This window comes from Nostoc sp. (genome assembly GCF_036919615.1).
Classification (GTDB): Bacteria; Cyanobacteriota; Cyanobacteriia; order Cyanobacteriales; family Nostocaceae; genus Nostoc.
Window position 1 is genome coordinate 57,672 of record NZ_JBALCN010000041.1, and the last position, 115,343, is coordinate 173,014.

Annotated in this window: 92 protein-coding genes and 7 pseudogenes (1 of these 99 only partly in view); 34 read left to right on the forward strand and 65 right to left on the reverse strand. The window is 42.7% G+C overall.

Annotated features, from left to right (window positions below; translation table 11 throughout):
- The 3 genes in view from V7K48_RS12915 to trmD are tightly spaced (at most 58 nt apart) and all read right to left on the reverse strand, a layout consistent with a single transcriptional unit that may run on beyond the window.
- Positions 1–35: the beginning of a hypothetical protein gene (locus tag V7K48_RS12915; protein ID WP_335072976.1), read on the reverse strand. The gene continues 232 nt to the left of window position 1, outside the view; only the first 35 of its 267 coding nucleotides appear in the window; the start codon lies at positions 33–35; its stop codon lies off the left edge, out of view.
- Between the two features lie 58 nt (positions 36–93).
- Positions 94–579 (reverse strand): 2-C-methyl-D-erythritol 2,4-cyclodiphosphate synthase, encoded by a 486-nt coding sequence (ispF, locus tag V7K48_RS12920; RefSeq protein WP_335073235.1) that lies wholly within the window; start codon positions 577–579, stop codon positions 94–96.
- A 32-nt stretch (positions 580–611) separates the two neighbouring features.
- Positions 612–1,334 carry a tRNA (guanosine(37)-N1)-methyltransferase TrmD gene (gene trmD, locus V7K48_RS12925; RefSeq protein ID WP_335072978.1) on the reverse strand — a complete coding sequence of 241 codons (723 nt, stop codon included), beginning with the start codon at positions 1,332–1,334 and terminating at the stop codon, positions 612–614.
- 547 nt (positions 1,335–1,881) lie between these two features.
- Here trmD and V7K48_RS12930 point away from each other — a divergent pair.
- Both V7K48_RS12930 and cphA read left to right on the forward strand, forming a co-directional pair.
- Positions 1,882–2,745 carry a cyanophycinase gene (locus V7K48_RS12930; protein WP_094348499.1) on the forward strand — a complete coding sequence of 288 codons (864 nt, stop codon included), beginning with the start codon at positions 1,882–1,884 and terminating at the stop codon, positions 2,743–2,745.
- A gap of 619 nt (positions 2,746–3,364) precedes the next feature.
- Positions 3,365–6,070 (forward strand): cyanophycin synthetase, encoded by a 2,706-nt coding sequence (gene cphA, locus V7K48_RS12935; protein WP_335072980.1) that lies wholly within the window; start codon positions 3,365–3,367, stop codon positions 6,068–6,070.
- Positions 6,071–6,233: 163 nt separating this feature from the next.
- On the opposite strand, the gene V7K48_RS12940 is transcribed toward cphA, so the two are convergent.
- From V7K48_RS12940 to V7K48_RS12960, 5 genes and pseudogenes are all read right to left on the reverse strand, one after another.
- Entirely contained in the window at positions 6,234–6,407 is a 174-nt protein-coding gene (locus tag V7K48_RS12940) for a Sec-independent protein translocase subunit TatA/TatB (RefSeq protein ID WP_334974931.1), read from the reverse strand.
- Between the two features lie 177 nt (positions 6,408–6,584).
- A pseudogene (locus tag V7K48_RS12945) lies at positions 6,585–6,848 on the reverse strand (transposase); the annotation flags it as partial.
- A gap of 50 nt (positions 6,849–6,898) precedes the next feature.
- Positions 6,899–7,126 (reverse strand): DUF2188 domain-containing protein, encoded by a 228-nt coding sequence (locus V7K48_RS12950; protein WP_335072982.1) that lies wholly within the window; start codon positions 7,124–7,126, stop codon positions 6,899–6,901.
- 210 nt (positions 7,127–7,336) lie between these two features.
- Complete coding sequence (locus V7K48_RS12955; RefSeq protein ID WP_335072984.1) at positions 7,337–8,422, reverse strand: DNA-methyltransferase; 1,086 nt, start codon at positions 8,420–8,422, stop codon at positions 7,337–7,339.
- A 378-nt stretch (positions 8,423–8,800) separates the two neighbouring features.
- The gene (locus V7K48_RS12960; RefSeq protein WP_335072986.1) at positions 8,801–10,234 is read right to left on the reverse strand and encodes a serine/threonine protein kinase; all 1,434 of its coding nucleotides are present in this window, start codon (positions 10,232–10,234) and stop codon (positions 8,801–8,803) included.
- 94 nt (positions 10,235–10,328) lie between these two features.
- Between V7K48_RS12960 and cbiT the strand changes: the two genes are divergently transcribed.
- The 3 genes and pseudogenes from cbiT to V7K48_RS12975 form a co-directional block, all read left to right on the forward strand.
- On the forward strand, positions 10,329–10,931 hold the full coding sequence (cbiT, locus tag V7K48_RS12965; protein WP_334974666.1) for a precorrin-6Y C5,15-methyltransferase subunit CbiT: 603 nt from the start codon (positions 10,329–10,331) through the stop codon (positions 10,929–10,931).
- Positions 10,932–11,080: 149 nt separating this feature from the next.
- Positions 11,081–11,977 carry a phosphatidate cytidylyltransferase gene (locus V7K48_RS12970; RefSeq protein ID WP_335072988.1) on the forward strand — a complete coding sequence of 299 codons (897 nt, stop codon included), beginning with the start codon at positions 11,081–11,083 and terminating at the stop codon, positions 11,975–11,977.
- 16 nt (positions 11,978–11,993) lie between these two features.
- A pseudogene (locus tag V7K48_RS12975) lies at positions 11,994–12,261 on the forward strand (IS701 family transposase); the annotation flags it as partial.
- An 87-nt stretch (positions 12,262–12,348) separates the two neighbouring features.
- On the opposite strand, the gene V7K48_RS12980 reads toward V7K48_RS12975, so the two are convergent.
- From V7K48_RS12980 to V7K48_RS13000, 5 genes are all read right to left on the reverse strand, one after another.
- On the reverse strand, positions 12,349–12,516 hold the full coding sequence (locus V7K48_RS12980; protein WP_335072990.1) for a hypothetical protein: 168 nt from the start codon (positions 12,514–12,516) through the stop codon (positions 12,349–12,351).
- A gap of 51 nt (positions 12,517–12,567) precedes the next feature.
- The gene (locus tag V7K48_RS12985; RefSeq protein WP_335072992.1) at positions 12,568–12,744 is read right to left on the reverse strand and encodes a DUF6887 family protein; all 177 of its coding nucleotides are present in this window, start codon (positions 12,742–12,744) and stop codon (positions 12,568–12,570) included.
- Positions 12,741–12,917, reverse strand: coding sequence for a DUF6888 family protein (locus V7K48_RS12990; RefSeq protein WP_335072994.1), 177 nt, complete (start codon positions 12,915–12,917; stop codon positions 12,741–12,743). The genes V7K48_RS12985 and V7K48_RS12990 overlap by 4 nt, the downstream gene beginning before the upstream one ends.
- The gene (locus V7K48_RS12995; RefSeq protein WP_335072996.1) at positions 12,902–13,057 is read right to left on the reverse strand and encodes a hypothetical protein; all 156 of its coding nucleotides are present in this window, start codon (positions 13,055–13,057) and stop codon (positions 12,902–12,904) included. The genes V7K48_RS12990 and V7K48_RS12995 overlap by 16 nt, the downstream gene beginning before the upstream one ends.
- A gap of 216 nt (positions 13,058–13,273) precedes the next feature.
- A complete protein-coding gene (locus V7K48_RS13000) occupies positions 13,274–13,987 on the reverse strand; it encodes an LmeA family phospholipid-binding protein (protein ID WP_335072998.1) in 714 nt (237 codons plus the stop codon).
- Between the two features lie 134 nt (positions 13,988–14,121).
- Between V7K48_RS13000 and V7K48_RS13005 the strand changes: the two genes are divergently transcribed.
- Together V7K48_RS13005 and V7K48_RS13010 are read left to right on the forward strand one after the other, a co-directional pair.
- Complete coding sequence (locus V7K48_RS13005; protein ID WP_335073000.1) at positions 14,122–14,934, forward strand: pseudouridine synthase; 813 nt, start codon at positions 14,122–14,124, stop codon at positions 14,932–14,934.
- A complete protein-coding gene (locus tag V7K48_RS13010) occupies positions 14,909–15,721 on the forward strand; it encodes a helix-turn-helix domain-containing protein (protein ID WP_335073002.1) in 813 nt (270 codons plus the stop codon). The genes V7K48_RS13005 and V7K48_RS13010 overlap by 26 nt, the downstream gene beginning before the upstream one ends.
- A 74-nt stretch (positions 15,722–15,795) precedes the next feature.
- On the opposite strand, the gene malQ is transcribed toward V7K48_RS13010, so the two are convergent.
- Positions 15,796–17,304 (reverse strand): 4-alpha-glucanotransferase, encoded by a 1,509-nt coding sequence (gene malQ / locus V7K48_RS13015; protein WP_335073004.1) that lies wholly within the window; start codon positions 17,302–17,304, stop codon positions 15,796–15,798.
- Between the two features lie 190 nt (positions 17,305–17,494).
- Here malQ and V7K48_RS13020 point away from each other — a divergent pair, with 190 nt between their 5' ends.
- The gene (locus tag V7K48_RS13020) at positions 17,495–17,926 is read left to right on the forward strand and encodes an NUDIX hydrolase (RefSeq protein WP_335073006.1); all 432 of its coding nucleotides are present in this window, start codon (positions 17,495–17,497) and stop codon (positions 17,924–17,926) included.
- A 111-nt stretch (positions 17,927–18,037) separates the two neighbouring features.
- A complete protein-coding gene (locus tag V7K48_RS13025) occupies positions 18,038–19,408 on the forward strand; it encodes a Rid family detoxifying hydrolase (RefSeq protein ID WP_335073008.1) in 1,371 nt (456 codons plus the stop codon).
- A gap of 25 nt (positions 19,409–19,433) precedes the next feature.
- Here the strand turns inward: V7K48_RS13025 and V7K48_RS13030 are convergent, their stop codons facing one another.
- Positions 19,434–19,769 carry a DUF2887 domain-containing protein gene (locus V7K48_RS13030; RefSeq protein WP_335073237.1) on the reverse strand — a complete coding sequence of 112 codons (336 nt, stop codon included), beginning with the start codon at positions 19,767–19,769 and terminating at the stop codon, positions 19,434–19,436.
- Between the two features lie 347 nt (positions 19,770–20,116).
- Between V7K48_RS13030 and V7K48_RS13035 the strand changes: the two genes are divergently transcribed.
- The gene (locus V7K48_RS13035) at positions 20,117–21,712 is read left to right on the forward strand and encodes a serine/threonine protein kinase (RefSeq protein WP_335073239.1); all 1,596 of its coding nucleotides are present in this window, start codon (positions 20,117–20,119) and stop codon (positions 21,710–21,712) included.
- 339 nt (positions 21,713–22,051) lie between these two features.
- On the opposite strand, the gene V7K48_RS13040 is transcribed toward V7K48_RS13035, so the two are convergent.
- Positions 22,052–22,348: a WGxxGxxG family protein gene (locus V7K48_RS13040; RefSeq protein ID WP_335073010.1), complete on the reverse strand. Its 297-nt coding sequence runs from the start codon at positions 22,346–22,348 to the stop codon at positions 22,052–22,054.
- 655 nt (positions 22,349–23,003) lie between these two features.
- Positions 23,004–25,061, reverse strand: coding sequence for a serine/threonine-protein kinase (locus tag V7K48_RS13045; RefSeq protein WP_335073015.1), 2,058 nt, complete (start codon positions 25,059–25,061; stop codon positions 23,004–23,006).
- Between the two features lie 484 nt (positions 25,062–25,545).
- On the opposite strand from V7K48_RS13045, the gene V7K48_RS13050 reads away from it, so the two are divergent.
- On the forward strand, positions 25,546–26,769 hold the full coding sequence (locus tag V7K48_RS13050; protein ID WP_335073017.1) for a peptidase: 1,224 nt from the start codon (positions 25,546–25,548) through the stop codon (positions 26,767–26,769).
- A 308-nt stretch (positions 26,770–27,077) separates the two neighbouring features.
- Here V7K48_RS13050 and V7K48_RS13055 read toward each other — a convergent pair whose 3' ends face one another.
- The 7 genes from V7K48_RS13055 to V7K48_RS13085 all read right to left on the reverse strand — a co-directional run bounded on the left by V7K48_RS13055 (position 27,078) and on the right by V7K48_RS13085 (position 37,009).
- Positions 27,078–27,449 carry a VOC family protein gene (locus V7K48_RS13055; protein ID WP_335073019.1) on the reverse strand — a complete coding sequence of 124 codons (372 nt, stop codon included), beginning with the start codon at positions 27,447–27,449 and terminating at the stop codon, positions 27,078–27,080.
- 423 nt (positions 27,450–27,872) lie between these two features.
- Complete coding sequence (locus V7K48_RS13060) at positions 27,873–29,909, reverse strand: serine/threonine-protein kinase (RefSeq protein ID WP_335073020.1); 2,037 nt, start codon at positions 29,907–29,909, stop codon at positions 27,873–27,875.
- 447 nt (positions 29,910–30,356) lie between these two features.
- Positions 30,357–31,409: a serine/threonine-protein kinase gene (locus V7K48_RS13065; protein ID WP_335073241.1), complete on the reverse strand. Its 1,053-nt coding sequence runs from the start codon at positions 31,407–31,409 to the stop codon at positions 30,357–30,359.
- A 264-nt stretch (positions 31,410–31,673) separates the two neighbouring features.
- Positions 31,674–33,908, reverse strand: coding sequence for a glycoside hydrolase (locus tag V7K48_RS13070; protein WP_335073022.1), 2,235 nt, complete (start codon positions 33,906–33,908; stop codon positions 31,674–31,676).
- Between the two features lie 78 nt (positions 33,909–33,986).
- A complete protein-coding gene (locus V7K48_RS13075) occupies positions 33,987–34,217 on the reverse strand; it encodes a NifU family protein (RefSeq protein ID WP_012408256.1) in 231 nt (76 codons plus the stop codon).
- 618 nt (positions 34,218–34,835) lie between these two features.
- A complete protein-coding gene (locus tag V7K48_RS13080) occupies positions 34,836–36,599 on the reverse strand; it encodes a sensor histidine kinase (protein ID WP_335073024.1) in 1,764 nt (587 codons plus the stop codon).
- A gap of 173 nt (positions 36,600–36,772) precedes the next feature.
- Complete coding sequence (locus V7K48_RS13085; RefSeq protein WP_012408258.1) at positions 36,773–37,009, reverse strand: hypothetical protein; 237 nt, start codon at positions 37,007–37,009, stop codon at positions 36,773–36,775.
- A 533-nt stretch (positions 37,010–37,542) separates the two neighbouring features.
- On the opposite strand from V7K48_RS13085, the gene lepA reads away from it, so the two are divergent.
- Positions 37,543–39,354 carry a translation elongation factor 4 gene (gene lepA / locus V7K48_RS13090; RefSeq protein ID WP_335073026.1) on the forward strand — a complete coding sequence of 604 codons (1,812 nt, stop codon included), beginning with the start codon at positions 37,543–37,545 and terminating at the stop codon, positions 39,352–39,354.
- A gap of 928 nt (positions 39,355–40,282) precedes the next feature.
- Here lepA and V7K48_RS13095 read toward each other — a convergent pair.
- Positions 40,283–42,055 (reverse strand): WD40 repeat domain-containing protein, encoded by a 1,773-nt coding sequence (locus V7K48_RS13095; protein ID WP_335073028.1) that lies wholly within the window; start codon positions 42,053–42,055, stop codon positions 40,283–40,285.
- Between the two features lie 526 nt (positions 42,056–42,581).
- Positions 42,582–42,977, reverse strand: a complete 396-nt coding sequence (locus V7K48_RS13100; protein ID WP_335073030.1) for a hypothetical protein — start codon at positions 42,975–42,977, stop codon at positions 42,582–42,584.
- Between the two features lie 565 nt (positions 42,978–43,542).
- On the opposite strand from V7K48_RS13100, the gene V7K48_RS13105 reads away from it, so the two are divergent.
- Positions 43,543–44,517: an alpha/beta hydrolase family protein gene (locus tag V7K48_RS13105; RefSeq protein WP_335073031.1), complete on the forward strand. Its 975-nt coding sequence runs from the start codon at positions 43,543–43,545 to the stop codon at positions 44,515–44,517.
- Between the two features lie 11 nt (positions 44,518–44,528).
- Positions 44,529–45,206, forward strand: a complete 678-nt coding sequence (locus V7K48_RS13110) for an SDR family oxidoreductase (RefSeq protein ID WP_335073033.1) — start codon at positions 44,529–44,531, stop codon at positions 45,204–45,206.
- Between the two features lie 35 nt (positions 45,207–45,241).
- Here the strand turns inward: V7K48_RS13110 and V7K48_RS13115 are convergent, their stop codons facing one another.
- The 8 genes from V7K48_RS13115 to V7K48_RS13150 form a co-directional block, all read right to left on the reverse strand.
- Positions 45,242–47,356, reverse strand: coding sequence for a xanthine dehydrogenase family protein molybdopterin-binding subunit (locus tag V7K48_RS13115; protein ID WP_335073035.1), 2,115 nt, complete (start codon positions 47,354–47,356; stop codon positions 45,242–45,244).
- Positions 47,353–48,348, reverse strand: a complete 996-nt coding sequence (locus V7K48_RS13120) for an FAD binding domain-containing protein (RefSeq protein ID WP_335073037.1) — start codon at positions 48,346–48,348, stop codon at positions 47,353–47,355. Before V7K48_RS13120 ends, V7K48_RS13115 begins: the two co-directional genes overlap by 4 nt.
- Positions 48,345–49,058: a 2Fe-2S iron-sulfur cluster-binding protein gene (locus V7K48_RS13125; RefSeq protein WP_335073039.1), complete on the reverse strand. Its 714-nt coding sequence runs from the start codon at positions 49,056–49,058 to the stop codon at positions 48,345–48,347. The genes V7K48_RS13120 and V7K48_RS13125 overlap by 4 nt, the downstream gene beginning before the upstream one ends.
- A 702-nt stretch (positions 49,059–49,760) precedes the next feature.
- Complete coding sequence (locus V7K48_RS13130) at positions 49,761–50,876, reverse strand: aromatic ring-hydroxylating dioxygenase subunit alpha (protein ID WP_335073041.1); 1,116 nt, start codon at positions 50,874–50,876, stop codon at positions 49,761–49,763.
- A gap of 183 nt (positions 50,877–51,059) precedes the next feature.
- Entirely contained in the window at positions 51,060–51,497 is a 438-nt protein-coding gene (locus tag V7K48_RS13135) for a secondary thiamine-phosphate synthase enzyme YjbQ (protein WP_335073043.1), read from the reverse strand.
- A gap of 108 nt (positions 51,498–51,605) precedes the next feature.
- The gene (locus V7K48_RS13140) at positions 51,606–52,775 is read right to left on the reverse strand and encodes a pyridoxal phosphate-dependent aminotransferase (RefSeq protein ID WP_335073045.1); all 1,170 of its coding nucleotides are present in this window, start codon (positions 52,773–52,775) and stop codon (positions 51,606–51,608) included.
- Between the two features lie 706 nt (positions 52,776–53,481).
- Positions 53,482–53,700: a hypothetical protein gene (locus tag V7K48_RS13145; protein ID WP_335073047.1), complete on the reverse strand. Its 219-nt coding sequence runs from the start codon at positions 53,698–53,700 to the stop codon at positions 53,482–53,484.
- A 189-nt stretch (positions 53,701–53,889) separates the two neighbouring features.
- Positions 53,890–54,912 (reverse strand): tetratricopeptide repeat protein, encoded by a 1,023-nt coding sequence (locus tag V7K48_RS13150; protein WP_335073049.1) that lies wholly within the window; start codon positions 54,910–54,912, stop codon positions 53,890–53,892.
- Between the two features lie 793 nt (positions 54,913–55,705).
- Between V7K48_RS13150 and V7K48_RS13155 the strand changes: the two genes are divergently transcribed.
- On the forward strand, positions 55,706–57,586 hold the full coding sequence (locus V7K48_RS13155) for an ABC transporter ATP-binding protein (protein ID WP_335073051.1): 1,881 nt from the start codon (positions 55,706–55,708) through the stop codon (positions 57,584–57,586).
- A gap of 1,219 nt (positions 57,587–58,805) precedes the next feature.
- Here the strand turns inward: V7K48_RS13155 and V7K48_RS13160 are convergent.
- Positions 58,806–59,441, reverse strand: coding sequence for an acetoacetate decarboxylase family protein (locus tag V7K48_RS13160; protein WP_335073053.1), 636 nt, complete (start codon positions 59,439–59,441; stop codon positions 58,806–58,808).
- 478 nt (positions 59,442–59,919) lie between these two features.
- Positions 59,920–61,836, reverse strand: a complete 1,917-nt coding sequence (dnaK, locus tag V7K48_RS13165; RefSeq protein WP_334974602.1) for a molecular chaperone DnaK — start codon at positions 61,834–61,836, stop codon at positions 59,920–59,922.
- 591 nt (positions 61,837–62,427) lie between these two features.
- On the opposite strand from dnaK, the pseudogene psbV reads away from it, so the two are divergent.
- A pseudogene (gene psbV / locus V7K48_RS13170) lies at positions 62,428–62,676 on the forward strand (cytochrome c-550); the annotation flags it as partial.
- On the opposite strand, the gene V7K48_RS13175 reads toward psbV, so the two are convergent.
- A complete protein-coding gene (locus V7K48_RS13175; RefSeq protein ID WP_335073056.1) occupies positions 62,673–63,488 on the reverse strand; it encodes an SDR family oxidoreductase in 816 nt (271 codons plus the stop codon). The pseudogene psbV and the gene V7K48_RS13175 sit on opposite strands and share 4 nt — an antisense overlap.
- A 294-nt stretch (positions 63,489–63,782) precedes the next feature.
- Between V7K48_RS13175 and V7K48_RS13180 the strand changes: the two genes are divergently transcribed.
- Together V7K48_RS13180 and V7K48_RS13185 are read left to right on the forward strand one after the other, a co-directional pair.
- On the forward strand, positions 63,783–64,100 hold the full coding sequence (locus tag V7K48_RS13180) for a hypothetical protein (RefSeq protein ID WP_335073058.1): 318 nt from the start codon (positions 63,783–63,785) through the stop codon (positions 64,098–64,100).
- A gap of 203 nt (positions 64,101–64,303) precedes the next feature.
- Complete coding sequence (locus tag V7K48_RS13185; protein ID WP_335073060.1) at positions 64,304–65,821, forward strand: sensor histidine kinase; 1,518 nt, start codon at positions 64,304–64,306, stop codon at positions 65,819–65,821.
- Between the two features lie 89 nt (positions 65,822–65,910).
- Here the strand turns inward: V7K48_RS13185 and V7K48_RS13190 are convergent, their stop codons facing one another.
- The 3 genes from V7K48_RS13190 to V7K48_RS13200 form a co-directional block, all read right to left on the reverse strand.
- Positions 65,911–67,350 carry a DICT sensory domain-containing protein gene (locus V7K48_RS13190; RefSeq protein WP_335073061.1) on the reverse strand — a complete coding sequence of 480 codons (1,440 nt, stop codon included), beginning with the start codon at positions 67,348–67,350 and terminating at the stop codon, positions 65,911–65,913.
- 175 nt (positions 67,351–67,525) lie between these two features.
- A complete protein-coding gene (locus tag V7K48_RS13195) occupies positions 67,526–69,028 on the reverse strand; it encodes a UDP-N-acetylmuramoyl-L-alanyl-D-glutamate--2,6-diaminopimelate ligase (RefSeq protein WP_335073064.1) in 1,503 nt (500 codons plus the stop codon).
- A gap of 32 nt (positions 69,029–69,060) precedes the next feature.
- A complete protein-coding gene (locus V7K48_RS13200; RefSeq protein WP_335073066.1) occupies positions 69,061–69,414 on the reverse strand; it encodes a glutaredoxin family protein in 354 nt (117 codons plus the stop codon).
- A 114-nt stretch (positions 69,415–69,528) separates the two neighbouring features.
- On the opposite strand from V7K48_RS13200, the gene V7K48_RS13205 reads away from it, so the two are divergent.
- Positions 69,529–69,717, forward strand: a complete 189-nt coding sequence (locus V7K48_RS13205; protein ID WP_335073243.1) for a DUF4089 domain-containing protein — start codon at positions 69,529–69,531, stop codon at positions 69,715–69,717.
- 51 nt (positions 69,718–69,768) lie between these two features.
- On the opposite strand, the gene V7K48_RS13210 is transcribed toward V7K48_RS13205, so the two are convergent.
- Positions 69,769–71,637, reverse strand: coding sequence for a bifunctional serine/threonine-protein kinase/formylglycine-generating enzyme family protein (locus V7K48_RS13210; protein WP_335073068.1), 1,869 nt, complete (start codon positions 71,635–71,637; stop codon positions 69,769–69,771).
- Positions 71,638–71,796: 159 nt separating this feature from the next.
- On the opposite strand from V7K48_RS13210, the gene V7K48_RS13215 reads away from it, so the two are divergent.
- Positions 71,797–73,218 carry an AtzE family amidohydrolase gene (locus V7K48_RS13215; RefSeq protein ID WP_335073070.1) on the forward strand — a complete coding sequence of 474 codons (1,422 nt, stop codon included), beginning with the start codon at positions 71,797–71,799 and terminating at the stop codon, positions 73,216–73,218.
- Positions 73,219–73,282: 64 nt separating this feature from the next.
- Here V7K48_RS13215 and gntT read toward each other — a convergent pair whose 3' ends face one another.
- The 6 genes from gntT to V7K48_RS13245 all read right to left on the reverse strand — a co-directional run bounded on the left by gntT (position 73,283) and on the right by V7K48_RS13245 (position 79,590).
- A complete protein-coding gene (gene gntT, locus V7K48_RS13220; protein WP_335073072.1) occupies positions 73,283–74,644 on the reverse strand; it encodes a guanitoxin biosynthesis MATE family efflux transporter GntT in 1,362 nt (453 codons plus the stop codon).
- Between the two features lie 58 nt (positions 74,645–74,702).
- Positions 74,703–74,864 carry a hypothetical protein gene (locus V7K48_RS13225; RefSeq protein WP_335073074.1) on the reverse strand — a complete coding sequence of 54 codons (162 nt, stop codon included), beginning with the start codon at positions 74,862–74,864 and terminating at the stop codon, positions 74,703–74,705.
- Positions 74,865–75,526: 662 nt separating this feature from the next.
- The gene (locus V7K48_RS13230; protein WP_335073076.1) at positions 75,527–76,180 is read right to left on the reverse strand and encodes an SGNH/GDSL hydrolase family protein; all 654 of its coding nucleotides are present in this window, start codon (positions 76,178–76,180) and stop codon (positions 75,527–75,529) included.
- Positions 76,181–76,304: 124 nt separating this feature from the next.
- On the reverse strand, positions 76,305–76,958 hold the full coding sequence (locus tag V7K48_RS13235) for a hypothetical protein (RefSeq protein ID WP_335073077.1): 654 nt from the start codon (positions 76,956–76,958) through the stop codon (positions 76,305–76,307).
- Positions 76,959–77,409: 451 nt separating this feature from the next.
- A complete protein-coding gene (locus V7K48_RS13240; protein WP_335073079.1) occupies positions 77,410–78,996 on the reverse strand; it encodes a GMC family oxidoreductase in 1,587 nt (528 codons plus the stop codon).
- Between the two features lie 84 nt (positions 78,997–79,080).
- Complete coding sequence (locus tag V7K48_RS13245; RefSeq protein ID WP_335073081.1) at positions 79,081–79,590, reverse strand: GNAT family N-acetyltransferase; 510 nt, start codon at positions 79,588–79,590, stop codon at positions 79,081–79,083.
- 255 nt (positions 79,591–79,845) lie between these two features.
- Here V7K48_RS13245 and nrdJ (V7K48_RS13250) point away from each other — a divergent pair.
- The 3 genes and pseudogenes from nrdJ (V7K48_RS13250) to V7K48_RS13260 all read left to right on the forward strand — a co-directional run.
- Positions 79,846–81,072: pseudogene (nrdJ, locus tag V7K48_RS13250) on the forward strand (ribonucleoside-triphosphate reductase, adenosylcobalamin-dependent); the annotation flags it as partial.
- 331 nt (positions 81,073–81,403) lie between these two features.
- Positions 81,404–82,477 (forward strand): annotated as a pseudogene (nrdJ, locus tag V7K48_RS13255) (ribonucleoside-triphosphate reductase, adenosylcobalamin-dependent); the annotation flags it as partial.
- A gap of 194 nt (positions 82,478–82,671) precedes the next feature.
- Positions 82,672–83,694 (forward strand): zinc-dependent alcohol dehydrogenase family protein, encoded by a 1,023-nt coding sequence (locus tag V7K48_RS13260; RefSeq protein ID WP_335073083.1) that lies wholly within the window; start codon positions 82,672–82,674, stop codon positions 83,692–83,694.
- Between the two features lie 150 nt (positions 83,695–83,844).
- Here the strand turns inward: V7K48_RS13260 and V7K48_RS13265 are convergent, their stop codons facing one another.
- Both V7K48_RS13265 and V7K48_RS13270 read right to left on the reverse strand, forming a co-directional pair.
- A complete protein-coding gene (locus V7K48_RS13265; RefSeq protein ID WP_335073085.1) occupies positions 83,845–84,516 on the reverse strand; it encodes a glutathione S-transferase family protein in 672 nt (223 codons plus the stop codon).
- Between the two features lie 315 nt (positions 84,517–84,831).
- The gene (locus V7K48_RS13270) at positions 84,832–85,869 is read right to left on the reverse strand and encodes an NADP(H)-dependent aldo-keto reductase (protein ID WP_335073087.1); all 1,038 of its coding nucleotides are present in this window, start codon (positions 85,867–85,869) and stop codon (positions 84,832–84,834) included.
- 813 nt (positions 85,870–86,682) lie between these two features.
- Here V7K48_RS13270 and V7K48_RS13275 point away from each other — a divergent pair.
- From V7K48_RS13275 to V7K48_RS13300, 6 genes and pseudogenes are all read left to right on the forward strand, one after another.
- Positions 86,683–87,276 carry a Crp/Fnr family transcriptional regulator gene (locus V7K48_RS13275; protein WP_335073089.1) on the forward strand — a complete coding sequence of 198 codons (594 nt, stop codon included), beginning with the start codon at positions 86,683–86,685 and terminating at the stop codon, positions 87,274–87,276.
- Between the two features lie 189 nt (positions 87,277–87,465).
- Positions 87,466–88,212: pseudogene (locus V7K48_RS13280) on the forward strand (Crp/Fnr family transcriptional regulator).
- A gap of 80 nt (positions 88,213–88,292) precedes the next feature.
- Complete coding sequence (locus tag V7K48_RS13285; RefSeq protein ID WP_335073091.1) at positions 88,293–89,027, forward strand: Crp/Fnr family transcriptional regulator; 735 nt, start codon at positions 88,293–88,295, stop codon at positions 89,025–89,027.
- A 149-nt stretch (positions 89,028–89,176) separates the two neighbouring features.
- On the forward strand, positions 89,177–89,587 hold the full coding sequence (locus V7K48_RS13290) for a response regulator (protein ID WP_335073093.1): 411 nt from the start codon (positions 89,177–89,179) through the stop codon (positions 89,585–89,587).
- Between the two features lie 201 nt (positions 89,588–89,788).
- Positions 89,789–89,938, forward strand: a complete 150-nt coding sequence (locus V7K48_RS13295; protein ID WP_335073095.1) for a hypothetical protein — start codon at positions 89,789–89,791, stop codon at positions 89,936–89,938.
- A 136-nt stretch (positions 89,939–90,074) separates the two neighbouring features.
- Positions 90,075–90,743 (forward strand): peptidoglycan-binding domain-containing protein, encoded by a 669-nt coding sequence (locus V7K48_RS13300; protein ID WP_335073097.1) that lies wholly within the window; start codon positions 90,075–90,077, stop codon positions 90,741–90,743.
- Between the two features lie 439 nt (positions 90,744–91,182).
- On the opposite strand, the gene wecB is transcribed toward V7K48_RS13300, so the two are convergent.
- Positions 91,183–92,313 carry a non-hydrolyzing UDP-N-acetylglucosamine 2-epimerase gene (wecB, locus tag V7K48_RS13305; protein WP_335073099.1) on the reverse strand — a complete coding sequence of 377 codons (1,131 nt, stop codon included), beginning with the start codon at positions 92,311–92,313 and terminating at the stop codon, positions 91,183–91,185.
- A gap of 277 nt (positions 92,314–92,590) precedes the next feature.
- The gene (locus V7K48_RS13310; RefSeq protein WP_335073101.1) at positions 92,591–92,965 is read right to left on the reverse strand and encodes a hypothetical protein; all 375 of its coding nucleotides are present in this window, start codon (positions 92,963–92,965) and stop codon (positions 92,591–92,593) included.
- Between the two features lie 730 nt (positions 92,966–93,695).
- Here V7K48_RS13310 and V7K48_RS13315 point away from each other — a divergent pair.
- Entirely contained in the window at positions 93,696–94,970 is a 1,275-nt protein-coding gene (locus V7K48_RS13315) for a type IV pilus twitching motility protein PilT (RefSeq protein WP_335073103.1), read from the forward strand.
- Positions 94,971–95,259: 289 nt separating this feature from the next.
- A complete protein-coding gene (locus V7K48_RS13320; protein ID WP_335073105.1) occupies positions 95,260–96,027 on the forward strand; it encodes a circadian clock KaiB family protein in 768 nt (255 codons plus the stop codon).
- Positions 96,028–96,616: 589 nt separating this feature from the next.
- Here the strand turns inward: V7K48_RS13320 and V7K48_RS13325 are convergent.
- From V7K48_RS13325 to V7K48_RS13350, 6 genes are all read right to left on the reverse strand, one after another.
- Positions 96,617–97,249 (reverse strand): DUF1003 domain-containing protein, encoded by a 633-nt coding sequence (locus V7K48_RS13325; RefSeq protein ID WP_335073107.1) that lies wholly within the window; start codon positions 97,247–97,249, stop codon positions 96,617–96,619.
- A gap of 381 nt (positions 97,250–97,630) precedes the next feature.
- Positions 97,631–98,545 (reverse strand): M23 family metallopeptidase, encoded by a 915-nt coding sequence (locus V7K48_RS13330; RefSeq protein ID WP_335073109.1) that lies wholly within the window; start codon positions 98,543–98,545, stop codon positions 97,631–97,633.
- Positions 98,546–98,619: 74 nt separating this feature from the next.
- Entirely contained in the window at positions 98,620–98,856 is a 237-nt protein-coding gene (locus V7K48_RS13335) for a hypothetical protein (RefSeq protein WP_335073111.1), read from the reverse strand.
- A gap of 27 nt (positions 98,857–98,883) precedes the next feature.
- Positions 98,884–99,321, reverse strand: a complete 438-nt coding sequence (locus tag V7K48_RS13340; RefSeq protein WP_334974546.1) for a DUF6918 family protein — start codon at positions 99,319–99,321, stop codon at positions 98,884–98,886.
- Positions 99,322–100,134: 813 nt separating this feature from the next.
- The gene (locus V7K48_RS13345; protein ID WP_335073113.1) at positions 100,135–100,284 is read right to left on the reverse strand and encodes a hypothetical protein; all 150 of its coding nucleotides are present in this window, start codon (positions 100,282–100,284) and stop codon (positions 100,135–100,137) included.
- A gap of 245 nt (positions 100,285–100,529) precedes the next feature.
- Positions 100,530–101,717: a glycosyltransferase family 4 protein gene (locus V7K48_RS13350; RefSeq protein ID WP_335073115.1), complete on the reverse strand. Its 1,188-nt coding sequence runs from the start codon at positions 101,715–101,717 to the stop codon at positions 100,530–100,532.
- Between the two features lie 522 nt (positions 101,718–102,239).
- Here V7K48_RS13350 and V7K48_RS13355 point away from each other — a divergent pair.
- The 3 genes and pseudogenes from V7K48_RS13355 (at position 102,240) to V7K48_RS13365 (ending at position 104,352) form a co-directional block, all read left to right on the forward strand.
- Positions 102,240–102,801 (forward strand): annotated as a pseudogene (locus V7K48_RS13355) (Uma2 family endonuclease).
- Positions 102,802–102,921: 120 nt separating this feature from the next.
- A complete protein-coding gene (locus tag V7K48_RS13360; protein WP_335073117.1) occupies positions 102,922–103,113 on the forward strand; it encodes a hypothetical protein in 192 nt (63 codons plus the stop codon).
- 90 nt (positions 103,114–103,203) lie between these two features.
- Positions 103,204–104,352, forward strand: a complete 1,149-nt coding sequence (locus V7K48_RS13365) for an AI-2E family transporter (protein ID WP_335073119.1) — start codon at positions 103,204–103,206, stop codon at positions 104,350–104,352.
- A 452-nt stretch (positions 104,353–104,804) separates the two neighbouring features.
- On the opposite strand, the gene V7K48_RS13370 is transcribed toward V7K48_RS13365, so the two are convergent.
- From V7K48_RS13370 to V7K48_RS13405, 8 genes are all read right to left on the reverse strand, one after another.
- On the reverse strand, positions 104,805–105,635 hold the full coding sequence (locus V7K48_RS13370) for a DUF928 domain-containing protein (protein ID WP_335073121.1): 831 nt from the start codon (positions 105,633–105,635) through the stop codon (positions 104,805–104,807).
- Between the two features lie 76 nt (positions 105,636–105,711).
- Positions 105,712–108,045 carry a CHASE2 domain-containing protein gene (locus V7K48_RS13375; protein WP_335073245.1) on the reverse strand — a complete coding sequence of 778 codons (2,334 nt, stop codon included), beginning with the start codon at positions 108,043–108,045 and terminating at the stop codon, positions 105,712–105,714.
- Positions 108,046–108,228: 183 nt separating this feature from the next.
- Positions 108,229–109,197, reverse strand: coding sequence for a DUF1822 family protein (locus tag V7K48_RS13380; protein WP_335073123.1), 969 nt, complete (start codon positions 109,195–109,197; stop codon positions 108,229–108,231).
- 3 nt (positions 109,198–109,200) lie between these two features.
- A complete protein-coding gene (locus tag V7K48_RS13385) occupies positions 109,201–109,356 on the reverse strand; it encodes a hypothetical protein (RefSeq protein ID WP_335073125.1) in 156 nt (51 codons plus the stop codon).
- 220 nt (positions 109,357–109,576) lie between these two features.
- The gene (locus V7K48_RS13390) at positions 109,577–112,546 is read right to left on the reverse strand and encodes a CHAT domain-containing protein (RefSeq protein WP_442949437.1); all 2,970 of its coding nucleotides are present in this window, start codon (positions 112,544–112,546) and stop codon (positions 109,577–109,579) included.
- A gap of 574 nt (positions 112,547–113,120) precedes the next feature.
- Complete coding sequence (locus tag V7K48_RS13395; protein ID WP_335073127.1) at positions 113,121–113,459, reverse strand: hypothetical protein; 339 nt, start codon at positions 113,457–113,459, stop codon at positions 113,121–113,123.
- 227 nt (positions 113,460–113,686) lie between these two features.
- A complete protein-coding gene (locus V7K48_RS13400; RefSeq protein WP_335073129.1) occupies positions 113,687–114,286 on the reverse strand; it encodes an arsinothricin resistance N-acetyltransferase ArsN1 family B in 600 nt (199 codons plus the stop codon).
- A 28-nt stretch (positions 114,287–114,314) separates the two neighbouring features.
- A complete protein-coding gene (locus V7K48_RS13405; protein WP_334974527.1) occupies positions 114,315–114,674 on the reverse strand; it encodes a VOC family protein in 360 nt (119 codons plus the stop codon).
- Between the last annotated feature and the right edge of the window lie 669 nt (positions 114,675–115,343).

Consider the following 115,343-nt stretch of genomic DNA (forward strand, 5'->3'; position numbering starts at 1 on the left):
TTCCTACTAAGGTAAGTTTGTTTATCTCCTATCACCCTATTGATTTCAATCCTAACGATGATTAAATAGCTTCACTGATACACCCAAGAAAAGTTACTTTGAAGCAACTAGCAAGACAACAGCATAAGCACATATACCTTCTTCGCGTCCAATGGGGCCTAATTTTTCGTTGGTGGTAGCTTTAATGCCAATTTGATTCGGTTGTAATTCTAAAACAGCGGCTAGTTTGTCGCGCATATTGTGAATATGCGGTTTTAATTTTGGACGTTCTGCTACTACCACCGAGTCAATATTTCCCACCTGCCAGCCTTGATCCCGAATTAGTTGATGTACTTGAGTTAATAGTACTAAACTATCTGCTCCTGACCATTGGGGATCGCTAGGCGGAAAATAATGACCAATATCCCCCAAAGATAATGCCCCAAGCATGGCATCCATAATCGCGTGCGTTAATACATCAGCGTCACTGTGCCCCAATAAACCCAGTTCATGAGGAATTTGAATTCCACCTAAAATTAAAGCGCGATCGCTCACCAGTTGGTGAATATCGTAGCCATTACCAATACGAATTTTTGTCATTTGTTCATTTGTCATTGGGCATTGGGCATTGTTTAGTAGTTATTCTTAATCTCGCTGATCTCGCCCTGCTCCGCCTGTTCCCATTTTTCCAGGAGATCAGGGCGGCGATCGCGGGTTTTTTGAATTTGTTGTTCGTAACGCCACCGGGCGATCGCTGCGTGATTACCACTGAGCAAGATATCAGGCACTTTCAAGCCGCGAAAATTGGCAGGACGAGTATATTGGGGATAGTCCAATAACCCCTGCTCAAAACTTTCTGCTGTGAGGGATTCCGTTTTGGCCACAGTTCCTGGTATTAGCCGCACTACACCATTAATCAAAGCCATTGCAGGAATTTCTCCGCCGGTCAGAATAAAATCGCCTAAAGACACTTCACGAGTTACCAAATGCAGCACTCTCTCATCCACTCCTTCGTAATGCCCGCAAATAACTACTAACTGGTCATAATTTGTCGCCAATTCTTTTAAAAGAGGTTGATTGATTGTTTGACCCTGTGGACTCATCAAAATTACTTCTCTTCGGGGTAGAGTCGGCAGCGACTCCACAGCGGTAAAGATAGGTTCTGGCTTCATTAGCATCCCAACACCACCGCCGTAGGGTTCATCATCTACCTTTCGGTGCTTATCAGTGGTAAAGTCCCGTGGGTTAACTAGATGCACTTCGGCAATCTGTTTGACTAAAGCTTTACCCAGCAGCCCAGAATTGAGAACAGAGTTAAAACAGTCAGGAAAAAGCGTAACTATATCAAAGCGCACAGTTATTCGTATTCAAGGACACTAATCTTAAATTTGAATGTCTAGCAAATACCAACAAGCCTTGGTCGGGTCAAGGTCAAGTCAAACTCCAGTTAAACTTTATCAATAGTATCTAAAACTACCAGACCTCTTGGATTTTAGATGGGATCAAAAGTTTTTCTAATTACTTAATTTATGTTTAAATATTGTCACAACTACATTTAAATTAATAATCATATCAAGTTAACAACTTCCAGGATGCATCGAGCCAGCCTCAGAAAAAAGCGTAGTCTTACCTGCTCGTCCCCAACCCTAGAGGGGAAATCTAGCCCCCTAAAGACTATTTTGCCCTGTTGCAAGTGGACAGGTGAAAAACAAGGCGCTGGCTTTGAAGAAGGGGAACGGACACGTTTAGACTGAGGCTTCGCGTTAAGCGAGAATTTGGAAAGTGGTTAACCCAGTTCCAAACTTCCAAAAAGTGTCCTCTCAAAGAAGCAAAGCGCAAAAATCATCAGGCAACTGATGATCCTTGTTAAATTCACCTGAAGTTGTTGACAGGAGAAACACAATGCCGCAATTACAAGCTAAATCGCTAGAAATGAGGACACCCCAAGCAACTAAAACCGCCGTTCTGGTTATCGGAGGCGCAGAAGACAAAGTTCATGGGCGCGAAATCCTACGAACTTTTTTTGGACGTGCTGGTGCTAGTAAGGCTTATATTACAATTATTCCATCTGCCTCTCGCGAACCCGCGATCATCGGTGGTCGGTATATTCGCATTTTTGAAGAAATGGGGGCCCAGAAGGTAGAAATTTTAGACATCCGCGAACGGGAACAGTGTGAAGCCTCCCAGATCAAAGCATCCTTAGAAGCCTGTAGTGGGGTATTTTTGACAGGAGGAGACCAGCTGCGTCTCTGTGGTGTATTGGCAGATACGCCAGCAATGGAAATTATTCGGCAACGGGTGAGGGCGGGGCAACTTACGTTAGCAGGCACTAGTGCTGGAGCGGCAGTGATGGGGCATCATATGATTGCTGGTGGCGGTAGTGGAGAGACGCCAAATCGTTCCCTAGTCGATATGGCAACGGGTTTGGGATTTATTCCGGAAGTCATCGTTGACCAACACTTTCATAACCGGAATCGGATGGGGCGGCTGATTAGTGCGATCGCAGCTCATCCCGATCGCTTAGGTATTGGCATTGACGAAGATACTTGTGCAGTGTTTGAACGTGATGGTTGGCTACAAGTTATGGGTAAAGGCAGTGTCACCATTGTTGATCCCACTGAACTCACCCACACTAACGAGCCGCATGTTGGCGCTAATGAACCGCTAACCGTGCATAATTTACGTCTGCATATCCTCAGCTATGGCGATCGCTTCCACTTGTACCAGCGCACTGTATTGCCTGCTGTACACCGAATCTCCAGCTGACGGGATAGAGTATCTGAGGTTACACTGAGTTGACCACAAATTTTAGATTTTGGATTTTGCGTTTGCGTAGCGTGTCGGAGACAAAAGTTGTAAGGAGGAGCCACTGCGTTGCGCGGGTTCCCCGTGTTGTAGCAAGTGGTGAACCAGCGCACTCAAGTTAGTTTCCTTCTGTAGGCGACTGGTGTTAGCGTAGCGGTAGCGAGTCCGCGAGCGTCACCTGTACCCTTCGGGAAGCAAGCTACGTGCAGCGTCTCCGTCAGGAGAAGGGCGTTGGTTTCCCTCCAGAGCAAACTTTTCAAGACAGATTTTAGGTTAAAAGAGCTTTTCGGCAGATGCCGTCAGAAAGTGGGGGAAACAAATCTAACAAACCTTTAATGACTCGTTAACGCTAGGCGATCGTAAATCTAAAATTACCAGAGCTAAGTACCCTAATTATCTCTTTTAATCCAAAATCATAAATCTAAAATCCCAGATCGGTTGACCGCACATTTATTTCTTACCATAGAAAAATGATAAGAATACCATGTAAAAAGAAAAAACTGTTTGCAATGAACAGTTTAGCGGTCAATTACAGTAAGAAACTAGAATTTTGGTTCCGAATCTCCATCTACCTATTCCCATGAGAATTCTCAAGATCCAGACCTTACGCGGCCCAAACTATTGGAGCATTCGACGCCACAAACTGATCGTCATGCGCCTCGATTTAGAAACCCTTGGCGAGACGCCCTCGAATGAAATCCCTGGCTTTTATGAAGGATTAGTTGAGGCGCTGCCGAGTCTGGAGGGTCACTATTGTTCGCCTGGCTGTCGTGGTGGTTTTCTGATGCGAGTCAAAGAAGGCACTATGATCGGCCATATCGTAGAACACGTAGCCCTAGAACTTCAGGAATTAGCTGGTATGCATGTCGGCTTTGGTCGCACCCGCGAAACTGCCACACCCGGAATTTACCAAGTAGTGCTTGAGTACCTGAATGAGGAAGCGGGACGTTACGCTGGACGAGCAGCAGTGCGACTGTGTCAGAGTATCGTTGATCGAGGCCGTTATCCTAAGGCAGAACTCGAGCAAGATATCCAAGACCTAAAAGACTTCACCCGTGATGCTTCCTTAGGTCCTTCCACTGAAGCGATCGTCAAAGAAGCAGAAAAAAGAGGTATTCCCTGGATGTCTCTAGAAGCCCGCTTTTTGATTCAGCTGGGCTACGGCGTGAACCAGAAGCGGATGCAGGCCACAATGACAGACAACACCAGCATTCTGGGCGTAGAACTAGCTTGCGACAAAGAAGCTACTAAACGCATCCTCGCTGCCGCTGGTGCGCCAGTACCCAGAGGTACAGTGATCAACTTCTTAGACGATTTGGAACAAGCCATTGAATACGTTGGCGGCTATCCCATCGTCATCAAGCCCGTGGATGGCAATCATGGACGTGGCATCACCATTGATATCAGAACTTGGGAAGAAGCTGAAGCCGGATACGAAGCTGCCAGACAGGTTTCCCGGTCAATTATTGTCGAAAGATATTACGTTGGACGTGACCACAGGGTACTGGTGGTAAATGGCAAAGTAGTAGCAGTAGCCGAACGCGTCCCTGCTCATGTCATTGGCAATGGCAGATCCACCATTGCTGATCTGATTGAGGAAACAAACCTTGACCCAAATCGCGGTGAAGGACATGATAATGTCCTAACTAAGATTGAACTAGACCGCACCAGCTACCAACTCCTAGAAAGGCAAGGCTACACCCTTAACAGTGTGCCACCCAAAGGTACTATTTCTTATCTCAGAGCAACGGCAAACTTAAGTACAGGTGGTAGCGCTGTAGACCGTACCGATGAAATTCACCCAGAAAATCTTTGGTTGGCACAACGGGTAGTCAAGATTATTGGTTTGGATATCGCCGGACTCGATATCGTCACCACGGATATTAGTCGTCCTCTGCGGGAAGTGGATGGCGTGATTGTCGAAGTTAATGCTGCTCCCGGCTTCCGGATGCACGTTGCTCCAAGCGTTGGTATTCCCCGCAACGTCGCCGGTGCAGTAATGGATATGCTGTTCCCCAACGAACAATCTAGCCAAATTCCAATCCTCAGCGTCACGGGTACTAATGGCAAAACTACTACTACCCGACTACTAGCACATATTTATAAACAGACTGGTAAAGTAGTAGGTTATACGACTACAGATGGAACATATATCGGTGATTACTTAGTGGAAGCTGGCGATAACACAGGCCCCCAAAGTGCCCACGTCATCCTCCAAGATCCCACAGTGGAAGTAGCGGTACTGGAAACGGCTCGTGGTGGCATTCTCCGCTCTGGATTGGGCTTTGAAGCAGCAAATGTGGGAGTAGTATTGAATGTAGCCTCTGATCACTTAGGAATAGGCGATATAGATACCATTGAGCAGTTAGCTAACCTCAAGAGCGTAGTAGCAGAAGCTGTATTTCCTGATGGCTACGCAGTACTTAACGCTGACGATCGCCGCGTCGCCGCTATGTCAGAAAAAACTAAGGCTAATATTGCTTACTTCACAATGAACACCGACTCGGAATTAGTGCGAAAGCACATCCAAAAGGGTGGAGTAGCCGCAGTATATGAAAATGGCTATTTGTCAATTGTTAAAGGTGATTGGACACACCGCATAGAAAGAGCAGAAAATATACCTTTAACAATGGGCGGACGTGCACCGTTTATGATTGCCAACGCTTTAGCTGCAAGTTTGGCAGCATTCGTGCAAAACGTCACAATTGAGCAGATTCGTGCTGGTTTGAGGACTTTCCGGGCTTCAGTTAGTCAAACGCCAGGACGAATGAATCTATTTAATTTAGGAAACTACCACGCTTTGGTGGACTATGCCCACAACCCAGCCAGTTACGAAGCTGTGGGTTCCTTTGTTCGGAACTGGACTACAGGACAACGAATTGGCGTAATTGGTGGCCCAGGCGATCGCCGCGATGAAGACTTTGTTACTTTGGGCAAATTAGCAGCGCAAATTTTTGACTACATCATCGTCAAAGAAGACGATGACACACGGGGACGCCAACGGGGTTCAGCCGCCCAGTTGATTATTCAAGGCATCACTCAAGTTAAGCCTGATAGCCGTTATGAATCAATTCTGGATGAAACCCAAGCGATAAATAAAGGCTTAGACATGGCTCCTAATAACAGTCTGGTGGTAATTTTGCCAGAAAGTGTCACTCGTGCTATTAAGTTAATTAGGGCGCGTGGTGTAGTGAAGGAAGAGACACATCAACAAAATCCTGGCACAACTGTGATCGATTCCCAAAATGGGACTACACCTTCTTCTGTTGTTAATACCTTGCTGTAGTCAGGAATCAGGAGTCAGAAGGACTTCTGTGCAACGGGCCTATGACTCGTTGCTCCAAGCATCTCCCTTTATGGGAAAAACTATATTCAGAAATTTCTCAATATTGAAAATGCATCTTCTTGTGAGTGCATTTCTCCTGACTGCTGTATTCTGACTCCTTTTATTATTGTTTTTCTTCTTCCTGATTGGTTTCCTCGCTGGGAGTTTTCATCTCCTCCTTAAAACCTCGTAGGGTTTTGCCCAGTGCGGTTCCCAGTTCGGGAATTTTTTTGGGGCCAAAAATTAGAACAGCGACTATGGCAATTACAGCTATTTCTGGCCATCCCAGTCCAAACATATAAATTTCCTCTAAGGCATCTGTAATTAAATATAGACATTCATGGCTTAAATCTGATGAGTTCGCCACTGATCAGCGCTCGACCCTCTTGGAGAAAAGGGTATAAGAGACCATTTACAACGTATTTCAGGTAAATGAAGTACACAGGTAGGGGCACAACATGTTGTGCCCCTACGATTATCTGTACCTCACGCCTGTTGCAATCTGCTGTATAAAGTAAATCTTTAGACGACGTAGCATGATATGAGTCATAACAGCATATATGGCAGCCTCACTCATTTCTGAGAGACGCTCATAATCCTTACTGAGACGACGGTACTGGTTAAACCAGCCAAATGTTCTTTCTACTACCCACCGTTTGGGCAAAATCTGAAATTCTTGATTAGATGTAGGTTGGGTTGAGGAACAAAACCCAACATTTGCGTTGCTTTGTTGGATTGCGCTACGCTTTACCCAACCTACTTTTTGAGTTTGAAAACACGCCTTAGTCTTTAACCTTTAGACGAGCGCGGATCGTTGCCGTAACTGTTCCGCTCTCGAATTTGCCCTTCTCGGTTATGTATTAATAATTCAGATTGCTGATTAATAGCAATCTCACGCCCTTTCTCAATGGCTTCTTGCTGGGTAGGGAATATTTTAGTAGCCTTACTAGCACCCTCAGACTTAACTGCCCAACCTTCAGAATGAGGGACGATATGTTGGTTATTACCTTTAGACATTAGTGATATTGTTTATACTTAACTACTTTTACACCTTAACACAATCTTTACTAATGTAAGTATCTTGTATTATAAACAATATTAAATAATTATGAAATAGTTTTTGTTGTTCTTTGAAAATCAACTTTTAAAATTCTTCTCCCTGAAAATTCATTTTAATCTCTATTTTAGATTTCAATATTAATGTCAATTAATTTGAACAAGCCTTTTTTAAAACAGTCCTAACTGAACTCCGTGGTTTTTATTATCAGCATTTTCTGTTGCTATTGGTGGTAAATCTACTGGAGGTTCAACAACCAAAGGAGCATTTTCTTCAAATCTCAGTTTTGAGCTTCTGATGTAGTTTTCATCAATCTCAAAAGCTAACCAGCGTCTTTGTAAAGTTTCTGCAACTCGACCTGTCATATTAGAACCAGCAAAAGGTTCTAAAACAATATCATCTGGTTCTGTACAAAGGTTGATGACAAACTCTGGTAAAGCTTGAGGAAATCTTGCCGGGTGTGGCTTAAAACCTTCTTCTTTGCAACGCCTTTGGTAATAATCGTTAGAAGCAGTATTCGAGGCAGAAATCACATTTACAGGTTGAACTAAATCTTCAAATAAAATTTCTTGTATAAGAGTCTGTTGCCCTATTTCTTCTTTGTCTGTACTACAACGTCCATCAATAATATTCGGGGGGATCGCTCCTCCTCTGTCCTTCCTAAATTTATCAGAAATATCATGACCTGATGGTCTAAATTTGGGTTTATAGCCATTCTTCAGAAGATTTTTCATTGCATCACTATAAGGCTTTAAAACCCTTCTATTATTAGCTTTAGGATGCGGTTCTTTTGACAGCCACCAAATTGTATTTACCGAATCTTTAACTCTTTCCCTGCGAACTGTTACCCATTCGGCAGGGGTGGGTAATTTTGCTGGATTATACCAATACAATTCTTGTGCCAGATAAAATCCCAGTCCGCCTTTTTCTTTTGCTTTGCACAAAGCAACAACCAATTCAAAATGATAAAGAGAACGAACTGGCATTCCCTTAATCCAACTACCACCAATATCAATAACCAGTGAGCCTGTTGGCTTAAGAATACGGTAAAACTCTGCCGCATAATCTTTAAACCATTCAACATATTCATCGGCATCAACATTTCCGTATTCTTTTTTACGAACCAGTGCAAATGGTGGAGAGGTACAAATTAAATCGATACTTTCGTCGAGAATACCTGCCATTAATTCTAGGCTGTTTCCCAAATAAGCAGCACCAAATTTTGTTTCGTAGTAAGGGTTACAATTAAGTTTCATCTAAACTTGGTTAGTACAGTTGTACGTATGAAGACAGTATTACCCATAAAAGCATAAGTTTTCTAACTGTTAACTATTTTTTTTAATCAATTTGCTGGATGAATAGGGCAACGTGCCAAGTATCTGCACCTAAAATAGTACACAATTACTATATATAAATACTCACGAAAGCAGAATCCTTAGCTAGTACAGCACGGCGTAAATAAACCTACCATTCAAAATGGCGCAAGAGCAAGGAATATAATTCTTTTGACTTTTGACTTTTGACTTTTGACTTCCGCCTTGCGGTACTAGCCGCTGAGGGGCTTTTTATTAGGGCGATCGCTCCAACAGAGAACTGATATCGAATTGATATCAATTCTTTAATAATTAGTGCAACTAACTTTTCATTGGATTGGTGATTGGTAAACCTAACCAATCACTTAATTCATGAGCTAACCATTCAAGTTCTGCTTCCGATTTAATACCACCATCGTCAGCACTAACCTGATATTTTCGTACTCCTGACCAAATATATAATTGTGCTGGAACAGCAACTCTAGTGTCTTGAGAGTGTTTAGTAAAGTGTTTTGGAATATAAACCAGCTTATTAATACTTTGTCTTGGTGATGGACGCAGAGGATAAAATTTCCAAGCAAACAATTCCCAGGTTAGGGTAATTTGTTTTGGATTCAGGCGTAAGCAGATGCGTCCAAACAACTTAAAGAGAAATTTATACACCATGAAACAGCCAATACCCCAAAACGGAACTGAGAACAAGACAAAGGGGATATTGGCAGGAAAAGGCCCCAACGATAGTACGCCAATTGTCCAAATTAGGATAAATGAATTCCAGGCGATCGCAAATAAACCTGGGGCTACTATTGATGGATTAAAACCAGCTGGTGGAACGATAATTTCTAAAGAATCCCAATTTTTGGTTAGTTGAATCTTACTCCCATCTGGTTTGTCTACAACTAAAGCAGGCAAGTTTGTAGGTTGTGGTTTTTCTAAAGCTGCGATCGCAACAGCAGCAGAACTAAAACGCCGTTCTAAACTGGGTTCAATCATCCACTTTAACCAATTGGTAAAGCTGGGACTCAGATTAGCCACTTGTTCAAACTGAATGCGAAAATCCTTTTGGGGTAAATCGGCTGGATGAGTACCTGTTGCCAGATAAATCAATGTTGCGCCTAAACTATAAATGTCAGATGCTGCAACAGTCCGCCCACCAAATTGCTCCTGTGGCATATATCCATAAGTTCCTACCACAGTCCTAGTCCCAGTTTCTGCACCGAGGACAGTCTGCACTGAACCAAAATCTACCAGGTAAACTTGACCAATACTATTACCAGAACGCTCCCCCAATAAAATATTGCTAGGCTTAATATCACGGTGGATCACAGGCGGATATAGCTCATGTAAGTAAATGAGAATCTCTAAAACTGCCTTGGCTATCAGTTTGATTTCTGCTTCTGTAAAAGTCCGTCCAGTTTGTAAATATTGCTCTAAAGTTTGGGCGCGGATATAAGTTTGTACTAGGGCAAATCCTTTGATGGTTGGTAAATTTACCTCAAAATAGTTTAAATAGTGAGGAATTAAGGGATGTGATAAAGATTTTAAAATTTCAGCTTCCCGCTCAAACAGCTTGAGTGAATCCCATTCAAAATCACCACCAAAAGAGAGTAACTTGATGATAACTAATTCCTGATTTTTCAAATCACGAGCTAACAACGTCCGCCGCCCTGCTTTTTTTCCTAATAGCTGCTGAACTTCGTAGCGTAGACGCTCAGCGTCTTGTCCTCGGACATCACCTAATATTTCACCAATCATTATGGTTTCTGATAACACTGCGGTTGAAAAGTTTTTATAACTTATGGCTTTTCAGTTTGGCAAACCGATATCTTTAGTATAATTGTGTAGTTCTATGCCCTCCCAACTTTGGCCTTATATTACCCCTGGTATTCCCGATGAATTGTTTGAACATTTGCCAGGAATTCCCCTGAGCCAGCGAGAAGTCCGACTACTGTTAATTGCTCAACTGCGGCTAAAATCAGATTCTGTGTTATGGGATATTGGCGCAGGGACGGGTACAATTCCGGTAGAGGTGGGGCTATTGTGTCCAGGCGGACAGATTATCGCTATAGAACGGGATGAAGAAGTAGCTAATCTAATCAAGCGTAACTGCGATCGCTTTGAAGTGAAGAATGTCGAAGTAATTGAAGGTATCGCCCCAGAGTGTCTACATGACCTCAAAGTTACTCCTCACCGCGTTTGTATTGAGGGAGGACGCCCCATTCAAGAAATACTGCAAGCAGCTTGGCATTATTTGCCACCATCCGGTCGGGTTGTAGCCACAGCTGCTAATCTAGAAAGCCTGTATGCTATTTCCCAGAGCTTTTCCCTGTTAAGGGCTAGAAATATCGAAGTCGTCCAGTCTGCGGTTAACCGCCTAGAGACGCGCGGCTTTTCTCAAACCTTTACTGCCGTTGATCCCATTTTTATCCTTAGTGGTGAGAAACTAGACTAAATCAAAAAGATTTTAGATTTTAGATTTTAGATTTTAGATTGGGGATTTAGGTCATAGTTCATAAGAAACCAAGCCACAATTACCAATCCCTAATCTCGAATTCCTAATCTCTAATCCAAAATCCAAAATCCAAAATCCAAAATACTTTTATGCCTTGGTCTCGGATTATTAGTGGAATTGTTGCGATCGCTCTTGCTCTTTCTGTTACCCTATTAGGGGGTTGGTACTTTACCATCATGTTTGCGGTTATCGTCTTTTTGGGTCAACAGGAATATTTTAATTTGGTGCGAGCCAGAGGCATCGCTCCCGCTGCTAAAACCACTATGGCTGTCAGCCAAATCTTACTAATGATTTGTACCCTTGATGGCAGTTTAGCTGACGCTGTAATGCCCTTAGCTGGCACACTTATTTGTTTTTACCTGCTGTTTCAACCAAAATTTGCCACGATCGCTGATGTTTCCGCTTCTATTATGGGGCTATTTTACGTAGGTTATTTGCCGAGTTATTGGGTGCGGTTACGAGCAATTGATAATGCTGCTTTCAGCAATCTCCCTTTCGGAGGTTACTGGCCCACAATTTGGGTAGATTTCTGGGAAAAGGCAAATTCCGCTTCTTTACCACAAGGTTTTACAGCAACACTGCTGACTTTTTTGTGTATTTGGGCAGCCGATATCGGTGCTTACACCATTGGCAAATTCTTTGGGAAAACCCGTCTGTCTGAGATTAGCCCGAAAAAAACTGTAGAAGGTGCTGTCTTTGGAATTACTTCAAGTGTTGCCGTAGCCATAGCAGGAGCCTATTATCTCCACTTGCCAAGATCCCCCTTCACTGGTTTAGCATTGGGTTTGCTGATTGGCATTGCTAGTCTTTTAGGGGATCTTACCGAGTCTATGCTCAAGCGGGATGCTGGAGTCAAAGATTCTGGACAGCTAATCCCCGGTCACGGTGGTATTTTAGACCGTACCGATAGTTATATTTTCACAGCTCCTTTGGTTTACTATTTTGTGACATTGCTATTGCCATTGATAACAGATAGCGGGACTTAAACAGAAGCTCTCATGGTGGTTAGGACTAAAAGAATATCAAGTCCGAGATAAAAGAAGTTTACTTCAACATTTCATTTTAGTTTTTTGTGCCTACACTTTTATTCTTTGGCATCAACTTACTGGTTGCTTAAGACGCAGATGGGCCGAGCATTCCTTTGAACACTTTTATTGAAGCAATAGATGCTTTCAGAACAGCTATATCTTTCCGATTTTTCGATTGCTTGACCCTCCATCGTCACCTGTTTGTTTCTTATAAAGCCAGTTTGGGTTACATTTGGTCTTAATTTTTGTCTAAGTCCCGTTAAGAATATTCTCAACTCACTACCCCCTTATTGAGAATAAGTTATTTTTACAACCCCCCTTGGTACGCCTTACTGCGATCGCACCCAACCACCATAAATAAACCCCGTCGCCGCGATCGCACCCAACCACCATAAATAAATCCCGTCGCCGCGATCGCACCTCTCCACAAACCAAAAAAACCCTCGCTGCTTGAGGGAACATAAGGGTTTTAGACCCTCAAAACCATAAAACCCCACAGATGTACTCTGTAGGGCTTTATCATACCTTCTAGGGCATTAAGAGCGATTTTAGGATACCAATCTTTTTTTTAGCTCTATTTCTAGCTGTTCATCAGTACTGACCACTACTCGCCCTGGCTTGGCTCTCATAATACTGAGGAAATGTTGAAATGCTTCTTCATCCTGGGGGTTGGCTTTGACGTATTCCCGTAGTTTTTTTTCTGACAAATTTAAATAGTTACTCATCCGATAATCTCCTCTCCATTGCTAAGAATCTCTACCTGAATTGTTTCACCGATCAAAACTACGATTCTGTTTGTTCTTTGATCAAATCTAACCAATTCTATATTCTGTAGTAAATTACTGGTGCGAACGCTTAAACGGAAAAAGGCTTTGAGTTGCTCTATGGTCGGTTCCATTTGCTATTGTCTACTTTTCCTAGATAATTATCTATCGCTACCAGTACCTTGTAGTCTGCCAACTCAAAAATCTTGGAATATGAAGTAATTATGTCTACATTTTCGGGTGCGATCGCAAAATAAAGCAAAAACGATGTCAAAGTCCCTCTGTATAAACATTTGAGGCTCTTTTATGGGTGTTTTTTGTCTAAGTCCCAATAGATGAGTTGGGCATTGGGCATTAGTTGATTCTTCTTCTCCTGCCCCCTCTTCCCCCTATCCCCAGAGGGGGCCCCGAGTCCCCCTGCCCTTATTTCGAGAAGCGTTATATTATTTAAGATAAGTAATTGGTATTTTTAGTTTTTAATTTTTAATCATCAAGGGTTAACGTTAATCCGTCCACGACAACCTAGCTTGCCTGGGATCAGTGTTAGTTCTTGGATATCGACATCTGAGCCAAGATCCAGATTGTACTCATGATTGTCCTCTAATATATCTCCTTGATCGGGCTTGATTGGGATATATGCCACCTGCAACTCATGCCCACTGAGTAATTGTAAACCCAGACAAATCTCTAGAGGTGTTGTTTCACTATTGGTTACTTTCACGCCTCGCAGTATAATTTGGTTGTTCTTAAGGAGAATTTCTTGCCAATTAACTGGTTGTGACTGTGGGTAATGTGTTGGTAAAACCTTAACCAGTAAATCGCTCAAAGCAGTCGATAATAAGTCAGATGAGAGAGAAACATTGAGATCCTTCTCGTCTACGATCAAATCGCCAACGACTGGTACTGTTTCTAGCAGTCGCAGAGGCTGTCCCTTGAGTACGGAGCCAATATTTATCCGAATATTTTCTGCTATTAATTGAATTTGTGTAATTAGGAGACCTTGATAAACTGCATGAGTAGCAAAAATAGATACCGAGGGGATGCGTCCAGAGATAATTTGGCGATCGCTCGCTTTGATCTCCACTTCTAATTCAGATATTTGGCTCACTTGCGCTCTCAACCAGAACTTTAGGGCTGTTGTGAGTACTTGCGTAATTATGCGTATTTTATTTGTATTTCTTGTTTGGAAATTTGGCTCTGGCATTTAACCACTCTGTTTATGAGTATTTGCTCAACAACCGAACAGAACTTGGACAAGCCTTAAATGTAACATTTACCGCTACTCGCTACAAAATGCAAATATCATTTAATTGTTAACAGTAAATAAGCAATTTCCACATGGAGGTACGGTTACAAAAAATTCTCGCTCAATGGGGTATCGCCTCACGTCGTGAAGCCGAAGAAATGATTAGGCACTCACGGGTGCGGATCAATGGGGTATTGGCACATTTAGGTCAAAAAGTTGATCCCGAAAAAGATGCGATCGCTGTGGATGGTCAACCTGTATCCGAAAAGCAGCGTCCGGCTTTAATATATCTATTGCTGCACAAACCAGCAGGAGTGGTTTCGACTTGCTACGACCCTCATCGCAGACCAACAGTCCTGGATCTACTACCGAAAGAATTACGAGAGGGTTCAGGTATTCATCCAGTTGGGCGTCTAGATGCAGACTCTACAGGAGCATTAATCCTGACAAATGACGGAAACCTGACATTTGGACTAACCCATCCCCGCCACAGTATTTCCAAGACATATCGTGTTTTGGTCAAAGGACATCCTCCAGAAGCAGTACTGCAAATGTGGCGTCAGGGTGTGATGTTGGAGGGTAGAAAAACCAGGGCTGCTAAGGTACACCTAATAGAACGTGGTGCCGAGCAAAGCTTTTTAGAAATAGTCTTGCAGGAGGGAAGAAATCGCCAAATTCGCCGTATAGCCCAACAGTTAGGATACCCAGTAATCAAGCTGCATCGGACTGCTATCGGCCCAATTCAATTAGAAACTCCAAAAGAACCTTTTTTGTCAGAGGGTAAATATCGTTCCCTCAAAGATCATGAAATTCACTTTTTGCAAGAGCAGATAACACAACCTATTAAAGATTCAGTGGAGTTAAGGAGTGTCAGCAGGCATGAAATGGCTAAGAAAAAAGAATAATCACCAGCCATCACTTTCATTAGAGCAAGAACGAGCCGAAAAGTTGGCAGAATTGGGCGCTCAACTTTGGGCATTGCGTCAAGAACAGGGTCTATCTCTAGAGCAAGTGGTTGTATTGACCAGAATTCCCCGACGATTATTGCAGGCGATCGAAGAAGGTAATTTAAACGATCTACCAGAACCAATCTATATTCAGGGTTTAATCAGGCAATTTGCCGAAGCACTAGGCTTGAATGGAGTAGAATTTTCTGGCACTTTTCCGATCAGTTCTGCACGAGTTAACCCCCAAGATATGGGAAATAGTTCATCCCTTAGTCAACTACGTCCGATTCATCTTTACTTTCTTTATATATTCCTAATTGTCTGCTCTGTAAATGGCTTATCTCAGTTATTAAATAACGCTGTACTACAAGCAAGTAATAATCAAAACCAGCCATCTCCAAAACAAAAATCTGTCGTTAAACCAGAAATAGCCCAACTAAAAGAGTCAGTGGAGGTTCAACCGGTCAGCGATTCCCTCAGCGGCATCCAACAGGGACGGGCTGTACAGATTGGTGTCACATTGAAAGCGTCATCTTGGATTCGCATAGTAGCCGATGGCAAAACCGAGTTTGAGGGTATTCTGCCAGAGGGAACTCACCGGATTTGGAAAGCCCAAAAGCAACTGACAGTGAAAACTGATAATGCTGGTGGTGTGTTGATGAGCGTCAATCAACAGAAAGCTAAGGAAATGGGAGAGCCGGGGAAAGAGGAAGAAGTTAGGATTGCAGCCAAGCCTAAATTTTGAAATATGGGGTATGAGACATTGGGCATTGGGCATTGGTTATTCTTTCTTCCCCTGCTCCCCCTGCTCCCCCTGCCTCACTGTTCTTGTGGGGCGCGTCCATTTAGTTCGGTAAGAACTTTCAAGCGATCGCCTAATTCCTGTGTCAACGCTGCTGTTTGATATCGCCACTCCCAGTTACCCTCAGGAATACTGGGAAAATTCATCCGCGCTTGGTTCCCTAATCCCAAAATATCTTGCAAGGGAATAATCGCTTGGTTGGCTATGGAACTCAAAGCTAGGCGAATTAAATCCCAGTGGATGCCTTCAGGACTGATAGAACCTAAATAAAGCAACAAGTTTTGCTTTTCCTGGTCGCTAGCTGTATCGAACCAGCCTAAAGTTGTGTCATTATCGTGAGTCCCGGTATAAACTACAGCATTGCGCGGATAATTGAATGGTAAAAATGGATTAGCGGCATCAGCACCAAAGGCAAATTGCAAAATTTTCATCCCCGGAAATTCATACTTATCTCGCAGCGCTTCTACTCCTGGTGTAATTACTCCCAAATCTTCTGCTAAGACGGGTAGCTTGCCCAACTTTTGCCTAATCACTTCAAAAAAAGCATCTCCAGGCGCTTCTACCCATTTACCATTCATGGCAGTTTCTTCACCTTGAGGCACAGCCCAATAAGCCTCGAAGCCCCGGAAGTGGTCAATGCGAATTATATCTACATAATCTAGCATTGCTTCAAAGCGCTGTACCCACCACTTAAAGTCTTGTTTTTGCAATTCCTCCCAGTTGTAAACCGGGTTGCCCCACAATTGACCGGTGGCGCTAAAGTAATCTGGTGGGACTCCTGCCATTTGGGCAGCAGCTCCTGTCTGTTCATCTAGACAAAAGATGTTGGGATGCGCCCACACATCAGCGCTATCATGAGCTACGTAGATGGGGATATCGCCGATAATGTCAATACCGCGCATATTGGCGTAGCTTTTAAGCTCTGACCACTGGCGGAAAAACTCAAATTGGACAAACTTGTAATAAGAAATCTCTCCATTGAGCCGCTCCTGTACTTGCTCCATTGCTTGTGGATCACGCTTGACAAGTTCTGACGGCCATGTATGCCAGTTTGCATTCTCGTTGGCATCTTTCAACGCCATAAATAAAGCGTAATTATCTAGCCAATAGGCTTTGCTGTCGCAAAAACCTTCAAACTCTTTTTGTAGGATGGGTGTGGCATTGGCTCTAAAATGTTCATAGGCTTTTTTGAGTAGCCCAATTTTAACCGGCACAACCTCCTTGAAATCTACCTTTTCTTCCGGAAATGCTGGTAAATTAGCAAAGTCTTCATCTGTTAGCAAACCCTCATCTCGCAGTTTTTCTGGGCTAATCAGCAGGGGATTTCCTGCCATTGCCGAGTAGCACATATACGGGGAATTACCGTATGCAGTGGGGCCCAAAGGTAAAACTTGCCAATATTGTTGATGGCTTTCTTTGAGAAAATCGATGAAGCGATAGGCTTCTAAGCCTAAATCGCCAATGCCAAATCGACTGGGAAAAGATGTGGGATGCAGCAAAATGCCACTTGATCTAGGAAAAGGCATATTTAACCTGAATTATGAGAGGAAGCGATCGCATTAATCTATCACGCTACGTTCAGCTTTGAAAGCTGTCGATAGCAAGGATTAGGGATTGGGGATTAGGGACTGGGGGGGAATAACATAATGCAATGCCCCATGCTCAATGTCCAATTCCGAATTAATCCAAAATCCAAAATCTAAAATCAAAAATTGCATGACTTACCGAAATCCTACACCAACAGTTGATATCATCATTGAACTAGTAGATCGACCTCATCGGCCAATAGTGTTAATTGAAAGACATAATCTACCCTTAGGTTGGGCTATTCCTGGTGGTTTTGTGGATTATGGGGAAGCCGTGGAAGTGGCGGCCCAGCGGGAAGCTGAGGAAGAAACGGGTTTGCAGGTGGAATTAGTTGAACAATTACTGGTGTATTCTAACCCCGATCGCGATCCGCGTCAGCATACGATTAGCATTGTGTTTTTGGCGACAGCGACGGGTGAATCGGTAGCTGGGGATGATGCTAAGGGTATAGGCATTTTTGAGTCTTGGCGTGTGCCTGGTAATTTATGTTTTGACCACGATCGCATTTTGCAGGATTATTGGCGATATCGGCATTATGGGATACGTCCGAGGTTGGGGTAAGAGGGACGAACCGCAGAGGCGCAAAGAGCGCAGAGAGAACAGGGGGAGAAGAATACCTGTGACACAAAGTTTTTGTGATTATACTGTGTCAGTAGTATTTAAAGGTGCATTATGGACGCTAAGACACTGTTGGAGAAATACGCCGCAGGACAACGGAAGTTTCATTCAGAAAATTTGAGAGGAGTAGACCTCAAAGGTGCAAATCTGAGTGGGATAGACCTAACAAGTGCAGATTTGACAGGAGCAGATTTGAATGATGCAAACCTTAGCAAAGCAATACTTTACAGTACAAATCTTACTAGGGCATCTCTGACAAGCATAAACTTAAGTGGTTTGGTAGAAAGTTCTAATTTAAATTTGAGTTGGGCAGATTTGAGTAGTGCTGACTTGAGTAAAGCAACCCTAAATAGCGCTAATTTCAGTAACGCTAACTTAGATAATGCCAACTTGAGTAAAGCAACCCTAAATAGCGCTAATTTCAGTAACGCTAACCTAGATAATGCCAATTTGAGTGGAGCAAACTTGAATAGCGTTAACTTTAGTAATACCAACTTAGATAACGCCAATTTGAGCTACGTTGCACTCAGCTCTGCAAACTTAACCAAAGCATCTTTGAATGAGACAAAAATCGCTAGATCTGACCTTACTAATGCTAATTTAACTGAGGCTAACTTGTTTAAAGCTGATTTGAGTCAAGCATATTTAACTCATGTGATACTCAAAAACACTAATTTCCAGGGAGCCACGATTGGGGGTGTTAATTGGCCGCAAAAGGATTTGTCTGGTATGAATCTAGCTGAGGCTGATTTAGGTGCAGCAAATCTCATAGGTGTAAATTTTAGAAAAGCTTGCCTGAAAAGGGCAAATTTAGAAAAAGCAGAACTGCAAAAAGTAGATTTGATGAACGCGAATCTGAACGAGGCAAATCTGAAGAAGGCAAATTTAACTGGAGCAAATATCTATGGAGCAACCTTTAAAGATGCTGACCTAACTGGTGCGATAATGCCAGATGGAGAAGTTTACAAGCCGATCGCTTCCGAAGCGGAAATCGGTAAACAGGAAACATCGTTAGAGAAAGTAATATCTATGACTCGTAAAGTAATTAATACTGATAACGCACCCGCACCAGTGGGCCCTTATAATCAAGCGATCGCAGCTTCAGGTCAATTTGTATTCATCGCTGGACAAATTGCCATTGATTCCCGCCTTGGTGATGTCGTCTACACTGATGATGTCAAAAAGCAAACCGAGCAGGTTTTAGCTAATCTTGAAGCCATCCTCACAGCATCTGGTGCGACTTTTCAAGATGTGGTGAAAACCACTGTATTTCTAACTGATATGAATGATTTTGCGGCAGTGAATGCTATTTATGCTAAATATTTTCCTGAAGATACAGCCCCGGCCCGGGCTTGTGTTCAGGTATCGCGCTTACCTAAAGATGTGTTGGTAGAAATTGATGCGATCGCTGTGATTAGCGGTTAAAAGGAACGTATCAATAAGCAAAATTTTAACGGTTACATTTGAAGTCATCGTATTGAGACTGATTCCGATTCAAATACATCATCAACTCAGTAAAGAAGAGACGATAAAGAGCTTCATCTTTCTGAAATTGAACTTCTGCAAAAAAGATAATTCTGGGTGTCATACCCTCTGGAGGTAAAAAGACCCCATCAATCCGAAAGGCGGTTTTTTTCACCTCAACGGACTCAAATCGATAGTTCTGCGTCTGTTCAGTCCGGTAATCAACGAGTTCAAAAATAAACCAAGGAAATCGCTTAAAGATTTGGTAATAAATGGTGTCGTGTTTTACTAAAATATCTGAAATATACTGATTATTAACTATTAAAGATTACTGAATTGGTATTTTAGAGCCAAGTAAGTGAATTGCTCTTTGGCATTGTAGCAAGTAGGTGTCAAGTCGTACTTCCTCCCTAAGATCACGGACGTGAGAGACAAATTGAGCCTGTTTCCTAATTCAGGATTTTTTGACTCCCGCGTTATCCTATAAAGATAAAACTGTTGCGATGATTGGGGAGGTTTTTCCCACTTCGGGAATTCTAAGAACTAAATTATCCCGTAAAATAGACAGGCAAAAACCCTACCCTATATAAAATATGGGAAAATTTTTTGGAAATCCCTCAAGACTCAGAACTCGCTAGTTATCTGCTCACTCAAGACTCAGGACTCTCTATGTTAGCAGGCACAATTTTGCAGGATGGAAAATATACCCTAATTCAAGAAATCGGGCGGGGTGGCTTTGGTATTACCTTTAAAGCTACCCATCGCTACTTGGGTCAGGAGGTGGTGATGAAAACCATCAATGAACGGCTGCGACAACATCCTGATTTTACGAAATTCGAGCGCCAATTCCAAGATGAAGCCAGACGATTAGCTACGTGTATTCACCCAAATATAGTCCGAGTCAGTGACTTTTTTATTGAAGCTGGACTGCCCTACATGGTGATGGAATACATTCCTGGCGAAACCTTGGGAGATGCTTTTGTATTACCAGGGATACCAATACCAGAAGCGACAGCAATTCATTACATCTGGCAAATTGGGGCAGCCTTGCAGGTAGTACATAATAATGGTTTGCTACATCGGGATGTCAAACCAGATAATATTATCCAACGCCTTGGAACACAGGAAGTAGTACTGATTGATTTTGGCATTGCTAGGGAATTTAATGGCGGTGTCAGGCAGACTCACACGGGTCTGGTTTCTGAGGGCTATTCTCCAATTGAGCAGTATCTGACGCAAGCACCGCGCACTCCCGCCACAGATGTTTATGGTTTAGCTGCAACCTTGTATGCACTGTTGACTGCCCAAGTTCCCATACCAGCATTATTGCGCGATCGCGAGCAAATGCCTACCCCCCGCGAACTGCAACCACACTTGAGTGCTGCTGTCAACCAAGCGGTAATGCGCGGTATGGCGGTGGAGTCTCGTTTTCGGCCAGCGACAGTTGCTGAGTGGTTACAACTGCTACCTGAAAATGGGGTGAATGTGACACCGCAAGCCTCAGGCACTTACGCAGTGCCAACTGTCAATTTATCTGCCCAGCAAGCAGCAACTTTAATTGGGAAAACTGTCCAAAATCGTATTCATAGACCATCTGCGTTGGCGCAGCCCAATCCAGGCATCGCTAACGAAAATGTACTGGCTAAAAAACTGGGGTCATTTAAGGTATTTATTGGTATAAGTGTAGCCCTAGTTGCTGCTACAGCAGGTTTTGGGATTACGAGCATGTTACCCAAATCTCAGCAGCCAACCACAAAGCCGCTTTTTGAACAGCCAACTCAAGATCCAGCAACGAAAATACCTAGCTTCGATAGTACATCTTCACCTCCGGGTGAAGAGACTAACACTACCTCAAGAACCGAATCAGCACCTGTCTTTAATTCTAAGCAGCGCAGGCGCAGTCGTCGTTCTTCCCAAGAAGAATCTTCCAGCAGCAGCCCGACAGGAGAATTGCAACGCGGTGATTCCAAACCTTTACATAGCGTTTCTCCCACACCCTCGCTAGTGGAGAAACTACGGGCGATCAGGTCATCTCGTAAAGCCTCCCCCCCACCATTGCTACAAAATAATTTACCCGCTTCTAGTCGAGATTCTACCTCCCTTCAACATGTAAATCCATCAAATTCTGTAGTCATACCAGCAGCGCCACCACTAGAATCCAAACAGTCAGATCCTTCTGCTGTAGTAGTACCAACACTGGAAAAGCAAAATTCCCCGACTAATAGTCAACCCCAAAATGATCAGCAATCCAAGGAAAATCTCTAAGATGATAATAATTAGTCAATTTTAGATTTTTAATTTGGGATTTTGGTGAGCAGATGCTTATCGATAAACAGATATTGGGCTGGCATATTCAAGTAATCGTTCCTATCCCCAGAGCCATGCAGTTTTTACAAAAACAACTACCTGCAAAGCTGATCAAGCTAAATTTGCAGTGCGATTTTATTTTTAGGAAATCCTAATTAACAATTCAACCAGTTAAACTCGGCACGCCCTCACTCCCTAAGGGTTGGAGATATGTAAACATAAAAACAAAGCCTGCATCGGCAGGCTTTATCCGTAATTATCTTTAGAACTTACGCCAAATTAGAACGCAACTCATTATTAATAGTTAGAACGGGAGCCAGGGGAGCCTGCCACATTAGAATCACCATAAGCTATAGTATCGGCTTTGCGGCTCTTACGACCAAACAGACCAAACAAACCAAGCAAGCCCAGTAAACCCCAATCACCATCCCGATAATTTCTGTCGGTAGCAGTACGGTCTGTAGTAGTATTTGTAACAGTAGCATCAGGAGTGGTTGTTGTCTGAGCAGAAGCGGGCAAAACTGTGGGCAAGGTAGCTAAACTTAGAGCTAGAACACTACTTCCCAAAATTTTGGAGAGATTAAAGCCTTTCACGATCGCATTCCTCAATTGAATTGCTGTAAGTAATAGTCAAAGCTTATTAAATTTTGACAGCGCCAGCATCAATCTTTAGCTGCAAATATAAATCCGCTTAAAGTTGCATTTGTGAACGAGTAAATAAGCATTTTGGCGTACAAGAAATTACTATGCATGGCAAATAATGCAATACTGAAGTCGCCGACTGCATAAAAGCCGCTTGATTCTAGAAGGTAAAATTTTTCTTTTTAAACCGAAAATTACGTCTTCAGATATGACTGATATTGATAATTGAAGACAATATTTCCCAAGCGATCGCCTTTGATTTATAAAATAGACATCTCTGGAAAAGAATGTAGAGACGCTAAATTGGACTGGGGTTATCTACGAGACGCTGCGCGAACGTCCCACTGCGCTAACGCCTCTCTACAAGGGTTCTGGATAACGCATATTTAATTTCACTAGATGTCTAATACAGTGATTATGGTCAGAGGTGCGCTTCATAATTAAAGTATTGCATAAATAAATGCGGGATGATTTTATAGGTTTTCCTTTACATCTTTGCGTGAGACTTTCATGCTATAAATGTGTATACCCACAATTCACAATTAACATTTCTAGTAAAATCGCTATTGCGTTATCTGTCAATTGCTGCAAAAATTTCCGCACTTTTTCAATGACTCATCTGCCAAATCTTCAGAATGTTCTCACCACTCCCACCAGCAGCAATAGTTTGTCCATCTGGGCTGATGGCAATGGCATAAATATATCCAGAATCCGTCTCTAAAGTGCGGATTTGCTTTCCTGTTACCGGATTCCACAGTTTAATTGTCTTGTCACTACTACCACTAACAAGGGTGACACCATTTGAAGTTGGGTTTCGCAAAAAGGCGACAGAATTAACCTTATCATTATGTCCCTTTAGGGTATGGATTAACTTTCCTGTTTTCAGATTCCACAATTTAATTGTTTTGTCTTTACTGCCGCTGGCAAAGGTGACACCATCGGGAGCAAAAGCAACCGAAAGAATCGGCCCAGTATTTCCCTGCAAGCTGCGGATTAACTTTCCTGTCTCCAGATTCCATAATTTAATTGTCTTGTCCCAGCTACCGCTGGCAAGGGTTTTGCGATCAGGACTGAAAACTACAGATACAACACCATTGGTATGTCCCTCTAAGGTGCGGATTAACTTTCCTGTCTCTAGATTCCACAGTTTGATTTTCATGTCCTTACTAGCGCCGCCACTGGCAAGAGTTTTGCCATCAGGACTGAAAGCTACGGAACTAACTCCGTCGCTATGTCCCTGTAAGGTGCGGATTAACTTTCCTGTCTCCAGATTCCACAGTTTGATTGTCTTATCCGCACTACCACTAGCAAGTGTTTTGCCATCAGGACTGAAGGCTACAGTCCAAATCCAATTCGAATGTCCTTCTAAAGTATGGATTTCCTGTCCACTTGCCAGATTCCATAGCTTAATTGTCTGATCATCACTACCACTGGCAAGAGTTTTGCCATCAGGACTGAAAGCAACAGAATTGACATCGCTGGAATGCCCCTTGAGAGATTTGGGAATAAAAGGATTTTCCGAGACGCTTTTTTTGGGCTTAATAGGCTGAGAAATAGGCTGAGAAAACTCGCTTTTATGGGGGCGAAACTGTAAATACCAAACTCCCCCCAATCCCATCACTAAAATGCTAGTACCTAAAAGCAGTTGATTTTTTAGCTTGTTATTTGGTTTTTGTGAAACGGACTCTTTATTTACTGGGGTAGCTGGAAATTTTGGTGTAAGTATAGTTGGAGGTACTGATGGCAATGGTGGTAGCCGAGGTGTCAAGTCAGCGATGACTTCATCAGCTGATTCATAACGCTTTTGGATGTCTAATTGCAACAGCTTATCCAAAACTTCACCTAACTCTATAGATACAGAAACTTCATTCCTATCTGAACTGATCAAATATTGTCGCCAAGATGCAACCCAACTATAGCCCTGCTGTATCCACAGTTGAGATGGGCGAACCCCAGTCAGTAAATGAAAACAAGTCGCCCCCAAGCTGAATAAATCACTAGCTGGGTAAGCTTTTCCATATTGCATCTGTTCAAGTGCAGTGTAACCATGTGAGCCAATAACAGTGCCCATTTTAGTCTGCACTGTTGCCGTCAGCTGCTTGGAGGCCCCAAAATCAATTAGCACTAATCGCCCGTCACTTTGACGGCGAATAATATTTTGTGGTTTGATATCCCGATGAATCACTCCCCGTACATGGATAAACTTCAACACGGGCAGTAAATCTAGCAAAAGTTCGCGAATCTCTGTTTCGCTATAGTTTCCCCGCCTCTCCCATTCCTTAAACAAGTTTTGCCCATCGACAAACTGCTGTACCAAAAATAGATAGCTATTTTGCTCAAAATAAGCCAATAAAGTTGGAATTTGCGGATGTTCTGCAAGTTCTTGCAGTCTGCTGGCTTCTTGTTTAAATAGCTCAATGGCCTTTGCTAGTGCCCCAGTTCCCTGAAGTTTTGGTGCAAATTGCTTGACAACACAGCATTCATTTAGTTTGTGTACATCTTTTGCCAGATAAGTTCTACCAAATCCGCCCTCATCTGACAACACCTGAGTGGGATGATAGCGACCTCCCAGCAGGGGTATCAATTGGGCTTTACAACTGTAGCAATAGGTGTTTTTATCAGGATTTAGAGGTTTTTGGCAATCGGGATTCACACAACAGAGCATACTGGGAATCCATTTCCATGTTGGAGTATATATTCATTTTAAGTCATGCAGTATAATCTCTCTTGTTAGTCAATATCACTGAGATCCCATACAAATCCCCAATTTACTTACCTCATCAGGTATTGAACAATTTAAAGAACTTGGAGGAAGTTGTGCTTAAGCGATACATTTTGACGAATTGATGGGTGTCAACTAGTCCAGCAGCATTTCACTTAATTTCGCAAAAATATCTGGGCACAAATCCGAAAAGCAGTAATTTTAGCTTGTAGCTCAGTATATACCTACAAAATTGACATTTATTCTAGTACAGGTTGGCTAAAATCCAGCTACCATCTCAAACCAGACAATTGATTAAGCCCCTTATTAGAGGTAGACAAACTGACGCCACATTGTACTAATAGTCTAAATTTGAATATAAATTTTTAGACTAAAAATTCCTCTACCTATTAAATACAAAATCATCAGCAAAATTAGGAGCGTAATTATGCTAGTAGAAAACAACAGCTATCGTCGCAAATTAAGTAGCATTTTAATTTATTGCTTGAGTAGTAATTTGTTGATCACAAGTAATGTGCTACCTATAAGTGCTTTGGGAAAACCTCAAAGTTATCAAGACTTCATAATTGCCAAATCACCAGATGAGAGACAACCAGAAGCAGTAGAAAAAGCAATTGAGCAAATTCCTGCTTCTCAAGCGTCAGTATCTCCGAGACGGAAGACATCTATTGAGTCACCAATACAGGATAGTGTATCTTCTAACACAGGTAACTCTAACCAAGCAAGCAATAGTTCCAATGATGATTCTCCTTCTAGATCATCCAGACGGAGAAACTCTACCCAAGCAAGCAATAGTTCCAATGATGATTCTCCTTCTAGAGCATCTAGACGGAGAAATTATAACTCAAATGTATCTTCAAATTCAGGCAGAGTTCGCAACTCGAATTATAGCTCAGGTAGACGTGGCAACCAAAATCTTGACGATTCACAGGTTTATAAGTCTGTGACACCTACTTTCAAGGAAATTAACTTTGTAGATGTTGCATTAGGTATTCTGAGTAAGCGTGACTTTCAATCTCAAGGTAGATATTTTCATTTCTATCACTTTGAGGGCAGAGAGAATCAATTAGTCCAAATTAGGTTGATTGGTAGTAATGATACACGCAAAACAAATAACTTGAGTTTAAAACCCTTGTTGTTTCTGCACGATCCTGATAATAATATCATCATCAAAAAAGGCACTTTGGAAAAAAGCAGTGATGGCGATGATGCATTCATTTTTGCGCGACTGCCGAAGAATGGCACTTACAAGATTGCAGTTACTAGCCAAGATCCTGGAGAGATAGGTCGCTATAGTCTGGCTCTGAGGAATGACAGAGCTAGCTATACTTTAGATGAATCAGGTCAACTAACTGCCAAAAGCTCAACCCTTAAACAAAATGGAGGCGCTTACAATGTTTCTAATTTTCAAGGGAGAAAAAACCAGCTTGTAAGTATTCGTGTAGATAGTGTAGATGAAGAATTTTCTCCTTACGTAGCTTTGCTAAATTCTCAAGGAAAGACGATCGCTATAGTTAAAGACAAAGACAAAGATGGTGGGTACAGTGCTTTAATTGACCGAGCTAGGTTGCCTGAAAATGATACTTACTATATAGTTGTTACTTCCAAGAATCCACAGGAACACGGTAAATACAGATTGACTATCTTCTAATAATTGATGTTACTTAAAACTACCGCTTTATTGTCGTGGGGGAGCATTCCAAATGTGCAAAAACCTTGATAGCCCTCATCCCTTAACCCCTTCTCCCAAGCATGGGAGAAGAGAAATTTCTCCCCTCTTCCAAACATGGGAGAGGGGCTGGGGGTGGGGTAAGAGAGTTAAAGGTAGCAAAATTGGGATACTCCCTTGTCGTGCTTTGGGTGGAGCTTAGAGGGCTAGATACATACCTTGGGGATTAGGTAGTAACATGAGTTCAGTTACTGCCTAACTCCCTAATTTCACCAGCTTAATAGTTAAGACTACGGATTTTGTCGAAGCCCCAACAAGTTTCCGTCAATATCCTTGAACACAGACAATTGAACTCCGTGACCTACGTCTGTAATGGGTCCAACTTCAACTCCTTTTTCAATAAGGTTTTGACGAGCGGCAACTATATTGTCTACAACAAAGGTACTAACAGCACTACCTGTTTTAACTGAGTTACTTAAGTTCAGTCCAATTGCAAAGCGCCCAATATCAGGGATACTAAACTGTCTCCAGTTAGGCGTGTCATATTTTGATTCAGGAACTAAACCGAGTTTATCCTTGTACCACTCGACACTAGCTTCCAGATTAGTAACGTCTACTTTACTGACAAAACTATATTCACCAAAGCTGTTTTTCAATGTCATAATCTACTGTGCTAATCCAAAACATTTGCAATATAGCTATTATCAACTTTTTTTGCAACAAAATACTGTAAACCTATCGTTAAACAGTAGTTTGATATTTAGACGCAGATCATGAAAATTCATCCCAAATCAATCTTCTTGTTTTAGTTGAGTAATTCTTCCTTTGAAACATTTGTACTGAGAATAAAGTCAAAAAATAAACCAAAAAAATGTAGTGTTTGCGTGTATCAATGTTAACTTCACGCGGATAGATGAGATAGTTCCTAGTATATATAAGCTTTCTATCTCAAATAATATAAAAGTTTATTTTTAGTCAATTCCTTATCCTTAATGAGCGCCCTATGCTGATTCATATTCGATTTTGGATTAAAGTGAGTTCGATGGATTTGATATCACCTCTCTCCTCTACCAGAGGAGAGGTTTTCACTGAGACAACCGCCAAATCTTAATAGTATTGTCCTCACTACCACTGACAAGGGTCTTGCCATCAGGACTGAAGGCGACGGATGTCACAGTGTTGGTGTGCCCCGCTAATGTGAGAATTTCCTCTCCTGTGGCTGGATTCCACAGTTTGATGGTGCGATCGCGGCTACCACTAGCAAGAATTTTACCATCGGCACTGAAGGCTACGGATGTGACAGTGTTAGCATGTCCGGCTAGGGTGCGAATTTCTTTTCCCCTAATTAGATCCCAAAGTTTGATAGTGCGATCGCGGCTAGCACTGGCTAAAGTTTTACCATCTGGGCTGATAGCTACAGTTGTTACTGTTTGAGAATTTCCTTCTAGTGTGCGGATTGAGTATCCCTTTGTGAGATTCCAGATTTTGATAGTCTTGTCAAAACTGCCACTGGCAAGAAGCACGCCATCGGGGCTGATAGCCACTGACCGCACCCAGAATGTATGCCCTGCTAGTGTCCGAATTTGCTCTCCTGTTGCTAAATCCCATATTTTAATAGTGTTGTCATCACTGCCAGTAACCAAAGTTTGGCTATCAGCGCTGATAGCTAAGGCATGAACTAAGTCAGAATGCCCTGTAAGAGTGCGAATTTGTTTTCGCGTTGCCAGATTCCAGATTTTGATGGTGTTGTCATCACTGGCACTAACCAGAGTTTTGCCATCTGGGCTGATCACCACGACATTTACCTGCTGAGAATGCCCGTTGAGTGAAGAGATTTGTTTTCCGGTTGCGAGATTCCAAAGTTTGATTTTGTGATCGTCGCCACTGCTAGCAATGGTTTTGCCATCAGGACTGATGGCGACGGATAAAACTGAGTTTTCATGTCCTTGGAGGGTATTAGCTAAGGAAACCTCCCCCAAAGTAATCTTTGACGGTTGCCCTAAAAGTGCGTCATTTTTGCCAGGGCTATTGTGCTGACTCAGCCTAGAGACCAAACTCATCTGGATCTGGCGAAAATGTTTATACCAAGATTCTTGGAAGCCGAACAACAGAATGAAAGCACTTATTAAAATTAAAGTTCTCAGTAAGGGATAACTTTTTGGTAAATATGGGGCTTTAGTTGGTGGTATTTTCCCAGATGACTTCCCTGCTGGTGGCAGTGCGAGGAGTTGTTTTGGAGTCAAGTCTCTGAGGACTTCATCCGCTGACTGGTAACGTTCTTGAATGTCTTTTTTCAAAAGCTTATCGATCACAAAATCCAACTCAGGATTTAATGGACTCCGCAAATATTCCCGCCAATTACTCACCCAGGCGTACCCAGATTCCATCCACAACTGAAAGGGCGAATTTCCTGTTAGCAGATGAAAGCAGGTAGCCCCCAAACCGAACAAGTCACTGGCGGGGAAAGCTTTACCATCTCTAATCTGTTCTAAGGGGGAATAACCATGTGAACCAATGGATGTACCAGATTTCTGCTGAACTTTTGCGGTGAATTGCTTTGAGGAACCAAAATCAATCAGGCTTAATCGCCCATCACTTTTATGGCGGATAATATTTTCTGGCTTGATATCCCGATGAATGACTTTGCGATCGTGGATAAATTTCAGGATGGGTAGTAAGTCTAGCAAAATAGATTGAATTTCCCTAGCATTATACACCTTGTGCTGTTGCAACTCCTTTAACAAATTCTCTCCATTGATAAACTGCTGCACTAAATATAGGCAACCCTCTTGCTCAAAATAAGCTAGCAAAGTCGGAATTTGGGGATGTTCTCCAAGGTCTTGTAGTCGCTGCGCTTCTTCAGCAAACAACTCCATCGCCTTTTTTTGCGACCAAGTTCCTTGGAATTTTGGAGCTAATTGCTTGATAACACAGCGTTCATTGAGTTTATCTACATCTTCTGATAGATAGGTTCTGCCAAATCCCCCCTCATCTGAAAGGACTCGGATGACACGGAAGCGATTTCTTAAAAGTGACACCAATGGGGTGCTACAACTTTGGCAAAACTTCTTTCCATTGGGATTCAGGGGATTTGAGCAATCGGGATTTAAGCAGCAGATCATGATCTGACAGGCGCGACTGCATGACAACTTAGGCTAAGTTTGCCCCGAACTTTCCCTTAAGAAAATTGACTCTCGCTTACTTGTGGTAGAAAACCCTGTTATGGGGATTGGGGAATTACTTAATATAGTTAGCGTTTGTAAATAGTAATCAGTTTTCCTCCTCTGGGGAAAACTACGAGAGCCATAAGATTAATTATTCTATCGATTATATAATAATCTGAATAGAAATTTTTTTTGATGTGCCAGTCTTAGTAATTTTGCTTGTATATTGGCAAGCGACAAGTGACTAAGTATTAAAGAAAAACTCTCTTTAATCAATCATTACTGACTAGATTTTCTAGTCACAATGCTTACTAAATTTGTTTTTGATATTTTAAATTGTGCATGATTAATTGTTCATTTGATACTTTGGACTAATTAGGCTTCAACTTAGCTTTACGACCTCGTTTACTTTAGCCTTGCTCTCCATTTCCGAATAGCAGTAGCAGTTCTGGCGATAGGTGGTATATATACATCAGGAGTTTCGTGAGAATTTTTGTCTTGTGTAATACTTTTATTATTTAATTTTTGGGTAGTTAGACAGTTAGCCAAAGTAGGCAAATTGCTTTGATTACCTAAAGCTTTCATCACCTCATCGGCAGTCTTAAACCGATCAGTTAATGTAATTTTCACCATTTTTCCTAAAATCTGGGCGAAACGGTTGCTAATATTTACCTCTTTTTGCCAGCATATCTCACCAGTATTCGCGTCGTACTCAAATTCTAAAGGACTTTTAGCAGTCAACATATAAATACAAGTTACACCCAGTGCATAAATATCACTGGCATAAACTGGACGTAGAGAAAACTGTTCTGGTGGTGCAAATCCCCTAGTCCCGATAAAGTTGGTGTTTGCAGCTTGATTGATTGAGTTTTCACAAACGTTAACTAATTGCTCTTTCACCGCACCAAAATCAATCAGCACTACCCGCCCGTCATACTCACACCGCAATAAATTCTGGGGTTTAATATCCCGATGAATCACATGATGTTGATGAAGATACTGTAATACAGGTAATAATTCCTGTAAAAACTGTTTAACTGAGGCTTCACTTTTGGGCCCAGTTTGCCGCACTTCTCGTGCCAAAGTCAAACCTGGCACGTATTCTTGAATTAAAAAAAACTCCCCATTTGCCTGAAAGTAGTCTAATAGCATGGGAATTTGCGAATGACTTCCGAGTTGACCCAAAGTTTTTGCTTCTTTTTCAAAGCGCATACATGCCCTTTGCCAACTTTGAGGATTAGTCACTTTCGGACAAAGCTGTTTAATGACACACAGGGGATTTCCAGGTAATACTGTATTTTTGGCTAAAAACGTGATCCCAAAACCACCTCGACCCAAAATTTGCAATATTTCATAGCGATCGCGAAATAGCTGCTTGGAACCACACATCTTACCAAGTTGAGTTTGCTGTGAAATGCTCTCTTGAGAATTCGTTATTTTCTGATAAAAGCGATTCATTAGCATAGAATTTCTGCTTTGAAATGTCTCTAATTTTACGATAATTATTTCTTTGTGGCAGTAAAATTACTGTAACTTTGCCAAATCATTAAACTATTTCAAAAAGTAAAAATAAATCTATGTCGATTTTACGTATTGACAATAAAGCTTAAATATGAATATAAAAATCTTTGCCACAGATTAATCTGGTGTAGGGGCGTACATCTATACGCCCCTACTAGGTATTTTGTGAGTGAAATTGTATAACACTAAGGGTATTGAGTTCTAAGGCACCTCAATCGGAATCAGAGCATTTTCTGGCAAGTAGTTGCAAAAACGCCCCTCATCTGCAAGCACTAAAATCAGGCGCAGCGGATAATCTGGCGGAACTTGCAAGTCTGCCCACGGCACTGCCAACTCTAAACAACTATTTATTGCTACTTGAGCGCGACTGAAACGGGGATGCCATTGATAATTGTTTCCAGCTTCCCGAAACTGAATCGATTGTGTCAGCAAGTTAATTTCCAGAAGATGGTGGAAAAGGTAATTAAGTGGGGCTGCATCTGGTACATCTACCAAGGGAACTGGGCTATTGACCATTGTTTTTTCTGGATAAAACCACAGCAAATTCAACTCTGCTGGCAAATCCTGCCCTGGTGCAGCACCACTTTTAAAGTCCAGCCGTAAATAAAAATTCAGGTGATCCAGCCCATACCAAAGTCGCTGGATGACACTGCTATTGTGCATCGTCCCTCGCGCCCCGCCGATTTCTATGCGTCCAGCTTTGTCCCAGTCTTGTTCATCACCCTTCCCATCGATGATCGGATGAATAAACCCTTGTGGGGTGTGATTTGTCTGTGCTTCGTGGATTTCCACTGGTTGCTTGAGATAGGGCGGTACAGGTTCATTTAATGCCTTATAAATGCCAAACAGATGTTCTCGAAACAACCTGTCAAAGATGGCATCCTGATTTGAGGAGTGTCCTGCACCAAACCACCAGAACCAGTCGGAACCCTCTGCGGCATACAATGCTTCCCATGCTTCTGGGTTATTTTCTTCCGTCGCTTCCGGATGACTTGCCAACAGATTCCTGGCTTCTGTCAGATAATCCCAAGCACGATTTTTGGCAGGATCGCCAATCCAAGTGGTGAAATTGCCATCCACCCAAGAACCGCTATGTAGTTGCCCTCCAGGAATAGTGGCTGTGGCTGGAAATTCTTCGAGAAATTCGGAGACGGTAACGAGTTTGAGGCGGGGTTCATCGCTCAAACTTTGATACAAAGCTTCTAGGAAGGGTTTGCCATCTTGGGGATAAAATTCCCAGCAATTTTCCCCATCCAAGGCGATGGTAACTAGCCAAGGTTGTTCACTTTGACTGTCTCTTTGCATTTTAGCGATCGCTTGCAAATGTCCCACTAAATCTGCTGCTGCCTGTTTTGCTGGCATCGCACTGTAGGTAAAGCCAATCAAATCTGATAATCTGTGGTCACGAAACACAATTGACAAGTCGCCCTCTGCGGTTTGCAGGCGATACGGTTGGTACAACAGTTCTGGTTGCTGCACATTCCCCGCCCCATCCCGATGAAAAAACTGTTTCAGCGTCCATCCTAAGACCGCTTCATCTGAGCATATCCACTTAAATCCTTGGTTAATAATATGTGGAAGTACCGCTGGACTGACTGACTGTTCCGAAGGCCACAAACCACGAGGTATCTGTCCAAAGCGCTCTTTATAAAAGTTCCAAGCTTTTCGTAAGTGGCGGGGAATATCTTCCGCCCACTGAAACCGCTGCTGAGGTAGTGTCATATTGGGCACAGCTACCCGACCAGAGTTCGTATCAGCTAGCAACGGCAAAATCGGGTGAGTGTAAGGCGTGGTGGTAACTTCTAGCTGCCCCGTCTCCTGCATTTTTCGATGTTGAGGGATAATCCGGCTGAGGATTTCTCGCTGTTTGGAATAAATCCGCTGGCGATCGCTTAAAGTAAAATTCCGACCCTGTTTTAACCAAGCAGCAATTTCCGGGTCATCCCAAAACAGCGGATCGATCCAAGCCAAATTGTGCCAAGCTAGCAAATCACCATAATCTGGCAATTCCCAATTTGCCAAACACCAAGCTTGCCCCTTCTCCTGTCTTTGCTGGTACAACTCGGCATAGCGGGGATGAGGGTCAATCAGGGTATGGTGATTGGCATCGAAAAAGTGTTGGATAATAAATTCCCGCTGTTGCTGGTTGAGTTGTTCATCTGGTGTCAAGCTGGCTGTGAGATAAGGGTCAAAAGCAGTGCCAGCAATATAATCTTCCAGTTGTAATATCAGCGATGGAACTAAATTTACCGTTTGGTGCAACTTAGGATGGCGCTCTAAGAGCAATACCAAATCTAAATAATCTTTAGTCCCATGTAAACGTACCCAAGGTAGACGGTACTGCTGACTCAGAGATAGCGAAACGCCGCTGCCAGGAGATTTGTACAGCGGCTGATGTTGATGCCAGATAAAAGCAATGTAGAGAGGATGGGACATAAGAATAGTTAGGAGTTAAGAATGAGGAGTTAGGAGTTGATTCAAAACTCATAACTCCTAACTCCTAACTCCTAACTTTTACACCACTTGCTCAATTTCTGCAATTTCAGGAATCATTTCCTTGAGGCGGCGCTCAATACCCATTCTCAGGGTCATTGCAGAACTGGGACAAGAACCACAGGCACCTTGCAACCGCAGTTTTACAACAGGCCCATCAAGTTCTACGAGTTCCACATTGCCGCCATCAGACATGAGATAAGGGCGCATTTCATCTAAGACTGTTTCAACGTTATCAATTGTGAGTTCCATAGTTTTGACCTGCTAAGTTAATGATGGGTATGGGGCATTGGGCACTTGTACTGAGCGGCGTCGTTGGCGTAGCCTCTCTAAGGGTTGTATTGGGCATGGGGCATGGGGCATTGACTAATAATGATCCCTGTACCCTATAAGCCATTACTCATTAACCATTATCCAAAATTTTCTTTTCCAGCTTTGTCTAATCGATCCTAAATCTAATTGCCGCTAGCTTGTCAGATGTCAGCTTTTAATGACTTTTGACTAAACCACTGCTGGTTTTAGCAACTTGATATTAGATTAGCTGAAACATTGTTTTCATGTGAACCTCCTACTTTACTCTAGCCTTTAGGTTCTGCTTTGCAGTATGGCGGAAGACAGGATCTGATGCTTCTAAGTACACCTTTGCGTAAAAAGGGGTCAAAAATCTATTTTACGTAGGTTGAGTAGAGCAAAGCTAAAGCCAACATTTAGGTGTTTGTTGTGTTTTGTTCCTCAACCAAATCTAAAATTAGACAATTCTGGTGGCTAGGGACGGAATTCTTCCCAATTTCTAATTTAGTTATTAAATAATAATTGCTCAAAAAACTTAAAGTTAAAAACTCAAAATCTAATATTGCCAAGTATCCTGAATCAGCACTCAACACTATCTGTTGAATCGCTATCAGTAGATGAAACCATGACTGGTTGTTGATATAGTGGCACTGTAAATGTGACTGTTGAGCCAAGTCCTTCGCCCAGACTATAAAAATGTACCTCGCCGCCCATTGCCTCCACTAGCTTCTGGGATATTGCCAGTCCTAAACCTGTACCACCGTAGTGGCGAGTGCGGGAGCCATCCACTTGAGAGAATAATTGAAACAGTTTATCTTGTTTGTCCAAAGAAACACCGATGCCAGTATCTGCCACACGGACTCTCACCATGCCAGGAAATTGCTGATCTTGAAAATTCGCCTTTTTGAGTACTAAATCGGCGCTGACGGTAACGCCACCCTCATGGGTAAATTTGGTGGCGTTACCTACCAAATTGAGCATAACTTGTAGCAACCGTTGATAGTTACTTTGGACGATGATTTCATCGGAGGTAGCAGGCATTTGCATCCGGAAACTGAGGCTTCGCATTTCTGCTTGGGGACGCATGAAACTTTCTACATCACTGAATAGCTCATCTAGCTTGACTGGAGCGTAAACTAAATCCATTTTACCAGCTTCGATTTTGGCAATATCCAAAATATCATTGATGATATTCAGCAGATGTATCGATAAGTGGTGAGCTTCTGCCAAAAATTGGTTTTGTTCTTCTGGGTCATCTGCCATCCCTTCTAAAATCAGCTTCAAAAAGCCAATCATGCCGTTAAGAGGGGTACGAATTTCATGAGATACATTCGCCAGAAACTCGCTTTTGAGGCGGGAAGCTTCTTCAGCTTTTTGACGCGCTGCTTCTAATTCTTTATATAAAGTAGCATGTGCGATCGCAGTTCCCAATTGATCTGCTGCTTCTTTTGCCAGTTCTAATTCCGATTCTGTTAATGTGTAGCATTCATCCTGCCAATTCAAGGCAACCAATCCATTCGGCTGGTCTTGATAGCAAGTTGCAACCACCAAAGTTTTCTGCCGCCTAGACTCCGTGTATCCAGGCACTTCCATTATAACTGGTTCTAGGGTCGCCAAGACCTGAGCAAAGGCAGGCTCAGAAGCTATATATATTTCTGACCCAAGCATTGATTTGAGTTCTGGCTGGTGATACTCGGCTTTCACTTTCACTTTTGAGCTTGAAGGCTGATAAGGACAAATAATACAGCGCTCTAGCCGCAGTGCTTTCCCCAAACTATCAACTGTTTGCTGCCAAATAATATCTAAATCCAATGTCCGGCGAATATTTCTGGTAATTCGATTTACCAGTTTTTGATGTTGCTGTGATCGTATTGCCAACTCTATTTGTGTGGGCGTTTTTGATGCCACACGTACTTGTTTTTTGTTGAGTGTAGCTTGGACTAACCGTCCCATCACTAAAACTGTAGTGGCAGTAGTACCCAAACTCGGCATAATCGGACTAATCACTAAGTCCAACTCAAATAATTCCTGGTGGTAGCTAAACCAACATTGAAACCTTTCTGGCACCAAACTTGTCAAAATTCGGTGCAATCGTTCAAAATAAGTAACCTTATCCACTGCGGCAAAGGTTTGGGTCTGGTTTAGCTCGTCAACTATTTTTTCAGTATTTAACCCCAAGAGTTCGCTGTGCTGCCAATAAAAGGTCAGATAGCGCCCTGCCCCATCTTGCGTATACACCAACTCGGCTCCTAGAGTTGGTAATGAGCCATCAGTCTTACTGGTAATAGATTCCAGATTTGGGGAAAATACATTCGGCAATTGGGATTTGGCAGTAATAGTCATTAATTGAGTTGGATAGACAAAGGGTATCCGACCGTGATTTTACTAAAGCTGCTTAAATTTTTGCATAAATTTTTACAGCTATTTCGTTTTTTATTGTGTATTTCTTGTTGTTTTGAAATCCAGATTGGCAAATTTCATTTTTTTTAACTTACACTGACAGTTGAGTGATGGGGTCAATCGTTCCATTCACCGCGAGGAGGAACGGGGGTACGCACAGGCGTACGCGTCAATTCATCATCTCTGAGGATTTCACCCCGCAACCACTGGCGAATCGCCACCTCAATCACTTTACTTGGGTCATTGGTGAGATGCTGAATTTGCTCTAGTAACTCCGAGTCTAGGCGGACAGCAATTTCTACCTTATCGGCTCGTGTATTTTCCGCTTCGGTAGTTTTTTCTTGCATATTCATAGGTTTATATACTCTGAATTGGTTTTGTCTAAAGCTTTGTAAAGTAGTTATATTCATCATTTGGGCTAATTCACTGAAAATCTTCAAGGGCACAGTTACATAGTTCCCTGAAATAGCACCAAAGTAACAGGCTTTAAGTTTCAAATAGCATTCTTCATATAACTGACTAGACAATGGCTTTAGAAGTTTTGCCGATAAATCAGTGATTTTGGACGATTACTGGTGGTAATTACCCATGATCCCCACATGTACTTATTTACATTTATTGTACGCTCCTAGCTGTTGAATACTAGCAACGACAAATAGACTTTCATAATATTCTTAAAAGTCCACCTATTTTGATCAAAAGTTAAAGATGGGGTAAAGAGGGGTAGGGAGGCAGGGAGAGAATAAATAACTCCTAACTCCTAACTCTTAACTCCTAACTCCCCACTCAGCACTAAAAGCCAGGAGCGTCTTGGCTAAGAAAGCATTAAAATACATTAAGTAAATTGCTCTTTTAACTTTGGTTGCTGCTAAGGCAAAGATAGTATATGACTGACGTTCCCGCAGTTCGCATTCGCAATTTTTGTATTATTGCTCACATCGACCACGGGAAATCAACCCTCGCCGATCGCTTGTTGCAAGCTACTGGCACTGTTGAAGACCGACAGATGAAGGAACAGTTTCTCGACAATATGGATCTAGAACGGGAGCGCGGCATTACAATTAAGCTGCAAGCTGCCCGGATGAACTACACAGCTAAGGATGGTCAGCAGTATGTGCTGAACTTGATTGATACTCCGGGACATGTGGATTTCTCTTATGAAGTTTCCCGCTCTCTTGTTGCTTGTGAAGGGGCATTGTTAGTAGTAGATGCTTCCCAAGGTGTGGAGGCGCAAACTTTGGCAAATGTATATTTAGCCTTAGAGAATAACCTGGAAATTATCCCGGTTTTGAATAAAATTGATTTGCCAGGATCTGAACCAGAACGGGTAATTGGCGAAATTGAAGAAATTATCGGTCTAGATTGCAGTGGTGCAATTTTGGCCTCTGCTAAAGAAGGAATTGGTATTGATGAAATTTTAGAAGCAGTTGTCGAGCGGATACCGCCACCGCCGAATACGATAAATGAACGCTTACGAGCGTTAATTTTTGATAGCTATTACGACAGTTACCGGGGAGTAATTGTATATTTCCGGGTGATGGATGGCACCGTTAAAAAAGGCGATCGCATCCATTTAATGGCATCTGGTAAAGAATTTGAAATTGATGAACTAGGCGTCCTTTCTCCCACTCAAAAGCAAGTTGAAGAACTGCACGCTGGAGAAGTAGGCTATTTGGGAGCGGCAATTAGAGCTGTAGCTGATGCCCGGGTAGGAGACACAATTACCCTCAGTAAGGCGAAAGCAGAGGCACCCTTACCAGGTTATGCAGAAGCGAAGCCGATGGTTTATTGTGGGATGTTTCCCATTGATGCTGACCAATTTGAAGACTTGCGAGAAGCCTTGGAAAAGCTCGAACTCAACGATGCAGCGCTGCACTACGAACCAGAAACTTCTAGCGCGATGGGGTTTGGTTTCCGTTGCGGGTTCTTGGGTTTGCTGCACATGGAAATTGTCCAAGAACGCCTAGAGAGAGAGTATAACCTAGATTTAATCATTACAGCCCCCTCGGTGGTTTATAAGGTAATCACTCTAAAAGGTGAGGAACTGTACATCGATAATCCCAGCCGCTTACCTTCTCACAATGATCGCGAAAAAATTGAAGAACCCTACGTCCAAGTAGAGATGATTACCCCGGAAACCTATGTCGGCAGCTTGATGGAGTTGTCACAAAATCGCCGTGGCGTTTTCAAAGATATGAAATATCTTACCCAAGGACGAACCACCCTCACTTACGAACTCCCCTTGGCGGAAGTTGTGACTGACTTTTTTGACCAGATGAAGTCGCGATCGCGCGGTTACGCCAGTATGGAATATCATCTCATTGGCTACCGTGAAAATCCTCTGGTGAAGCTAGATATCATGATTAACGGCGATCCCGTGGATTCCTTGGCGATGATTGTGCATCGGGATAAAGCTTACAACGTTGGGCGGTCAATGGCAGAAAAACTCAAGGAACTGATTCCTCGCCATCAATTCAAAGTGCCAATTCAAGCGTCTATTGGCAGTAAAGTTATTGCCAGCGAACACATCCCTGCTTTGCGGAAAGATGTGCTAGCCAAGTGCTACGGTGGTGACATCAGCCGGAAGAAAAAACTATTACAGAAGCAAGCAAAAGGTAAAAAGCGGATGAAATCTGTAGGTACAGTGGACGTACCCCAGGAAGCCTTTATGGCAGTACTACGCTTGGATCAAAGCTGATTTAAAAGTGCTTAATCCTGAGAGACTATTAGCTGCTTGTGGCGACATCTCATCCTAAAAAAATATAAAAGACCTAACCCCCAGCCCCCTTCCCTACAAGGGAAGGGGGACATTGGTGTAAACTTAAGGCAAAAGCCTCTCTAAAACAAGCTTTTAGAGGTTGTCTCTTTTGTCTCGTCAAGAGTCTCTGACTGGGAATGCCTAAATGAGAGGCTCCGCCTCAAGACTTGCGGCAGAGCCGCTATGAGATACATTTTCAGCCTCTGGCTGGAAACGAGGTTTTAAAGGAGTTTTAGCTTAAGTTGACACCAATGGGCAGTGCCGTGCCCCTACACCTCGCAATATAATGTTGTACCGCATCTGAATGGGAATCAATACTGCTCGGTTAAAAATATTTGTAGGTTGGGTTGAACATTCGTGTCACCTAACAAACCCTGGAAAAGGTTGGGTTACCCTGCGGGATCTTGCTACGTTCCTCAACCCAACCGACACATTTTTATTTTTTAGGCAAAACCTACGCGGTATTGGAATGGGAATCACTATAGCAGAGTTTTAAGTTTCACGCAGAGGCACCCAAATGCAGAGAGTTTTGAAAGTTTGTTGTCCACGAGTATCAAGCACTTGTGAATGAGTATTAAAGGTGGATAAACGAGTATCAAGCACTTGTGAATGAGTATTAAAGGTGGATGAGCGAGTATCAAACACTCGTTAACGAGTATCAAAGGTGGATGAGCGAGTATCAAACACTTGTTAACGAATATTAAAGGTGGATGAACGGAGTTTTTAACTCCTCACTCCTAACTCCTGTACAGACGCGATTAATTGCGTCTCTACTCCTCACTCCTAACTCTGTCAATTTTGGATTTTGAATTTTGGATTTTGGATTGAAGAAAAAATCTAAAATATAAAATCCAAAATTGAATGACTCCTAACTTAAATTCCGTTGCCAAATTTTAATAGTCTTATCCAAACTCCCACTCACCAACATCTCGCCGGAAGCTGTGAAGGCTAATGCTGTAACTATATTCCCATGACCTGTAAACGTACCCAGCAATTCCCCGGTTGGTAGATGCCACAATTTGATGGTTTTATCAGCACTACCACTGGCGATAATTTGTCCATCTGGACTTAAAGCGATCGCATATACTCTATCTCTATGTCCTTTAAGAGTATGAAGTAATTCCCCAGTCTCCAAATGCCAAATTTTAATCGTTTGATCCCAGCTACCACTCACCAGCATACCATCTGCACTGATCGCCAAGGAGCGAACGATGTGAGAATGACCCATCAGGGTATGCAATGGTTGTGTGTCCTTTAAACTTTTGACTCCCATCAAAAGTGAGGTACGCCAGACTTTAATTTTGCGGTAGCTACCTGTAACTAGAGTTTCGCCGTCTCGGCTCAAAACCAGAGAATGAGCCGCGGTATCATCTAAAGAGAGGGCGATCGCTACCTGACGTTGCATCAAATCCCAAAACAGAATTTTCCGATCATCTCCGCCAGTCGCTAACATTCTGCCGTCTGGGGTGAAGGCAGCGCACCGCACTACCCCATTATGTTTGTGCAAAATATCTATCAAGTCTAAAGCGCCGACGTGCCAAAGCTTAATTGTAGAATCTGCACCACAACTCACTAAAGTCTGTCCATCTGAACTAAAAGCCAGGGAATTCACTTCATCCACCAGCCCAGATATCACCCAAGGATACTCTGATAATGTATCTATTAATTCACCCTTGCTTAAATCCCAGAGCTTCGTCTCTCCCCGACTACCACTTGCCAATATGGGTAAGGCTTTGCCATTCTTACACCCGGAACTGAAAGCCAGGCAATTAATGCCTCTGTTGTGCCCTTGCAAAGTCTGCCAGCATTCCCAATCACCGACTATACTCTTAAGGGAATGCTCTGATGGTAGAGTTTGTATTGTCTCTGCGATCGCCTTCTCATTAATTAATGGCGACGTGTCTTTTTTACCATCAAGTGATTCTAAATACCAAGTCAATCCCCCTGCATACAACAAGTTACTCGAAGTGATATACAGTTTTGGTTCAGTAAGCTCAAGTTGATTTGTAGGTAAAAAGCCTGTTATTATACTTTGCTTCTCGTAACCTAATTTACCTGTAGATGGATAAAACAAACACAGAAAAATTAATACTTGGTGATTTTTTAAATCTTCTTGAGTAACTGACCACCTAATTTTGTCTTTCTTAATACCATTAAAACTTTCTCCATCAGCAACATAAACTTGAACACTTAGCTGAGGATTATCTTTTAGTACATAAGGAAATTTACTTTCGCCACACAAATTCCCCTCATCATCTAAAATCATGTTTTGCAAGGTATCTTGTGGTATCTTTTTTACCAACTTCCCCAAGCGTTCAGTTATCACCCGGTCAACAATTTGCTCCCGCAAAAAATAATCTTGGGCTTGCTGTTGGAAGTATTTGGGAAAAGGTATTGTCCAGTCGGGAGGCTCAGGATATTCAGGCGGCGTCGGCGGTGGATTTTTGGCGAGAATTTCTGCTTGTTGGCGAGAAAGTTCTTCGAGTTTTGCCAAAGGCTCGCCCCATAAGGCCATAATTTCAGTGTGACAACCTTTGACTTGACTTTCCAGTAAAGATAAGTCATAAGTTTTAGGTTTTTTCACACGTTGAAGGAAGTCAGTTTGTTGAGCTTTGAGTAAGCTAATCCAATCCATCTGCATTCCTGCGGCAAACTATTGCATACCTACGGTAAGCTATACCAACGCAATTACTCAAGTTTATAACCTTAGTTAATTAAAAATTCAGTAATCTTAGCAGTCTAATAAAACACAGCCATTGACAGATGTTTGCGGCAAAGATATAGATAGATAGTACTTAGACATTTCATGAACTGATGCAGTTGAAGTATATAGAATTTAGATGATGTGAGTCAATTTTAACGGAGATGGAGAACGAGATACTGTTTCTCTAGAAACAGTTCTAGCTGCAAAAGAAAGTTTAATCTAAGAGGGATTTCAAAGGTTACAGTAACGTAAAGTCAACAAATACTTACACAAAAATAACCTAGTACAGCACGCCAGAAGTAAACCACCGATTCCAAATCAATCACACCTTTGCGGTATAGGAATTATAAATTACGTTAGCACAAGGTTAGTAAGTTTGCGTACTCCTGCAAAGAAGCAAGCTAGCAAGAGTGTCTGTCTCCGACACGCTACGCGAACGTAGAGAGCATCATTACGAATTATTTTAACCTTTGCGTTTTGGTTGTCTGGGTGGAGTACTTACATCAGAGAAGTTGCCAAAAGTATCCTTTGCTTCGATCTGTTTAATTTTCGTTTGCAAGTTCAAGTCATCACTGCTAACAATTGTTTCTAAATTCGCTAATCTTTGCTCTAACAGTTCTATTTGCTGTTGTTGCAAATAGTTAGTTTTTGATTTTTGCTTATCAGAACGCCAAACAGCAACTGTACCAACAGCTGCGCCACCAATAGCAACTAAAGGAAGAATAGCACCACTTCTCGTAACTGCTGACAGTGGGACGCAAACTCCGAGAATGGCGACTGTAATTACCCAAATTCTTGTGGTGGCAGATAATCTAACATCTTGATATTGTTCTAGATTAGGTTGAGATTTTTTAGCCATAGGTAAATCCCTTGAAAATTTATTTGCTAGATTGGCACAATTGTTTACTAAAATACTTCCTACAATTGGGTTAAGTATAATTCTTGTACTAATATTTTTAATTACCAGTAGGTAAATATAATTCAACATTAGGACTTACGCAAAAAATCTCTCAAATCATTCCTCCGTGTCGCGTCAGTTGCTAAAGAGCGGGAACGCTAAGAGCGTAGCTTGCTTCCCCGGAGGGGTACAAGTCTCTTAACCGCAAGGGCGCACTGGCTTCTCTGTGTCCTCTGTGGTAGCCTGCGGCAAGCCGCTTCTCTACGTTCCCGCAGCGTGTCGCAGACAGACCTACGCGAATGCGTCTACGTTCTTTCATAACCCGTGCGTAAGTCCTAAACATAAAATCCTAATCAGCGAAATGATTTTCCTAACTTTTATACAGACGCGATTAATCGCGTCTTTACTGCTGCCTTCTGCTTTCTACTTAGTTACTTCGTTATTTTAGATCATTAGATTTTGCTTGCAAGGAACAGTTGTAGACTGAGAGGAAGATTTTCTTAAAGTCATAGTCAGGAAGGTACAGATGACAGTTCGTGCTTTTTTTGAAGCTGCCAAAGTTGAGGGTATCCAGTCACCTTACGATACCATTCATTTGAAAATTCTCTATCCAGCACAGATACCGGAGAATCAGCTAGAAAAAAGTACCGGAATTGAGCCAGCTAATCCAGAAAACGCACCTTTTCCAGTAGTGATTTTATTCAACGGCTTTAACTGTGATGCTCAACAATACCAATGGCTGGCGGTTAAACTCGCTGAACGTGGATTGGTAGTAGTTCTGTTTAATTGGATTACCGAAAGTTTATCAGGCGTAATTAGCCTCACACCTGGGATTGATTTTGAAAAGATGAAACCCACAATTTATCGTTCTGCTCCCACAGCTTCGGCTTTGCCAGCACTCCTAGCTAAACTCGAACAGTTACAAAATCAGGGAGTTTTAGCAGGAATGCTGGATTTACAACGGATCATTCTCGGTGGACACTCTGCGGGTGGTATAGTATCTATCGAAAATGCTGACCCTCGGTTTTTCCCTGAAGTTGCTGCATCTTTTGCTTATGGCGCAAGTAATATAGGATTTCCAATCATGGGGTATGAACCAGGAACCATCTTACCTTTACCAGATTCCCTACCACTGCTACTGATGGGAGGAACCCGTGATGGATTCATGGTTAAGAGTAGCGAAGTAAGTCCTGGGGATGCTACCACCCCAGTCATCCGTACATTCCAAGAAGCAATTGCTGGGGGACGAAATGACAGCTATGTAGTAATCTTAGAGGGAGCAAATCACTTTTCGATAGTTGATCAGCCAGATTCCACTACAGGTAGATCGTCTCTCGACTTAGAAGCTACTCAACCCCAAGAAAACTTGCATTTGCTAATGAGTGAAATTATTGGTCTATTTATTGACACTTATGTTCGCCATCAACCAGAAGCATCTCAGTTGCTTGAGCAATTATTAAATACTGCCAATCCTCTGATAAAATCCTTTGAGCGTAAGTAGTTAGGCTGATTATGACAAGTGCATCTTATATTTTTCTGGCTGGAGCAAGTCGTGGTGTTGGTCGAGAAATTGCCCAATCCCTCACAGGACAACAGCTAAAGGTGAAAGCACTCCTGAGAACAGCAGCAGTTGCTGCTGAACTAGAAGGAATCGGTATTGAGGTAGTTCTGGGAGATGCCTTGAATGTTGGCGATGTCGAACGGGCAATGCTTACAGATGCACCTATTCACACCGTTATCAGTACAATTGGCGGTTTACCATCAGATGTAGAAAAGCCGGATTACCCTGGCAATAAAAATCTGATCGACGCAGCAGTTAAAGCTGGGGTACAAAAGTTTATTCTTGTGTCTTCCATAGGTACTGGCAATAGTGTTGTTGCTGCGTCACCCCAAGTTTTAGCTGTACTGGGAAAAGTTTTAGCTGAGAAAGACAAAGCTGAACAACACTTAATTGCCAGTGAACTCACTTACACAATCATCCGTCCTGGTGGACTAAAGTCAGAACCAGCAACGGGCAATGGCGTTTTAACCGAAGATCCGCAGATTATTGGTAGCATTAATCGTGCAGATGTCGCGCAGTTAGTTGTTCGCTGTTTAAATAGCCAACACGCCAATAATAAAATTTTGTCAGCTGTAGACCGAAACATGCTGTTTGGGCAAAGAGAATTTACAGAATTTAGTTTGGGTTAGTGCCCCTAGAGCTTCTTTTAAATGCCCAATGCCTTTTAGATCAACTTGTCAGGTGTAATAGGTAAATCACGGATGCGCTTACCTGTGGCATGGTAAACTGCATTGGCGATCGCAGCCGAGACACCTGTGATCCCAATTTCGCCTACACCTCGTACACCTGCTGGGTTGAAGTTGAGGTCAGGTTCGCCGACGAAGGCCACCTGAATGCGAGGAATATCTGCATGGGCTGGGAAGTGATAGGTAGCAAGGTCATAAACCACGGGATAGCCGATGTTTGGATCAACTTGGCACTCCTCCATTAAGGCTTGCCCAATACCCATGATCACCCCACCACGGACTTGACTGGCTACTGTCTTAGAGTTGATAACTCGCCCAATATCCATCACTGACACCCAGCGCGTCACCCGCAAACGTCCGATTTCTTCATCCACGCTGACTTCGCAAAAATGTGCGCCCCAAGATTGGAACGCCCATTTCTTGGTTTCATCGCCAGGAGCGGAGGATGCTGTGACCTCAATTGCTGCTTGGCCGGACTGACTCAGAGTTGCAAACGCCTCCTGTGCGGTCTTAGCATTAGCAGTTTTCAAAACTTGCTCACAAGCTGACATCACCGCCGGCAGGAGAGATGCTGTCATCATGGAACCACCCGCCATGCCTCCATCTGGTAGTAAGGAGTCGCCCAACTCTACGTGTATCTGTTCGACGGCTAGCCCCAATGCGTCTGCTGCTGTGGCCGCAACAACGGTATATGCACCAGTGCCCATGTCATTCCCAGCGGTGAGAACATGGGCAGTACCATCTGGTAGCAGCCGTACCTTGACTGATGCTTTCCCCCGCCTGCCAGGGTAGGTTGCTGCCGCCATCCCCCAACCAACGAGTTTACCATCGGATGTCAAAGAACGGGGCTGTTTTGGTCTGTCTTTCCAGCCAAATTGTTCCGCACCCAAGAGCAAACAGTCAGCAAAATGTTTGGCTGAGAATGGCTGACCTTCGCGTTGGTGTTCTTTAGTTTCATTTTTCAGGCGCAGTTCTACCGGGTCAATCTTTAGCATCCAGGCCAGCTCGTCCATCGCCGACTCCAACGCCCACATCCCAGGATTCTCTCCTGGGGCGCGCATGAATGTTGGTGTACCCATGTTCAGCACCGCTAGTTCCTGCTTCAGTTGCAAATTCGGCGCTGTGTACATAACTGGTGTGACCGCAGTACAGGGTTCTGTAAAGACATCCACTGGTGAGGTACAGGATTTAACCTCATGGGCGATCGCAGTTAAACTACCATCAGCAGTTGCTCCCAAACGCATAGTTTGCTCGGTTTCAGAGCGGTGTCCGGCGTTCGCTGTCATTTGCCGTCGGCTGAGGACGACTCTCAGAGGACGCTGAAGTTCACGGGCAGCCGCAGCACAAAGAATAGCGTGGGGCCAGGGAAAGGCTTTGGAGCCGAAAGCTCCACCCAAAAAAGGCGTGACGACATGAACCTGTTCAGTTGGGAGTCCAAAGAGTTCTGCATAGGTGCGCTGAGTTGCCGACACCCACTGAGACGGTTCGTATACAGTGAGTGAGTTTGCATCTTGCCAGTGAGCAATGATCGCATGGGGTTCCATCGGCGCGTGCATTTCGGTGGAAGTTTTGTAGGTGGCTGTAAGTTTGGTTGTTGCACTTGCCACCCCTGCTGCAAAATTTCCCTTTTCAAACTTTAGCTCTTGACCCATCTGCGGTGGTGCCTCCTTGAAGGTGGCTTTCGCAGCTTCCACGACTGGCTCTTGGCTTATGTATTCCACCTTGACCAAATGCGCTGCATCACGCGCCCGCTCGAAGGTGTCTGCCACTACCAAACCGATAATTTGTCCTGCATAGTGAATTTTGTCATCCGACAACGGCAGACGAGCCTCGTAGATTTTCGAGGTCATAAAGTCGTTGGTTGGCGTAAACACTTTAGGCGAGTTTTTATGCGTGAAAACATCTATCACACCTACTGCCTTTTCTGCTGCACTAATGTCAATACTTTTAATTTGCCCATTGGCAATGCCGGCGGTGACAAGATAACCGTGAACCAGACCTGGAATTTGATGTTCTGCGGCGTAGGTTGCCGTGCCCATAACCTTTGCCCGTCCATCCTTACGGTTGATGGCAGTCCCAATTACTTTGTTCATGCTATGCCTCCTCCTTTAGCTGATACCGTGAGGGCGCGACGAATTGCCCGCTTTGCCAAGTCAACTTTGAAACTGTTATAAGTTAATGGTTTAGCTTCTTGAAGTGCAATTTCTGCCGCCTGTTGAAACGTTGCAGTATTGGCACTCTTGCCGATCAAAAACTTTTCTGCTTCCTTTGAGCGCCAAGGTTTATGAGCTACGCCACCCATTGCCAAGCGTACATTCTGAATCTGCTCACCCGCCAACTCAACCGCAGCTGCCACAGAGACTAACGCAAAGGCATAGGAAGTGCGATCGCGTAACTTTAAGTAAACTCCTGATTTGGCAAACGGTACTGGGGGAACAATCACAGAGGTAATCAATTCACCTGGCTCTAAATTTGTATCTCGCTGGGGTGTGTTCCCTGGTAGTCGGTGAAAGTCTATCAATGGTATCTGCCGCTTACCGTTGGGGCCTTCCACAACAACAACAGCATCCAGAGCAGCAAGAGAGACACACATATCCGAGGGTTGAACTGCCACGCATTGGTCACTGGCCCCAAGGATGGCGTGCATCCGGTTGATGCCCGTTGCTGCCGGACAGCCGCTTCCCGGTTGCCGTTTGTTGCAAGGGAAGGCTGTATCGTAGTAGTAGGGACAGCGAGTGCGTTGCAGTAGGTTGCCCCCTACGGTTGCCATATTGCGGATTTGCTGAGACGCACCAGAAAGAATCGCCCGGGATAGTATTGGATAATCGCGGCAAACATCAGGGTGGTCTGCCACTGCTGTGTTAGTTACCAGCGCTCCAAGGCTCAGACCACCCTCACTTGTCCGTTCAATGCGCTTCATCTCTAATCGAGAAATATCGATAAGTTGCGATGGCTCATCTAGAAAAACCTTGAGACGGTCAACCAAATTCGTACCGCCTGCAATCAATATCGCATTTTGGTCATCCGTTGCCCGTTGAACCGCATCTTTCACAGAGGTAGCACGGGTGTAAGTGAAGTTGTTCATCTGAGCATCTCCTGGGGTTCATTGACCATCACATCTGCGGCAGGAGAGGGCGGTTTTTGTCCTATTACCTGCTGGACTGCTGCCACAATACCGTTGTAAGCGCTACATCGACAGAGATTACCACTCAGTCGCTCCTTGATTTCAGCTTCCGAAAGTTCAGCCAACTGTGGGGGACGAGCAAAATCTGGTGTGACAACGCTGGCACAACCGCGTTTGACTTCATCAAGTAAGGCAACAGAAGCACAAATCTGTCCTGGGGTACAATAGCCGCACTGGAAGCCATCGTTATCAATGAATGCTGCCTGCACTGGATGGAGAGTATCGCCCTTCGCCAGTCCTTCAATAGTGACGATCGCCTTGTCTTCCTGCATCACTGCCAGAGTCAGGCAGGAATAAACTCGCTCGCCATCGATCAGAACAGTACAGGCCCCACACTGCCCATGATCGCATCCCTTTTTACTGCCCACTAGCCCCAGGCGATCGCGCAGGGCATCTAAGAGTGTGACACGCGGCTCAAGGTTGAGGGTTTGCTGCTCACCGTTAACAGTCAGTTTTACATTCATCTCACCTGGGTTACTTTGGCTAGCGTCCTTTGCTACGCTTGCCTGATTAAGCAATGAGGGAGCGGTTATAGCTGTTCCGGGAGCAGTCAGTGTCTGTCCCAAAAAACCGCCTTGGGATGTTTTTTCTACCCTTTTTTCGTGTTCCATAATTCGTCCTTCTAGATAGAATAATGCGGTAATTCTGACAACTTAGGGATATGCATACCTATTTAGTATTGTGTACATAATTAAGGTCGAGTGCAGGTGAGGAGTCTGGGGAAATAAGGAAAAAATCAGACAAAGTACTCTTCTCCAAATAGCTGAATCATCCTCTCAGCCGTGGATTTAGCATGATATTGCTGTTTGAGGCTAAATTCTCAGTTTTGGTTTTTAGGCGATCGCACAAATGATTGGTGGTTTCTTTAGCAAGGCAGTCAAAAAACCATTCGGGTGTGGGCTGGTAACTTACATAGGACTTACGCAAAAACCTCTCAAACTCTTATTCCTCCGTGTCCTCTGCGGACTCTGTGGTTCGATTTTCCGTTACCTGTGCGTAAGTCCTGTTACACATTAACACCGACAACGAAGGCTCTAAGGGGGTTCTATCACGAGCACACCCCTAGCAATTCATTTATGGTTATTGGTTACGAGCACACCCCTAGCAATTCATTTATGGTTATTGGTTACGCCGACAGGGATAATCAATAACCTAACCCATAGCCAAGCCAAACAGTATGGCGGCAAAAAAAGGAGAAAAAAGGAAAACAGAGGAACAAGGCAAGAGGTATAACCTCTTAGTTTTGCAGCAGATGTACGGCTATAGTTGCTGCTAAATCATCCCGCAAATATGCAACCCCGTAAATCTTAAATTTAAGCACGCCAGCGGAGTATTTGACCCTTGACAGGATTCACAAATTCTCGTCTTTCAGCGACAGAACGAGCATACTCCCGCTTCAACTGGTAATACCACTGCGCCTGCATATCTGAATCCTTAATCAGCCGCAGCACGGGATTATATTTCAGACCAATCTGCTGCTTTTCCACAACCGTTCGGTCTTGGCCAAGGAAAGTCCGCACTAGTACATGTATCAGTGGCTTGAAAAATCCCACCCAAGGAAGTGTCCAGTAAAGAGCAAAAGTTACTTCAGTTTCTGTGTCTGAAATTGGTGTAACTGCCGTTAAATTAACGACTCGATGGTTGTTAATGGTGGTTTCTTCTATTCTGACTCCAGGTAAACGAAAAGAAATCTCCGTTTCTGGGACACCACCGCCAATCAGCCAGTATAATCGACCGCCATTTGCTGGTAATCGGTGTCGGCGCATCGTAAAGCCGTAGGGCGAAGCATCAAACTGCTTTACTTCCTCATGCAATTGCTCATTTCGCCACCACCAAGCGCGATGAACGTAAGGTGAATGAGCAGGGTCCATCAGACCTACTACTGCATGATCCACAAAACAGGGGAATTTCACAACCTCTACGAACTGGTGCGTTGGCATTCGCGCAGCGTCTGTCTGCGACACGCTGCGCGAACGTAGAGAAGCCCCCCGTAGCGATCGCTCATCAAACCCTGGAATTACCGGAATCTCCATCTCAGAAGCAGGCTGAGGGTTATTGGGATCAGTCATATATATCCAGATATTCCCTTGGGCTTCCCGGACTGCATAGGACTGAACGTCGAAGCGACTCAAATCCATCTGCTGTTCTTCTACAAGAGACGGGATCGCAATACAGCGCCCACCGGAGTTAAACCGCCAACCGTGGTAGCAGCATTCCACTTCCTGCCCATCGAATCTACCACAACTCAAGGGCACAGCACGATGAGGACAAATATCCTGCATAGCAGAGACTTTGCCATCGCGATCGCGGACTAGCAGCACCGGTTCTCCCAAGAAAATGCGGCTGATCATCATACCTGGCTTGATCTGATTACTAGGCAGAGCATAATACCAAGTATTACGTAATACAAAGTTATCGTTATTTTTCATAACTAATTGCGTCTACCTTTGACATAACGAAAGTCCTGGTTTGTGGAAAGGAAGGTTATACTTGAAAACATTCTTTCAGGTTTGTAATAATTGTAAGTAAATTCAACTGATGCACTTTTTAGTTATGCTTGTAATTCTCTCAGATTTGGGTTGTTATGGGAAGATTGCAGGTGTAAAGTTGGATTATTCGCCAGAAATTTGCACAAATACCGTTCTTTTGCGTGGCCCATCCAACTCAAAAAACAACACAGATTGCCAGGTTCCCAAAGCTAATTTACCATCCACAATCGGGATTATCTCACTAGTGGTCAGCATCATTGCCATTAAATGAGAGTGAGCATTAATCGGCTCATCTTCTGGGACATCTCTTAAATGCAAGTCATTATGCAAATAACTGTCTGATTCTGGTGCTAATTTTTGCAATAATACTTTTATATCTTCTAACAATCTGACTTCATTTTCGTTGATAGCTAAAGCTGTTGTTGTGTGTTGAGAAAATACTAAAACTTGTCCATTTTTAATTGATGTTGAAGCCAGAAAATCTTGGATTTGTGGCGTGATATTATAAATATTAGTTTTTGGTTCGGTTTCAATTTCAATTAACTTATTAATAATTGACATCTGTTCAATTTTATATTTGGGATTACGAACGAGGTACACTAACACAGCCTAAGGCCCTCATAAATTTAATCTAAAATCTAAAATCTAAAATCCAAAATTGAATGACTCCTAACTCCTAACTATAGTTTCCAAACCTTGCACTAATCTTTTTATACCTTCTTTTGCCGTCTCTTTTTGCAACGCACCATAAGCAACGCGTAGGTAGCATCCGTCATCAATACCAAAGGTTGTACCTGGAATAACGGCTACTTTATGTTCCTGGATTAGTCTTTTAACTAACTCAAAGGCATCCATCTGGATATTAACTTTCAGGAAAAAATAGAAAGCGCCATTAGCAGGTGTAATGTTACATAAAGCTTGTGGACGGTTGAGCAAGTCGAGTACTACTTGCCGCACTTGAGCGATTGCACCTATATTACTCTTCAAATACTCCTCTTTTGCTTGCAATGCCCCTAAAGCTGCATATTGAGAAATGACTGGCGGACAAATCAAAATTGTATCCTGGACTTTTTTGACGGCGAAAAATAAGTGTTTGGGAATCACCATATAGCCAATACGCCAACTGGCAAAACCGTATGCCTTGGAAAGGCTAAAGAGAGAAATGGTGTACTTGCTACTACTAACAAATGCACCAGGAGAAACATGTTTCACTCCGTTATAGGTAAAGTATTCATAGGCTTCATCGCTAATGTGGTAAATGCCGCGATCGCTACAAATTTGATTTACTTGGTGCAATGCTACTTCAGAATAAACAACTCCAGTCGGATTATTTGGTGAAATTGTAACCACAGCCCGTGTTTTGGGTGTAATTGCTTGAGCGATCGCTTGTGGACGCAGTTGGTAATTTTCATCCGTCGCCACTAACACCGGACGACAACCAGCCATTGCGATCGCCATTTCGTGGTTGAAATAGTAGGGCGTATTCAGAATAATTTCATCGCCTGGGTTAGTGATCGCAAGAATGGCATTCATAAATCCCATATTGCTCCCCGCTGTCACGACGATGCAGTTTTTCCCATTGATTTCAATGCCGTTGAAGGCTTGCAATTTTCCTGCAAGTGCCGTCAGCAAGGGAGGAATTCCCTCAACTGATTTGTATAAATTATTAGCGGATTCGGCTAAGAATTTGGCTAAAAATTCTATAGCTTCCGGTGGTGGGTTGTAATAAACAACACCCTGTCCTAGAGAGATTGTTCCAGGAGAGTTTTTAATCAGTTCCCCAACCACAGGAATAATTGGCGACTGTACCCCCTGCATACGAGAGGTTAGGGATTCCATATTTCCTTGCCTATCTATCTAGTTTTAGTATCTCTTAATAGAGGAGCAAGCGACTAGTACAGCACGGTGTAAATAAACCACGCCTTGCAAATCAATGAATACAAGAATTTTGAATTCCGCCTTGCGCTACTTAGTACAGCATTTTATTAATCCGTAGCGAATTAAATTTGGCAAGACTCTGCGTACTTTGTGTCCCCACTGTTCGCGTAGCATCTCCCCTTCTCCCAAAGCTACAGTGGTGTACATAAGTTATCCAATTACCCAAAAGTCCTCCAAAATCTCACCCAGTCCCAACGGACATCCCTCTTTGTGAGTTCAGCTACGCTGGTGTACACAAGTCCCAAAATCCTTGCCTGGTAAGATACAAGCTCTATATTGGCAAGGTTTTGAGTTGAGGAAGCGGATTATCAATAGTGTCAGATTATTGATAAATGGATCAGGTCAAATCAAGGATTTTAAAAATAATTTTCCGTTCTTTTCCGTCCATTTGATTGCCAACTCGACTTGTGTGTACACCATAGACAGAGGTACAGCCGGCTGTGCCAACGCCTGAAGCCGGCGTACCCTGCGGCATCTTGCTACAGACTTCTCTCCATGTTTTTTTGTTCATTTCCCTCTTAGCAAAGAAGGAAAGGGAGAGTTACAAATGGGGTGAGATAGTTTGGTTTAGCAAAATGATTAACCGGATTTGCGATTACCCAAAAATTTAGTCAATCGAAATCTGTTGAGGCCCAGTGGTTTTGCCATTATGTGCATCTATTGTGATGCTGGTGTAACTATTTGAGCGAATCTGTTGATCCAGCCAGCTTTTAACAGGATCGTCTACAAGATTGAGCCGAAGCACACCAGAAAACAACCCACCGACAAATGAGACTGGATGCTGGATAAATTCTCTGAATATAGGTGACAATTCATCAATGAACATTAAAAGACTCCTGGCGGTGCCGTAAAAAATTATTACTTCTTAATTGATCGTAACCTGTAGAGCAATATCTGGTTAGCAGTAACAAAAAATACAATTAACTAAGTGTAAAGTTCAAAGAAATAGCTAAATATTGGAAAACTTGTGCTTCTATGGATAAAACGTTTTTGTTGTAAAGCAATATTTTCAGCGTTAGAGTGAATCTATAAACTGCTGTGCTTTTTCCAGGAGTGGCTGATGTTCGATTTTCTCTGCTAACTCTTGAGCATTTTGGTAGCACGATCGCGCCAATTTTTTGCGTTTTGTTGTGGCGTAAAGGCTTCCCATATTCAGCAAAGTTGAGATTTCTCCGAGACAATCGTTTAGTTGTTGATAAATCTTAATAGCTTGCTTATAGAACTTCATTGCCTGCCGATGCTCTGCCAGGGTGCTGTAAGTAAAACCAATGTTGTGAAGCGTTGTTGCTTCACCAGAGCGATCGCTAATAGCTCGACGTGTCAAAAGAACTTGAGAGTAGAGCAATAGCGCTTGTTTTGGTTTTCCTAAATCACTATAGACAGAAGCAATATTATTCAAAGTGGTTGCTTCATCAACCAAATTCTTGACAGCTCGTTGAATTGGAAGTGCTGCTTGAAAAAATTCTAGAGCGTGCTCAAACTTGCCTAAGACATTGTAAGCAAATCCAATGCCATTTAGTGTTGTTGCCTCACCAGAAAAGTCACCTAACAATCGTCGCATCCTCAAAATTTGGTGTTGTAGCAACAGTGCCCTTTTCGGTTCTCCTAAGCGGGTATAAATTAACGCTACATCATTAAGAATAGAAACTTCACTTTCAGGATCTTGCAATCGCCTAAAGATTGGTAGTGCTTTGTCAAAATATTCCAACGCTTGCGAAAAGCGTCCAAGACGGCTGTAGGTAGAACCCAGATTGCTAAGTGCAGTTGCTTGTGCTGGCGCGTTGCCAATTTCAACAGCAACCGAAAGTGCCTGATGAAACCGCTCTAATGCTTTTTGAGGTTGCCAGCAACTGAGGTGAGCTAAACCGAGGTCATTCAATGTATAACCTTCCCTAGCTCGATCTGGAATTGCTCTAGCCAAGTGTAAATTTTTGGTTACAAGATCGAGAGATTCTTGAAATTTCCCCCGCTGGTAGTAGCGGTTTGCTTCATCACGACGTTGTTCCCACTCTTTGACTTGATTTAAAGGTTGCGTCATCTGATCTCAGTTGCATTCTGCAATAAATAGGCAGGACATCTTTTGGGAATGTACCCTTCTTAGGTTAGGTTTCCCAAAATTGAGTTAATCTTTATCTTCTACCTTTAGATATAAGATGTGTCCCAAAATCAGCACCAATAGTGGGAACATTTCTGGGTAGAGGACTGATAATTTTAAGATTGCAAAATGTAAAGAGAATCATCTGGTGGGCTGCGCCAACGGCATCAGCCGCTGCAAGAGACGCCAGTTTATCATAGCGAGAACACTAAGAGCGAACAAGTCGGGAAACTGCAAGGGCGCACTGGCTCAAAACTTAAGCAAGAGCTCTTTAAAGTTTCTTCACTAGACCTCTTGCAAAAATCCTTGAATCACCCCTCCCCAACCCTCCCCGATGTATTGGGGAAGGCGCAAGATTTCAAGTTTCCCCCCAATATATCGGGGGGATTAAGGGCAGTCTATTCGACTTATGCAAGAGGTCTACTGCTTTTTGAATTAATCGATTACTTTTAGTCGTAATACTAGGTTGTTTTAGCTATTGCGAGTGTGTAATAAAAAATTGTCATATTTCCTGCGTTACTTCTTTGACCTGATCTTTTAGTATCGCTCCTCTGCGTGAATACCTCATAACTGCTGGATTGCTCAAAATGGGAGTAAGTTCATCCAGGTCTTGAGGAGTATAAGGTCTTAGTAGCAGTCTTGTGGTTTCTATCTCAGGCATGATATTAGAGTAGGAGGCCAAACACTACTTTAAACAAGCGTATTTTTCTGCAAACATTAATATAATGCTCTTACTATGAGCATCTACCAATCTCTCAAAAAATCTTATACGCAATATCGTCAGAGTGAGAATGACTGGCGATTGTTTTTGCGTTTAGTGCCTTATGCCCGTCGTAGCGGACGACTGTTGACGCTATCGATGTGCCTACTCGTACCGATCGCGCTAGCTAATGCCATCCAACCACTGTTGATTGGTCAAGCTATTTCCCTAATTCGCAATGAACCAAGCACTTACGAATTTCTCAGGAATCGCCCCTTGTCGCAAGGGCTAAATATCCTGGAGGGAATATTGGTAATTGCGATCGCAATCCGATTGATTTTGACAGGCTACCAGGGTTATCTAGTCCAGAAGTTAGGGCAACAAATCACCGCAGCAATTCGCCAAGACTTATTCCAGCATGTGACATCTCTAGCAGTACGCTTTTTTGATCGCACGCCCGTAGGTAAATTAATCACCAGAATTACCAGCGATGTGGAAGTGTTAGGCGATGTCTTTTCTACTGGGGCAATTGGCATTGTGTCCAATTTGTTTTCCATGTTGGTGATTTTGAGTTTGATGTTTTCCATCCAATGGAAACTCACTTGCTTGCTGCTATTGATGTTGTTACCAATTACCTGGTTAATTGTTTACATTCAGCAACAGTACCGCAAAGCCAATTACAAAGGGCGGGACGAACTTTCTATCCTGAACTCACAGCTACAAGAAAATGTGCTTGGCATTAACGTGGTGCAGTTGTTCCGCAGGGAAAAATTTAATGCCGAATTGTTTCGCGCCACGAACACCCGCTACACTCAGCAAATGGATCAAACCATCTTTTATGATTCATTTATTTCAGCAACCTTGGAATGGATTGGTCTGATTGCGATCGCAGCTGTTTTATGTGTGGGTGGTTTGTTACTGTTGGAAGAAAGCTTGACTTTTGGGACTTTATCTGCATTTATATTGTATGCCCAACGATTATTTGACCCCTTAAGGGATTTTGCGGAAAAATTTACGGTAATTCAAGCAGGTTTCACAGCTATTGAACGCGTAGGCGATATATTAGATGAACCGATAGAAATCCGCGATCGCGCCAATATGCGCTTCTCAATATTTGATGCTAAATTCGGCTACATAGATGAGATAGTTGCAAATCTAGAATCCCCAGATATCACTTCCCTGCCTGAACTGGGAGAGATTCGCTTTGAGCACGTCTGGTTTGCTTACAAAAACAATGATTACGTAATTAAAGACTTAGATTTTACTATTCATCCTGGTGAAAAAGTGGCATTAGTCGGCCCCACAGGTGCGGGTAAAACTTCGATCATCCGTCTTTTGTGCCGCCTCTACGAACCCACTTTAGGACGCATTCTCATAGATGGTATTGATATTCGGGAAGTACCACAAGCAGAACTGCGGCGCTACATGGCAGTAATTCTACAAGAAGGCTTTTTGTTTGCTGGCGATGTTAAAAGCAACATTTCTTTAGGAGATGGTTATACCGTTGAACAGATTCAACAAGCAGCAGAGCAAACCAATATTGCCCAGTTTATAGAAGAACTACCGCAAGGCTATGATACTCAACTTCGAGAACGGGGTACAAATATTTCTAGTGGTCAAAAGCAACTTTTAGCCTTTGCGCGGGCTGCCATTCGCAATCCCCAAATTTTGGTACTAGATGAGGCTACCGCTAGTTTGGATGTTGGTACAGAAGCTTTAGTTCAAGAGGCATTAAACGAGCTTTTGCTCAGACGTACCGCGATTATTATCGCTCACCGCTTGTCTACGATTCGCAATGTAGACCGGATTTTTGTTCTGAAGCGTGGCGAATTAATCGAGCAGGGAAGTCATGAACAACTGCTGCAACAAGGAGGGCTTTATGCCACTTTGCATAACTTGCAGATGTTGGGAACTTAAAATATTTTCAGAATAATCTCAAGTAGAAACAGCGTAGGCACAGCCCGTCGTAGACATCGCTATCTTTGTGACGACATTTAGAGTAACAAGTGAAACATTGATAAAAAAGTGCAGCTTAACACACTTTGGAAAACAATCAAGGTGTCTTTTTTGGAGTAAAATAAAACACCTTAAAAAGACTGATCCGCCAAATTTACTGAAAGACTGAACTGCCATAATAGGCATTTAATCATTATATTTCTGGCGTGCGATCGCTAGTTTGCTACTATCCATTTAGCAACCATGTTCTGACGTCCTTCCTTGATTTCTTTTACCCAGATCATTGTAAGTTTTGATTGAGCCAGAGTATAATTAGCAGCTTTATAAGTATTAGGAAATTTTATTAGCTGCATAGGAAGTTAGGCAACATGAGTATTTTTTAATAGTTGTATTTCGGTTGATTATTGGTTTAATTAATAAGTATTTAACTTTGTATTTCTCTAGTCTTCTCATTTAATATTTAGCCTTCTATACAGGCATTTCTAAAAAAATACAAGTTATACTAAGTTACGTTCTGTTGTAGTAATTTTCTGTAAAAGAAAATTGCTTCGCTCTACTTTGTTTCACTCACAATCACAAGTGCTACCTTTGATTGCAATTTGGTATTAAAGTATGACAGATTTGAGATTAGATTCTCAATTTATGAGAAGACTCAGGAATCTTGTTATTTTCAATAAAAAACCCTGCTGTTGATTAACAGTAGGGCAAGTTTGTTAATTGTGTCGTTTTCTCAAGCCTGCTAATTAAGTAAACATTTCAATTTCAAAAGTTGCTAGATATTACATACAATGAATAATTGCGAGATAGACCATTTAATCTATCCCTCATACTTTCAAGCGACTAGCTTATATTTACTTTTTTAGGTATATATAGAGCTACAAAATCAAAGTGCAGGATTCCGGATTATGCCGCCAATATATTAAAAGCAACTTGAGGTCAGACATTGCCTTGCTATTGTCCTTAATCTGGAAATGCCTAGTACCGCAAGGCGGAAGTCAAAAGTCAAAAGTCAAAAGTCAAAAGAATTGTATTCCGGGCTTTTACGCGATTTGAAATGGTATGTTTATTTATGCCGCGTTGTACTAGTACAGCGGGCGCGTAAATTCAGCTAACATCTCAATTAACCAGACTTGGAGCAAAAGTTCCTTGTTAAAGGTAAGCAAACAGACGCCACAGTGTACTAAATACCCATCTGACCAACCACTTTTGGCGCATCAACCCGTAGACTCATCTGCTCACAACGCACAGTTAACCAGGGCTGACCTAAACCTATTCCAGAAAAAGGACTTTCGGCGGGGATTTCTAACTTAGAACCAATTAAACCCAACAGAGACTCAAATTCAGCAGGGAATATCAGCAAATCAGCACCCTTTGCGCTGAAACTAGAGGCACTTAATCGCTGTTTCAATGCCAAGCTTTGTTGACTATACTTAAGACTATATAGCTTTTGGTTTCCTTGATACACAGTGACATACTTTCCTTGTTCCCAGGTAAACTCAGCTAGTTCCTTTGGTAGTCCCCAAATTTCTCGACCGCCAGCCACCGAATCAGCATTATCTACATAAATGTGAGAAACCCAAGCGCCGATTTTCCTTTGATAACAAACCAAAGCAGAGGCAACAATTAACTCACTGTACTCCAGTACCGAGCCTGACCCGTAATTAGATAAATACAGGCTACCAAGGGTTTTACCAGGCCATACAGAAATAATTTCTAACTCTGAGGGAATTGAGGGGCGCACTCGGTCAATATTTACCAAATGCAGAGTTTGGATAGCATAGCCTTGAAGTGTCCAAGGGGTTTGAGGATATGGCATAAGAGAGTTAAGAGTTAATAGTAGACCTCTTGCAAAAGTCCCTAACACCCTACCCCCAACCCCTAAGAACAAGCGGGGAGGGGAAACAAAGCCTAGCTTTGGTGGGGTGGGGTTCTTATTTTTGATTTATGCAAGAGGTCTAATGAGGAGTTGAGAATTAAGATCAAGAGTTAGTAATATCCCTCTTCTGTCACTCTCCGAAAACATTTGCCTTTTCTAAAATCTAGAGCTTTTGTATAGCAAGCGATCGCGCGATTCTTTTCTAATAACAAATACAAGACCGATTTTTTTCTAATAGTATAGCTTGTATTGATTGCCTTATGAGGCTTCTAGCGATCTCCCTCCCGGAGAGTGACAGAACAGGGATATTACTCCTACTAATAACTCATAACTCCTAAAAAAAATCCCCACCCAGGCAAAAGCTTGGATGGGTAATATAAGGTGGGACAAGATAATCTTCCCAAAACAAACAAGGGAATTATTTGCTCTCTGTAAAGTCAGCGTCAATCACATCGTCGCCGCTACTAGAACTAGATGTGGAACTGGAACTGGAACCGCCATCTTGAGGTTCAGCACCAGGTGCAGTACCGCCACCGGCTTGTTGATAGATGTTGCTACCAACGGCGAATAGCGCTTGTTGCAATTCTGGGGTGAGCTTCTTAATTTGCTCATCGTCTTCTTTAGCAACTGCTTCCCGCACTTCTTTCACTAAACCTTCGACTTTAGTCTTGTCAGCAGCAGGAACTTTATCGCCCAATTCTTGTAGCTGCTTCTCAGCTTGGTATGCCAAAGAGTCGGCTTGGTTCTTGCGTTCAATCTTTTCACGCCGCTCTTTGTCAGATGAAGCGTTCTGTTCAGCTTCTCTCACCATCCGGTCAACGTCAGATTTATCCAGGGTGGAAGCGCCAGTTATACTGATGGACTGTTCTTTACCAGTGCCTTTGTCCTTAGCGGTGACGTTAAGGATACCATTAGCATCTATGTCGAACACGACTTCAATTTGAGGAACGCCGCGTGGTGCAGGAGGAATACCATCCAGGCGGAAGGTTCCCAAGCTCTTGTTATCGTTAGAGAATTCGCGTTCACCTTGAAGGACGTGAATTTCTACGTTGGTTTGACCATCCACAGCGGTGGAGAAAACTTCAGATTTCTTGGTGGGAATTGTTGTGTTGCGGGGGATAATTTTGGTCATCACGCCGCCCAAGGTTTCTACACCCAGAGATAGCGGTGTTACGTCTAACAGCAAGATGCCAGTAACATCACCAGCCAGTACCCCAGCTTGGATGGCTGCACCAACTGCTACGACTTCATCGGGGTTGACACTTTGGTTAGGGTCTTTACCCAATACCTGCTTCACAATCTGGTGGACTGCGGGAATGCGAGTAGAACCACCAACTAACACCACTTCATCAATATCGCCTTTGTTTAACTTGGCATCCCGGAGGGCGTTTTCCACAGGAACACGGCAACGGTCGATTAAGTCAGAGCAAAGTTCTTCAAACTGGGCACGAGTCAGGGTTGTATCCAGGTGCTTGGGCCCATCCTGGGTTGCAGTGATAAATGGTAGGTTGATTTCGGCTTGAGTGACGCTAGAAAGCTCAATTTTGGCTTTTTCTGCGGCTTCCGTCAGACGTTGTAAAGCTTGTTTGTCTTTTCGCAGGTCAATACCTTCGGCTTTCTTGAACTTCTCAGCTAAAAAGTCAACTATTTTTTTATCGAAGTCGTCACCACCAAGGTGGGTATCACCAGATGTGGCTAGTACTTCAAAAACTCCATCTCCTACTTCCAGCACAGATACGTCGAAGGTACCACCACCAAGGTCAAATACGAGAATGGTTTCGTTACTCTTCTTATCAAATCCGTAGGCCAGAGAAGCAGCAGTAGGCTCGTTGATAATCCGTAGAACTTCAATACCTGCAATTTTACCAGCGTCTTTTGTCGCTTGCCGCTGGGAGTCGTTGAAGTATGCCGGAACAGTGATTACAGCTTGGGTTACGGTTTCGCCCAGGTATTTGCTGGCGTCTTCAACTAGTTTGCGAAGAACTTTTGCAGAAATCTCTTCCGGAGCAAACGGTTTACCAGCTATAGGACAATCTAATTTGACATTGCCGTTGCTGCTGAGGACTTTGTAAGAAACTTCCGTAGCTTCGTTACTCACTTCGTCGTAGCGGCGTCCGATAAAGCGTTTGACTGAGTAAAACGTATTTTCGGGGTTCATCACCGCTTGGCGTTTGGCGATTTGACCGACCAAGTTGTCGCCATTTTTCGCAAATGCGACTACTGATGGCGTTGTCCGAAAACCTTCAGCATTAGCAATTACTGTGGGTTTACCACCTTCCATCACTGCCACGCAGGAGTTCGTTGTTCCTAAGTCAATTCCAACTACTTTTGCCATTTTAGGGGCTGGCTCCGTATAACTACAAATGAATGAATGAGAATATAAAGGACTAAATTTTGAACCAACAGGGTCAATAAATCAGCCAGTTCAGCATGAATACCTTTAGTTTGGCTTTCCTGGGGTTAAAACTCCAGACTATGCTGATATATATACTGAAGCTTAGTGCTAGCCAGTCCATGAAGGGTGGTTTCCCGAACCTTGCTTGGGACGGTTAAACTAACTAAATACTTTTTTTAGTTGGTTCATGAATTAATTTGCCTTCACTTTGTCTAATGTATGAGAATTAATACTTTCAGTAATTAGGGTGAACCGTAACGTCAGAGTGGTGTTTGCCGTCTTAAGAGGTGACAAACTACAGAAACACTGAGGATAGAACGAGATTAAAAGGCGCCGCAGCTACGCCCACCGCAGGTATTGCTTCAGTAATTGCGTATAATCGGCAATATTTCAGGACTTACGCAAAAAGGCAGTGAAAGCCTTGATTTACCGTAGAGGCAATTCATGAATCATACGTGTCAACTTAACGTGAAAGCCTGTCCAGATAAGTCCTTCAGAGACTTAGCTTTCTTGACTGTGTTGAATATCAAATCAGAATCTCTGACACTGGCAACACCAAACCGTAATAACATTCAAGGGTTGGTGGATCACATGAAAAATCCTACTACTTACGATGGGGAAGAGGAGATTTCAGAAATACATCCCAGTATCAAGAGTGCAGATATTTTCACAGAAATGAGAAATCTGACGGATGATGACTTGGTATCTGTTGCTGGTCATATTCTCTTGCAAGCGAAAGTTGTTGGGGATAAATGCAAAGGAGGTAAAATTTATTATTAATGCGAGGAAAAAAGAGTTTCCCAGTCAATCACAGGCGGTCTTTGTCCCTGATTGACTATTTCAAAAATTTTCTCAGAACTACTTGGCTGAAAAAGGCATTCTACACAAGCGTTTGCTACATCAATCCGGCTGGCATCACCCGAAAGTGTATCCCCAGTGCCTACTACCACACCGTATTTACCCCCTGTTTTTGCCTTGAGGAGCGTGTTGAGGTCGTATGAGGTATATGGGCCGTCAATGAGGCGTCCGGCGCGGATAATAGTGTAGGGTAATCCGGAATTAATAATCGACTCCTCGCCCTTTTGTTTAGCATCCAACACGCCAAAAGCATTAAGAATACTAAAAGGAAACTGATTTTTACGGAGAATTCCGCAGGAAGAGACGAAAACGAACCGCTTCAAATTCCGGGGTGCTGCTGCTACTAGGTTACTTACACCTTGGGCATCAACCTTTGCCGGACTATTTTTTGCTTTTGCTTCACTAGATTGGGGGTTAAGAAAAATTATTCCCCATTCAAGCAAGTTCGGGGATTGGTCAAACTCCCATTTCGTAGAGGGAAAGGCAGTGGTTCCGGTACAACTTATGATATGGGTGACATCTGGCGTTGCGGCTGGCAGTGTAGCTGGCTGGCGGATGTCACCAACGGCAATTTCCACTCTCTGGTTAAACATTTCTTCAGCTTTTGCAGCATTGCGTGTCAGCACACGAACTTTCAAACCCTTTTCTAGCAGCTTGCCTACCACCAATTGCCCTACTCCACCAGTAGCACCAGCAACTAGTACCAAATCTTCAACTGAATCAAAAGAAGTCATAAAGTGCCTTTAAGATAGTCTATTGCTAATCTACTTAAAAAAATGCGATGACTACGACGGGCTATTCGGCGTCGCACATAGATTCTTTTATGTAGCGTACTGTATCTGACGAAATCAGGTTTATCTCTCCTCAAACTTGCATCTGCGATCGCCAAAATAGACCCAGATTAAAAATTTTGCTAATCGCTGTTGACTCTGTAGCTTAGAGGCCGACAACTGGGAATTTTAGAATCAGGGCAAACTCCCTAAAACTAAATCAGCATAATAGCCAGCACTTGAGGTTTCGAGTAAGCAATGAAAATTAGTCAAAAATTAATTTTGGGTATTCTAGGAATGGCTACTTTCTCAGGAACTATTGGTGCAATTAGTGCCAATCAGCAATTGAAGCTGGCTAAGTATCTTGCTCAACAAGAGGCTGAAGAAGTTGCTGGACTACTCGGATATTTCGTAAGTCATGAGCTTGAGTCCCAGAAGATGCGATCGCGAGATCAGATGCTAGCTCAGTTGCAAGAGAATGTTCAAGCACTACACAAGCAGCGTCAGCGTGATCTGGAGATTTTCGAGTCGGGAAATCAGCACAATTATCAATCTGCGATCGCCATGATCGGGTAACAAAGTAAGCGTGAGTATTTTTCAGCCCCTAAGTGCGACGCCGAATAGCCCGTCGTAGACATCGTACTTAGAGGGGAAATTGCGCCCGAATTGTTCGGTTCTACCACTGTCATCAGTACACAAATAACTATAACCTTTTAAGTAGTAGTGAAATGTCTACCCTAGACGCCGTTAGTCACTCTTGAATTAAGGGGTGAAAACCTGTGTACGAATGGATATTGCCAAGCCTGAGCGAAATCTTGGCTGAAAATCAATCAAGTGTAGCTGAATGTTCACCTGGGAAAGCAGAGCGGCAGTGGCGTGTCAGCCTTGCAGCGACAGAACATTTGCTATTAAATACTTTAGCAAATCTTTCAGTTGACACAACCCAAGGATTAGTTTTAGCTGCACCAGCACCCTTATTTAGTCAGCCAAAACTGACTCAAAGCTTACAAACAGTAACTTTTACGGCAAAACCATTTAACCCGTTGGCGCTGATGCCATTTCAGATGCCAGATGCGATGCCTGGGTTGGGCTATGCCAACGCATGTCTAAATGAAGAAATTGCTCCCCAAGAATCGGTACTTCCCTTACTAGCTCTCGATCCGTTAGGGGCAGAACAGTTTTGCTTAGTTTTTACAGATAAATTTAGATTAGTGCTAGTTTTAGCAACCCACAAGAACGGTAAAAAAACCTTTTCATTTTCTTTTGAGCCAGAAGTAGTGCAGCAGGCTTGGCGATCGCTAGGAGCAAGGGTAATGCTGGCTAATCCAGAATTTTTTGCCCACCTGGATGCATTAGTACAACAGTATTACCCGGTAGCACCAGATTGCCGGATCATGATTCAATTTAGCCAGTTGTTGCTTCAGGAATTAACAGAAGCAGAAGATACTAAGGACTCTTTAATCGGGACTGGGGAAGAAGCTCTTGAGCAGAGAGTTCCTAGCAAGGGAGAAAAGTTTTCTCCTCTGCCCCCTGCATCCCGCCCCTGTACTTCTTTTGAATCCCCAAATCCTGATGTAGAATTACTCCAAGCCTTCGCTCACGAAGTCCGCACACCTTTAACAACTATTCGTACCATGACTCGTCTGCTGTTGAAGCGGCGAGACTTAGATGCCAGCGTGATCAATCGCTTAAAAATTATTGATCACGAGTGTACCGAGCAAATTGACCGCATGGAGTTGCTCTTTAAGGCAGCAGAACTGGAAACTACTGCCTCAGCAAAACCCTCAAAAACTCAACTCACGCCGATGTCTTTAGATCAAGTGTTGCAGCAGAGCATTCCCCGTTGGGAACAAGCAGCACATCGGCGGAACTTAACTTTAAATGTTGTTTTACCCCAGCAATTACCAACAGTGGTAAGTAATCCCATGATGCTGGATCAGGTACTGACTGGTTTGATAGAAAATTTTACTCGCAGCTTACCTGCTGGTAGCCATATTCAAGTACAAGTTATCCCGGCTGGAGATCAACTGAAGTTACAATTATCGCCCCAATTCGGGTGCAAAGATTCCAATAAAGCTGCCACACCTGCAACGCCACCTATTCGCAAAGCTTTAGGTCAACTGCTGATGTTCCAACCAGAAACGGGTACGATTAGTTTGAATATCGCCGCAACCAAGCATTTGTTTCAGGCGATCGGTGGCAAACTGATTGTGCGTCAGCGTCCACACTATGGGGAAGTTTTGACGATTTTCCTGCCTTTAGAAGTTAGCAAGCAGAAGCCGGCAGTTAGGAGTTAGGAGTCATTCAATTTTGGATTTTAGATTTTTATTTCAATTCAAAATTCAAAATCTAAAATTGGCAGAGTTATGAGTTAAAAATTCATAACTCACAACTCATTTTCTGTCGCGATCGCTTTTGGGGTATCGCCAATACTTGCTAGTTGGACTGTAAATGTAGAACCTTCATATAATTTACTTTTTACAGAAATAGATCCGCCACAGCGTAGCAGCAATTGCTGTACAATTGTTAATCCTAACCCAGCACCACCATAATCTTCAGTTGCTGCTGTACGCACCCGATAAAACCGATCAAAGATTTTGGGAATCTCGCTTTCGGCAATACCAATACCTGTGTCGCGAAATTCTAATTGGACATAATCGCCTTGAATACGAGCACGCACCCATACTTGACCACCATTAGGGGTAAACTTAATGCTATTATGCAGCATATTTATCACAATTTGCCTCAGACCACCACTCACGCACCAAACAGATGGGAGTTCAGTGGGTACGGTGTAGGCTAGCATAATCCCTTTTTCTTGGGCTACAGTTTGATAGGTACTGACTACTCCAGGCACAATATCAGCAAGACGCACCGACTCCAAAGTCGTTCCCTCTAAATTCTGTTCTAGCTGCACCAGTTCCAACAAACCAGTAATCAGGGAATTTTGCTGATCGCACTGGGTATTTAACATCTGTAAATAACGTTGTCGCTGCGGGGGTTTAAGATTAGGTGAATTCAATAACGAGAGGGCTGTCTTCATGTGCGTTAGGGGTATACGCAATTCCTGACATACATTATTTAGGTATTCATCTTTGAGTTGTTCTTTGTTGTGCAGTTCTTGATTTTGCTGCTGCAACTTGGTGGTGCGGACTGTGATGATTTGACGATTAATTTCATCTTGTCGCAGGAGTTGTTTTGCCAACAGTTGATTCATCAGTGCGGCTTGAGGCACAGTTGGACAAATAAAACTAGCAGGTAAAATTGGGGATGATTCTAGGGCAATCGCTTGTTGGATACCATCTAATACTTGCTGAATTATTCTCCCTTCAACAGTAGTTATAATCAGCAACGGCTGGTTTTTATTAGTATTTACCTTCCCCGATGTCTGATTTTTGCGTTTTTTAAGTGGTCGATGAGCCAAAATTAAACTGCAAAACTGGGGTGATAACACCATCAGAAAGTTTTCCCGTCGCAGTTGGCTATCTGGTGGTAGGTGAACAGAGACATGATAGGGAGATAAAAGGGTATTTTCTTTCCCTGCTGCTCCGGCTCCCGTTCTGCCGCTCTCCTCAATCTGGCAAGTATAAATGAGACTAGACGCACCTACCGAGGATTGATAACGCGCTAATTCTGATTGCCAAATTTTATCTGGTGGTAGCTTCACCCATAAAGTGGCTGCAATTCGCTGCTCAATTAGTAAGTCAATTTGCGCTCTCACCAGTGATAGCAGAGTAGCAGGACTGAGGGACAATGGTTTAGGAGCCACTTGCACTCCCATAACCAGTTGATAAACAGACAGATCCTTAGCCAGAGAAACATTCATGAGTCAAGCACAACAAGGATGAAGCAAGAAATAATTCTGTCTTCGATTTTCACCTTTATATGTGCATTTTTTACAAAATCCCCACGGAAAGAAACATAAACTATGAATTATGGGCGATTTTTGTTGTATAGAATACACATTTTCGGGTAGCACAGCTGTGCTACCATACTTGGAATTAGGCTTGTATGTTCAGTCTTTGCTGTAAAGCGTCGCGTGCGTGTTCTCGGTCATCAAAATGAATTTTCTCAGTACCGAGAATTTGATAGTCTTCATGACCTTTACCAGCAAGCAACACTCCATCGCCGGGTTGTGCTTGTAAAATAGCGGTACTAATTGCGATCGCCCGATCGCAAATTACAGTTGGCTGAACTGTGTCAGCAATTCCCGCCAAAATATCTTTCAAAATCCGTTCTGGGTCTTCAGTGCGGGGATTATCCGATGTCACCACTGCTAGATCAGCTAATTCAGCAGCAATTTTACCCATTATTGGGCGCTTAGTGCGATCGCGATCGCCTCCACAACCAAACACGCAAATCACCTTACCAGGTATAAAGGGACGTGCAGCTTTCAGCAAATTTTCTAAACTATCGGGTGTGTGGGCATAATCCACAATCACGCTAATATCTTGGTCAGGTCTAATCTGTACCCGTTCCATCCGTCCGGGAACTCCAGGAAACTCAGGTATTACAGATACGAGTAATTGCAAATCTAGCCCTAAGTGTAAAACTGCTCCTACGGCTGCTAAAAGATTTTCTAAATTATATTGTCCGACTAAGGGCGATCGAAAAGCCACATCACCTTTTGGTGTATGTAATCTACCACTGACACCATTTGGTTGGTAACTTAAATTACTCATCCATAAATCAGCGCTGTTGTCGTTGACACTGTAACTCCAAACCCGTTCGGAATCCAACGAGGCAATTAACCTTTTGCCGTAGGAATCATCAGCATTAATTATTGCCCGTCCCTTAAGATAATCAGGGCTAAACAACAACGCTTTGGCAGCAAAGTAATCTTCCATGTCGCTGTGATAGTCGAGATGGTCTTGAGTAAGATTACTGAATACAGCCACTTCAAATTGACAACCCAACACTCTACCTTGGGCCAAAGCGTGGGAACTTACTTCCATCACCCCGAACTCACTACCAGCATTTATAGCTTCTGCTAGCTGCTGTTGCAGTTCCACCGCAAACGGCGTAGTGTAGGCAGCAGTTTGCTCAAAACCTGCCCAACGAGTGTAGAGAGTTCCCATCAAAGCTGTAGCTAGATTAGCTTTGTTGAGCAGAAATTCAATTAGATGAGTAGTTGTAGTTTTGCCATTTGTACCAGTTACACCCACCAGCTTGAGTTTTTGCCCCGGATAACCGTAAAAAGCACTGGCTATCTGGGCACAAGCTTGAGTTATGTTACTTGCACTGATCACCACAGCCTGATTTGTGGGAGGATTTTTCTGTGCAGCTTCCGGTGAGACGATCGCTGCTACAGCCCCCGATGCGATCGCACTTTGCCAAAACTCCCCACCATCAACCCGTCCTCCTGGCATCCCAATAAACAAATCTCCCACAATACAAGCATGGGAATTCGTCTTCAAACCCCTAACTTCCACATCCTCCAAAGTAGGATGGCTAGGCAATTGCTCAACACTATCTACCGCTATTAATAATTCCCGCAATTTCATCTTGTGAACCTCGTCACATGCTTGTCTTGCGCTTATTCTGCATTATTTTTTTCAAATTGGCTAAATTTACACAGCATTTGCTCCAACTGCTGCACACTAGCACGAGGAGAAGGACGCGGCAATGGTGCTTCTATAATTTCTTCTTCTGCGCCACGGACACTTTGCTCAACGGGGGTTCCCCCCCGCACGCAAGTGTCCTCCTCTGCGCCTCTGTGGTTCGATAAATAAAGTATCGGCACCTCATACTGATACGCAGCAAACCAATCTTCACGAGTCGTAATATCTCTAATTTCCAACTTGAAACTGAGATTTTGGATTTGTTCTAGCTTTTCTTGCAAGCCTTCACATAAATGACAGCCGGGTTTACTGTATAAGATTAATCGCATTGTTTATTTGAGTTAGTGCAAGAAGTTATAAATTTAGAATAACGTAGACGCTTCGGCTTGCCGCAGGCTACCGCCTTCGCGCAGCGTCTCGTTAGAGAAGGACGCCAAGGAGAGATGGAAAGTATGAGTTTTAATGTGAATGAATATGTTGATCAAATGGCGTTGTTGTTGGATTTGCAGCTAAGAGATGAGTATCGTGATGGTGTGGTGGCAAATTTTGAGAGAATTAGGGCGATCGCTAATTTCGTAAATTCTTTCCCTCTAGCGGAGGATATTGAAGCTGCACCTATATTTGAACCATAATAGCTAACTTTAGTTGAAATGCCAGTCTGTGAGGAGTTTGAGGTTCCTTTGCTAATTGGGTGCAACAAAACCTTTTAGAAGTGTGCAAACCACCCGAAAACCGTAGTCAGTCGCTACATCCGAATTGCTTCCATCTAAACGGGCAGATGAACGGCAGACGCTTGACTGACTGAACCATGAACCACCCCGCAGCAGGCAAGGATTATTATTTCCACTTACCCAAGCACTTCCATCAGCAGGCATTCCACGGTAATCATTGTGGTATTTGTCTTGGCACCATTCCCAAACATTGCCATGCATCTCATACAAACCAAAAGCATTCGCAGGTAAACTACCAACATCCACAGTCTCCTGACGATTTTCACCTTGGGGAGCAGAACCATAAGTATACTCGCCATTATAGTTAGCTATCTTAGTCGTAATCGTCTCACCAAAATAGAACGGGGTAGTCGTTGTCGCACGAGCTGCATACTCCCACTCTGCCTCGGTGGGTAAACGATAACTCTTGCTAGTGATCAGCGACAGCTTTTGACAAAAGATAACTGCATCATTCCAACTTACTTGTTCAACAGGTCGTTTAGCCCCTTGGAAGGAAGAGGGGTTGATTTCCATAACTGCTTGATACTGTTCTTGGGTGACCGTAAATTTACCCATGAAAAAAGGTTTAACGGTCATAAGATGCTGCGGCCCCTCATTTGGGTTTCGCTCTTTTTCTGTTAGTGGTGAACCCATGAGAAACTGACCGCCAGGAATTTCTACCATCTCCAGTGTGTTACCGTTACCAAGGTCTTCTATAAAAAAATTTGCCTGACCAGGACTGATTGTGGTGCTGTTTCCTTGCTTATCTACCTTCATGACTTCAAACTGGAAGGTTTTTAAAGCAAATTCCTTAGGATTTACACTTATCTTCGGTAATGCTGGAGTCTCCTTCGGGGACGGTACTGGAATATTATTTGCGGGAATAGATGAAGTTGATGGTAAAACTTTTTTCTGGGCAGAGTTGTTGAGCAAGAGTTTCTCAACCACAATTGCAAAGCTAAAACTAGCTCCCATTAACCCCACGGTTTGAATAACTCTGCGCCGCGACCAGTTAACTGGTTGTTGTGGTCGTGTTGACGGTGGAGGCAGTTTTTTTGAAAGGTCTTGTAGCACTTCGGTTGCGTTAGCGTAGCGTAAACTGTAATGACGACGCACCATCTTGGTTAACACATTAGCTAGATGCTTGCTTACCCGTGCTTGATGACGCCAGAGAATTTCACCTGTTTTGGCATCCTCTTCAAAGTCCACTGCTGAAATACCGGTCAATGCTTGAATCACCGTCACTCCCAAGGCATATATATCACTAGCAAATATGGGTTTAGCATTCTTTTGCTCATTAGGCATATAGCCAGGAGTACCTATGATCACACTAGAAGTCACCTTACCTTCTACATTTACTATCAGAGCGCCAAGTTCCTTGACTGCCCCAAAGTCAATCAGAAAAATCTTCCCATCCCGATGCCGTCGCATCAAATTCTCCGGCTTGATGTCGCGGTGAATTACTTGCTGATTATGTACAAAGGACAAAACTTCCAAAACATCTTGTAATAGCTTAGTGACATAACCTTCACTTAACTGCTTACCTGGAATGATTTCTTGCTTTAGGTCATGTCCTTCGATAAACTCTTGAACAATATAAAGGTTCTTATTTTCTCTAAAATGCGCTAATAATTGAGGAATTTGGGAATATTTACCCAACTTTTCCAGAATAGTCGCTTCTGTTTCAAAAGACTCCACAATCCGAGGCTCATTATGTTCAGGACGCAATTGCTTGACAACACATAACGGCTGACTGGGTTGTAGATAATCCTTTGCTAGAAAGGTAATCGCAAAGCCGCCGCCACCCAATTCTCGAATAATTTCGTAGCGTCCAACCAGCATGCCCACAACAATCTTAGACTCCTAGAAATCTGATGAATTTGAGCATAATTGTTACTAAGTGCATCTGACCAATCAACTCCACGTATTATACTAAGTTTTCTGTATAATATCCTTCTTAAGATGTAATCAGCTAAACCCGCTATCTCCTAATATTCCAGCATGAATTTTGATTCAGCCGATGCCATAACAATAGCTGCTGCTGTGCGTGAAGGCAAAGTAAGCGCGGTGGAAGTTACCAGGGCTGCGTTAGCACGAATAGCAGCGCGGGATGATCAACTCAACTGTTTTACGGCTATGACTGCTAAGACAGCTTTAACAGATGCAGCCCGCATTGACAGGGAAATTGCCCAAGGTAATAATCCTGGAACGCTGGCTGGTGTGCCTTTTGCGGTGAAAAATCTCTTTGATATTGCTGGTTTAACGACTCTGGCAGGGTCAAAAATCAATGCAGAAAACCCAGCAGCTACCCAAGATGCAACAGCAGTAGCGAAGCTGAAACAAGCGGGTGCGGTGCTGGTTGGCGCCTTAAATATGGATGAATACGCCTATGGGTTTGTGACGGAAAATTCCCATTACGGTACTACTCACAACCCCCATGATTTACAGCGAGTTGCTGGTGGTTCATCCGGTGGTTCAGCGGCGGCTGTTGCTGCTGGGTTAGTACCGCTGACGCTGGGTTCTGATACTAATGGTTCAATTCGCGTTCCAGCGGCGTTGTGTGGCGTTTTTGGTTTTAAACCAACTTATGGAAGATTATCTCGGGCTGGGGTAGCTTTATTATCTAGCAGTTTTGACCACATTGGCCCTTTTGCGCGTTCGGTGCAGGATATTGCTACGGTGTTTGATCTGCTTCAGGGAGAAGACGATCGCGATCCAATTTGTACAAAGCGTCCGCCGGAATTGGTTTTACCACAACTCAAACAAGATATTTCTGGTATCAGAATTGCGATTGTGGCTGATTATTTCACCACAGGCGTAGAATCCGAAGCTTTAGCAGCAGTCCAAAAGGTAGCTGATGCAATAAAAGTCACTGAATACGTAACGATACCAGAAGCACACCGCGCCCGAGCAGCAGCTTTTGTGATTACAGCTAGCGAGGGCGCAAATCTGCATTTGGAAAAATTGCGTAGGCAAAGCCCACCGAAGGTATCGCGTCCCCAAGATTTTGATCCAGCAACACGCGATCGCTTTTTGGCTGGGGCGTTAATTCCTAGTAGCTGGTATCTCCAAGCCCAACGGTTTAGAAGATGGTATCGCGATCAGGTTCGAGAAGTTTTGCAAAATGTCGATGTGATTCTTGCCCCAACTACACCAATTTCCGCACCGCTAATTGGTCAACAAACCATGATTTTGGATGGCGAAGAAATTCTTGTCCGTCCTCATTTAGGATTATTTACTCAACCATTATCTTTTATTGGCTTACCCGTTTTATCAGTACCAATTCAGCGCCCAAATGCCTTACCTTTAGGTGTGCAATTGATAGCAGCACCATATAATGAAGCGTTAATTTTACGGGTTGCAGCTGTGTTAGAGGCAAAGGGTGTAGTTTCAGCACCAGTGATTTTCAACGCTCTTAAATAAAGCTAATTGTTTACGATGCTATGAATGAGGTGATTGTAAAATGGAAAAATTACGCTTTCATTTACTAGCATTGAGTCTTTTCAGCAGCAGAAATATCCTCTACCGCTAGTTTCAAGGTTCTAGGGATCTGAATTCCTTGCAGTGCAATTCTAGTCACGATGAACAAAGACATCGCCAACCACAACAGATGAACACTCTGCAACTTCCAAGCCAGTGCTGCTGTGGGAATAAACCCTAGCCCAGTTGCGATAAAAGCTGCATTGCGGAGGATTAATCCTTCTGCCAAACCAAAGAAATAAGCCTCAATTGAGACGGCAAACGCATACAGCCCCAGCACGCTCATTAGCCAGGGAATGTAGAAATCAATGTGAGTGGTTATTTCCGTGTGATTCGTGAGTAGCCCAAATACCGTCTGAGGAAACAGGATGCAGGTAAGGGACATGATGACTGCAAACATCAGAGTCACGCCTATAGAAACGCCAAGCAGTGGTACCATCTGCCCCTGCTCCTTTGTGCCATGAAAGTTGCCTGTCAAGGTTTCCGTTGCATAAGACAAGCCATTGAGTATTTGAATCCCTAGCGTCATGAACTCAATCAGCAAGACATTTTCCGCAAAGGCGATTCTTCCCATCCCAGCGAACAGATTAGTAAAAGCCCAAAAGGTAAACCCAATCGCCAGTGTCCGTATAAAGAGATCCCGACTCAGGGCAAAAGTCTCATTCCAGGCAGATTTGTCCCAAAGCTGAGGCGCGACGGCACGAATTTCCTGCCACTGGATTTCACTCTTCACCCAAATTAGTCCTACCATCATCATCAGAAATTGGCTCAAAGCTTGTGCCAAGCCTGCTCCCATGCTTTCTAAACCTGCTCGCACAATCATCTGGTAACTCAAGATGATATTGACGACGTTGCCAAAAACCGACAAGACTAAGACTTTCTGGCTCTGTTCACGCCCCATCAGCCAGCCGAACAGCACCATATTCACCAGAACCGCAGGTACACCCCAAATCCGCGTGTTGAAGTAGTCCACCGCAGCCGTTTTCACCTCTGGAGTATTGTTCAAGACAATAAGCCCCAACTCTCGCAGTGGGTATTGCAGGAGCAAAACAGCAAATCCCAAGCTGACGGCAATTAAAACATTCCGTAAGCCTAGCAGCAGTACTTCCTGTTGATCATTTCTTCCAGTCGCCTGGGCAGTCGTGCCGGTGACAGAGAGACGCAAAAAATTCAATGCTCGATAGAAGTAATTAAACACAACTGTCGCCAGTGCAACGCCAGTTAAATGACGAATGTCTTGCAAGTGCCCTAAAAAGGAAACGCTAACCATTCCAGATAATGGCACCATTAGATTGGAGAGCATATTCGCGATCGCTAATCTGAAATAGCGATGAATCCATCGGTCTTGCAAATCATTATTTACTAACATTTGGAATCGGTTAGCTGATGCGATTGAGCTATTTAACTAATTACTAATTCCTAATTGGCTACACTCCGCTACGTACCCCTATGGGGATCTTGCTACGCAAAGCGTCTTGTAGAGAAGACCTTAATTCGTAATTTTCGGGCGTTTCACCACACCCCACGGGTGAAGCTCCTACGGACGCTCGTTCCTCTCTACGAGACGCTGCGCTAACGGCAGTTGCCATCAGTGAGATCCTCTTGGCATAGCGTCTCATAGAGAAGACCACGCTACCTCACCAAATTGTCAAATTGGTGGTGTTGAATTAGTTGTAAATAAATCCTAAACTAATTTAATTACGAATTATGTAGCTTACTTCTCATTTTTGGCGAGTATTATCAATTACGAATTATTTTAAGGAACTCAAAAAATCAAATTATCCAAATTATTGTATCCAATGCAACTATCAGATTCTTCTTCCCTTGCTCAAGAACTGCTTCCACAGTGATTGGATATTTTTTTATTTGAAAGTCCCTTAACCCCGATCAAATCGGCTCTTGCATTTGCGTACAGTCATAATACCCAAAAATTGCCTTAGGATGACGATAATGTTTCAACTCTATAGGACAATACAGTTCGGTTAAGGATAATTGTAAGTTGGGTTGAACTAAGTGAAATCCAAAAAATGCTCAGAAATGTTGGGTTTCGTTCCTCAACCCAACCTACGTAATATATTTTTTGGGCTTAACCCAAGCGTATTGCTCTATAGGACTAGTATTTGATTTTTGAAAAAGCTCCGTACAATGGGCGAATTAAAATCTACGTTAAACTCCAGGGGACTTTCCCCAGGGTTTGGGAGGAACAGCAGGTGTCTCAATTGCCGCCAAAACTTCTCCGGTTTATGATCACCTATTTACTTAAGAGCGGCTCAATAGCCTCGGCCCACTTATCGGCCATCTTATCGTAGCCATGCTGCGTGGGATGTATTTGATCTGAGCGAATATCATTCTTTGTAAGTACACGATTCATGTCAACCAACTTAATACTATGACCTTGCGCTTGCTCATATCTGACAATGTTCAGAATCCCTGCATTAATTTTTTTAATTCCGGCATTATATTTTTCATTAGTAGAAAGCCCAATTTTGGCAACTAGTAAATGTACTGCTGGAATATCGTAAAATATCCGGTTAATTAGCAATTGTAGTCGCTCCGGTGCATTGATTAGATTGTAGTTTTGTACTGCATCATTAGTCCCGATGTACAATAAAATTATATCTGGATTGTAAGTAACAAGTGCATCATCCACTAGTGAGGCAATCTGATCAATTCGATAACCCGGATGCCCCTCATGGTGTTTGTCACCGAGGCTTTTGGGGCCATTAGATTGGGAGCCGACAAAATGAATGTTCCATTTGTTTGCCTGTGCTATATTCCACAACTTGATGCGATAACCACCTCCATTAGGAACGCCAGCAGTGATAGACGCCCCCAGCGGCATAATTCTGTAGCCGTTAAGTGCTGCCTGAGCTGGTAGATGGGGTGACAGGTTCTGAACGGTCAAATTGATTATAATTGCAAGCAAAACTCCTGTTAATACACGAAGTACAAATTTTGTCATTATTAAACTTTTAGTATAAGTTGATTTAGATTACATAACTATAAGTTACGCATTACTGTCTAGTAGCTCAAAGGTAACGCCGACGCAATATCGAACCAATCCCAATTACACATATACCGAATAGTGTTGCTGCCGTTCTCGGTTCTGGAATTTGCTGCGGTGTCTGGAAAGAACCACTCAAAAAAGCTTGACCTCTTAAGGGACTAGTTGGATCTTGATCGAGTGACTCAATTTCGCTCAAGTTAAATATGCCTGTAGCACCACTGAACCTACCTGCACCACCAGTGATAGTTATAGTACCAGAACCGACTAATTTACGGTTAATAAAGTCAAATGCAGCAGTCGCGCTACTCCTGCCAAATAATTTGTCATCGCCACTGCCAAAAAACTCATTTCTGCCGATTGGCAAGCCTTGTAAACCAAATTTTGTTGCGTCTTGAACAAATACGAGATTACCAGTATTGGGGTCAATTCGGCTATAGTTGTTTATGCTATAAAAGTTACTCAGACCGTACGGGGCACCAGAATTGAAACCTGAGACAAATGCTTTAGATACGTCGGTCGATGGGATAGGTGTGAGAGTAACTTCCGTATCGTATACTACGTCAAATGGATAAATCGTTTGGGCGTTCGCTTTTGTTGTATTCGCACCGACACTGAGTAAACAGAAAACTAGCGGCACAAGACATATACTATGCGATCGCATATTAATTTTTATCACCTAAAACCCCTAATATTAATTTCTGACTTATCAGAGATTGTTACAGGCTTTATGCAACTTTAAGAAAAAATTAGAAAACTCGCTATTTTACTTGAGAGCGATCGCCCAAGCATATACTCCCGACTTCGCTGTATCGGCTTACCAATTTTAAGACAATACATTACACTTAACGTTTTATAAGTAAAATTCAAGCTTTAGTTAATACAACTTAAGCTGTGGTTACAAATGCTAATGATATTATAAGTAAATTTGAAGCTATAGTTAATATAAATTAAGCATTACTTATAAATAGTCGTAATATTATAAGTAAACTTGAAGCTGTAGTTAATACAGCTTCAGTTGTGGTTATAAATGTTGAAGCTGTAGTTAATACAGCTTCGGTTGTGGTTATGAATGTTGAAGCTGTAGTTAATACAGTCTCATGTTATCTCTAAGCGATCGCGCTAGCGAGTTAGTTTGCCATTGCTGAAGCTACTTGCGATGAAACGCCACCTGCGGCTTTAATTAAATCGGCTCCTTTCTCGCCGATCATAATCGTGGGCGCGTTCGTATTGCCCCCGACCAAAGTTGGCATAATCGATGCATCAACAACGCGCAACCCCTCAACCCCATGTACCCGGAGTTCGGGATCAACGACCGCCATTGGGTCAGTTCCCATTTTGCAAGTACCCACAGGATGATACCCCGTAACGCAAAATTCCCGGATGTAAGCTTCGAGTGCTTCATCGCTAATCACCTCAGCACCGGGACTGATTTCCTCACCTCGAAACTGATCAAAGGCACTTGTATAAAATAATTTACGCATTATTTTAATCCCAGCAACTAGCTTTTGCACATCAGATTGACTTTGCAGAAAGTTGATCCGAATAATCGGTGGGTCTTTGGGGTCAGGCGATCGCAAACTTATACTGCCAATGTTTTGAGGATGAGTCAAACTGACTGTAACAGTGAATCCCAAACCAGAGAGGGTTTGGCCAGGAGATATCCACAGAATGGGACCGAAGAAAAACTGTAAATCTGGCGCGGCATCCAGATTACCTTCGGTATGCAAAAACAATCCGGCTTCAGCGTTACCATTACTGCTAATTGCCGGGTCTAACCCAGCAATTACCTGGGGTGCCACAGGACTGGTAATTATCTGGTGTGCTACAGGAACGAGAGAGTGGTCTTGGAGGTTTTGACCGACACCTGGCAAATCAACGACGACAGGAATCCCCATTGCTTGCAGTTGTTCTGCATCGCCAATACCGGAAAGCATCAGCAGCTTGGGCGAATCGAATGCACCAGCACTTAAAATCACTTCTTTGTTAACCCTGGCTTGGTGCAGCCTTCCCTCGTGCATATATTCCACCCCAACGGTGCGGGTTCCCTCAAACAATAACCTCCTCACTAACGCTCTTGTTGTTATTGTTAAATTGGGACGCCTGAGAATTGGCAGCAGGAATGCAGCAGCAGCACTGTGACGTTTACCATCCTTGACCGTCAACTGATAAATTCCCGCACCTGATTGCTGTATCCCATTGAAATCAGGATTGTGGTTATATCCGATTGCCACGGCTCCTTCTACAAATCGTTGGGATGCCACAGCACTTTCTTGAATATCGGTGACGCTCAACTCCCCATCAACCCCGTGGTACGCGTCGGCACCGCGTTGCTGGTTCTCAGATTTCTTGAAATAGGGCAATACATCTTGGTAACTCCAACCAGGATTCCCCAATGACTGCCAGTGGTCATAATCGTGATGATTGCCCCGGATATAAATCATGGAATTAATCGAACTGCTGCCACCCAAGACTTTGCCACGGGGACAAAAGATTTTGCGGTTATTCAGGTACGGTTCTGGTTCAGAGAAATATTTCCAGTCCAGTTCCGAGCGAGGTAGGTTGGGGGATTCCAACGGGATTTGAATCTCAGGTTTAGTATCTGGATTGCCAGCTTCGAGTAATAACACGGTTGTTTCACTATCTTGTGTCATCCGGTTGGCGACAACGCAGCCTGCCGAACCTGCACCAATCACAATATAGTCATATTGAGTCATGACATCCTCGCTTCTAAATTCAACTACTTTAAGAACTGTAATGCTAAGAATGAACGGGAGAGTGACGATGTTAGGAATCTCGCATCATTTTAAAACCAATTCCATAAAAACCCAGTTTGCTTGATGTTCTAGAGGAATCTCTGTTTTTTCCAAATACGGCTTGATATCTTGAAAGCCAAATATCCGATAAAGTGCCTGTGCTTCCTTTGCAAAAGGGGCACTATCTAAACGTATCCTTGAGTAACCAATGTAGACAGCTTCATTGATGATAACTTCTAATAAAGACCGACCGATTCCTTTTCTGCGAAATTCTGGTCTTAGATACATCCTTTTAATTTCGCCAACATCTTCACCAATTTTTCGTAAGCAAGCGCAACCGGCTATTTGTGCCTCGGATTGTCCCAAAAGCAAGCGTCCTGAAGGGGGTATAAATTCGTGAAGTTGAGTCATATATTGCTCAAAGAATGTATCAATATCTAACTGGATGCCGAAGCGATGGCTGAATATCAACCTAGTCTCGTTAGAATATTCCCAAAACAGTTTCTGTATATGAGATTTATGTTCGTCAGTTTCTACCTGGATAATTTTAAGCAAAGTTTATGCCTCCGCTAAGTAATTAAATAAGAATCGGTATTAAGAGAATTTACTTATAAGTTAATTGGTGCTAATTAAAACTTAATATCGAAATCCTACCAAGGGTGAGGGACATTATACATCATAAATTTCTGTTGCAAATAGTCTGGCTAGAGCTAGCGTAAAGTGGACAATTTGACAATCTTTAATACTTAAACTACTTGGCGTATAGTCATAATCTGTCCGCACGCAAGAAAAACGCAAGACACTTGATATATGGTTCAGAATCTCGAAAGAACACGCCAGAGTGCAAGGTTTCCAGAAACTGCACCGGCTGCTAATCCCGTATTTTTTAGAACCTATAGCCGCCGTACAAAGGCAGGGTTGAGGGAAACATGGGATGAGGTATGCGATCGCACTCTACTCGGCTTAATCAAGCTGGGAAAGCTAACTCAACAAGAAGTAGCCATACTGGATCAGATGCAGCGCAACTTGAAAGCTATGCCCAGTGGGCGCTGGCTATGGGTTGGTGGTACAGACTGGATAACCAAGCCAAAGAACTTTTCCGGGGCTTATAATTGCACCTCTACCAACCTCGAAGACTGGAGCGCCTTCGGATTAATGATGGATTTGGCAATGATGGGCTGTGGCACTGGAGCCGTCCTAGAACCACAATTTATTAGCCAGTTACCCCCCATCCGTAATCGATTGAATGTCACTGTACAAGGTGAAATTGGCAGCACTCCTCAACAACAGCGACGTGAATATACTGAAACTCATATAGAAGGTAACAGCGTCACTATTCACGTTGGAGATAGCCGTGAAGGTTGGGTTGAATCATATCAAACCCTGTTGGAACTCTCCACTGATCAACAATTTTCAACAGAAGTTGAAGTATTAGTCGATATCAGCGATGTCCGCAAAGCAGGAGAAACTCTCAACGGTTTTGGAGGAGTTGCTAATCCTGTAAAATTGCCTGGACTTTATCAGGGTTGTGCATCTATTCTTAATAAAGCTTTAGGACGACAATTAAATTCAGTTGAATGCTGTCTATTAATTGATCAAGGTGCTGTCACAATTGTTGCCGGTAACATTAGGCGTTCAGCTGGCATGAGGCAAGGTTCTAGCGAAGATAGTTTGTTCGCCGATGCCAAAGATAACTTATGGCAGCAGGATGAAAGTGGCAACTGGCGAATTGATCCAGAGCGTGATGCACTCAGGATGGCAAATCATACCAGAGTTTTTCACCGCAAGCCAACCTTAGAAGAATGTATTAATGCTGTCCGCAAACAATATTATAGTGGCGAGGGAGCGATTCAATGGGCTGGTGAAGCTGTAGCGCGATCAAACATTGATTTGCTATCAACTCCTAACTTAAAAATTGATTTCTTGAAAGCTTACGAACAAGGAACAGCAAAACAGTGGTTAAAAGAACATTATCCAAATCTTGATGCTAATGAACTAGAACATCGTTTGCAGCGATATGCTTTAAATCCGTGTGGTAATTGATTTTGCCTCACGTTAAAAACCTCGCAAAAACGGGGAAAGCTGAGATGCTAATCCCGTGGTAATCAAAGGAACTAAAAAGCTTTTGACACCGTACAGCGTAGAGAGTGAAACTAGATTACACCAGAAATCGATGTCTAGAATATAATCTCTCCAAGAGTGCGGGGGCAGATGTAACAAGTCAAAAGTCAAAAGTCAAAAGCCAATTTTAACTTTGACCTTTGACTTACCCAAAGGGGGTGTCACATATGCAAAATGTACGCGGAACTACTGCAAATAATCAAGCAGTAGAGCTAGGGGATAAAAAGCCTCTAGGATAACAAATATGGAAATCATCGGTAGTAATTTTCACTGTAATTTGTCTGAGGTTCACCTTAATCAAATTGACCCATATAACTACAAAGAACAAGAAGAGGCATTTACTGCTGGAGCGCTATCTGTAGCAGCACTTCTAAATCACAAATTCCTGGAACCACGCTATCAATACAGCCGTGAATTAGACCCAATTGTGGGAGTTTCTTTTACAGGTTTATTTGATTTCTTTGTCCATGCTTTTGGTGTTGATTGGCTGCGCTGGTGGGCAGAAGGAAGACCCGCAACTGTACAAGGATTGGCTTTCAAGCGTGAGGAAGAAAAATATCTAACTTCCTGGAAAAATATTGTACATCGGGTAGTTTGGGATTACTGCGATCGCCATAATCTCAAACGTCCAAATCGTTGTACCACAGTCCAACCCAGTGGTACTAAGGCTTTATTAACTAATGCTAGTTCCGGATGGCATCCCCCGAAAGCGCAAAGATTTATTCGCCGCATCACCTTCGGAAAAAATGACCCAGTAGCCTTAGCTTGTATTGACTACGGTTACAACGTTATTCCCTCTCAATCAGACAAAGATGAACAGGGCAATTTGCTTAACGATCCCTTTGACCAAAGGGTGAGTGAGTGGTTAGTAGAAATCCCCGTTTCTGTACCTTGGGCTGATTTACCAACAGCTGATGAAATTGATGTTTCTAAGTTTTCAGTCTTAGCCCAATTTGATTTTGTCCTCCAGGTTCAACGTTGGTATGTGACTCACAACACATCAGCTACTTTGGAACTTCGCTCTGATGAAATCGAACCTTTGGCACAGCGGATCTACGAAACTATCCAGAATGATGAAGGATATATTTCAGCAGCCCTTTTAGCTCGTTTTGATGACCTGCAATCATTCCCACGTTTGCCATTTGAACCAATAGATAAACTAACCTACGATCGCTTGAATCAAGAGGTGAAAGCACGGCGGAAAACAGATGATTTCTGTGCAGTCTTAAGCCGCTACGATTTAGGCGAAATGTCAGAGGCTGGCCCTAGTGGTTGTGACTCTGATAAGTGTATGTTTCCTGATGAGCAACCAAGCTCATAAAGTGAAATGACTATCAACTTCGGGTAGGCACTATTTATCTATAACAATAAAAAGCAGTGGTTTTATATGATATTTAACCACTGCTTTTTAGATCAACTCAAATTTCCCCTTTACCCTCCTTGGTAATTATTTTGGTGGAGAAAAGCAGTACAAAATTTCTCTACATTATGATCTTTAGCAAAAGGAGTCCGCCAATGAAAGCTTACGAAATTCAAAGCAGCGCCGGGATTGATGCCCTCGCATTAGTCGATCGCCCTGAACCAAAACCAACTGCGGGACAAGTTCTGATTCAAGTCAAAGCAACATCCCTAAATTACCGTGATCTACTTATTGCCGAAGGAGCTTACGATGCTAAACAGAAATATCCAATAATTCCCGTGTGTGACGGTGTGGGGGAAGTCGTGACAGTGGGGGAAGGCATTACACGGGTGAAAATAGGCGATCGCGTCGCGGGTACTTTCTTCCAAAACTGGATTTATGGCTCTTTCACCAGAGAGAAAATGAAATCTGCTCTCGGAAGTGGTAACGATGGAATGCTGGCTGAGTATGCCGTATTACACCAAGATGATTTGGTGATATTACCAGACTATCTATCCGACATTGAAGGGGCAACTTTGCCCTGTGCAGGTGTCACAGCTTGGCATGCACTGGTGACAGAAGGCAATATTCGCGCAGGTGATAGTGTTTTATTACTCGGTACTGGGGGAGTTTCGATTTTTGCTCTCCAGTTTGCCAAAATACATGGTGCTAAAGCGATTATTACTTCCAGCAGTGATGAGAAATTGGCACGAGCTAGACAACTTGGTGCTGACGAGACAATTAACTACAAAACAACACCAGATTGGGAAAAGCAAGTTTACCAATTGACTAATCGCATAGGTGTAGATCATGTAGTAGAAGTAGGCGGTGCAGGCACTTTGCCAAAATCACTACAAGCAGTCCGCATTGGGGGACGTATTAGTTTGATTGGCGTATTATCAGGTAGAGGAAATGAAATTGACCCCAGTCCAATACTTTTTAAGAATTTAACAGTTCAGGGAATTGAAGTTGGCAGTCGGGAAATGTTTGAGGCGATGAATCAGGCGATGCAACAGCATCAAATCAAACCGATTATTGATCGAGTTTTTTCATTCACTGAAGCACGAGAAGCTTATCATTATCTCAAAAGCGCGGCTCACTTCGGTAAAGTCGTAATTAGTAATGACGCTCTCTACTAGACGCTGTGCGTAGCTTGCTTCCCCGTTCGCGTAGCGTCCCGTAGGGAAGGGGTACGCGGACTCGCTAACGTAATTCGTATTTTTCAAGAGTTAAATTATATGTTTCAAGTGAGAATTAAACTCCACTTGAAACATAATTATTAATTACGTTTAAACAGCAGCGAGAGTAGGCGCAGCGAATTTAGCATATCGCTCGATGTAGAATTCCTTAGAGTTAGCGATCGCTTTCACAGATTCACTCTCTTTCAAAGCACGTTTCCACTGGCGTACACGGGTAAATTCCTCTGGCACCCCAAAGCCGCGATACTGCTTCAGTGCAGCCCAGCGCTCAAACCAGGGGAAATAAGTGAAATCGACCAAACTGATGGATTCACCAAACCAGTAAGGGCCTTCCCCAGATAGCTTTGCCAAACCTTCGCTTTCAATGAATTCCAGGTGTTTGTATAGTTCCTGTTTAGCTTCTTCTTGTTTTTGGGGATCTGAACTCCGCAGAAGGCTAGAAAAAGCGGGAACGAACCTGGTGTTAGCAAAATCAATCCAGATGCGAGCCTGTGCCCTAGCAACAGGACTGCTGGGTAACAGTGGTGGATTGGGAAATACCTCATCGAGATACTCATTAATCACTGCTGACTCCCAAACTGGCTCATTACCATGAGTTAGTGCAGGAACTTTACCATAGGGGGATACTTTGGTAAACCCTTCAGGCTTATTCTGCAAATCAATCTCAATCAAATCGAAGTCAATGCCCTTCTCTTGGAGTACCAAACGGGTCCGGTGAGCATAAGGACAAACAACTGCACTGTATACTTTGATTTGGGCCATGTTTAAGTTCCTTGGTAATTAGCACTTGTTAATCGGCATTGGGAATTGAATTTTCATCCAAAATCCCAAATCTTAAATTGTTAGTGTCACGAAACCTCTTTGAAGCGAATGTAGCGTGAGAAATTCTTGATACTAACCAAACTTTTAAATTTGACACTAGGTAATACCATTTCTTTGTGAGGCTGCACCAAATTTTCTTGGCTTCTTATTTCTTTCTTTCTTTCTTTGTGTCCTTTGCGGTAGCCTGCGGCAAGCCGCTTTGCGTCTACGTTCCTCATTTTGTTTGGCGCATCTTCATACAGAATTGGTATATGTTTAAGGTGCTGGGTTTGGAGACTGAGTATGAACTAGATCCAATTCTTCTAAAATGTCTTTGTTGAGAACCACATTCAGACTTTCTAAATTCTCTTTGAGTTGTTCGAGTGTCGTAGCACCAATAATTGTGCTAGGCACAAACCAACGACTCCGCACGAATGCCAAAGCTAGATGCACTGGACTTAGTTGATAGCGCTTGGCAATTTCCACATAAGCTGCTACTGCTTGACCTACTTTTGGTTTCAAATAACGCTGACCAAAATTTTCAAACAAAGTGACTCTTGCATTCTCTGGTTTGCCGTTTAGGTATTTACCAGTCAAGAAACCAAATGCCAAAAGACTATAAGCTAGTAACCCAATTTCTTCCTGATAAACTGCTTCTGCTAAGGCTCCGTCAAATACTCGATTCAGTAAGTTGTAAGCATTTTGAATCGAAACAACTTTGGGCAATCCTAATTGTTTAGCAGCATTACTAAACTGGGCCACTCCCCAAGGTGTTTCGTTACTCAAACCGATATAGCGAATTTTCCCTGCCTTAATTACATCGGCAAAAACTGCTAGCTGTTCAGCGATGGGAACCGTTTTTTCCACCTGAGTTGGATCGAACACCGTTTGTCCAAACCGTGGCACGTAGCGATCGGGCCAGTGGATTTGATATAGATCAATATAATCCGTTTGTAATCTTTTTAGACTATCGTCTACAGCTTGTTTGATATTATCACGGTCAATTGCTTTGGCTCCACCACGTACCCATTTAAAGCCTCGACCAGGGCCAGCAATTTTAGTAGCTATAACAAGTTGATCTCTTTGTTGACGCTTTAACCATTCCCCAATGTAAGTTTCAGTTAATCCATAAGTTTTGCCACTTGTTGGTACAGGGTACATCTCAGCTGCATCAATAAAGTTGACTCCTTGGTCAATAGAATAATCTAGCTGCTCGTGGGCTTCTTCAATGGTATTTTGCTGTCCATAGGTCATGGTGCCTAGACAAATTTCAGAAACTTTTAAGTCACTCTTACCAAGTTGGTTATACTTCATAATTTTTGCGTTGCTTTTCAGTTTATTCAAAAATAATATTTATTTTGGATATTTTGCATTTTTCTCAAGGCGCTCTTTTTAAGTAAATTAGCTCCAAACAACACCGAATTTGGTGGTACTAAACCAATATAAGTTTTTCAGAAAATTAATATTTAGCTGATACTACTAAAAACAGATAAAGAAAACGTATTTAATGAATATAGTTGTTTATTATTGTATAGATGAACCAGATAAGTAAGCTAGTTGGGAGTAAGAAAAAATCTAAAATTGTAGTAGAAAATACTTGCTTTTATTGAGGATTTGTGAAATGGAATATTTTAGTCCTAGCATATACTACCATAAACCAATAAATTTACCGTAGTATATTAGGAAATTTTAAGATTATTTTAGAATTAAGTTTTAATAAATGTTCATATTAATATATTTAGTCCTAAGTAGCTTGCGTTTACTGCAATCAAAATATACCAACTTTACCTGCGAGAGTTTACAACATCTGGTAGCAATGACAAAGATTTAGGGTTTTAAGGATTTGTATAACCAGGAATTTTTTACTGCGATCGCTTCCAACAATACTCATGTCTATAGCAATGTGATTTAAGTAAAAAATAAATATAATTATACTGAATAATTGAAATATTTACTGGGATGTTATGGCATTTTTGATGCATTCAATTGGAGTTGCAAAGCGGCATATTAATACTTGATCTGGCGTTGCTGAATTTAGATATGAAATGCAAAAATCATCTATTTTCAACTCTTACTCTCTGTGTCTGTGCGCCTCTGCGTGAAACAAATTCGTATTCTTAATCAGCAATGCCCTTTATTTTGTTTCCTCATAAAGCAGTGATTTCTATTGTCACCACTATGGAAGATGGCTCGACAATGGAAGTTGGTTTAGTGAGCAATGAAGGCATGGTGGGTATGCCTGTGATTTTAGGAGACAACATCACAACCACAACTGCATTGGTGCAAATTTCAGACAGTGCCATGCAAATCGATGCAAATATATTCAGAAGCGAGTTCAATCGGGGTACAGCGCTTCAAAGCCTGCTGCTGCGCTATGTCCAAGGTGTATACACTCAAATAGTACAAGAATCTGCCTGCAACCGTCTTCATCAGCGACAAGAGCGGCTGGCTCGTTGGCTGCTGACAGTTTCTGACCGTCTGGAATCAAAGGAATTTCCGCTTACTCAAGAATTTATCTCACAGATTCTGGGTGTAGATAGCGCTGATATCAGCGAAGCAGCTAGTACCCTGAGCCAAGCTGGAATCATCGCCTACCACTGTGGTCAGATTAAGATCCTGAATCGAGAGGCTTTAGAAAAAACTTCCTGTGAATGTTATCAGATATTAGAAGATGAATTTATCCGTTTATTGGGCTTATTGCCCAATAAACGGCGAAAATAATTTTTTTTAAACTTCTATGTACGGAAGCGCACAGACTAAAACAAGTGTGTTAATTTAAGCTTTTTTAGATTGTTCCCATGTTTCTTTAGCAAATACACCTTTTGACATTGGGATCTGATCCTTAAATCCTTTCCTTGTGCCTTGAGTTGGCCTTTCTAGAGTCACCTACCTTAAGGAGAGTAGCTTCTAATGTCATTAGATGAAAATATCTTTCAGCAGCCAGCAAATAAGCTGCTCGCAGCTCTGCCAGCCAGTGATTATCAGCGTCTTGTCCCCCATCTAAAGCTAGTTTCGCTCGAAGTTCCGCAAATACTTTCCCAAGCAGGCGAATCAATCACACACGTTTATTTTCCTGATAAGTCAATGGTTTCTATAGTTGCCACTATGGAAGATGGCTCAACGGCAGAAGTTGGAATAGTGAGTAATGAAGGCATGATTGGTATCCCGGTAATTTTAGGAAACAAGATCACAACCACAACATCATTTGTGCAGATTTCGGGCGCTGCTATGTAGATGAATGCAGATGTACTTAAAGCCGAGTTCAATCGGGGCGGAGCGCTTCAAACCCTGTTGCTGTCCTACATACAAGCTATATACTCTGAACTGGCGCAAGGAGCTGCCTGCAACCGTCTGCATACACTGGACGAACGGCTGGCTCGCTGGTTACTGACAGTCTCTGACCGTGTGGGATCAGAAGATTTTCCGCTTACGCAAGAATTTATCTCCCAGATGCTAGGTGTACGTCGTTCCGGCGTTACAGTTGCGGCTAGTACCCTCAGCCGAGCCGGAATGATCAGCTACCACCGTGGTCATATTAGCATCTTGAACCGAGAGGATTTGTCAGCAACTGCCTGCGAGTGTTATCGAGTCATACAAAACGAATTTGCTCGCTTACTGGGCATGATGCCCAGTAAGCGAGCCGAAAAATTTTTTTGAGTTATATGTGCGAAACCGAACAGACTCGCAAAAGTCACTTGATTTAAAGTATTTTGAGCAAATTTCTCTTTTAATGTTCAGTGAGCAAAAACACTCTTAAGCCGCAAGTAAATAAGTTACTCGCGGCTTTGTCAACTAGTGATTATCAGCGTCTTGTTCCACACTTAAAGTTGGTTTCGCTTTCGACTCGGCAAGTCATTTACGAATCAAAAGAACCGATCACACAGGTCTATTTTCCCCAACACGGAGTAGTTTCTTTAGTCGCTAATATGGAAGATGGCTCGATGATGGAAGTTGGGATAGTGAGCAATGAAGGGATGATCGGTATCCCAATAATTTTAGGAGGCAAGACAACAACCACAAAAGCGTTTGTGCAGGTTTCGGGTGCTGCTATGCAGATGGATGCAGATGTACTTAAAACCGAGTTAAATCAGGGTGGGGCTATTCAAAACCTGCTGCTGCGCTATGTACAAGCTGTATACACTGAACTGGCGCAAGGATGTGCCTGCAACCGTTTTCATACACTAGAGGAGCGGCTGGCTCGTTGGCTACTGACAGTCTCTGACCGCCTGCAATCAGAGGATTTTCCGCTCACACAAGAATTTATCGCCCAGATGCTAGGTGTACGGCGCTCCGGTGTGACAGTAGCGGCTAATACCCTGAGCCGAACCGGAATGATTCGCTACCAGCGTGGTCATATTAGCATCCTTAACCGAGAGGATTTGTCAGCAACTTCTTGCGAGTGTTATCGAGTCATACAAGGCGAATTTGCTCGGTTGCTGGAGAATCAGCCAAGGCGCGATGCCAATAAATAATTTTAAGTTATTGTGTCTGAAACCGGACAGACACTTGCTAATTAGTTTCTTTAAGATTTAGTTAAGTAGGCATCAAATGGCATTTACAAATACCTGCCTTTTGATGTAATTGTTACTCCAAGTGTTTGAGCTACATGGCAGTGAAAATAATGTCTAATCAATCGATATCTTTTAAAGGTCTGCGATTGCTGGTTGTTGATGACGACCCTGATACTAGAACATTACTTACCTTTCTGTTTGAAATAGACGGAGCAGAGATTATCACGGCTGCTTCAGCAAGCGAATCTATAGCAATAATGTCATTTTTTAAACCAGACATCCTAATTAGTGACATTTATTTACCAGATGAAGACGGCTACTCACTGCTCTTGAAGGCCAGAAATCTGGAAGCAAAGCGAGGGAGAAAGATTCCAGCTATTGCTCTAACGGCATCCGCTTTTGACGAAGACCATAATCGTGCATTATTAGCAGGTTATGATATATACCGATGTAAGCCAGTAGACTTAGACGAGTTAGCTTCTGTGGTTGCTAGTTTAGCTGGACTCGAACAATACGCTTGACATATTTGGATGTAACAAGGCAGAAGCCAGTAAGCAAGAAAGCTTTGACTAAATTTTATTAATTTTGAGAAGGCAAGCGATCGCCTGGTAATTTTATACTAAGTAAGTCGGCGTTAAAAAATCAAGCTATGTAACGAAATGTAAAATCAGCGAATTGCTTATAAATTATTCATTCCAGAGTTTTTACAAAACTAAACATACATGGATTTTATCGTGCCGACTTACTTAAATCAGCGCGTTAGCGTTAGCATACCCTTACGGGGAAGCAAGCTACGCGCAGCGTCTGGTAGAGAAGAACGAGCATCACTTTTCAAGACAGACATCGCATTTTCTCAAGAATCTTTTGACTAATTTTATTTTTTATTAATTTCGCTACCAGTAAAAATTTTTTTAAAACACAGTGATATAAAATATACTAAGAATATATACAGAGAAAAATCAAGTAATTCTCTGTGAGTACTCATTTTTTCATATAAAGGGGCATATTATGGAATATCTTGCTTATTCCCACATGTTTATTGCTCAAGAAGAGGCATCTGGAAACACCGGATACAATTCCCCTAAATCTCAATGGAATTGGAGAAAACCTTTTAAATCTTCTGACATAGTTATTACTAAAGAAGAGGCATCTGGAAACAGCAAATATAAATTCAATTGGAAAAAACTGCTTAAATCTTCAGCTTGGTTAGCTTTAGCTGGCGTTGGCGTATTACTTGTTGCTGTTAGCCAAATTCAAATGAGTTCGGCTGCATATGTAAAAACTAACGGCAGTTGTTTACGTATCCGTACAGGCCCAAGCACCAACTACTCATATGTAGACTGTATATCAAATGGTGCAACACTTCCAGCAGTTGAAAGATATGAAAACGGTTATGCTAGGCTTTCTACGGGTAGATACGTTTTTGCCCGATGGATTGGTGATAAACCTAACTATCTTCCTGCGACTAGACCTGGTGGTGTTGGCGGTTCGGTGATTCTTACTCCTGGTTCTAAAGGTCTGCTTGTAAGAGACGTTCAAACAGCTTTAAGTAATCTCACAGTTGATGGAATTTACGGTCAAGAAACTGTTAGCCGAGTCCGAAGCTTTCAGGCAAGTAAAGGTCTACTTGTAGATGGTGTTGTCGGCCCCGAAACTCGATCAGCTCTGGGTATTTAGCCAGAAGCCACCTTTTGAAAATCTTCTTTCCAAGTTCTAAGCTGTTCTACATCTAGTTTGCATATCTAAATTTAATCAAAGTCTTGTGGGGTGGGCATCTTGCCTGCCCTAACCCTCTTCTGTCACTCTCCGAAAACATTTGCCATTTTTGAATTCTAGAGCTTTTGTATAGCAAGCGATCGCGCGATTCTTTTCTAATAACAAATACAAGACCCATTTTTTTCTAATAGTATAGCTTGTATTGATTGCCTCATAAGGCTTCTAGCAATCGTCCTCCCGGAAAGTGACAGAAGAGGGCTAACGCTCTTTTATAACTCTCACGAGATAAAAATCAGAAACTTTTGTTGGTAAAATCACTAAAAAAATGAAAAACCGGGAGAAAAGCCGGTTTTATGCACCCTAAAAAATAAAAACTTCGCACTTGGTTTAATCTAAGTTCTTAAGTTGATGTTTCTGACGAAAGACCCAAGTAATTTTGCACAATCTGCAAGATGCGCTCTGCTGCATGACCATCGCCAAAGGGATTAATTGCATTTGCCATTGCTTGATAAGCATCTGGATCATTGAGTAACTCAGCAGCAGCTGCAAAAATGTTCTCACTTGTAGTGCCTACAAGTTTGGCTGTACCGGCTGCAACAGCCTCCGGTCTTTCTGTGGTGTCTCTCAAAACCAGTACTGGTTTTCCCAAACTGGGGGCTTCTTCCTGCAACCCACCAGAATCAGTGAGCAAAAGATGCGATCGCCCAATTGCTCCCACCAATTCGCCATAATCGAGAGGATCTGTCAAGAAAATTCGGGGATGATTCCCTAAAAGCGCTTGCAACGGGACTCGCACTGTTGGATTGCGGTGCAATGGTAAAAGCATTGCTGTATCAGGAAACTTGTCTAAAATTTGTAAAAACCCCTGAGCGATCGCTAACAGAGGTTCTCCCCAATTCTCCCGACGGTGAACTGTTGCTAACAGAACGCGATATGAATCCCACTCTAAGCCTGGTACATTGCAAACTGCTTGGGTTGCAGCTACATTCAAAAGTGCATCAATTACCGTGTTACCGGTCATGTGAATTTCACCCAAAACACCAGAACGATGCAAGTTTTCCACAGCCCAAGGAGTCGGCGCAAAGTGCAACTGAGTAATTTGAGAAATCAACCGCCGATTAGCTTCTTCTGGGTAAGGATTGAAGATATCATCAGTTCTTAACCCTGCTTCTACGTGACCGACAGGGATTTTTTGATAAAAAGCTGCCAAAGCTGCGGCAAAAGCCGTGGTAGTATCTCCTTGCACCACCACTAAATCTGGCTTTTTCTCCTTGAATAACCCTTCTAACCCTTGTAAACTGCGGCAGGTAATATCATTTAGAGATTGCTGAACCTGCATAATTTCCAAGTCATAATCTGCCTTGATGTTAAACAGCTGCATAACTTGCTCAACCATCTGCCGATGCTGTCCAGTTAGAATTACTTGCGACTCAAAACCTGAAAACTTCTGGAAAACCTGAATCACTGGAGCTAGTTTAATCGCTTCCGGACGAGTACCCAAGATAATACAAACCCGTTTTTGATTAGTCATTTGTCATTTGTCATCTGTAATTTGCCAATGGTTATAGTCAATCGTCTATGATTAATAGTCAATAGTTGGCGGGAAATCATCACACAAATCATAAATATAAAAGGATAAATCACACAAAATATGAAAAAACCCGGTTTAACCGGGCAGATACACTGATTATCAAATTCAACTGTAATGACTACATCTTGATTTGGGAAGTTTAAATCCCAAAAAGCATGAAAAAACCCGGCTTAACCGGGCAGACGCACTGTTTTTTTGTCGAATTCACCTGTAATGACTACATTTTAATCTCACAAGTTAAAGGGCAAGCAGCGTAAACAGTAGTCTGCATTTGGTCTGCCTCTCCATGCAACCAGCTTAACCATTTAACTTCATTAGGATGAACTCCTTTAAGAGTTAACACACCCGCAGCCAATACAACTGCCATGACATTAATCATGATTAAAGCGCCTGCTACAAGCAAAACAGCACTAACAGGCATCACAGATTGCAAGATAATCGACAACAGACATCCAACCGTAGCCATCAAGACAACTAGTGGAAAACCGACAACCAACAAGCATACTGCCAATGTAAAAGTCCATATTAAAAAGCTTTTAATCATCAACAAGGAGTAGGTCTTTCCTTGATTAGAGCTTTGAGCAGAAACCATGACTTTTCCTCCTAAAAATACACAACAAATTTTAATTTCAGTCATATCCCGCTTTTTGCGAGTAAACTGATTCGTTCCTCAGTGAAATTAAGTATATAAAAACTAATCAGAAAAATGAGCATTTGTTTACTAAAGTTTACAGTCAATTTTTTCTAATTATGAATTTAAAATCAAGTTTATATCTATTAAAAAAACTTGTTATCTGCATCTGTCTTGAGGTATATAAGCTCAAAGGTATGAGCTTTTTACCTTGATCCCCAGATATTACTCCTATTCAACTTAACATTTCTTATAACAATTAATAGTGGTTCTCATAATTAATAGATGGGCTGAATAAATGATCTACTAATGTTTGTGCTGTTAATAGCTAGCAATTCGTGTCCATGCCTGGGATAAATTTCTCATTTAAGGACTTAGAATATTTATATTTATGTTAAAGTAATAAAAATTACATAATTGTCTATGTATCTTTGCTGAGGTGTTTTGAGTCATTGGATGTGTTAAACCAGGTTAGATAAGTTAAATAATTTCTCCAAATCTTCTGAGTAGTGAAATCTTAGGAAAAAAAGATACAAATTGAGGTGGATAAAATGGATTGACCGTGGTTCTAGAGTTTCAATCGCCTTCCATCACCGCTGGGGCTTGCACGCAAGCATCCTCCAAAAGTCATCAAAGCTAGTGACTTGACTTCTCGCTAAATCAACTATTTAACTGCCAAATGTGAAGATATATGACAGAATCACAGTCTCCATTAAATTCTAACTCTGCTGCCGGACGTAACCTGCCACCAATGCCGCCACCACCGCCAACCTCTAGTACGCAGCGGCAGATGACACAAACATTGGATATGTCAATCGATAGAAGCACCAACGCGCCTGTTGCTGGTCATCGTCCGGGTAGTCCACCGCCAATACCTACTTCAGCTCGCCCTAAAAACAGCACTCAGCAAATCACTTTAGCGCAGTTAATCAGGGAAGCTTACGATCAGGGATATTCTGACTTGCACTTGGGTGTGGGTGAAGTACCCCGCTTCCGCAGCCGAGGAGAAATTCAATCAACGGATTATCCAGAAATAGATAAAGAAACTTTGATGAATTGGTTGCGGGAGGTGATGAGTGAGGGGGAAATTCAGCGTTTTGAAGAACACTTAGAATTTGACGGAGCAACTCAATATGACTTTGCTCGTGTGCGGATTAATGTTTTTGGCTCTCTCAAGGGGCCAGCAATAGTGTTGCGGTTGATTCCACTGAAAATCTTAACTATGGAACAGTTGAATTTACCGCCAGTTTTTCGGGATATTTGTCATCACCATAAAGGTTTAATTTTAGTGACTGGGCCCACTGGTTCTGGTAAGTCCACCACGATGGCAGCGATGGTTGACTACATCAATAAGGAGATGGCAAAGCATATCATTACTATTGAAGACCCGATAGAATTTGTCCATCAAAGCCGCAAGTCTTTAGTTAAACAGCGGGAAGTGGGAATGCACACCCGGAAATTTGACAATGCTTTGAAAGCAGCTTTACGGGAAGACCCAGATTTAATTCTGGTGGGGGAAATGCGGGATAAGGAAACAGTTAACACCGCCCTAAAAGCCGCTCAGACTGGTCACTTGGTTATGGGAACCCTGCACACCAATAGCGCTGTCAAAACCATTGAGCGGATTCTCAACCTCTACTCTGGTGAAGAACAGGATGCAATGCGGGTAGCAATTTCTGAGTCTTTAGTGTCAGTGATTGCCCAAGGTTTATGCCGCACAACTGACGGGAAGCGGGCTGCTTTCCACGATGTGCTGATAAATACTGAGGCTATTAAAGAATGGATTAAAGACGGTAAGTATGATGAAATTGGCGAGTTGATGAAACAAGCTGGCTTTGACGGCATGATTACGATGAATCAGTCGTTGCTCAATCTCTATCAAGACGGTCGTATCACTGAAGAAACTGCTTTGGAAATGTCACCAACTCCTAACGAAATGGCGCAGTTTCTCCGAGGTCGAGTTTAAGATTGGGGACTGGGGATTAGGGAGATAAGGCAGTAGGGGGAGAATAATTACTGACTACTAGACATCTCTAGAAATTAATGATGCGTCACCTGAAATCCTTGTAGAGACATTATATATAACGTCTCTACATTCATTTTCACTCCTATGACTACTAACTATTGACCAATGCCTTATGCCCAATCTCCAGTATCCAATCCCCAATCCCAAATATCTTTGTGTTCCTGGTTGAGGTTATAGCTAAGGTAAAAGGTAAAAGAGAGAATTTTTTACTTTTAACTTCCTAGCCTCTGTGAATAACTTGACGACAAATAAACTATCTACACCCCAGTTGTTTAAAGGCATTGCGCTATTTACACCTGGAGGAGATTTAATTTACTGCATCGACCCTAGCAAGCAAGGCCGATGGCACTTGCATTTGTGCTCGGCTTTGCAAGAAATCCTAGATTTGCCAGAGCCGCCGCACTTTTTAGTGCCTTGTTATACTGCGACTATTGACCACTGGTTAGATCCGCGCACTCAACAAGTGCGAACTTTTGCTGAAGCTTATCCGGCTGTAATTAGACATCAAGCTTTGCTTAATGCCATTTTTGGCACAGGGGAGTTAGTCTGGCAAGCAGCTCCCTGGCAGGAGGAGTTGTGCGATCGCATGGTGTTAACAACTTATCGTTCTTCATTTGGGCAGCTTTGGGAAGATCACGACTTAATTGTCCGTCTAGACCTTTCTGAACCTGTGCCAAAATACCACCAACCAGTAATAATCCAGAAAAAGGAAGTAATTACACAAGGCTATGTTCTGCGTTTATTTGTTGCAGGACACAGCAGTACTACCGAACGCATTCTCCAAAATTTACACGAATTGTTAGAGCGATCGCTCGGACATCCTTATACTCTGAAAGTGATTGATGTTTTAACTCATCCAGAACAAGCAGAACTCAATCAGGTTTCTGCAACTCCCACCCTTGTCAAGGTTTGGCCTCATCCAATTCGGCGAATCGTTGGAGAGTTGGATCATGTAGAAAAGATTTTACAGATGTTAGCTGCTAACGAAAAATTTTAAGTTTTATAACGATAGCATCATAACTGGGAGTGCATAGGCGTAGACCAACCCAGACATCTCTTTGAAGTTAGCTAGATACAGCTTGGCGTAAAATTGTGGTAATTGTGGGTTAAAAGTGAAACCCTCCAAAGAAGTCTAAGGGTTAGCTTCCGACTATCAGAACTTTGATGGGGACGCAGAGGTTATGTGGCAGTTGTTTGCTGATTTTTTTGGATCGCAATCAACTAAAATCCCTATTAGGGATTGAAACATACATCATGACTCGGTTGCCGAACTCGTCTTGATCGCAATCAACTAAAATCCCTATTAGAGATTGAAACGGATTACGCCGCCGCAGAACAAGAGAGGCCCAACTATGATCGCAATCAACTAAAATCCCTATTAGGGATTGAAACCCATTCAAGAAAGATAAATGATTTAAGAAAGTGGTCACATCGCAATCAACTAAAATCCCTATTAGGGATTGAAACCTTTAAACTTTGCATCTATTACCTTAAGGTTAGTAGCATCGCAATCAACTAAAATCTCTATTAGGGATTGAAACGACATCCAATTCTGCCGTACTTCTTCTTTAACTACGCTTGCTTTATTATTCTTCAATTGATGTTTTTTTGTTCGAGAAACTTGCTAACTCGGATGCTAAAGTATCTTCTAATACATCTATAATTGCATACGGGTCAGTAGGGGACTTCATCGTTTCAGCCTCCGGATCAAAGCGATTTTTGACATTAGGAATATCCTCGCGTAATTCCTCAACCAAACTGATGAGTTTAGCGATTTTCTGCTCAGAGAGCAGGTTGAGTTGAAGACTAAGCTGCGCCCGTTGCTCTGCTAACTTTTCTTGTCGCTCTTGTTTAATCAATACCCCTGTTGTCACCAATAATGAACCCGCAGTCAGTGAAAATTGTAAACAAGGAAATGGAAAAGGATCAAATCTTGGTATGGCTAAACGTCGTGGTAAAATATTCTGTGTTACCCAGATAATAATCCCAAGCAGGATGCTATATAGGAATACAGGACGACCAAAAAAGGCAATTACCGTTTCTACAACCCGCTGGTGTTGTGGTACGTCTTTTTCGTAACGTCTATGCAATGCGATGATAGTCTCAATATTTTTACTGATAGATTCCGGTAATGGGGCAGTGGGGAGAATATTTTGACGATATGTTTGACACGATACTTGCGGTGAATCGCTTGGATTTGATTTATTGTTGGTTTGCATTGCTAGTCTGACTTGATGAATGGGGTAGAACTTCTGATTTCAAATCCTTAATAGCGAAGCTTCCCTGATGGGATACACTATTATGACTGTTGGGGATGGTACTCAATGATTTAAGGTAACTTAAGTAAAATATCTTTGCAACCTGTAAAATTAATTACTAAATTATCGCGTTGCCGTATACGTCCAGTTTTTTGAATATATTCCTGATTTAGGAATTAGCGATCGCGTGGATTGCAATCATCTAAAATTCCTATTAGGGATTGAAACAAGGGATAAAATGCATAAATATAGCAGATTGCAAATTAGTGAAATACAGTGTTTTGGTCTACAAATCAGATAAAAAGCCTTTTTGACTCCTGACTTTTGCTATAATTAGGGACTTTATGGCGATTTCGTTAAACTATAAAAACTGTCAGAACGTATCTGACTGCCATTTCGCCAAATTTCCACTTTTTCAGGGCTGACTAAATAATAAAAACTACCATTATCTGCTCGATATCTGCCTTTACCAATATTCAAAGCTGCTATTTTTATAGGCTTGCTTGGGTCTTGCTTCAACTGCCCAATATAAAATAACTGACCATTTTCTTCACAGACTTTTACACGAATACTTGCAGTCTTACCCTCAATGATGGTAACTCCATTGCATTTAGTATCAGTGCTAACAGGTGCAAAAGATATTGGAATTGGCTGTGAAGGTGAAACTTGCTTTACCACTGGGGGTGTCGAGACTGGGCGGTTCGGGTTATCTGCCTGCTGAACTCTAGAACTAGAGGTAACACTTGCAGTTAAAGATGTCAATAGATGAAGGGGATCAACTGCTATTCGACCATTTGGATGAACTTCAAAGTGTAGATGAGGTGCTGTACTATTGCCTGTAGATCCCATCTCGGCAATAATTTGACCTTGAATGACCTGTTGACCCTTGCTCACCAACAAACGACGATTGTGACCATAAACAGTAGTGCTGCCGTCGAGATGTTTAATAGTTATGGCATTGCCTAATCCCCAATCATCCCAACCTACTTTGATAACTGTACCGGATGCAGCAGCAACAATAGGCGTTCCAGATGCCCCGGCAATATCAATTCCTTCATGTTGATATTTGCGGAAGCCTTGAGAAATAAACCCTTGAGTCGGCCAGATTAAGTTAGAAGCAGGGATAGGAGTTTGCCCAATTGGGGAATCGCCTGCTAACTGTGTTAGGGCAGATGTAGTTGTACTTAATACGACGGTTAAGGACATTAACCCAATTAGTCCATAAGTACGGTATCGATAAACGGTAACTTTTTTCATAAGTTGTAAGCCGATTAAAACAATAATTCAGATAGTTTCTGATTATTTGTTGTTTCAAACTTACTCGGTATATATCAGGAAATTAAATTTTTAAAGTGAGACTGACTTTGTGGGTGCTGTTTAGTGCTTTGAGGACGAGAAACTTTTAGTTTGGTTTGGAGTTGGTGGGGAACTAACTGATAGACCGTTTTATCCATCATGTTGAGTCCCAACTCGGTTTCTAGCCTCTCTAAGACTCTCGCCAAAGACTTTGGAGCTACAAGTGTAATATTTGCCCGTATGCCACCAACCGACGCATCGAATGGCGGCATACGTTTATTGTGATTCTTTCCTTCTGCTCAGTCCTGAGTGTAATTATTGATTACTTTGGCTAAGTCAGGCACTGCTTCTTCTACGTGCTTTTTGGCGGAACCGCGAAGTTTTTCATATGTTCCTCGCACGATTTGGCGCTTTACGTTCTTGACTCTGGCATCGGTGACACCCAGTAGTGTGTCTGCCGTATAAGAGCGATTCGCACTCAGGTGTTCAATTGGATTACCTTTCTCCACGCCTTCACTCCAGATGGGATCAAGTGCCGTGAAGCACTGCGGCAGGATCTGCTCAACGACGTAGGGGATATACCCTGGCTTGACCCCTTTGAGAGCGGCGAAGGCAGTTTTCAAAGCGATGCCGCTTATGCCTGACTTGGATGCAAGCTGTCCCTCTATCATCTTGCAACAGTCATCTACGACCATAGCCTTTTTGGTCGGGTTCAAAAGTCCGTCGCTAAGTCCCATTACACTCTTCCTTATTTAAGTACTTAATTATTCGACTAATTTTTTTAGCAAGCAGGAAATTACAGAAAATCGTATCAGAGTTAGAGGATGTTATGGACTAGAGAATATGGGTAAATCAATTGAAATGAGCGCACAAGCAATCTCAAAGAGTTATTTTCGCGAAAAAACGGGGGCAACTCTACCAGACGCGTAAGGGACAAACCTTTTTAAATTTTGGAACACAAGTTCTATTCAATTTCATTTTCCAAAATTTCAAATCTAAAATTCGGTGATTCCAGACAAATGGCGGGATGTGAATCAAAGATTTAATCCTATCTGGATAGTCGATGGTTCACTTTTGTCAGCAATTGGCTGTGATTTTAGGCACTTATTAATCCCCTAGCCCCCCAATTTATCAGCTACGGTGTACACATAAGTCTGCTAAAGTTACCCCACAAGCTTTTGATCCCCTAATTTATCGGAGGATTTAGGAGGATCTACAATGATTTTAATTTGGTACAGAGATGTATGTACACTGTAGCTTCTTAACCCTCTTTTGTCACTTTCCGGGAGGACGATTGCTAGAAGCCTTATGAGGCAATCAATACAAGCTATACTATTAGAAAAAAATGGGTCTTGTATTTGTTATTAGAAAAGAATCGCGCGATCGCTTGCTATACAAAAGCTCTAGAATTCAAAAATGGCAAATGTTTTCGGAGAGTGACAGAAGAGGGTTAAGAGGGAATCGGCATCAGAGTCCCCCAATTTATCGGGGAGCCACTGCGGGAACATGGGTCTCCCCAAGTAGAGCAAGTGGCATGGATTTAGGGGGATCTAGAACGTTTTGCTACCGACAAAAGGACTTTTCAAACATCCTTTTAGCCGATTCCTATCATCTTGAGAAATCCAAGGAAGAAATATTCCAAAATCAACAGTACCATTGGCTTCTCTAGCTTTTAGTTTATCCAAAGGGAGCAGTTTCATCTAATTATTATTGATGAATTAGCTTTTTTACTAGTGTTACTGATGACGGTATTAAAAAAATTGCATCCGAAACCAGATAAAATTTGCACTTCTCCAGAAATTGAAGCAGTGCCTACTATGGATCTAACAAAGGTTGATTAAGAATTTATGCAAGTTAAAAGAAAACTTCCATTTAGATTCAGCAATGGCTAAGGACAGCCAAAACCCTTGTAGAGACGCGATATATCATGTCTCTACTCTATCAACTACCAGGCAATTTGCGATCGCTCTTGTACAACTCGCTGATACACTTGTTCGGTTTGCTTGGCTAATTTCGGCCAGCTAAAACGTCGCTCTAAATCCTTATAAGCATTATCCACCAGCCATTGCCGATAACCTGGATTTTTCAACACTTCCAAAATTCCCCAAGCTAAAGAATTGGGATTGTTCACCCAAGTAACAATGCCGGTTTTGGTATGTTGTACCACTTCTGGGAAACCACCAGTATCAGAAACTACTACCGGAACACGAGAAGCAAAGCTTTCTAAAGCCACAATTCCAAAAGGTTCGTAAAGACTAGGAAATACTGCACAGTCAGCGACAGTTTGGAATCTATCTAAGTATCTATCAGAGAGAAAACCTGTAAAATAGCAATTATGCCAAATTCCCAAATCCCAGGCTTGGCGCTTGAGATGGTCAGTATTGCCGCCACCAACGATGACAAATTTAACGTTACCTCCTGTTTGGGAAAGGATCTTAGGTGCAGCATTGAGCAATACAGGTACACCCTTTTCATAGGTCATGCGACCAAGATAGTAAACGATTTTCTCATAGTCTGTGGCGAATTGGCGGCGAAAATTTACAGCATGAAAATCTACGTGATGCTGTTTCTTTTCGGCTCGGATACCGTTATAAATGACATCGATTTTGTCCCAAGGACTGTGTAGCGATCGTTCTACTTCTTGGCGCATATAGTTGCTACAAACAATAATCCGCCAAGCGTTGTAAGTTAGCAAGTTTTCTTTGCCATTAATATAGCCTTGGATGTCTGTGTAAATACCGTTATAGCGTCCGTATTCAGTAGCATGAATTGTAGCAATTAGTGGTATTTTAAAATTATGTTTGAGAGCGATCGCAGCATCTCCTACTAACCAATCATGGGCATGAATTAAATCAAAAGATCCTTCCTCTAAAATCAACTTACCACCGTGATGTCCCATACTCAGGTTGAGATTGACTACCCAGTGGAAAAAGTCGTTACTATGTGCCACTGGCACCCGATGCACCTTTACTCCCTCAACTACCTCATACATCGATGCCTGACCAAACTCCGCCGTAATCAGGTGGACTTCATGCCCTAGCTTTACCAGTTCCGGGTACAACTCCGCTACATGCCGTGCAATTCCCCCAACAATCCTTGGTGGAAACTCCCAACTCAGTACCAGTATCTTCATCTATTAGACTCCCCGACACTTTACAAATATCTAAGAAACTACATTTATCTAAAAATACAAGGATGCTGAATGCAGTGAGTATGTTTACTAAAATTTTTAGACTTTTTAACAGTGATTTTGTTAAAGCTTATCAAAGGTTATCAACTGTGGGCTAGGAATATAACACTAGGTCAATTGATTTTGAATTTTGGATTTTGGATTTTGGTGAAGCAGCGTGGTCTTCTCATATTGGGAGAGGCTAGCGCCTTCTCTACGAGAGGCTACACCAACGCAAAGCGTCTGGTAGAGAAGGGGGTTTCCCCCATGAGCGACTGCACCAAGTCGAAGGGATGCACCAACTTTCATTAAATGTAATGTCTGTCAGCCCTAACTCTAGCAACTCTAGGAGACGTTACGCGAACGGGGAAGTCAAAAGTCACTCATTCAAAAGTCACTTGGCGATGCCTGCGGTGAGCTTCTCTTCGAGATGCTGCGCCAAGGCTAACGCACATAATAAAACCATCCCCTCTATTTCACTCACTTATGGCGATCGCAACTCAACTCCAACTAACTTTAGAAGAGTTCCTGAAACTACCAGAAACTGAGCCAGCATCAGATTTTATTAACGGTGAAATTATTCAAAAACCTATGCCCCAAGGTGAACATAGCTTGCTTCAAGCTACTCTTTGTGAAACAATTAATCGCATAGCTAGAAGCCTATAAAATTGCTTACGCTTTGCCCAAACTACGTTGTACCTTTGGTGGCGCTGCGATCGTTCCTGATGTCTCTGTGTTTCGCTGGGATAGAATTCCTAAAACTCCATCTGGCAGAATTATTAATCGCTTTGAAATTCATCCCGACTGGGCAATTGAGATTCTTTCCCCAGACCAAAGGTTAAAAAAAGTATTGAGTAAATTATTGCATTGTTCATGCAATAGTACTGAATTAGGCTGGTTAATCAACCCTGAAGACGAAAGTGTGTTGGGGATTTTTCCGGGACAGCGATTGGAATTATATGAAGGTACTGATAAATTACCCATCCTGGAGGGTATCGAATTGGAACTGACGGTGGAACAAATTTTTGGCTGGTTGAGTTTGACGTAAAAAAGCAAACGCATTTCCTAGAGAAAGTTGCAAAGGATTGTATCTGTCAGTTTATTGTAGAAACTGGGCGGTACAGCCCCAATTCGTGTTTACTACAAAAATTTGTATTGCCGTACTTTTATGGAAAATCAACTAGGATTGGTTCTGAAACTGCTTTTACTCTCGGCTTTGTTTTCGGTATTAATTAAGTATGCAGGGCCAAGTTTATCAATTCCGGCGACAGCAACCAACGCGTTAATTATAGTATTGTTGCCGATTGTGATTATGGCGATCGCGCTACTGTGGCGATTCAAAGCACAGAAACAAAATTAACTCAAACCATTTACGCATAAGTGACTAAAATCGGCTAACCTAGCTTAATTACAAGAAAATTGCATCTCGCCAACCGTTGGGAGTCAGCCTGTGAAACTCGGTCAATGGATCGGCTTAATCGCCATAGTTCTTTCTTTATACATCCTGTGGCAAATTCGGGAAGTGCTTTTGCTAATGTTTGCCGCAGTTGTGTTAGCCACCACCTTAAATCGGCTAGCAAAACGCTTCCAACGCTTAGGCATGAAGCGTGGATTCGCTGTCCTTCTGGCAGTCGCTATCTTTTTTGCCGGAATCGTGGGTTTTTTCTGGCTAATTGTGCCACCTTTTGCCCAGCAGTTTCAAGAACTAACCTATCGGGTTCCCCAAGGGTTTGGACGCTTTAATAGTTGGCTTGACGCCCTGAGAAGCCGCATTCCTACTGAACTGATTTCTTACATCCCAGATTTAAACAGCCTGATCCAACAAGCACAGCCCTTCGTCAATCGGGTATTAGGAAACTCCTTCGCCTTTGTATCTGGCTCCTTGGAAATTGTTCTCAAGGTTTTACTAGTGCTAGTTTTAACAGGAATGACATTAGCCAACCCTGTGGCTTACCGCAAAGTCTTTGTGCGCCTTTTCCCCTCATTTTATCGGCGACGAGTCGAAGGTATTTTAGATCAATGCGAAGTCTCTTTGGGGGGATGGGTAATAGGCGCTCTCATTGCTATGGGTGTAGTAGGGTTGATGAGTGTAGTTGGCTTATCTATTTTGGGTGTAAAAGCAGCACTTGCTTTAGGGGTTTTGGCAGGATTTTTGAACTTAATTCCCAACCTCGGTCCAACGATGAGTGTACTGCCAGCAATGGCGATCGCTCTCTTGGATGAACCTTGGAAAGCGATCGCTGTCTTGATTCTTTACTTTTTTATTCAACAGACTGAAAGTAATTTTATCACGCCCATTGTCATGGCGCATCAAGTCTCATTGCTACCAGCTGTAACCTTAATTTCCCAATTATTTTTCGTGACTTTCTTTGGCTTTTTAGGATTATTTCTAGCACTACCCCTAACTGTCGTCGCTAAAATTTGGGTGCAAGAAGTACTGATTAAAGATGTTTTGGATAAATGGGGGAATAACCATACAAAAGAGACTGAGTTTGTGATGGTTTCTGAATCTCCTGAAGTCGATGATTATTGGACAGCAGAAAGTCCTAATATTAATCGGGAGCGACCGATTGATGATATCTTGCAAAAAGAAGATTAGTCAAAATAATTGATAATTAATAATTCATAATTACAAGACACTCTCTAGGAGACGCTACGCGTAGCTTGCTTCCCCGTTCGCGTAGCGTCCCGTAGGGAAGGGGTACGCGGACTCGCTACCGCTGCGCTATCTGACTTTTCACGGGATGTGGAAAAGGTTATTTTGAGGGTTTCTCAAACCCTAACTTTTACGTTACCTATTTTCATTAACTTAGAGTTATTGAGAATTAGACTGTGGAAAAAGCCACGCTGTTTCGTGGTTTGAGGACTTACCGTGAAAAGTCAGCTGCGCTATCAGTGGTAGCTTTAATGAAATGCTGTACTTAGAGATTACCAAGAAATAAATTATCCAATCTTGTGGAGTGGGCGACACGAGCGCTCGTAACTAAGGGCGGACTTTTCAGTCCAGCTGACAAGAAGAGTTGGATGTTTTTTATTTGTCAGTCCCTTAGTCTAAGGTTTGTCTGAGAGAATCGATTCTGCTGCTATATCTTTTAAGCCGATGCTGCTTAATAAATTCTGCCACTCTGCTTGCAGTGCTGCATCTTGAGGATTTTTCTGACGCAGTTGAGCCAGTGTCATCAGTGCCTCGTACCATATGCCGTTTTGGGCATAGATAGCATAGCGCTTTAGAGGCTCTGCCGTTTGTAGCTCTTTGACTGCGGCTGGATTCAGTTCAACTCGTTTTATTACCCCGTTGACGAAAGTTGGGGGAGAATCCTTTTGCTTGTCACAGTCAATGGTGAAAAACCAGCGATATTGTTTGTCTAGTGTCAGGGCGGGAGCAGTGGTAGGCAGAGAAACGCGGATGACTCCTGCTTTATCTGGTAGAGCGATCGCTTTTCGGTAAATATCGTTAGAGTCCTGATCTTGCAGCACAAATTCAACTTCATAAGGCAAATTTTTGGTATATGGCACATAGAAAAACCAACTTGGGCGTTCTACCGTTGTTTTTCCCCAAACATTAATCACTGAATTAGGTTGCTTAGTAAAGGCCACTAAAGCAGTCAGGTCAGGTTTAGTAAGTGGACATCCACCGCGCTTTGCTCCACCACGAACACGACCTCCAGGAGGGGGGCCAGGTGGAAGTGAGGGTTGATTAAAGGTTGTGGCTTGAGCAAAGGTCGTTTTAGTATTAGAGCGTAGGTGTAGCCCGCCGTAGGCATCGCTAAGTGAAGAACTAAGAGTTGGTTTTGCAAGGACTGGAGTCAGGCTAACTAGTAAACTGGTGCAGCTAAAAGCTACTACTACAAACAGTTTTATCGGTTGTGAATTTGACTTCATAAAAACCTTCCCTTAAGTATGTAAACCTTGTAGATTTATCTGCTGGTTATCCAAAAATTTCATAAAAAATCTTTCCCTATTCCCTATTCGCCACCCAAACTTTTGTTTTTGAATTATAAATTGACATCAAGGCAACCGTAGCTACCAACGACAAAGCCGAAGGTATAAACGGCACCCAAGCACCCGAAATTAATAGACTAAAGCAAATTATACATATAACACTGAAGGTAATACTGATTGCCAATGCCAACCAACGAAATGAAAGCTTTCGCCAAGCTAGGACTCCCCCTACCAAAGACCACCCCCAAATCCAGACCACCTCAACCCATAGTGACCAAACCCGCAGCAACGGCCGCCCATCCTGGACAGCACTGAGGATCTGGCTGACCATATGCGCTTGTACCAACACTCCTGGCATTTGCTCATCCGAGTTTACTCCGTAAGGTGTACGCCAGGTGTCTAGAGAATCCTCCTTTGCCGTCACACCAATCAAAATAATTCGATCTTTGATAGCAGTAGGGTTAACCGGGCTAGATAAAAATTGTGTTAGCTTTATCTGCTCGGCTATCTGTTTTGAAGAACGGTAGTTGAGTAAGATTTGACCGCCATTGGTATCAATATTTTGATAGCCGCCAGTGCTAGACTTCAGATTTGAAAAAATAGTCTTACCCAGCTGCAAATTCCCTTGAGGGGTCAACTTTGGTTGAATTCCTAAAGGTCTCAGATAGCGAAAAGCCAGTTCTACACTGAATGCATAGGGAGCAAGACACAACGATGTAGGCTCTGGGTTCATGAACAGGAGATGCCGACGCATAACTCCATCACGATCTTCAATAAAGTCGCTGAATCCTAGATTTGTTGTGGGGATTTCTGGTGGTGGCTTTTTACCTCGTATATTTACTGTGCCATCGCTCCCCTTACATACGCCAATCAAGTTCTGAGTTTTTTGGAGACGAGTAATTAAATCTGGTTGTGTGGCTTTAAAATCACGATAGAGATCCAAGCCGATCACGCGGGGTTGGTATTGATTCAGTTTTGCCAGTAGTTTATTGAGAGATTTTTCGGAAATAGAAACTCCGATCAAGGGATCGCCATTTTGTTTTTGAGTTGCCAAATCATCATCATCAATTGTAATTACCAGCAGTCGGGGATCAAGTCCTTCTGCGGGGCGCGATCGCATCATTTGGTCAAAGGCTAGCATCTCTGGACTTTCCATTAATCCTAGCCATCTCACTCCACAAACCAAGGCTGTAATCGCCAAACTCGATAACAAGGTTATCGTAAATCTGCGTTTGTGAGAGTAAGCTAAATTCGGTATATCTTCAGTTTTTATAGACCTTAATTCATCCCAAGTGGGTGGTATCTGGGCTGGATTTTGGCAAATCATTGGTAGCCAAGTTGCACAGGGAAATCGATCCTCAAGTCCTTGCAATCGTTCCCGTGCTTGGCGGACTGCTTGATATAAAGACTTCCCATTGGCAAAGCCTTGGAGAAAATACTGTAAAAACTCCTTAGCAACCTGGTCTGGAACCGGTTCGCGCATGACGATCATTTGAGGAATTTGCAAATCAGCTAATTCTCGCGCCAATCCCAATCCATCACAGGAGTTGAATATAGCTAGTTGCAAACCGTTTTCAATGGCTTTCCTAAGAGCGTACTTTAACTCGCCAATGGTAAGGCTATCAGTTTTATTCAGGTAAATTCGTCCGCTTTCTCCATTTTTGTTACTGGAACTGTGCCCAGCAAAGAAGAGAATATCCCAGTTTTTTCCCCAGAGATGGTCAGTCAATTCCTTACGTTGTGGTTCTACCAGAAAGCTGACGTCTGCATTAGCACACTGTTGTAGTAAAGCTAAATCAGCCTGAGTGTCAATCCCCTGACTATTGCCCACAATTGCTAAAATGTTGACTAATTTATTTGGAGTGCGTGGCTTGTGAATGCGATCGTAGGATGGTGAAGAAAGGGCGATTTCAGCCTTGGGGTAGCGTTCTAACAAATCCCATAGATGCCAGGGTAATAGTTGCAATTGGCTATTTTCTGTTTGCAGAATCACCCGCACTTCTTCCGTGGACGACAATCTTTCTAACCATTTTTCCCTCAAAGGGCGAAACTCCTCTGCTCGCAGCCAGGTATTAAAGCGTGCCCGCAAAATATGGGAAGTGTTTTCGCAGTCTTGAATCATCGATACATTCGTCACCTGCATTTGGTCAGCATGGAGGCGATAACGATTGCCTATCTGCCGATAACTAGACTGCCAATGACTATAATAGAGCGGCATTTCAGGGAATGAAGGTAGCTTCCCCGTGATTTCTGTTGTAGCACGCTCGTGTTCTTCACCAATTTGGAGAGTAACAGCAAACCCCTGCTCAAAACTACCCTCTCCGAATTTTAGAACCACTAACTTGCCCATGACTGCTACTATCTCCCTGTGTAAAATCATGCCCTGTTCTAATGTCTCATAACAAGCTCCACAAGCTTTTACAGACTTTTTGAAAAATCTCCAAAAGTCGGCTTGAATTTTTCACTTTTAATTTTTAATTAACCAATTACCACTTAATAAATTACCAACAAAGAGGGAAGATAGCTATATGTTTCAAATCCGAAAATATTCGGTAATGCTAATATCATTGATAGCTACCCTAACGCTAAATTGCTCTGTAGGTTCACCGCGAAACTGCAACTGAATATAATTGTCTAATTTTCTCGATTGAGCGTCTAGAAATACTGCTCCCGAACTATCTAGAACGGTTAGATGAACTCCTAGGGGCAAGTAGATTAGATTCCCAGTAGCGTGCAATTGGAGATGAATACTGGTTTGTTGATCCTTATCGGGGCTGATTTCCACAATCAACATCACAGGTTGGTTAAGAATTTGGATACCCAAATCAATCAGTTTTGCACGTTTAGTAATTGATTCTGGTCGGTTGAGGGTATTTAGTTCCAAAGTTTCAGTACTGCGAAAGGCATAAGTTGGTCTGAGTTCCGGCACGTTCCACAGAGATTCAATAGTCTGCCAACCTGTCTCAAATATACCAGCAAACCATTGACTTAAATTCACCAGTGAACTAACTGGGCATTGGCGCAGTTGACCCAGGTGGTCGATAAATGCTTCCAATGGTTGCAGTTGTTCTAAAGGCAGTGTTTCAGTTGCTACACTAGGGATAAAACCAAGTAGCCTCGCTTCTTGGAGCGATTCATCAAATTGAACTACTAAATAACCTACCCGCTCTTCCCAGGTTTCTGGAGGAATGGAACATATCTGCTGATGCAGATGGACAGGGCGACACTCCAGACGACCAACTGAGGGCACCTCTAAGTCAGCTACATTCTCACAAAGGCGCATGATCGGGTTCCAGCTGTCACTAGCTTGGAGATCAGTAGGAATATCCATCATTTCCAAGTAGTCATTCACCACCCACACAGCCAGCGTATTCAGCCGGACTTGTTCTGCTTTTTCAGGATTTGGCTGCTGGTTAGCAAATTGCTGGGCAGTTATGCGAGCTGTTTGGGAAATCGGCAATGTTAAAGCGAAATCGTTTAGCTGATAGGTGGAGTTATTCATAGGTCAATCACTATTAATCAATGCTGCTATATACATATCACCCGCATTCACTAAATTTATGCCACAAAATAGAGAATGATTATTGGAAAATTGGGGATTGGCGACTAACACTCTCAGTACTCCCAAATCTGACCATGTACCCAAATCTTCATCAGCCAATGTAACTTGATAGTACCCACACTTTAAGCGATGTTTACAACGGGCTGTGACGCGATTTAGTGCTGGGAGATGTCAGCCCCTTCTCTGCGAGACGCTCTTGCGCTCGGGGAAGTTAAAAGTCACTCATTCAAACATTTTGAACCCCATAAATAAATTTAGGGGCTTGTATCCCTTTTTTGACTTTTGACTTTTGACTTTTGACTTTGAGCAAAGCGAGTGGTCACAACCAATTGCCAATCAACACATAGGCAGACCAAAAGCTTGGTGCGTTGTAGTTAGGATGTTGCAGCAGTTGTAGCTGGGCACGGTGGACAGCTTCGGCTTTGGTGATTTTGCCACTCTTGAGTTCTTGATAGAAGGCACTAACAAACATTGCCGTCGATTCATCATCAATCTGCCACAGGGAGGCTATGGTACTGCGTGCCCCAGCTCGGACAGCTGCTCCAGCAAGACCTAGTGCTGCACGGCTGTCTCCTGCTGCTGTCTGGCAAGCACTCAAAACTAATAACTCTACTATAGTTTTACTCTGACTGCGGAAGAGAGTATCAAAATCCTTAACATTGATCTGACCATCGTAATCCAAAATAAAAGTGTCTTCAACGCGGGAACTAAACTGACCGTGGGTTGCTAAATGCACTATGTTGAATGAAGCAGCACCAATTTCACTCTCTAAATTCTTTTTCTTAAAATCTCTATCTAGTAGGCTAGTTGTCGAGATTCCTGCTTTGCTAATGCCGTCGAATTCAGATTTGATCGCAAGCAACGGTGCAAAGGAAAAACCTGGTGGCGGCTGAGTTAGTCCTGCGGTTAGCGCTCTTAGCTGCTGTTTTACCAGCGGTTTAGGGTCGAAGAGTTGTAGACCCACGCTCAGAGCAATTGCATATTTCTCTACCAAGTATTGCTTACCATCATAGAGAGCTGCCATTGGTAAATTGCGTAACGGGCCATCCAGGACAAACACTAGGGTATCTACTTTACTTTTTTGTAATTGTGCCTCAATCGGTTTGAGCAGCCAGTTGTAAACTTGGTGCGAGTTGGTTTGGACGGCTTTGGTAGCGGTGGGATTGACAAGATTTTTTCGCAGTTTTACTAAGAGTTCCTCTACTTCTGTGTGGGAAATCTGAGTGGTATAGCTTTGCAGAGGTTGTTTGGGAATTTTGACAATTACCTGGAGTTCTTTTTCAAGAATAATCGGATAGAGGATGGCAGCCGTGGGATTATCTTGATCTACCACTTGATCAAGGGCTACTCTCTTACCTTGCAGGCAAGCTTCTCGGAAGAAATCGTCCAATTCTGCTAGTTGGAGTGCTTCAATCCGCTGGCGTGCTTTCTCTAATATTTTTTCATCTGGTTTTCCTTGTTGGGATTTCAGCAGTAACCCTACTGACTGTCGGTAGACGGGTTCTACGCTGTCCCGGAAGTTGAATTGCACATCTTGGTTCACTACGTCTTTATTGACTACTAAATCTCTGCGGAGAGACTGGAGAGTGTCCACAGCAGCATCATATGCTGCGATCGCACCATTAATATCTTTTTGTGCCCAGAGCAATCTACCTAACTGCCACTGCAAGGTATAGGTAATTTCTGGTGCATTGTTGCTCTGTGCCAAAGCTAATCCTTGCCGGGTCAGGTCTTGCGCCTCTGACCACTGTCTGGTTTCTTCGTACAAGCCGCCTAAACTCTTCAGAGCATAGGCCTCTGCCCGCTTATCCCCTAAACTGCGGGATTGCTGGATGGCGCTGGCGAGTAATACTGCTGAGTCTTTTGTGCTAAATCCTAAGTAGTAATTATGACTTGATGCTTGCAATATACCACTCTTGACTTTTGCTAGACTTTGTGAAAAGTTAACCTGAGCGTAAATACTAGCACGGCTAAGGGGGAGTTGGTCGAGTTGGGACTCAATTAACGGCAAGAGAGTTTGAACCTTTGCCCATTGTTGATCTTCAATGAGTAGTCCCAGGTGATTCAGTTGCGCTTGGACTTTTGTCAGGGGTGAGGGAGATGCTGCAACTGTTTGTTGATAATAGGCGATCGCCTTTAGTCTGTCCTGTTGTTTTCGGGCATTATTCCCCAAGCTGAACAGACTAGCCCCAATATCAGCGCTTGATTGCAGATTTCGAGCAATCATCAGACTTTCTTCTAGCGTCTGCTGTGACTTTTCCAAATTGCCCACTACCAAAAGGGCATCACCGAGCGATCGCAAACTCACTGTCTTTTCTATGGAGTCTGGTTGAGATTTTAACGTCTCACTGACCTGTTCGAGTGTTTTGACAGCTCGAGGGTAAAATCCTTGGGTTCGCCACGCCTGTGCTTGATTGATTAGTGATCGCACCACGCCGCTTTTATTATCTGCTTGCCTGTAAATTTCTTCCGTCCGTCGCCAAGTTTCTAAAGCCGCCTCGGCGTGTCCCATTGTCAGTTGGAGACGACCTTGAATATCCAGTGATTGGGCAAATATTTGCAGATTTTGGTCTTCATTTTGTCCTCTGAGCAAATTTAAGCTCTCTGTAATTGCCTGCTGTGCCAGAATCCATTCACCAAGTTGCTGGTAAGCTAGGGAAAGATTACTCAGTGTCGCTGCCAGTCTGAGACTCTCTCCCCGCTGCTTATATACTTGGACAGCCTGTTGTAACACTTTTACCGCCTCGGCAAAGCTTCCAGCATTGTATAAAACTTTGCCTTGTTGTAGTAATGAGGCGGGGTCAGTGGCCACAGCCAGCGACGTCAGATTGTTAATTGGTAGTTGGGATGAGGAATTAATTGAGCCAGGAGCTTTTGCCAGCACGGGTGAACTAAGAATGCATAGCAAAGCCATCAAGAAGTACAAAAGCAAATGTAAAAAGTGAGCCAGGGTAGTTTTCTTCCAACGCCAAGCAGCGTCTCCTTGGCGCAGCCTCTCGTAGAGAAGAGTTGGGGAGCCACTGCGTCTCCTTGGCGCAGCCTCTCGTAGAGAAGAGTTGGGGAGCCACTGCGTTGCGTATTTTCCTGCCATTGTAGCAACTGCCTTCAAGTCGCGTGAGACGCTAAAGGCGATGGGAAACCACTGGCGAACTCCGAAGGGGTAAAAAATCTTGCCTTTTGCACGCCAGTTACCACAACTGAGGAAAAATACGCAACGCCCTGGTTGCTTTTGCTTTTTAACTTTTACAGAATTTGCGTCAAAAATCCTAGTTGTTTTAGTCATAAGGATGACAAGAGGTAAGTGATAACCAGGAACGCACAGGATTAACTGTAAGTGTTTGGGCTACCAGGTAATATTACCATTCGCATCCATTACTCATCTCTAAGTTTTCACAATCTTATTTATCATGGTTTAGATGAGATTTTACTGTCTAAATCTCTACTTACCCCATTCATGACAGTTTCAGATGAAATTAATTTTGTCAATAGTAGTTACGCTGTAAATTAACGTAGTTCGTGGGTATCTAATTAAATATTATACGGTCTTTGAGGGTAGAATTAAGTGGTGCTTTTTTTAATGACGCGATGCCTGTTTTGGGCGTAGCCATCGCTAACCCCAAAATTATGTTTTCCACCCTCATTTTTGACACAATTTTAAACAATATTACTTATTGATAAAAATATTTACCGTCATTGCGTAGATTCGCTAGCAGCTTCCCGCAGGGTGTTTTTTTATGATGATGAACATTTACAGTAGTTTTCGTTTGTTTAGACCACAATTTCTTGTAGGGACAACCAAATTATTTATAGCAATTGCCATAACAGCTGCTCATAAATTTCAAGTAGAAATGAAGAGTATTCATTTAGATGGGAGTTGAATGTATGTATATGGTGAATACAACAGACTTGTCTATCTTCCCAATAACAATGAGGTCTGATTGGGCGATTAAATCATCAAGTCCATCAATAGGAATGATTGAACCAGGAAGACGCTTAACTAACAAACCTTTGATTGTTTCCACTTTTTGGGAAGAAACTTGATGAACTTGAGGTTTTGTCCCTGCAATTGGCTTAGAACAGGCTTGCAATGAAGTCACGCTAGTTAACCCCGATAAGACAGGAATGAGAATAAGAGCAATTAAAGAATGTTTCTTCATGGTTGATTTAGAGACCCCATTTAGCTTGCAAATTCGCTTTGTCATAGCTTTGTGTCCCAAGAGCTTGCCAACCTTGGCGCATTACTGCGTTAACACCTGATGCTGTAACATGTGCCATTGATAACGAGTGTCCGAATTTAATACTTAGATTATTTTGCCAAAGCTTTAGAAAGTAAGAAAACGAGTCACATGCAATTTATGCAATACAGTGAATAAGGAATGTAAATACTACACTCTTTATCGATTAAAATTATTACTTTGGCAACACCAAGTTAAACGCGAAGTAGCAAGAGTCCACTTCTTAAAGCTTCATTCCACAGAGCCGATTTTTGAACTTCTAGTAAAGAAAGAGGTGAATTTACGGGTAGGGGTAGCTCTTGTTGCAGAGATAGTTGCCACCATCCGACATCGTGCCACTCACTAAATTTATACCCAACTCTGCGAAATACACCTACAGGCGAAAAACCAACAGCCTCATGCACAGCGACACTTGCTGGATTAGGTAAAGCGATCCCAGCAAAAATGTTGTAATATCCTTGGAGTTGCAGCAACCCAAAAAGGGAAGTGTACAAAGCTTTAGCAACTCCTTTTCTGTGATACTTAACATTGACGTACACGGATGATTCCACAGACCATTGGTAAGCGGCACGAATCCGGTAGGGAGTAGCATAGGCATAGCCAAAAAGCTCACTGTCAATTTCACACACTAGCCAAGGCATCTGCTGTTGATAATTCTGGATGCGTTGCTGAAATTCCGTTTCGCTGGGAGGCTTTATCTCAAAGGAAATTGAAGTTTCCTGGACAACTGGCGCATAAATTGCCAGCATTTTTAAGGCATCACTTTCATTAGCTAGTCTGATTGCAGCCTTCACAGCAGATCCTTTTTGGGCTAAAAATTAATTATGCAAACTCAACATACTCAATAATGGTTCCATCAGGATGCATCGCTCGCATATTGACTCCAGTGAGAACTTTGTTAGGTTCCACCAAAATCACTGCACCCTGCTGAATAAGTGCTTCTTTAAAATCATTGAGTGAGTCAACGAGAAATGTTGCGTGTGTACTCTTGAATGGAGAGAGTGCTTCTGCTGAACCAGCAATTAAAAGAATAGAACCCACACTTGCGAGTTCCAACTCAGCCTCAGAATATTGAAACCACAACCAACATTTTTCTGTAAAGAGGTTTTCATAGAAAGCGATCGCTTCATCCAAGTCTAGAGGATTAAGATAAACTCTGGTTAGTACTTTAATAATTTGCATTGCAAACTGTCTATTAGGCAGCTAGTGTATTTTATTGTGCTTACTCGGCAATCATAGTTAACTAAGATTGCTCAATAAATAGTTTATCTTCAATTTTAAGAAGGTCTTCAACTCTCTGTTCACCTAGCTCTAGATAACGTTGTGCGCTATCAATCAAAATACATTTCATTTCTACTCCTTTAGCCTCATAAAAGTCATCTGTATAGTTATCACCAATATATATACATGATGAAGCATCAGTACTTGATACAACTTTGTGTAAAACCGTGGCGAATTGAGGATTGAAACTGAAACGCAAAGGTTAGCGCATAGAGAAGTCGGAGCTAAGAGGATGTTTGAAAAGTCGTGGCTGAGGTATCCAAAACTTTAGCTCCTCCTAAATCCTCCTTAAAAAGGAGGACTTTGAGAAGGTTTTTCCCCCTTTTTAAGGGGGACTAGGGGGGATCTCCATACAACAGTAGACTTTTTAAATAACCTCTAAGACTTCTTTAGAGGTTGTTTGAAAAGCGGTTAGAAATTGCACGCCAGTTGCTCATGGAGAGCGACTGCGCTCAGAGGGGTCTCCCCAAGTAAAGCAAGTGGCATGGAAATCCTCTTCTCTACAAGACGCTCCGCCTCTCACCAGTGGGAAAAGATCATACTGCCTTGGCTACAAAGGCAAAACCTTTG

Bases quoted from the DNA above. Each gene is read 5' to 3' on its own strand.
- V7K48_RS13110 (WP_335073033.1), top strand. From the start codon at position 44,529: ATGACAAGTGCATCTTATATTTTTCTGGCTGGAGCAAGTCGTGGTGTT.
- V7K48_RS13210 (WP_335073068.1), bottom strand. From the start codon at position 71,637: ATGCTGGTTGGACGCTACGAAATTATTCGAGAATTGGGTGGCGGCGGC.
- V7K48_RS13155 (WP_335073051.1), top strand. From the start codon at position 55,706: ATGAGCATCTACCAATCTCTCAAAAAATCTTATACGCAATATCGTCAG.
- V7K48_RS13215 (WP_335073070.1), top strand. From the start codon at position 71,797: ATGAATTTTGATTCAGCCGATGCCATAACAATAGCTGCTGCTGTGCGT.
- V7K48_RS13130 (WP_335073041.1), bottom strand. From the start codon at position 50,876: ATGAAAAATAACGATAACTTTGTATTACGTAATACTTGGTATTATGCT.
- V7K48_RS13135 (WP_335073043.1), bottom strand. From the start codon at position 51,497: ATGTCAATTATTAATAAGTTAATTGAAATTGAAACCGAACCAAAAACT.
- V7K48_RS13340 (WP_334974546.1), bottom strand. From the start codon at position 99,321: ATGGGACTTAGCGACGGACTTTTGAACCCGACCAAAAAGGCTATGGTC.
- V7K48_RS13160 (WP_335073053.1), bottom strand. From the start codon at position 59,441: ATGCCATATCCTCAAACCCCTTGGACACTTCAAGGCTATGCTATCCAA.
- V7K48_RS13005 (WP_335073000.1), top strand. From the start codon at position 14,122: ATGGAGGTACGGTTACAAAAAATTCTCGCTCAATGGGGTATCGCCTCA.
- V7K48_RS13010 (WP_335073002.1), top strand. From the start codon at position 14,909: ATGAAATGGCTAAGAAAAAAGAATAATCACCAGCCATCACTTTCATTA.
- V7K48_RS13085 (WP_012408258.1), bottom strand. From the start codon at position 37,009: ATGAATATGCAAGAAAAAACTACCGAAGCGGAAAATACACGAGCCGAT.
- V7K48_RS13175 (WP_335073056.1), bottom strand. From the start codon at position 63,488: ATGACTTCTTTTGATTCAGTTGAAGATTTGGTACTAGTTGCTGGTGCT.
- lepA (WP_335073026.1), top strand. From the start codon at position 37,543: ATGACTGACGTTCCCGCAGTTCGCATTCGCAATTTTTGTATTATTGCT.
- V7K48_RS13225 (WP_335073074.1), bottom strand. From the start codon at position 74,864: ATGGCAACTGCCGTTAGCGCAGCGTCTCGTAGAGAGGAACGAGCGTCC.
- V7K48_RS13065 (WP_335073241.1), bottom strand. From the start codon at position 31,409: ATGAATCGCTTTTATCAGAAAATAACGAATTCTCAAGAGAGCATTTCA.
- V7K48_RS13330 (WP_335073109.1), bottom strand. From the start codon at position 98,545: ATGAAAAAAGTTACCGTTTATCGATACCGTACTTATGGACTAATTGGG.
- V7K48_RS12985 (WP_335072992.1), bottom strand. From the start codon at position 12,744: ATGAGTAACTATTTAAATTTGTCAGAAAAAAAACTACGGGAATACGTC.
- V7K48_RS13025 (WP_335073008.1), top strand. From the start codon at position 18,038: ATGGACGCTAAGACACTGTTGGAGAAATACGCCGCAGGACAACGGAAG.
- ispF (WP_335073235.1), bottom strand. From the start codon at position 579: ATGACAAAAATTCGTATTGGTAATGGCTACGATATTCACCAACTGGTG.
- V7K48_RS13265 (WP_335073085.1), bottom strand. From the start codon at position 84,516: ATGGCCCAAATCAAAGTATACAGTGCAGTTGTTTGTCCTTATGCTCAC.
- V7K48_RS13060 (WP_335073020.1), bottom strand. From the start codon at position 29,909: ATGATCTGCTGCTTAAATCCCGATTGCTCAAATCCCCTGAATCCCAAT.
- V7K48_RS13190 (WP_335073061.1), bottom strand. From the start codon at position 67,350: ATGAATGTTTCTCTGGCTAAGGATCTGTCTGTTTATCAACTGGTTATG.
- V7K48_RS13195 (WP_335073064.1), bottom strand. From the start codon at position 69,028: ATGAAATTGCGGGAATTATTAATAGCGGTAGATAGTGTTGAGCAATTG.
- V7K48_RS13070 (WP_335073022.1), bottom strand. From the start codon at position 33,908: ATGTCCCATCCTCTCTACATTGCTTTTATCTGGCATCAACATCAGCCG.
- V7K48_RS13125 (WP_335073039.1), bottom strand. From the start codon at position 49,058: ATGGAACACGAAAAAAGGGTAGAAAAAACATCCCAAGGCGGTTTTTTG.
- V7K48_RS13075 (WP_012408256.1), bottom strand. From the start codon at position 34,217: ATGGAACTCACAATTGATAACGTTGAAACAGTCTTAGATGAAATGCGC.
- V7K48_RS13140 (WP_335073045.1), bottom strand. From the start codon at position 52,775: ATGGAATCCCTAACCTCTCGTATGCAGGGGGTACAGTCGCCAATTATT.
- V7K48_RS13300 (WP_335073097.1), top strand. From the start codon at position 90,075: ATGGAATATCTTGCTTATTCCCACATGTTTATTGCTCAAGAAGAGGCA.
- V7K48_RS13270 (WP_335073087.1), bottom strand. From the start codon at position 85,869: ATGAAGTATAACCAACTTGGTAAGAGTGACTTAAAAGTTTCTGAAATT.
- cphA (WP_335072980.1), top strand. From the start codon at position 3,365: ATGAGAATTCTCAAGATCCAGACCTTACGCGGCCCAAACTATTGGAGC.
- V7K48_RS13120 (WP_335073037.1), bottom strand. From the start codon at position 48,348: ATGAACAACTTCACTTACACCCGTGCTACCTCTGTGAAAGATGCGGTT.
- V7K48_RS13345 (WP_335073113.1), bottom strand. From the start codon at position 100,284: ATGAAACTGCTCCCTTTGGATAAACTAAAAGCTAGAGAAGCCAATGGT.
- malQ (WP_335073004.1), bottom strand. From the start codon at position 17,304: ATGCCTTTTCCTAGATCAAGTGGCATTTTGCTGCATCCCACATCTTTT.
- cbiT (WP_334974666.1), top strand. From the start codon at position 10,329: ATGCCCTCCCAACTTTGGCCTTATATTACCCCTGGTATTCCCGATGAA.
- V7K48_RS13290 (WP_335073093.1), top strand. From the start codon at position 89,177: ATGTCTAATCAATCGATATCTTTTAAAGGTCTGCGATTGCTGGTTGTT.
- V7K48_RS13350 (WP_335073115.1), bottom strand. From the start codon at position 101,717: ATGAAGATACTGGTACTGAGTTGGGAGTTTCCACCAAGGATTGTTGGG.
- V7K48_RS13325 (WP_335073107.1), bottom strand. From the start codon at position 97,249: ATGCAAACCAACAATAAATCAAATCCAAGCGATTCACCGCAAGTATCG.
- V7K48_RS12990 (WP_335072994.1), bottom strand. From the start codon at position 12,917: ATGGAACCGACCATAGAGCAACTCAAAGCCTTTTTCCGTTTAAGCGTT.
- V7K48_RS13145 (WP_335073047.1), bottom strand. From the start codon at position 53,700: ATGTTCATTGATGAATTGTCACCTATATTCAGAGAATTTATCCAGCAT.
- V7K48_RS13360 (WP_335073117.1), top strand. From the start codon at position 102,922: ATGGAAAATCAACTAGGATTGGTTCTGAAACTGCTTTTACTCTCGGCT.
- V7K48_RS13150 (WP_335073049.1), bottom strand. From the start codon at position 54,912: ATGACGCAACCTTTAAATCAAGTCAAAGAGTGGGAACAACGTCGTGAT.
- V7K48_RS13080 (WP_335073024.1), bottom strand. From the start codon at position 36,599: ATGACTATTACTGCCAAATCCCAATTGCCGAATGTATTTTCCCCAAAT.
- V7K48_RS12970 (WP_335072988.1), top strand. From the start codon at position 11,081: ATGCCTTGGTCTCGGATTATTAGTGGAATTGTTGCGATCGCTCTTGCT.
- V7K48_RS13380 (WP_335073123.1), bottom strand. From the start codon at position 109,197: ATGAATAACTCCACCTATCAGCTAAACGATTTCGCTTTAACATTGCCG.
- V7K48_RS13205 (WP_335073243.1), top strand. From the start codon at position 69,529: ATGGAAAGTATGAGTTTTAATGTGAATGAATATGTTGATCAAATGGCG.
- V7K48_RS13260 (WP_335073083.1), top strand. From the start codon at position 82,672: ATGAAAGCTTACGAAATTCAAAGCAGCGCCGGGATTGATGCCCTCGCA.
- V7K48_RS13405 (WP_334974527.1), bottom strand. From the start codon at position 114,674: ATGCAAATTATTAAAGTACTAACCAGAGTTTATCTTAATCCTCTAGAC.
- V7K48_RS13240 (WP_335073079.1), bottom strand. From the start codon at position 78,996: ATGACTCAATATGACTATATTGTGATTGGTGCAGGTTCGGCAGGCTGC.
- V7K48_RS13315 (WP_335073103.1), top strand. From the start codon at position 93,696: ATGACAGAATCACAGTCTCCATTAAATTCTAACTCTGCTGCCGGACGT.
- V7K48_RS13375 (WP_335073245.1), bottom strand. From the start codon at position 108,045: ATGGGCAAGTTAGTGGTTCTAAAATTCGGAGAGGGTAGTTTTGAGCAG.
- V7K48_RS13275 (WP_335073089.1), top strand. From the start codon at position 86,683: ATGCCCTTTATTTTGTTTCCTCATAAAGCAGTGATTTCTATTGTCACC.
- V7K48_RS12950 (WP_335072982.1), bottom strand. From the start codon at position 7,126: ATGTCTAAAGGTAATAACCAACATATCGTCCCTCATTCTGAAGGTTGG.
- V7K48_RS12955 (WP_335072984.1), bottom strand. From the start codon at position 8,422: ATGAAACTTAATTGTAACCCTTACTACGAAACAAAATTTGGTGCTGCT.
- V7K48_RS13000 (WP_335072998.1), bottom strand. From the start codon at position 13,987: ATGCCAGAGCCAAATTTCCAAACAAGAAATACAAATAAAATACGCATA.
- V7K48_RS13395 (WP_335073127.1), bottom strand. From the start codon at position 113,459: ATGACAAAGCGAATTTGCAAGCTAAATGGGGTCTCTAAATCAACCATG.
- gntT (WP_335073072.1), bottom strand. From the start codon at position 74,644: ATGTTAGTAAATAATGATTTGCAAGACCGATGGATTCATCGCTATTTC.
- V7K48_RS13115 (WP_335073035.1), bottom strand. From the start codon at position 47,356: ATGAACAAAGTAATTGGGACTGCCATCAACCGTAAGGATGGACGGGCA.
- V7K48_RS13310 (WP_335073101.1), bottom strand. From the start codon at position 92,965: ATGGTTTCTGCTCAAAGCTCTAATCAAGGAAAGACCTACTCCTTGTTG.
- V7K48_RS13180 (WP_335073058.1), top strand. From the start codon at position 63,783: ATGAAAATTAGTCAAAAATTAATTTTGGGTATTCTAGGAATGGCTACT.
- V7K48_RS13200 (WP_335073066.1), bottom strand. From the start codon at position 69,414: ATGCGATTAATCTTATACAGTAAACCCGGCTGTCATTTATGTGAAGGC.
- V7K48_RS13050 (WP_335073017.1), top strand. From the start codon at position 25,546: ATGCTAGTAGAAAACAACAGCTATCGTCGCAAATTAAGTAGCATTTTA.
- dnaK (WP_334974602.1), bottom strand. From the start codon at position 61,836: ATGGCAAAAGTAGTTGGAATTGACTTAGGAACAACGAACTCCTGCGTG.
- V7K48_RS12960 (WP_335072986.1), bottom strand. From the start codon at position 10,234: ATGATTGGTGAAATATTAGGTGATGTCCGAGGACAAGACGCTGAGCGT.
- V7K48_RS13020 (WP_335073006.1), top strand. From the start codon at position 17,495: ATGACTTACCGAAATCCTACACCAACAGTTGATATCATCATTGAACTA.
- V7K48_RS13055 (WP_335073019.1), bottom strand. From the start codon at position 27,449: ATGACATTGAAAAACAGCTTTGGTGAATATAGTTTTGTCAGTAAAGTA.
- V7K48_RS13105 (WP_335073031.1), top strand. From the start codon at position 43,543: ATGACAGTTCGTGCTTTTTTTGAAGCTGCCAAAGTTGAGGGTATCCAG.
- V7K48_RS12930 (WP_094348499.1), top strand. From the start codon at position 1,882: ATGCCGCAATTACAAGCTAAATCGCTAGAAATGAGGACACCCCAAGCA.
- V7K48_RS13295 (WP_335073095.1), top strand. From the start codon at position 89,789: ATGGATTTTATCGTGCCGACTTACTTAAATCAGCGCGTTAGCGTTAGC.
- V7K48_RS13035 (WP_335073239.1), top strand. From the start codon at position 20,117: ATGTTAGCAGGCACAATTTTGCAGGATGGAAAATATACCCTAATTCAA.
- V7K48_RS13100 (WP_335073030.1), bottom strand. From the start codon at position 42,977: ATGGCTAAAAAATCTCAACCTAATCTAGAACAATATCAAGATGTTAGA.
- V7K48_RS13370 (WP_335073121.1), bottom strand. From the start codon at position 105,635: ATGAAGTCAAATTCACAACCGATAAAACTGTTTGTAGTAGTAGCTTTT.
- V7K48_RS13095 (WP_335073028.1), bottom strand. From the start codon at position 42,055: ATGCAGATGGATTGGATTAGCTTACTCAAAGCTCAACAAACTGACTTC.
- V7K48_RS12940 (WP_334974931.1), bottom strand. From the start codon at position 6,407: ATGTTTGGACTGGGATGGCCAGAAATAGCTGTAATTGCCATAGTCGCT.
- V7K48_RS13045 (WP_335073015.1), bottom strand. From the start codon at position 25,061: ATGCTCTGTTGTGTGAATCCCGATTGCCAAAAACCTCTAAATCCTGAT.
- wecB (WP_335073099.1), bottom strand. From the start codon at position 92,313: ATGACTAATCAAAAACGGGTTTGTATTATCTTGGGTACTCGTCCGGAA.
- V7K48_RS13335 (WP_335073111.1), bottom strand. From the start codon at position 98,856: ATGCCGCCATTCGATGCGTCGGTTGGTGGCATACGGGCAAATATTACA.